Here is an 81,497-nt window from a genome sequence, read left to right as displayed (position 1 = left end):
AGTCCGAAAGGTAGAGCCGGTTTGCGAATAAGAGAATGGACTTGCGTGTGCTGCGGTACAGCCCACGACCGTGATGTAAACGCGGCCCGGAACATTCTCGCGGCGGGGCATCGCCGTCTAGCTGTAGGAATCCCCGCTCTTTAGGGCGGGGAGGATGTCAACTAGTGCCCGTGGCTTCTGCCGACATGTGACGGCTCACCCTCGGGCGCCGCCACCGCGCCGGTGACTTCCAGGCGATCAAGAATCGCGCAGTGGTCCGGGTCGTTGTCGTTGCAGCGCTGGCGCAGGTTACGCAACTGCTGTTGCAGCGCCTGCAGGCTGGCGACCCGCGCGTCGACGTGGGCGATGTGCTCGTCGATCAGGGCATTGACGCTCTCGCACTGATCCTGCGGGCTGTCGCGCAGGTTCAGCAGGCGCCGGATTTCATCCAGGGTCATGTCCAGGCTGCGGCAATTGCGGATGAAGCTCAGGCGCTCGACGTGGGCCTGGGTGTACAGCCGGTAATTGCCTTCGGTACGCGACGGCACAGGCAGCAGGCCTTCGCGTTCGTAATAGCGGACGGTTTCGACCTGGGTGTCGGTCAGTTTGGCCAGTTCACCGATTTTCATGAGCAGGATTCCGCGCAGGTGCTTGACCCTATAGTGGCTACAGGGTGTTCACTTGGCAATATCTTGATTTGGAGGATGGACCCATGGGGCAGATCACCCGGCTTACACCTGTGCATAAACATGACGATCACCAACCTGAGCAACCCGCCCACACCCATGGCTGCTGTGGCGGTGCTGCGGCACCGGCGCAGGTGACCCTGGTCGCGGCGGCGGATGGTGAGGCGCGGTTGAGCCAGTTCAGCATCGAGCAGATGGACTGCCCCACCGAACAGACCCTGATTCAGGATCGCCTGGGCAAAATGGAGGGGATTCACAAGCTGGAATTCAATCTGCTGCAGCGTCGTCTCGGGGTCTGGCATGTGTTGCCCGACACCGCCGCGATTCGTGACGCAATTGGCTCGCTGGGCATGCAGGCCCAGCCGCTCGAAGAGGGCCCAGAGGCTGCTACGGTAGCGAAAAAAAGCGCCTGGAAGCTGCTGACCGTGTCGGGCCTGACTGCACTGGGCGCAGAGCTTGTGCATTTCAGCGCAGGGCCGGAGTGGCTGGTGATCGTGCTGGCGCTGGTGTCGATCCTCAGTTGTGGCCTGGGCACCTATAAAAAGGGCTGGATTGCCCTGAAAAACCTCAATCTGAACATCAATGCGCTGATGAGCATCGCGGTTACCGGCGCGGTGCTGATCGGCCAGTGGCCGGAAGCAGCCATGGTGATGTTCCTGTTTACCGTGGCCGAACTGATCGAAGCGCGCTCGCTGGACCGGGCGCGCAACGCCATCAGCAGTCTGATGCAACTGACTCCGGAAACCGCCACCGTGCAGCAGGCCGATGGCAGTTGGCTGGAGCTTGAAGCCAAGGCTATCGGGCCTGGAGCGTTATTGCGGGTGCGGCCCGGCGAGCGCATCGCCCTGGACGGCGAAGTGGTCAGCGGGCAATCGAGCATTGATCAGGCGCCGATTACCGGCGAAAGCCTGCCGGTGGAAAAGACCGTGGGCGACAAACTGTTCGCTGGCACCATCAACCAGGCAGGTTCTTTGGAGTACCGGGTGACGGCTGCGGCCAGTCAGTCGACCCTGGCGCGGATCATCCATGCCGTGGAACAAGCGCAAGGCGCCCGTGCGCCGACCCAGCGTTTCGTTGACCAGTTCTCGCGGATCTACACCCCGGCCGTGTTCCTCACCGCGCTGGCGGTGGCTTTGATCGCACCGCTGTTGTTTGCCGGCGCGTGGTTCGACTGGGTCTATCGGGCGCTGGTCCTGCTGGTGGTGGCCTGCCCTTGCGCACTGGTGATTTCCACCCCGGTGAGTATTGTCAGCGGTCTGGCGGCGGCGGCGCGTAAAGGCATCCTGATCAAGGGCGGGGTGTATCTGGAGATGGGCCGGCAGATCGACTACCTGGCCCTGGACAAGACCGGCACCCTGACCCATGGCAAGCCGGTGCAGACCGACTGTGTGGTACTCGACAGCCGGGTCAGCAACGCACCAACCATTGCCGCCAGCCTGGCGGCACGCTCTGACCACCCGGTGTCGCTGGCCATCGCTCAGGCCGCCGATAGCAGTCTGGCGCTGGCGCCAGTCAGCAACTTCGAAGCGCTGGGCGGTCGTGGTGTGGCCGGGGACATCGACGGTCGTCGTTATCACCTGGGCAACCACCGCCTGGTGGAGGAGTTGGGGCTGGGCTCAACAGCGTTGCAAGCACGGCTCGATGCACTGGAGTCGCAGGGCAAGACGGTCGTGCTGCTGCTCGACGAAAACGGCCCGCTGGCGTTGTTCGCGGTGGCCGACACGGTCAAGGACAGTAGCCGCGAAGCCATCGCGCAACTGCATGAGCTGGGCATCAAGACCCTGATGCTCACCGGTGATAACCCGTACACCGCCCGTGCGATTGCCGATCAGGTTGGCATCGACCAGGCCCGCGGCAATCTGCTGCCGGCCGACAAACTGCAAGCCATTGAAGCGCTGTACGCCAACCAGCACCGGGTTGGCATGGTCGGCGACGGCATTAACGACGCCCCGGCCCTGGCGCGTGCCGAAATCGGTTTCGCCATGGCCGCCGCCGGCACTGACACCGCCATCGAAACCGCCGATGTCGCGCTGATGGACGACGACCTGCGCAAAATCCCGGCCTTCATCCGCCTGTCCCGCGACACCTCAGCCATCCTGCGCCAGAACATCGCCCTGGCACTGGTGACCAAACTGATCTTCCTGGCTATCACCTTCACCGGCATGGCCACCATGTGGATGGCCGTGTTCGCCGACATGGGGGTAAGCTTGCTGGTGGTATTCAATGGATTGCGCTTGCTCAAAAAATGAGCAGGCTCTAATGACACGCTATGCAATCGCAGACTTACAGCTACAACGTATCCGTAACTGCATACCCCGGTGGGAGCCAGCTTGCTGGCGAAGGCGGCGGCACATTCGCAGCAGATGCTGTGAATGTGCCGGTCTCGCTGGGCAAGGTCTTTGCGGCTGAAGCGGATTAAAGCCCGGCCGCTCCTACAGGGTTTTGCCTTTCCCGGCATCTGTGTTCGGCTGTACCCAGATGTAATAAGCCAGCACCAGCAACACCACCCATACCGCACCTACCATCAATGCCGCGCGGCTGTTCGGGAACCAGCCCAATACACCAAAGATGAACACCATGAACACAATCGCCGCCGCCGGACCCCAAGGCCAGAACGGCACCGGGAACTGCAGCTTGCTGACCTCATCGGCATTCATTGAACGACGCATGGCCACCTGAGTGAGCAGAATCATCAGCCATACCCAGACCGTGGCGAACGTAGCCAGCGACGCGATAAGCAGGAACACATCCTTGGGAATCAGGTAATTGAGCACCACACCCCCCAGCAAGGTGATCCCCATCACCAGCACCGTCATCCACGGCACGCCCTGTTTCGACAGCTTGGCAAAGCTCTCTGGCGCCTGACCTTCTTTGGCCATGCCGTACATCATCCGTCCGGCACCGAAAATATCGCTGTTGATCGCCGACACTGCAGCCGAAATCACCACGATATTCAACACCGTGGCTGCCGCAGGCATACCCAGATTATTGAAAATCTGCACGAACGGGCTGCCCTGGGTACCGATCTGCGGCCATGGGAACAGGCACATCACCACAAACAAGGTCAGTACATAGAACAGCAGGATCCGCAGCGGCACCGCGTTGATCGCCTGCGGCAGGCTGCGTTTCGGGTCCTTGGCTTCACCGGCGGTGATGCCGATGATCTCGATGCCGCCGAAGGCGAACATCACCACTGCCAGCGAGGCGATCAGCCCGGCCACGCCATTGGGCATGAAGCCGCCGTGTTCCCATAGGTTGCTGATCCCGGTGGACACCTCACCGCCGGTCGCACTACCGATACCGAACAGCATGATCCCCGCGCCGCCGACGATCATGCCGATGATGGCGCTGACCTTGAGCAATGACAGCCAGAACTCGGCCTCACCGAACACCTTGACGTTGCACAGGTTCAGCGCGCCGATGAAGAACACAATCGACAACACCCAGATCCAGCGCGGCACCTCCGGGAACCAGAAGCCCATGTAGATACCGAATGCGGTCACGTCGGCAAGGCAGACGATGATCATCTCGAAGGCATAAGTCCAACCCAGCACAAAGCCTGGCAACGGGCCCAGATAGCGGCTGGCGTAGTGGCTGAACGAGCCGGATACCGGGTCATGAACGGCCATTTCACCCAGTGCGCGCATGACCATGAACACCGCCGCACCACCGATCAGGTAGGCCAGCAGTACCGCCGGGCCGGCTTGCTGGATGGCGGCCGCCGAGCCATAGAACAGCCCTGTGCCGATGGCAGAGCCCAGAGCCATGAAGCGGATATGGCGGGCGGATAACCCACGTTTCAAACCATCTGTTGACGTCATTTCTGGTCCAATTCATTACTGGTGTGGCAAGTGACTGCACAGCTGTGCGCAAAAAACTGCCCCTGACAGGCAAGCCCGCCATTCTACGGCAAGAATGCCGTAAGCGTTTTGCGCGATTGCTCAGATCACTTTTACTGCCCGCCCAATGAACTGGATCGGCCCGGTCGGTTTGCCGGTCGATGAGCCGTTGGCGCTTTCCAGGGTCAGCTCGAACAACTGGTTGGGTTGCAGTGGCGGCAGTTTGTCGAGCGGTACATGCAGCGTCTGGCCAGGTTTGACCAGGCCCAGCGAGACCGGGCCTTGCCAGTCATCGCCCTTGGTCCAGAACTCCAGCGCCTTGTCGCTGGGGACTTCACTGACGCTCAGCGGAATCAACTGGATCTGGCGGCTGTCGCGGGTCTGCACCACCCAGCCCGGCGCCTTGTCTTGCGGTGCGACCAGCACCACCACATACGAGGGCTGGCTGAGCGGTGGCTGCATCAGCAGCAGGCTGCCCAGCACCAGCGAGGCCGCCAGCCCGGCACCGGCCAGGCCGCGCCACAGCCCCAGGCTGTCCCACCAGCGCCGGGCGCGCTCGGCACTGCGCAGCGGTTCGGCCAGCGACTGTTCGATGCGCGACCACAGTCCGGCAGATGGCTGTACCGGCTCGCACAGTTCGGTCAATGGCAGCAGCCGGGCTTCCCAGGCATCGACCGCGGCTTGCAAATCCGGCTCGACCGCCAGGCGCTGTTCGACCTCGGCCCGTTCGCTGGCAGACAGGGTGCCGAGCACATATTCGCCAGCCAGCTCATGAAGATCGCGATCAGCAGTTGAAGTCATCCCAGGCACTCCCGCAAGGCCGCCAGGCTGCGCTTGATCCAGGCCTTGACGGTGCCCAGCGGCGCGCCGACCTGCCGGGCGATCTGTTGGTGGGTGTAGCCGTCGACATAGGCGTGACAGATACAGTTGCGCCGCACCGGGTCGAGCTGTTCCAGACAATGCTGGAGGCGTCCCGGATTGACCTGCCAGTCGAACGCTTCAGCCTCCTGTGCCGCCAGGCCATGCACTTGATCTTCCTCCAGCGCCACTTCACGCGCGCTGTTGCGGATATGGTTAAGCGCCAGACGGCGGGTCAGGGTAAAGATCCAGCCACGGGCCGAACCACGCTGCGGATCGAACCGGTGGGCCTGAGCCCAGATTCTGATGAACGCGTCATGCACGATATCTTCTGCCTGCGCGCGGTCACGCACGATGCGCAGGACAACGCCCAGCAAGCGGGCGCTTTCCTGATGATAAAGGCGCTGCAAGGCCCCACGCTCGCCACGCGCGCAGGCCTGCAGGGCGGCTTGATAATCAAACTGCGATTCGTACGAGGTCAAAGTCGATCCACCATCTGAGGATTACTGCGACCTCGAACGAGGCTGCCAGTGCAGCAGCATATACCACACCGGCTGGCGGTTAGTTGGCAGCCCAGAAAACATAATCGGCCTGGTACTTGACCACTTCCTTGGCGCCCTTGTTGCTCTCGTTGCAGGCTTTGGCCGGGGCCACGCCGCCCTTGAGCGCCACGCGCTGGATATAGGTGGTGCCGGTCAGGGTGCCTTTGCCTTCAGCCGGGTTGGCCTTGACCAGTTGATAAGGCAGGTTACCCGCGCTCGATGGCGCGACCGCGACCTGGGTGCCGGTCAGTTTCGAGCCGTCTTTGGCTTCCCAGGTGGCGGGCGGGCCGTAGTAGCTGCCGACCGCCTTGCCGCTCTTGTCATTGAGTACCGCCTTGGGACCGACGAAGGTCCATTCCAGCTCGTTGGCGGCATTGGCTTTGGCCTTGCATTCGTAGGTAATTTCACCGACGCCGGTGGTGTGCAGGCTGACCTTGTTGCCGGCCGGCACCCGCACGCTTTCGGGCAGATCGGACTGGGCGAAGGCGCCCGGTGCCAGGCAAGTCAGCGCCAGAGTGGTTCCGGCCAGGCAGAGCAAGCGTTTTGCGTTCATGCAGAAATCTCCAGAAAGTTGAACCGCGCTCAGCAACTCAAGGGCTGCTATGAAGTACTACCCGCGGGGAGACGATCTGGATGCAGTGGCGAAAAAATATTTTTCGGCTGGCTAATGCTGTTGGGTTGGCAGTGATTCAAGCGCTGGCGGGCGCTGCTCATCCGGGATTTGACGATAAACGCTGCGGGCCATGAGTGCGCAACACCACCACACCACCAGCCCGGCCCAGAAGGTGTGTGACAGGTAGTGCCAGCCCTGCAGCACCCGGGTGGTGCCGAATACCAGGCCCAGCGCCAGGGTTGTGATCAGGACCTTGCGTGCGTGTTGCCACTGATACCGCCGGGCAATGAAGTACAACGCCATCAGGCTGAACGCCCCGCTGGCATGGCCACCCGGCCAGCAGCGACCGGGGCCGGCCTTATCGAACAGGCTGAAGTTGGCAAACCACAGGTAGTGCTGCTGCTTGCCGCCATACAGGGTGGTTTCCACCGGACAGTACACGCTGGTGTGGCTTTTGAGGTAATGGACGGCCGTTGCACTCAGAGCGAAAGCGAACAGGAAATACAGACTGTCGCGAGCATGACGGTGCGACCATTCCAGCACTGCGGCCAGGCGTGCTTTACGGGTCAGACGCAGCACGCGGTTATCGGGGCGGCGGTTTAGCAGCCACCAGGCACCCGCCAGCAGCAGCGCAACGATTGCCGCACTGGTGAACAAGCCTGGAATCGCCCGCGCCCATTGATGGGTAATGCGTTCGAACAGCAGGTTGTGTTCGAACACGAAGGTCTGTGTGGCCGGGTCGTAAAACAGATTACTGATGGCCTGGTCCAGGTCGGTAAGGTCGAAGGCCAGGAACGTCAATACGGCCAGTAGCACCGAGATGCTCAGCGAAGGGTGGCGGGCGGGCATGGCTCACTCCTGGAATACGGACAGCTTTTGCCACTGGTCAGCTTTCATCGAACCCAGCAGGTGTGGTTTGCCCTGACCATTGACTGACACCAGCAGCGCTTCGGTGTAATCGCTATCGCGCTCGCCTGGCTGCACGTGGAGTTTGCGCAGCAGGTGGTCGATACAGCCGCTGTGGGTCACCAGCACCATATTGCGATGGCGGGTTTTTTGGGTCATCAGGCTGCCAGCAAACCCGGCGTCGCAGTTCCCGACCCAGCTGGCGGTGGGAATTTCCCGGCCAAAGATGAACGAGGCGGTCTGGCGGGTGCGGGTCAATGGGCTGGCCAGCACCTGGGCATCGGCCAGGCCCAGCTTCTCAAGGCCAATGCCCACACCCTGAGCCACCTGGGTGCCGGCCAGGGTGATGCCGTCGGGCGGACCCAGGCAAGCGTTGCTGGACTGGTCGCAGCGCTCGGCATGGCGAATCAGCACGATTACATTGCCTTGCTGCCATTGGGCAAGGGCCCCGGAGTTGACCAGTTGATTATCTTTGCCAAGGTCGGTGACCCGATTGAGGCTCAGGTACCAGCCAGCGGCTGCAGTCATGATCAGCAGTATCGCAAAGGCAACGCTGCGGGCGAGTTTGCGCAACAGGCTGCGGGGCGCGAGCGATGGGGTCAGGGGGGTGTCGAGGGTCAGGGCCACGGGGTGCTCCGCACTGATGATTGTGAGCTGGCGCGGTTGCGCGTCAGCGAGGCTGGCCGCACTTTAAGAACCCGCAGGTACCGGGTCGGTGAAGTGCTTGTGAAAAAAACATCACGCGCCGTCGGCATGCTCTTTTTGCAGTATGTACACGCTGCGCATCGACAACAGCGGGGCGAAATCCAGGCGTTGCAGGATGTGAAAACCGGCTGCGCGAAACTCTTTTTCGATCCGGGCGCCGGGCATGGCAACGTAATCGTCGGCTTCTGCCTCGCGGTCAGGGAAAAAGCGTTGCTGCCAGGCCGACAGGTTGCCGTCGATGCAGACCGAGACAATCACGGTCTCGCGGGTGACGCGATGGAATTCCTGCAGCAGCTCCATTCGCAGCATCGAGTCGCGCACCTGCGCGAACAGATCCATGCAGAAGATGCAGTCAACACAGTTGTCCGGCAGGTCGATGTCCAGCACGGTGGTCTGCAAGGGCATGATGCGCTGTACCAACGCTGGCTCGTGGCTGCTACAGGCCGCGTGGATGGTGTCGGCACTCTGGTCGGCGGCGACGATGATGCGTGAGGTTTTTTCTGCCAGTACCTGCCAGAAACGCCCGGCATCACAGGGTAAATCGAGCACCAGTCCTGGATCGTCAGCCCAGTGCAGAGCCTTGCGCGCAAGTTGTTCTTCACGCCACCGCACCAGGCGTGTGGACAGGCTGGTATGCGCAACAGTCAGATGATGGCCGACCGCATGATGGTCAAGGCCTGGTTCAATGCTTGATGGCGTGCTCATGACACTCTCCAGTGGTTCATGAGCACTACATTAATGAGCCTGACGTAGCACGATGGTCAGGCGCAGGTGAAAAGCGTGTCAGCTTCGCTGCGGTGCGGCCCGCAACAGCAGCATGCCGAGCACGGCCGACAGCCCCGAGCCGATCAGCACGCCGACTTTTACTTCATCGACCAGATGCGGCGCACCGGGGAAGGCCAGGTTGCCGATGAACAGGCTCATGGTGAAACCGATGCCACACAGTACCGCCACACCATACACCTGCAGCCAGTTGCTACCCTGCGGCAAGACGGCCAGCCCGGCGCGGATCGCCAGCACGGCCGCGAGGAACACGCCGACCTGCTTGCCGACGAATAACCCCAGCGCCACCCCCAGCGGCACCGGGTCGACCAGGTTGTCGGCGCTGATCCCTGCCAGCGATACACCGGCATTAGCAAAGCCGAAGATCGGCACGATGGCGAACGCCACCCAGCCGTGCAGCTTCTCTTCGAGCAGCAATAGCGGCGACTGGCTTTCGTCCTTCTCGCTGCCCAGCGGGATGCACAGTGCCAGCGCCACACCCGCCAGCGTGGCATGCACGCCGGACTTGAGTACGAACACCCACAGCAATACGCCCAGCAGCAGGTAGGGCAGCAGGCGTTTGACCTGCAAGCGGTTCATGATCACCAGCACCGCCAGCGTGGCGAATGCGGCGAGCAGCATGGGGATGTTCAGGCCCGAGCTGTAGAACAGGGCGATGATGGTCACTGCGCCCAGGTCATCGAGGATCGCCAGGGCGGCCAGAAAAACTTTCAGCGAAGTCGGCACCCGTTTGCCCAGCAACGACAGCACGCCCAGCGCGAAGGCGATGTCGGTGGCTGCCGGGATCGCCCAGCCACTGAGGGTTTGCGGGTTGCTCCAGTTCACTGCCAGATAAAGCAGTGCCGGTACCAGCATGCCACCGGCAGCGGCAAAGCCGGGCAGGGCGCGTTGCTCCCAGGTTGACAGGCCGCCGGCCAGCACTTCGCGCTTGATCTCCAGGCCGACCATCAGGAAGAACACCGCCATCAAGCCGTCGTTGATCCACAGCTCCAGCGACAAGCCTAGCCAGACGGTATGCAAGGCTGCGAAGTAACGGTCGGCCAGCGGACTGTTGGCGACGATCAGCGCCGCCAGTGCAGCGAGCATCAGGACGATGCCGCCAGCGGCTTCGGAATGCAGAAAATTACGCAGCAGGGCGAGGGCGCGGGGTGATTCCTGGCGCGGAAAGTGAGTCATTGGATTTCCTGTAAATCGTTAAAGCGCGTTTATTGTGCGCCGATAGCAGACAGCTCGATCAGGCAGCAGCGGCTTGGGCCGGGCGCCTGCAGTTCGATTTCCAGCAAGCCGCCGGGGTTGTCGGCGCGCAGGCAGTCATGTTGGCCGAGAATTTCCCAGAGCCCGTCATTGATGCTGATTGCAACTTGTTGCGCGGCACTGAACAGCAATACCACGCTGGCTGAGCTGAACAGCCGTTGCGGCTGGATGACGTCCAGCCAGTGCAGGCGTGCGTTGTAGCGTTGCGGGTGGTAGATCAGGTTGAAGTCGCGAATCGGACCGTCCAGCAAGGTGCTGCTGACCTGGCTGTCACCGCTGAAGGCCAGCGGGTCGGAGACTTTCAGCGGGCGGCTGGGTTGGCCGTCGATGGTCAGGCTCATGCCAGCGCCTTGCAGCACGGTGATGATGCGTTGATAGCCAGCAAAAACAGAAAAATCGCCACTGTTTTGCACATCGGCCAGCGACAGGCGCCAGCCAAAGTCATCGAGTGCCTGCCCGGCGTCACGGGCGATTTCCATCGTCGTACCGCCGCCGTTCTTCCAGGGGGCACTGGGGTAATCCTTGGCGTGGAGCAGGATGGTATGGGGCATGGGTCGGACGTCCTTGAGGCATGCAGGGCGATGGCCATCATAGCAGTTGTCGATACAACCGGGCCGCGTCACTTGCGATCGGCAATCACCCCGATCAGCACCAGCACCACCAGCAGCACCGGCGCCAGGCTGTAGTTATTGAACTGGCTGAGTCCCTTGACCACCCAGGGGGTGGCGTAGATCAGCGCCGCACCGCTGCCGATGGTGCAGGCCAGGGCGATCAATGGCACACGAATGGCACTGCTCATGCTGCCGACCCGTTGCTCGACCCAGCCTTTGATATCTGCACCGAACAGCACCAGCAGGCAGCCCACCAGGGCCAGGGCGATTTCCGAAAGATTGCTGCGGCTCCAGCGCGAAACAGTGGCGAGCAGATCGAGTACGAGGTCCATGCAGGTTCCTTAGATCAGAAAGTATTGCAACAGGTCGTTGAGGAACAACTGGCCCTTGGGCGTGGCCGCCAGACGCTGCGGATCGGCCTGCAACAGGCCGCGTTGTTCGGCCTGCTCACGGCCGAGGGCCAGTGAATCGGGGCTTAGACCGGTTCTTTCACGAAATAATGCAGCGTCCACGCCATTTGTCAGGCGCAAGGCGTTCATCAGAAACTCGAAGGGCAGCTCATCGAGCGGCAACAGCTTGCTGCCGGCCTGGAATGGCTTGGCCGGGTTGAGGTAATCCTTGGGCAGGCGGGTCTTCCAGGTGCGTTCAATGCGCCCGTCCGGGTGGCTGAGCTTGCCGTGGGCGCCGGCACCGATGCCGATGAAGTCACCGAAGCTCCAGTAGTTGAGGTTGTGGCGCGCCTCTTTGCCGGCCTGGGCATAGGCCGAGACTTCGTACTGTGCATAGCCATGTTCAGCCAGCAATTGCTGGCCGGCTTCCTGTATATCCCAAAGGATATCGTCTTCGGGCAGCAACGGCGGCTGGTTCCAGAACACCGTATTGGGCTCCAGAGTCAGCTGATACCACGACAGGTGGGTGGGCTGCAGGGCGATGGCCTGACGCAGATCGGCCAGCGCTTCGTCCAGGCTCTGGTCCGGCAAGCCGTGCATCAGGTCGAGATTGAAGTTGTCGAAGCCAGCCTGGCGCGCCATGTCGGCGGCGCGAATCGCCTCATCACCGTTATGAATGCGCCCCAGCGCTTCGAGCTTGTCGGGCTGAAAGCTCTGAATGCCGATCGACAGGCGGTTGATGCCCAGCTTGCGGTAGGCACTGAATTTGGCTTGCTCGAAAGTCCCGGGGTTGGCCTCCAGGGTAATTTCGATATCGTCAGCGAAGCGGATACGTTGCTCGACCCCCACCAGCAGGCGGCCCAATGCTTCAGCGCTGAACAGGCTGGGGGTGCCGCCGCCAAAGAAGATCGAGCGCAGTTCGCGGCCATGCACGTTGGGCAATTCCAGGTCCAGGTCGGCCAGCAAGGCGTCGACGTACTCCTGCTCCGGCAGCACCGGGGTTGAAGCGTGGGAGTTGAAGTCGCAGTACGGGCATTTGCGCACGCACCACGGGATATGAATGTACAGCGACAGCGGCGGCAGTTCGGGCAAGGCGTCGCGCGGGGCTACCGAAGAGAAACCGCCGGCACCGGGGTGCAGCGGTTGTACGTCTGAATCAGTCATTACAGGCCCAGACGCTCGCGCAGCAACACCATGGCACGGGCCCGGTGGCTGAGCTGGTTCTTGTCGGCCGGCGCCAGGTCAGCGCTGGAGCAGTTGCGCTCCGGCACCCAGAACAGCGGGTCATAGCCGAACCCGTGTTCGCCGCTGGCGGCATGCAGGATGCGCCCGTGCCACAAGCCTTCGCAGAGAATCGGCAGCGGGTCGTCGGCGTGCCGTACCAGCGCCAGAACGCAGACAAACTGCGCGCCGCGTTGCTCATCGGGGACGTCTTTCAGAGCGTCGAGCAACTTGGCGTTGTTTGCCGCATCTCCCTGGCCGTCGGCATAGCGCGCCGAGTAGATGCCCGGTGCGCCACCGAGAAAGTCCACCGCCAGGCCGGAATCATCAGCCAAGGCTGGCAGGCCGGAAATCCGCGCCGCGTTGCGCGCCTTGAGGATCGCGTTCTCGACGAACGACAGGCCGGTTTCATCCGGCTCGACCGTGCTGAATTCGCCGATCGAGCGCAGTTGCACGCTGCCGCCAAGCATGGCTTGCAGCTCTTTGAGTTTGCCGCCGTTGTGGCTGGCCAGTACCAGTTGGGTGAAATTCATCATGGGTCCGGAAAGAGTTCCTGGTTGAAACTGAAGCGGTGGGTCACGCCGCCGGTTTCCACCTTGAGGTCGAAGATTCGGGTTTGCTGTTGCGGCACAGGATACTGCGCCACGTAGTAGATCGCGCCGGTTTCACGGATCACCCGGAAGTTGAGCGGCAGGCTGTCGCCGGTCAGTGACTTGAGGCTGCCGCTGACCTGGGCTGCCTGCGGCTGGCCCTGTTTGAGCACCGTCAGGTTGATCACGCCCTGCTGCTTGCTGCGGATCAGTTGCAGTTGCCGGGCGAGCTGCGGTTGCAGGAAGGTCGAGCTGAACGTCGAGTAGTGCACCGTCACATCGCCAAAACGTTGCTGGCGGTCAGCGTCGATACGCTCTGCCGCCAGGGCCGGCAGGGCCATGGCGGTGAACAACAGGCAGGTCAGATGTTTCAACAACCTGTTCATGGGCATGTCCTCGGGGTGCTCAGACCGCGAGCTGATGCTCGCTCAGGCCCGGGCTGCGGACCCGGTAGATTCCAACCTCACCCAACAGATTAGGCCACAGTTTGCTCGCCCACCCGTGGCGGTGCTGGTTATCCACCGCCATGCGATCGAGCACCCGTGCGTCACGCTCACGGCACAGCGCCTCGAAGTCCTTGAAGGTGCAGAAGTGGATGTTCGGCGTGTTGTACCAGGTGTAGGGCATGAAGTCCGACACCGGCATGCGGCCGTTGCGGGCCAGGTACCAACGACAGCGCCAGTGGCCGAAGTTGGGGAAGGTGATGATGCACTGGCGGCCCACGCGCAGCATTTCGTCGAGAATCTTGTCCGGGTAATGCACGGCCTGCAACGCCTGGGTCATGACCACCACGTCGAAACTGTTACTGGCGAAGTTGCCCAGCCCCTTGTCCAGATCCTGCTCGATGACATTGATGCCGTTGAGCATGCACTGGGCAATGTTGTCGGGGTCTTTTTCCAGGCCGTAGCCGGTGACTTGCTTGTGGTCGCGCAGCCAGGCCAGCAACTCGCCGTCGCCGCAGCCCAGGTCGAGCACGCGGCTGCCAGCGGGAATCCACTCCTGGATGATCTCCAGATCGGCTCTCATGAGGTCCTCACAGCGCAATACGATTCATGTAGTTGCCGAAAGCCTGCACATAGCGCGGGTTCGGGATCAGGAAGGCGTCGTGGCCCTGCGGCGCGTCGATTTCCAGGTAGCTGACGTCCTTGCGCGCCGCCATCAGCGCATCCACCAGTTCCCGCGAGCGGGCCGGCGAGAAGCGCCAGTCGGTGGTGAAGGACATCACGCAGAATTTCGCGGTGGCCGTGGCGAAAGTTTTTGCCAGGTCATCGTTGTGCTGCGCGGCCGGATCGAAATAGTCCAGCGCCTTGGTCATCAGCAGGTAAGTATTGGCGTCGAAGCGCCCGGAAAACTCCTCACCCTGATAACGCAGGTAGCTCTCGACCTGAAACTCCACGTTGTGGAAGTCGTAGTTGAGCTTTTCGTTTTTCAGGCCGCGGCCGAATTTCTCGCCCATCGAATCGTCGGACAGGTAGGTGATATGGCCGACCATCCGCGCCAGCATCAGGCCGCGCTTGGGAATCACGCCATGGCTCTGGAAAGCGCCTTTGTGGAATTCCGGGTCAGTGAGAATCGCCTGGCGCGCCACTTCGTTGAAGGCGATGTTCTGTGCTGACAGTTTGGGCGCCGAGGCAATTGCCAGGCAGTGGCGTACGCGCTCGGGGTAGCTGATGGTCCATTGCAGCGCCTGCATGCCACCCAGACTGCCACCGACTACCGCAGCCCATTGGCTGATGCCCAGGCGGTCTGCCAGACGTGCCTGGCTGTTGACCCAGTCCTCGACGGTGACCACCGGGAAGTTGGCGCCGAACGGGCTGCCGGTCTCCGGGTCAAGGCTGCTCGGCCCGGTGGAGCCGTTGCAGCCACCGAGGTTATTGAGGCTGACCACGAAGAAGCGGTTGGTATCGATCGGCTTGCCGGGGCCGATGCAGCTGTCCCACCAGCCCGGTTTGCGGTCTTCGCTGCTGTGGTAACCGGCGGCGTGGTGATGGCCCGACAGGGCGTGACAGATCAGCACCGCGTTGCTGCCCGCAGCGTTCAACTGACCGTAGGTTTCGTAAATCAGGTCATAGGCTGGCAGGGTACGACCGCAGGCCAGGGCCAGCGGTTCATCAAAGTGCGCCAGTTGCGGTGTGACCAGACCAACAGAATCGGGGGGAAAGACCGTGGGCATCGACCCTGCTCTCGCTGTAAAGAGGCGTAAGTCTAAAGACCCGAGGGGTTGGCAGCAACACAGAACCCTGTAGGAGCGTCCGGGCGGCGATCCGCTTTAGCCGCGAAAATCCATCAGGCGACGCAGTTGCATCGTTTGATCGGGGGCTTTCGCGGCTAAAGCCGCTCCTACGGGGGGGCGCGGTTACATCAGCATGCGCAGTACTTGCGGCATGCCGGTCATCGCCGCCAGGTTGTTGATCACCAGCATGTCCAGCAGCTTGATGACCATGAACGCCAGGATCGGCGAGATATCCAGGCCGCCCAGGTTTGGCAGCAGGCGACGAAACGGCGCCAGCACCGGCTCGCAGATCTGGTTGACCAGTTCGGCGCCAGGGTTGTGGCTGCCCGGCGCGACCCAGGACAGGATCACGCTGATGATCAGCGCATAGAAGAAAATGTTCAGGAACAATCCGGTGACACCGATGATTGCCCACACCAGCAGCGACAGGAACGGGCCGGTGGTGCCTGCGGCGAGCAGCAGGGTCAGGGCCATGAGCACCATCTGCACGATGATCGCCAGCACCAGCGACGACATGTCCAGGCCGAACAGGCTCGGGATGATCCGGCGCAGCGGGCGCAGCAGCGGCTGAGTGGCCTTGACCGCAAACTGGCTCAGCGGGTTATAGAAGTCGGCACGCACCAGTTGCAGCACGAAGCGCAACAGGATCACCAGCAGGTAAAGGCTGCCAAGGGTTTGCAGGATGAAAATTGCAGCGGTGTTCAATCCGATCATTGATCAGCTCCGGTAAGCGCCTGAAAAATTATTGGCCCAGTTGTTCGGCCAGTTCTGCCGAGCGTTTGGCTGCGGCATTGAGGGCCGTCTCGACCAGCGCTTCGAAGCCGCCAGCCTGGAAGGATTTGATTGCAGCTTCGGTGGTGCCGGCCGGCGACGTGACGCGGCGACGCAGTTCGGCGGCATCCACGTCGCTGCCGGTGCTCATCAGCGCAGCGCCCAGGGCGGTCTGCTGGGTGAGCTGGCGGGCGATGTCTTCGGGTAACCCCAGTTTGACGCCAGCGGCGGTCATGGCTTCGATCAGCAGGAAAAAATACGCAGGGCCACTGCCAGACACGGCAGTCACCGCATCGAGTTGCTGTTCTTGTTCAAGCCACAGGGCGACACCGACGGCCGACAGCAGTTGCTCGGCCTGCTGGCGCTGGACATCACTGACCTTGTCGGTGGCATACAGGCCGCTGACGCCCTGGCGCAGCAGGGCCGGGGTGTTGGGCATGCAGCGCACCACCGGTTGCTGTTCGCCCAGCCACTGGTTGAGGCTGGCGCAGGTGATGCCGGCGGCCACCGAAACGATGAGTTGCTCAGGCTTCAGGCTCGGCGCCAAATCCTGGCAGACCGCTTTCATCATTTGCGGCTTGACCGCCAGCAGCACCACATCGGCGCCCGTGACGGCGTCGGCGTTGTCGGCCACCACTGCAATGCCGTGCTCGGCAGCAATCCGGCCACGGGTCTCGGCCCCCGGATCGGCGGCGCGGATGTCGTCGGCTTCAACGCCCTGGGCACGCAGGCCGCCGATCAGGCTGGCGGCCATGTTGCCGGCGCCGATGAAGGCGATACGAGTCTTGCTCATGACAGGTTTCCTTGAGTTCAGAGGTTATGGCTGGCCGTGTGTCTGGCTGTAGTCGCGGGCGCCAAAGAGCGCGGTGCCGATACGCACCCAGGTGGCGCCTTCACTGATGGCGGCCTCCAGGTCATGGCTCATGCCCATGGAAAGGGTGTCCAGTGCTTGCGGCAGTTGTTCTTGCAGGATACGGACTCTGGCAAAGGCTGCATGCTGCGCTGCGACATCGTCGGTCGGTTCCGGAATCGCCATCAGGCCGCGCAACTTCAGTCGTGGCAGGCTGGCAATGGCCGCCGCCAGTTGCGGCAGCTCTTCAGGCGTGCAGCCAGACTTGCTGGCTTCACCGCTGACATTGACCTGGATACAGATATTTAACGGTGCCAGGTGTTCAGGCCGTTGCTCGCTCAGGCGTTGGGCTATTTTCAGGCGGTCCACAGAGTGTACCCAGTCAAAGTGCTCGGCAAGCGAGCGGGTCTTGTTCGACTGAATGGGGCCGATGAAATGCCAGTACAAGGGCAGGTCGGCCAATTGCTGCTGTTTGCCCAGTGCTTCTTGCAGGTAATTTTCGCCAAAGTGCCGCAGGCCGGCGGCGAAGGCTTCGCGCAAGGCCTCGGCGGGCTTGGTCTTGCTCACTGCCAGCAGGCCGATGCTGTCCGGGTCGCGCCGGGCTGCCTGGGCCGCGACGCGGATTCGTTGTTCGAGCGTTGATATATTCGCTGCTATCGTGGACATTGATTCGGGCCGGCAGAACTGAGGTCTGCGGCATTCTATGTGATTGAGGAGCTGTATGGATATTACCGAACTGCTGGCCTTCAGTGCCAAACAGGGCGCCTCCGATCTGCACCTTTCCGCAGGCTTGCCACCGATGATTCGTGTCGACGGTGACGTGCGGCGGATCAACCTGCCGGCGCTGGATGCCAAGCAGGTCAAGGCGCTGATTTACGACATCATGAACGACAAGCAGCGCCAGGATTATGAAGAACGCCTGGAAACCGACTTTTCTTTCGAAGTCCCCGGCGTGGCGCGCTTTCGGGTCAACGCTTTCAACCAGAACCGTGGCAGTGGCGCGGTGTTTCGCACCATTCCGTCGAAGATCCTCACCCTTGATGACCTCGGCATGGGCGAGAACTTTCGGCGCATCACTGACGTGCCACGCGGGCTGATTCTGGTCACCGGGCCTACCGGCTCAGGCAAGTCGACCACCCTGGCGGCAATGATCGATTACCTCAACAGCAACAAGCATCACCATATCCTGACCATCGAAGACCCGATCGAATTCGTCCACGAGTCCAAGAAGTGCCTGGTCAACCAGCGTGAAGTGCACCGCGACACGCTGGGCTTTTCCGAAGCCTTGCGCTCGGCGCTGCGTGAAGACCCGGACGTGATTCTGGTCGGCGAGATGCGCGACCTTGAAACCATCCGCCTGGCGCTGACGGCGGCTGAAACCGGCCACCTGGTGTTCGGCACCCTGCACACCACCTCGGCGGCCAAGACCATCGACCGGATTGTCGATGTGTTTCCGGCTGCGGAAAAGTCGATGATCCGCTCGATGCTCTCAGAGTCGCTGCACGCGGTGATTTCGCAGGCGTTGTTGAAGAAGGTGGGCGGTGGCCGGGTGGCGGCCCATGAAATCATGATGGGCACGCCGGCAATCCGTAACCTGATTCGTGAAGACAAGGTCGCGCAGATGTATTCCGCGATCCAGACCGGTGGCGCGCTGGGCATGCAGACCCTGGATATGTGCCTGGCCGAGCTGGTCAAGCGTGGCCTGATTACCCGCGACAACGCACGGGAGAAGGCCAAGGTGCCGGATAACTTCTAATCGGGCACCTGTACCTCTGCAGACGATCACCCGCCGCCCTGCCGCGCCGCAATTGCAGGACCTCGCAGGAGCCGCTTTAGCGGCGAATGGCGCGGGCGCTTCTAGTGACTCTGTCAGCCCTTGGCGATATTCAGCGGGGCTTTCTGCTTGGGCAGGACGCGCTTGGCGACCTTGTAGTTCTTGTCCCAGTAAGGCTTCTTCAGCGTGTCAACGGTTACCGCCTTGCCACGGCGTGGCGCGTGGACAAAGCGATCGTTGCCCAGATAAATGGCAACATGGTTGATGCGTCGGCTCTTGATGTTGAAGAACAGCAAGTCGCCCGGCTTGAGGTCTTTGCGGTCTACCGCCTGGCCATGACCCGAGGCCATGTCCTTGGAGCTGCGCGGCAGGTCGACATTGGTCACATCGGAGAAGGCGTATTTGACCAGCCCGCTGCAATCGAGACCCTTGCCCGGCGTCGTGCCACCCCAGCGATAAGGCGTGCCGACGGTTTCCAGCGCGCGCTTGATTACCGCATTGCCCTGTTTGTTGCTGCCTGCGACAGCGACGGTGTCTGCGGATTTTCTGGAATTTCTGGCCGGCAGCGGGTTCTGAACCGTCGCCTTGCGGTCGTGCACAGCGTTGATGGCTTGCGCACGCGCCTGGGCCTGCGAGGCATCATAAGGCTGGGAAGCATGGCTCTTGGCGGTAAAACCGCTGAAGCCGGCGGGTAAGCGTTGTTCACGATTGGTGGCGTGAACGGCCAGTGGCATAAGGAGACAAATGGTCAGCCATGTCTTGAAAAAAGGACGCATTTGGCAGGGCTCTTAAAGATCAGCGCGCAACTCTATAACAGCTTGAAGACAAAGCCGACCCCATTGGTCGAGCCAATACCCCCTGAACTCTTGCGGATTTATTCAAGGTCTCTCTTGTAGCCAGCAGCAATCCCTTGAGTTACAAGGGGTTGAAGGCATTCTGATGACGCAGGACCATACGTCGGAAGGCACATGAAAAGTCACAAACTTTACACCTATTTTTTTGTATCGATGCGAAGAGGTCGTTCATGAACAACTATCGGGCTAACACGCACAGCAAGGTACTGGGCTATCTGCTGTGGATTTTCGGCTTTCTGGGTGCGCACCGTTTTTACTACGGCAAGCCGGTGACCGGGACCATCTGGTTCTTCACCCTGGGGTTGTTGGGGATCGGCTGGCTGATCGACCTGTTCCTGATTCCGTCCATGGACCGCGAAGCCGACCTGCGTTTCACACCGGGGCCGACCGACTACAGCCTGGCGTGGATCCTGCTGACCTTCCTGGGCATCTTCGGCGTACACCGCCTGTATCAGGGCAAATGGATCACCGGGATCATCTACCTGTTTACTGGCGGGCTGTTTCTGGTGGGCGTGCTGTATGACTTCTGGACCATGAACAACCAGATTTCCATCAGGAATGCACAGTTGCAGCGTTGAAAATGCCTCGGTGCTACGTTATCGCGCAGCAAACACCGAATCCCGACCGGCCGGGCGGCGATCCGCTTTAGCCGCAATACCGTTCAGATAGCGCCGCATACCCGGAGGCTTGCCGGAGTGCCGGACCACAACGAAGACGGCGGCACGTTCGCAGCAGATGCTGTGAATGTGCCGGCCTCTTCGCGAGCAAGCTCGCTCCCACAGGGGGCATCTACGGGGTTACATCAAGCGCTGTAGGTAATCCGTCCGTCCACCAGGGTGTAACGCACTGCGCCCGGCAGGCAATGGTCGAAGAACGGGCAGTTTTCGCCTTTGGACAGCCAGGCCTGGCCAGCCAGGGTGCTGGCGGCCGGGTCGAACAGCACCAGGTCTGCGGCGCTCCCGGCCTGCAACTGACCGGCCGGCAGGCGCAGTGCCGAGGCCGGGCCGCTGCTGAGGCGAGCGATCAGGGTCGGCAGGTCAAGCAGGCCGTCCTCTACCAGGGTCATGGCCAGCGGCAAGAGCAGTTCGACGCTGCTGATGCCAGGTTCGGTCGCGCCGAACGGTGCCAGCTTGGCATCGCGCTCGTGGGGCTGGTGATGGCTGGAAATCGCCTGGATCACTCCCGACTTCACGGCGGCACGCAGGCCGTCACGGTCAGCGCGGGTGCGCAGTGGCGGTTGCACGTGGTACAGGCTGGAGAAGTCGATCAGCGCCTCGTCAGTCAGGATCAACTGATACAGCGCCACATCAGCCGTCACCGGCAGGCCGCGAGCCTGAGCGTCAGCGATCATTGCGGCGCCACGGGCGCTGGTCAACTGACTGAAGTGCGCGCGTACGCCGCTTTGCTCGACCAGCAGCAGGTCGCGGGCCAGGGCCACGGTTTCAGCAGTTTCCGGAATGCCCACCAGGCCAAGGAAGCTGGCAGTCGGGCCTTCGTGGGCCAGGCCGCCGGCGGCCAGGTCGTGATCCTGAGAATTGAAAATCACCGTCAGGTCGAAGGTTGCCGCGTATTCCAGCGCCCGGCACAGGGTGCGGGTATTGTCGAAGGTCTTCAGACCATTGGTAAAGGCCACGCAACCGGCGTCGCGCAGGGCGACCAGTTCGGCCAGTTGCTCGCCTTCCAGGCCCTTGCTCAGGGCGCCGATCGGGTACACCTTGCTGAAGCCGGCCTCGCGGGCACGGTCGAGAATCAGCTCGGCCACTGCCGAGGTGTCCAGGACCGGTTTGGTGCGTGGCGGGCAGCACAGGCTGGTCACGCCGCCAGCGGTGGCCGCACGGGTTTCGCTGGCGATGGTGCCTTTACGGCTGTAGCCGGGCTCGCGCAGCGAGACGTTGAGGTCGACCAGTCCGGGCGCGGCGACCAGGCCTTGGGCGTCGATGCGCTGGGCCGGCTCGAAACCTGCCGGTGCAGCGCCAATGGCTAACAGTTTGCCTGCTTCGATGTGCAGGTCGGTGACCTGATCCAGCCCGCTGACCGGGTCGATGACGCGAGCGCCGAGAATGCTGAGCTTCACAGGGCGTGCTCCTGCTCGAATTGACGTTGGGCGTTTTGCCCGCTCATGGCCATGGACAGGACCGCCATGCGCACCGCAATGCCATAGGTGACCTGGTTGAGAATCACCGAGTGCGCGCCGTCAGCCACGGCTGATTCGATCTCTACGCCGCGGTTGATCGGGCCGGGGTGCATGACGATGGCGTCAGGCTTGGCACCGGCCAGACGTGCGGTGGTCAGGCCGAACAGGCGGTAGAACTCACCCTCGCTGGGCAGCAGGCCGCCCTGCATGCGTTCACGTTGCAGGCGCAGCATGATCACCACGTCGACATCCTTCAGGCCGGCCGCCAGGTCGGTGTAAACCTTGACCCCGTACTGTTCGATGCCGACCGGCAGCAGGGTCTTGGGCGCGATCACGCGGATATCCGGGCAGCCCAGCGCCTTGAGCGCCAGCATGTTCGAGCGTGCCACTCGCGAGTGCAGGATGTCGCCGACGATGGCTACCGAAAGGTTTTCGAAGCCGCCTTTGTGGCGGCGGATGGTCAGCATGTCGAGCATGCCCTGGGTCGGGTGCGCGTGGCGCCCGTCGCCGCCGTTGATGATCGCCACCTCAGGGCAGACGTGTTCGGCAATGAAGTGCGCCGCGCCGGAGTCGGCATGGCGTACCACGAACATGTCGGCAGCCATCGCTTCAAGGTTGCGCAGGGTGTCGAACAGCGTCTCGCCCTTGCTGGTCGATGAGGTCGAGACGTTGAGGCTGATCACGTCGGCCGACAGGCGCTGGGCCGCCAGTTCGAAGGTGGTGCGGGTGCGGGTCGAGTTCTCGAAGAACACGTTGCAGACGGTCTTGCCGCGCAGCAGCGGCACCTTCTTGACCGCTCGGGCGCCCACTTCCAGAAAGGAGTCGGCAGTGTCGAGAATTTCCGTGAGCAGTTCGCGGGGCAGGCCATCCAGGGACAGGAAGTGGCGCAGCTGGCCCTGGTGATTGAGCTGCAGCGGGCGCTTGGCGTCGAGAGGCGTCATCGCAATGGACTCTTAAAGGGCTGAGGCAGGGGAGAGGTCTTGGAGTTCGAGCGCCAGCGGCTCAGGGCCGCTCAGCTTGACCCGTTCGTCAGGCGCCAGCGACAGCGTCGCACCGACCACATCGGGGCTGATCGGCAGCTCGCCGGCATCCAGGTCCAGCAGGCAGACCAGCGTAACGCTGGCCGGGCGGCCGTAATCGAACAGTTCATTAAGGGCGGCGCGCACCGTACGGCCACTCATGAGCACATCGTCGATCAGCACCAGATGCTGGCCTTCGATTTCGAACGGCAGTTCTGAAGGCTGGACTTGGGGGTGCAGGCCGTTCTGGCTGAAATCGTCGCGATAGAAAGACACATCCAGGGTGCCGAGCGGCGCCGGGTTATCGAGCGCCTTGAGCAGCGCCTGAGCCACCCAGATACCGCCGGTGCGGATGCCGATAAAGCGTGGTTCGGTGATTGCGCGCTTGTTCAGGTGGGTCGTCAGGTCGGTGGCCATCTGACGGATCAGTTCGGCGGGGTTGGGCAAACTCATGCTGGCTCCTTCAGGCGCTCGGCAGTGCCATCGGTGGCACCGCTCAAGCGCAAATTTGAAATCCTCGGGGCATCTGACTGAGGGTTATCGAAGTGTTGCAACGGCCTGGGGTCACCCATTGAGCAACTCGGGATTGTCGTCCAGCCAGCCTTGCAGCAGCAGGGCGGCAGCAATGGCATCCACCGGGTTGTCGCGATAACTGCCGCGCTGACCGCCGCGGGCCATACGCTCGCCCTTGGCCTCGAAGGTGGTCAGGCGTTCGTCATGGGTAAAGGCCGGTACATTGAAGCGACCGTTGAGCTGGCGGGAGAACTTTTCGGCGCGGGCGCTCATGTCGCTGGGGGTGCCGTCCATATTCAAGGGCAGGCCGACCACCACGGCATCGGGCTTCCATTCATTGAACAGGGCCTGGACCTTGTTCCAGTCCGGCACGCCATTCTGGGCCTTGAGGGTGCAGAGTTCACGCGCCTGGCCGGTCACTGCCTGGCCAACCGCCACACCAATCTGCCGGGTGCCGTAGTCAAAGCCCAGGATCAGGCGTATCGCAGCCATCAGGCGTGACCTGCCTGAGTGGAAAGCAGACTCAGATTGACCCCCAGACGCGCGGCAGCGGCATGCAGGCGCTGATCACTGTCGACCTCGAACAGGATGGCCGGGTCAAACGGGCAGGTCAGCCAGGCGTTGGCGGCCAGTTCCGCGTCCAGTTGGCCGGCGTCCCAGCCGGCGTAACCGAGGGCGATCAGGCTGTGCTCGGGGCCGCTGCCGTCCGCAATGGCAAACAGTACGTCCTGAGAGGTCGACAGCGACAGGCCTTCAAGTTCGACCGTGGCCTGGAAAACCGGACCGATGGGGTGCAGGACAAAGCCGCGGTCAGTCTGCACCGGGCCGCCGGAGTGAATCTGGATATGCTGGCAGCGTGCCGGGGCGAGCTGCTCCGGGCGCAATTGCTCAAGCACATCGGCCAGGGTCAGTGCCTGCGGGCGATTGATCACCAGGCCCATGGCGCCATTGGCGTTGTGCTCGACGATATAGGTCAAGGTCTGGGCGAAATTCGGATCGTCCATATGCGGCATGGCGATCAGGAATTGGTGCTTGAGGTAGCTCGGAGCGACGTTTTTCATAAGTTGTAGTTTGGCTCTGCCGGGGGAGCCTGACAACCGTGCGTGGGGCTTTGCCCAGCAAAATGTTGTCAGGCTATGGCTTTTGTGGTGCGGGTCTCAGAGCGCAGCTTAGTTGCTGGACAGACGGTCGCCCTTGGCAAATTTCCAGGTGCGGATGATCTCAAGCCGGTCGATGTCGGCAAGATCGCCGGTGAACGGCGCAAAAGGCGCCGCCAGACGCACGATACGCTGCGCGGCCTGATCCAGCAGTGGTTGCCCGGACGATTCTAGCACCAGCACTTCATACAGCGAACCATCGCGGTTGATTGACACCAGCAGGCGCAGGCTGCCGTAGATCTGCTGACGGCGCGCCTCGTCGGGGTAGTTCAGATTGCCGACCCGCTCGACCTTCTTGCGCCAGTCGTCCTTGTACCAGGCACCCTTGTCGCGCATGGTCGAGGCCGCGTTGAGGCGGTGAATCTTAGGCCGCTTGGCGTAACGCTGTTGTTCGGCAGACAGTTCGGCTTCCAGGCTGGCGATTTCATTGCTCAGTTGCGCGCTGTCGAAGGTCGGGGCGGCTTTGAGCTGCGGGTCTGGTTTGACTTCTTCGCGTTTGGCGACGGTTTTTTCCTGGACCTGGGCGCGGGTGGACACGGCCGCCTTGGGCGCGTCCTGTTTTTCCACCGGTTTGCTTGCCGGAGGCGGCGTTACCCGGTTGATCTCGGTGTCCTGAAACGGCGCCAGTTCGGTGGTCTTGAGCGTTTCGGCATGATCCAGCGTGCCGCTGCCTTCCTGGTTGTCCTGGGCCAGAAAGTCCGCGTTGGCGGGCTTTTTCTCACTCTTGAAGGTCGCCAGGGTGATCTCCAGGGTCTGGGAGATCTGCTCGGGCTTCACATAGGTAAAACCCACCCCGAGAATCAGCGCCAGGTGCACCAGTGCAGCGATCAGCAGGGTAAAGCCCAGGCGGTCACGGGCACGCACGCCAGTGGTGGCATGGTCGAGTACCAGCGGGTTGTAGGCCATTGCTGTCATTGAAGATTGGGCTGCCATGGGGTCCGGACGGGTTTCGCAAGACGCGCATCATAACAAGTCAGCAGCGCCAGGCGACAGGCTACAGACGGCAAGACAATGGTTTGCCGCCTGTGCCTGGCAGACTCAGCGCGCCTTGAGCTTGCTCTCGATGGCATCCATCAGCAGGCTGCCGATATTGGTGCCGAAGGCATTGTCGATTTCGCGGATGCAGGTCGGGCTGGTGACGTTGATTTCGGTCAGGTGCTCGCCGATCACGTCCAGGCCGACGAACAGCAGGCCTTTTTCCCTCAGGGTCGGGCCGACCTGGGCGGCGATCCAGCGGTCGCGTTCGGTCAGCGGCCGGGCTTCGCCGCGTCCGCCGGCAGCCAGGTTGCCACGGGTTTCACCGGCGGCCGGGATGCGCGCCAGGCAGTACGGCACCGGCTCGCCGTCAACCATCAGGATGCGTTTGTCGCCATCCTTGATTGCCGGCAGGTAACCCTGGGCCATGATCTGCTGGGTGCCGTTGGCGGTCAGGGTTTCGAGAATCACCGACAGGTTGGGGTCGCCTGCCCGGTGACGGAAGATCGAGGTGCCACCCATGCCGTCCAGCGGCTTGAGGATGGTGTCGCCCTGTTGCTCGGTGAAGGCGCGCAGGATGTCCGGGCGGCGGCTGACCAGGGTCGGCGGCGTGCACTGCGGGAACAGCGTGGCGAACAGTTTCTCGTTGCAGTCACGCAGGCTTTGCGGTTTGTTGACCACCAGCACGCCAGCGCGCTCGGCTTGTTCGAGCAGGTAGGTGGAGTAGACAAACTCCATGTCGAACGGCGGATCCTTGCGCATCAGGATCACGTCCAGGTCGTCCAGGCCGTTGTCCTGTTCGGCGCCGAATTCGAACCATTTTTCCGGGTTGGCGAATACCGTCAGTGGTTTCATCCGCGCGCGGGCCTGGCCCGAGTTCTGGTAGAGGTCCTGCTGCTCCATGTAGAACAGCGACCAGCCGCGTTCCTGGGCGGCAAGCAGCATGGCCAGCGAGCTGTCCTTCTTGTAGGAGATGCCCTCAATAGGGTCCATGACAATCCCCAAGCGAACGCTCATGGGCAAAATCCTCTGATCGGTGATGGCGCTGGGCCGGAACAGGCGTCAGGTTGGCGCTCGCCGTGCTCCGGGTCAAGGGGCAACTGGCTGGCGTTTATGGATTGCAGCGGGAGAGTGTGCTAAAAAGTCACGGCATCCGGCCAGGCTGTTATACGCCAGACTCCGGTGCCGTGCAGACCACGCAAACATTCGCCGCGGCGACGGAACAGCACACATGGAACAGCACGCCCCAGCCTTGAAGGTCATGGTCATCGATGACTCGCGGACCATTCGCCGCACCGCTGAAACCATCCTGAAAAACGCCGGTTGTGAGGTCATCACGGCCGTCGACGGGTTCGATGCCCTGGCCCGGATCGTCGATCATCACCCGCGAATCATCTTCGTCGATATCATGATGCCGCGTCTGGATGGCTATCAGACCTGCGCGCTGGTCAAGAACAACCGGGCGTTCAAGTCCACGCCGGTGATCATGCTGTCGTCGCGTGACGGGCTGTTCGACAAGGCCAAGGGCCGCATCGTCGGCTCAGATCAGTTTCTGACCAAGCCTTTCAGCCCGGAAGAACTGCTCAGCGCAATCAAGGCCCATGTGCCTGGCTTCGTTGCCGTTGAACAACATGTACCGTGAGGCCGGCAGGCACCATGCCGGCTACCACCATTTGGGGAATACCATGGCTCGAATATTGATCGTCGATGATTCGCCGACTGAAATGTACAAATTCACCAGCATCCTGGAAAAACACGGCCATCAAGTGTTCAAGGCCGAGAACGGCGCCGATGGCGTGGCCTTGGCGCGCCAGGAAAAACCCGACGCGGTGTTGATGGACATCGTCATGCCCGGCCTCAATGGCTTTCAGGCCACGCGCCAGTTGAGCAAGGACGACAGCACCCGGCATATTCCGGTGATCATGATCACCACCAAGGATCAGGAAACCGACAAGGTCTGGGGCACCCGCCAAGGGGCGCGCGATTACCTGACCAAGCCGGTGACCGAAGAAACCCTGATCAACACCCTTAACGCGGTACTGGCCGGCTAAGCCGCCGGAGCGCCTATGCCCGGGTCGCGTACCGCTTTCGAACTGTTGTTCGACATCGACCAGCGTTGTCGCTCTCTGGCGGCGGGCCTGCCGTCGCAGGAGACCCGTGGCCAGGACTGGAGCGGTATCGGTTTTCGCCTGGGCGAGCAGTTGTTTGTCGCGCCGATGGGCGAGATCAGCGAAATTCTCAACGAGCCCCGCGTGGCAGCGATGCCGGGGGTCAAGCCTTGGGTGCTGGGGCTTGCCAACCTGCGCGGGCGACTGTTGCCGGTGATGGACCTGAGTCGCTATTTCGGCCAGGGCCATGCGCCGTTGCGGCGTCAGCGCCGGGTGCTGGTGGTCGAACATCAGGAGGTGTTTGCCGGGTTGCTGGTCGATGAAGTGCTGGGTATGCAGCATTTTGAACCCGAAGACTTGCGCGCTGACGCGGCGCAGCCATTTGGGCCACGCATGGCGCCGTTCGTTCGTGGCCAGTTCCAGAGCACAGCGGTATGGCGAGTGTTCAGCACCCTGGCGCTGGCGCAGTCGGCGGATTTCATGGATGTTGCGATATAGACGTTCTCAACAGCCGGGCGGGAGCCTGATTAATGACTGATACAGGCAAGTCCGAAGAAGGGTTGCGCAGCCGTCGGCAGATCGTGGTGTTGTTCATCGTGCTGATCGTGCTGATCGTGGTGCTGTTCGCCAACTTCGCCTATCTCAACACCCAGTCGAACTATGACAAGCAGTACATCGGTCATGCCGGTGAGCTGCGTGTGCTGTCCCAGCGGATTGCCAAGAACGCCACCGAGTCGGCGGCCGGCAAGGCGCAGGCGTTCAAGCTGCTCACCGATGCGCGTAACGATTTCGACCAGCGCTGGAGCTTCCTGAAAAACGGCGACCCGGCCACCGGCCTGCCTGCGGCGCCATCCGGGGTGCATAAAGAGTTGCGTGCGGTGCAGAGCGACTGGGAAGCGCTGCGCAAAAGCACAGACGTGATCCTGGCCAACGAGCAGACCGTGCTGTCGCTGCATCAAGTGGCGGCGACCCTGGCCGAGACCATTCCGCAATTGCAGACCGAGTACGAAAAGGTCGTCGAGATTCTGCTGCAGAGCAAGGCGCCGTCCAGCCAGGTGGTGTTGGCCCAGCGCCAGGCGTTGCTTGCCGAGCGGATCCTCGGCTCGGTCAATACGGTGCTGGCCGGCGACGAAACCACGGTGCAGGCCGCCGATGCCTTTGGCCGTGATGCCAGCCAGTTTGGCCGGGTGCTCAATGGCATGCTCGAAGGCAATACCGGGATGAGCATCAGCCGCGTCCAGGACCCGGATGCGCGGGCGCGGCTGGCCGAAATTGCCGAGTTGTTCGAGTTCGTTTCCGGTTCGGTGGATGAAATCCTCGAAACCTCGCCGGAGCTGTTTCAGGTGCGCGAAGCCGCCGGCAAAATCTTCATCACCTCCCAGACCCTGCTCGATCAGGCTTCGGCGCTGACCACCAGCCTGGAGCGGCTGACCGGTCAGCGCACGATGAATTCGGTGGGCGGTTATCTACTTGGCCTGCTGGCGGTGATGTCGGTGTTGCTGATCGGCCTGGTCATGGTCCGCGAGACCAACCGCCAGTTGCACGAAACGGCGCAGAAGAGCGAGCGCAACCAGGCAGCGATCATGCGCCTGCTCGATGAAATCGAAGACCTTGCCGATGGTGACCTGACCGTCGCGGCATCGGTGACTGAAGACTTCACCGGGGCCATCGCTGACTCGATCAATTTCTCCATCGACCAGTTGCGTGAACTGGTGGCGACCATCAACTTCACCGCCCAGCAGGTCGCTGCCGCCGTGCAGGAAACCCAGACCACCGCCATGCAACTGGCCGGCGCCTCGCAGCATCAGGCCTTGCAGATCAGCGCGGCCTCGGCGGCGATCAACGACATGGCGCAGTCGATCGACCAGGTGTCGACCAACGCCTCCGAGTCTTCGACGGTCGCCGCCCGCTCGGTGGCTATCGCCAACAAGGGCAATGAGGTGGTACACAACACCATCCATGGCATGGACAACATTCGCGAGCAGATTCAGGACACCTCCAAGCGCATCAAGCGTCTGGGTGAGTCATCTCAGGAAATTGGCGATATTGTCAGTCTGATCGACGACATTTCTGACCAGACCAACGTACTGGCCCTCAACGCGGCGATCCAGGCGTCGATGGCCGGTGATGCCGGGCGCGGCTTTGCCGTGGTGGCCGACGAAGTACAACGGCTGGCCGAGCGCTCGTCATCCGCGACCAAACAGATCGAAAGTCTGGTGCGGGCGATCCAGAACGACACCAACGAAGCGGTCATCTCGATGGAGCAGACCACCAGTGAGGTGGTGCGCGGTGCGCGTCTGGCGCAGGACGCCGGGGTGGCCCTGGAAGAAATCGAAGGCGTATCGCGGGTGCTGGCCGAGCTGATCGAAAGTATCACCGACGCCGCCCAGCAACAGGCGGTTTCCGCCGGGCAGATCTCCCAGACCATGACCGTGATCCAGCAAATCACCTCGCAGACCACCTCCGGGACGGCAGCCACTGCCGAAAGCATCGGCAACCTGGCGAAGCTGGCCAGTGCCATGCGGCGTTCGGTGTCCGGGTTTACCTTGCCTGCCTCCAGAGATCACGGATGACGCGGTTGACCTTCATGCCCGACAGCCAGAGCCACGCGCGCCATGCCTGACCGCCACGACTATGTCGCCCTTGAGTGGGTCAAAGGCAGCATCGCCGAAACCCTCGCGCAGGCCCGTCAGGCGCTGGACGGCTATATCGCCAGCCCTGATAAAGGCGCTGCCCTGGATGAGTGCCTGAACGGCCTGCATCAGGTCTATGGCTGCCTGCAGATGATCGAGTTCTATGGCGCGGCGCTGCTCGCCGAAGAAATCGAAAAGCTGGCGCTGGCCCTGCGTGGGCAACGGCTGGCCAATCAGCCTGAAGCCTTGCAACTGCTCAGTCAGGCAATGAACCAGTTGCCGATCTATCTGGAGCGTATTCACACCGCGCGGCGCGATCTGCCGCTGGTGATCCTGCCGTTGCTCAACGACCTGCGCAGTGTTCGCGGCGAGAGCCTGCTGTCGGAAACCAGCCTGTTTGCGCCCTTGCTCGATGACACCGGCCCGCTCGACGCCCAGACCCTGGCCCAGCGCGATTTTCCTGGCCTGGCGCAACTGCTGCGCACCTGGCGGCAAAGCCTGCAGGATGCTCTGAGCGGGTTGATCCGCGAACAGGATGTGCCGTCGCAGTTGCAACACCTGACTGAAGTGTTCGCCCATCTCGAACGGCTGTGCGAAGGCGCCCCGCTCGAAGCGTTATGGCGCATCACCTCGGCGCTGGTCGACAGCATGGCGGCTGGCAGTTTTACCAACAGCCCTGCGCTGCGCAGCCTGTTCCGGGATGCCGACCATGAGCTTGAACGGCTGATCGAACAGGGCGTATCAGCGATCAACCAGCCCGCGCCGGACGAATTGCTCAAGAGCCTGCTGTTCTATATCGCCAAATCCGACAGCCAGTCAGCGAAAGTGCTGGCGCTCAGAGAACAGTACGCGCTGGACGATGCATTGCCTGCCAGCCACATCGTGTTCGAAGAGCGGGCGCGGATGACGGCGCCGGATCGCGACGCCATGCGCAGCGTAATCCTGGCGGTGTGCGAAGGCCTGGTGCGGGCCAAGGAACGGCTGGACGTGTTCGTGCGCGGTGACCGCCAGCGGGTCAGCGAACTCAACGCACTGTTGCCGTCGTTGCGGCAGATTGCCGATACCCTGGCGGTATTGGGCTTCGGCCAGCCGCGCAAGGTCATCATCGACCAGGCCAGCGTGGTGCAGGGCATGGCCCAGGGGCAGCGTGAGCCCAGCGACGCGACCCTGATGGATGTGGCCGGCGCGCTGCTTTACGTCGAGTCGACCCTGGCCGGCATGGTGGGCGGCAGCGCTGAAACCCGCCGTGAAGAGAGCCATCTGCCGACCACTGATCTGACCCGCATTCATCAACTGGTGATTCGCGAAGCTCTGGTGGTCTTGCAGCAGGCCAGAGACGTCTTGCTCGACGCGCTGGATGGCCAGTGGTCGCCAGCGCGCCTGCTGCCTCTGCATGAGTATCTCTGGCAGGTGCGCGGAGCCCTGGCGATGATCCCGCTGGCCACCGCCGCCGGCCTGCTGACGGCCTGCAGCGACTATGTTCGCGAGCAGTTGTCGGCTGCCGACAGCGCGCCGCCCGCCGCGCAGCTTGACGACCTGGCCGATGCGCTCAGTGCCATCGAGTATTACCTTGAGCGCATGGTCGAAGACCACCATGCTCCCGGTGACCGCTTGCTGGCGATGGCTGAGGCCAGCCTGGCACGGTTGGGTTACGTGGCTGCGCCGCTCGTGGAGGCGCTCGAAGAGCCGGTCCTGGCAGCGGGCGCAGCAAGCCCGGAGCTTGCCCGGGTGCTGGCGCGACCATTGGCGGCGGTCAACCCGCCCGGTCGCGACATGCCGGCCAGCCTGTTGCCACCGCCGCTCAACGAACAGGCGGTAGACGATGAACTGCGCGAGGTCTTCATCGAGGAAGCCGAAGAAGTCTTGGCCGCTCTGCAAGAGCAGTTGCCGCGCTGGCTGGTTGCCCTGGCCACGCCGGGGGTGGCCAGCAACCAGACGCTGGCCGACATTCGCCGGGCGTTCCACACCCTCAAGGGCAGTGGCCGCATGGTCCGTGCGCTGGTGATCAGTGAGCTGGCCTGGTCGGTGGAAAACCTGCTCAACCGCATCCTCGAAGACAGCGTGGTCGCTGACCAGCAGGTGCGTCAGTTGTTGGCCGGGGTGCAGGCGTTACTGCCTGAGCTGCTCCGCGATTTCGCCAGTAATGCCCAGCGTCAGCGCGAAGACGCCGACCGCCTTGCCGCTCAGGCCAAGGTACTGGCTGACGGCAAGCCGGATGATGAGCCCGACACCCAATTGCTGGAGATCTTCCGTCAGGAAGCCCAGGGGCATTTGCAGACCATCGACCGTTTTCTCGATAGCGCCTCACGCAATGACTCATCCGCGATTGGTGATGACCTTCACCGCGCCCTGCACACCCTCAAAGGCAGTGCCTACATGGCCGGTGTGCTGCCGATTGCCGAACTGGCCAAGGCACTGGACGAGTTGATACGCGAGTTCAAGGCCAACCTGATCGCCATTGAAACACCGGAATTGAAGCTGCTACGCGCCGCCGAGCCGCTGTTTTATAAAGGCATTGAGCAATTGGGCAGCCAGCCGCTGGCGCCCATTGAAGGGGCCGCTGAGGTGATCGAGGCGGCGCACTCGCTGCTGCAGCAACGCCTTGCTGCGGCCCTGCAAGACACCGATGAGGGCAGTGCCGAGCGCCTCAACCCCAAGGCGATCACCACCTTTCTGCATCAGGGCATGGATATTGTGCTCGACGCCGAGGGCCTGTTGCAGCGCTGGCGCGAGCATCCGGGCCAGCGTCAGGAACTGACCACCCTGCTTGACGAGTTGACCAGCCTGGGGCACAGCGCGCACCTGGCCGAATTGCCGCAGGTCGATGAACTGTGCGAGGCCTTGCTGGACCTGTACGGCGCGGTTGAAGAAAGCAGCCTGGCAGTCAGTGAGCGGTTTTTCCATGAGGCTGAACAGGCCCATGAAGCACTGATCGACATGCTCGACCAACTGGCTGCCGGTCAGGACGTGCAGCCGCGCGCCGATCGCATCGAGGCCTTGCATGCGCTGCTCGACGAAGCACTGGAGCCCGGCGCCGCCGGACTGGTCTCCAGCGCTGGCCAGCGGGTCATCGAGCTGGGCGCCGCCACCGACCAGCTTGCCGAAGAGGGCGGCCAGGACGATGAAATTGTCGCGATATTTCTGGAGGAAGCCGCCGATATCCTCGACAGCGCTGGCGAGGCATTGCAGCGCTGGCTGACGGCTCCGGACAATTCGGCGCCCCTGCCGTCGCTGCAACGTGATCTGCATACCCTCAAGGGCGGCGCGCGAATGGCCGCTATCAGCCCGGTGAGCAATCTGGGGCATGAGCTGGAGGCGTTGTACGCCGGGCTGATCGAGCGTCGTTACGGCTATTCACCGGAACTGGCCGAGTTGCTGCTGGCCAGCCATGACCATCTGGCCCTGATGCTGGAGCAACTGCGCCACCGCGAAGCCCTGGACGACCCGGCAGCGCTGATCGAGGCCATCGAGGCGCTGCGCCGCGCCAGTGGCCGCGACCCCGATGCCGGGCTGGCGCTTGCCACTGAGCCGGCCGCCGACGGCCCCGAGCGTGATCCTGAACTGCGCGCCGTGTTTCTCCAGGAAGGCCTGGATATTCTCGACAGCGCTGGCGCTGCCCTGGCGCGCTGGCAGGCTGACCCGCATAACCTGCTGGAAGTCGAGACGCTGCTGCGCGACCTGCACACCCTCAAGGGCGGTGCACGGATGGTCGAGATCAAGCCGATCAGCGATCTGGCCCATGAGATCGAATCGCTCTACGAAGCGGTGTCTGCCGGGCTCCGCCAGCCCGGCCCGGTGTTGCTGGAGCTGTTGCAGCGCGGCCATGACCTGTTGGCCGACATGCTCGATGCGGTGCGCGCCGAACAACCGCTGCCCGATGCCGTTCGACTGATCGATAACATTCGCCAGCTCGATGTGCTGGAGCCGGTCGTCGTGGCGCCGCCGGTGCCAGCCGCGGGCGCCGAGAGCGAAGTCGAGCGAGCCGGGCCGGAAATGGTCAAGGTGGCCGCAGAAGACCTGGAACAACTGGTCAACCTGGCCGGCGAGACGTCGATTTTTCGCGGCCGTATCGAACAACAGATTCTCGATACCAGGGCCACCCTGGTAGAGGTTGAAACCACTCTGGAGCGTATGCGCGACCAGCTGCGCCGCCTGGAAACCGAAACCCAGGGGAGTATTCTCAGCCGCGAGCAGAGCCACGCCGAATGGCGTGGCTACGAAGATTTCGACCCGCTGGAAATGGACCGCCATTCGCAGCTCCAGCAGTTGTCCCGGGCACTGACCGAGTCGGCCTCTGACTTGCTGGACCTCAAAGAGACCCTCGACCAGCGCAACCGCTATGCCGAGACGCTGCTGGCCAAGCAGGCGCGAGTCAACACCGAGTTGCAGGAGGGCCTGATGCGCACCCGCATGGTGCCGTTCGAGCGCCTGGTGCCGCGCTTGCGCCGGGTGGTGCGCCAAGTGGCGGGCGAACTGAACAAGCAGGTGCAATTCGACGTCGGCAATGCTGAGGGTGATATGGACCGCAGCGTGCTGGAGCGCATGGTCGCGCCGCTGGAGCACATGCTGCGCAATGCGGTGGACCATGGCCTGGAAAGCACCGAGCGACGCATCGCGGCGGGCAAACCGGAGCAGGGCCATATTCGTCTCGACCTGCGGCATGAGGGCGGCGATATCGTTATCGAGCTGAGCGACGATGGTCTGGGTGTCGACCTGGCTGCGGTACGGCGCAAGGCGATCAAGCGTGGGCTGATCCAGCCCGATGCGGTGCTGGCTGACCATGAAGTGCTGTCGTTCATTCTTGAGGCCGGGTTCTCGACTGCCGAAGTCATCACCCAGATTTCCGGGCGCGGCGTGGGCATGGACGTGGTGCATGCCGAGGTCAAGCAACTGGGCGGTTCGATGAGCATCGACTCGGTGCCGGGCCAGGGCACACACTTCCGGATTCGTCTGCCATTCTCGGTGTCGGTCAACCGGGCCTTGATGGTGCAGTGCGGTGATGAGCTGTACGCCTTGCCGCTCAATACCGTTGAGGGCCTGGTCAGGGTGATGCCCGGCGAGTTGCTTGAGCATTACCAGAGCCAGCCGCCGCGTTACCGTTATGGCGGGCATACCTACGACCTGCGCTATCTGGGCGAACTGCTGGGCATTGGCCGGCCGCGCCTGCACGAGCAAATGCAGCCGGTGCCGGTGCTGCTGGTGCATCAGCAGGATCAATGGGTGGCGGTGCAGGTCGATGCGCTGGCGGGTTCACGGGAAATCGTGGTCAAGAGCCTCGGCCCGCAGTTTTCCAGGGTCCAGGGCGTTACCGGGGCGACCATTCTGGGCGATGGCCGGGTGGTGTTGATCCTTGACCTGCTCGCCTGGTTGCGTGGCCAGCAGGGCCGAGCATCGATGCAGCAACCGGCCTGGCGCCTGCTGCCGGTTGGCGCCACCGGGCAACGGACCCTGCGCGTCATGGTGGTGGATGACTCGGTGACGGTGCGCAAAGTCACCAGCCGCCTGCTGGAGCGCCACGGCATGCAGGTGCTGACCGCCAAGGATGGGGTCGATGCCATGAGCCTGTTGGAACAACACACACCGGACATCCTGCTGCTGGACATCGAAATGCCGCGCATGGATGGTTTCGAAGTGGCCAGCCTGATCCGTCGGCATGAACGGCTGCGCGACTTGCCGATCATCATGATTACCTCGCGTTCTGGGCAAAAACACCGTGATCGGGCGATGGCCCTGGGCGTCAACGATTATCTGAGCAAGCCCTACCAGGAGTCGGTCCTGCTCGAAAGCATCGCCCGCTGGAGTTCGCCGCATGCCTGATGTCGCCTACGAGTCCAGCCGCCGCTCGACCCTGACCTGCCTGCTGTTGCCGCTCAGTGACCGCTACCTGCTGTTGCCCAACGTTGCGGTCGCGGAACTGATCGATTACCAGGATTGCCATGCCGACCCGAATGCCCCGGCCTGGTATTTGGGCAATATCCGCTGGCGCGAGCTTGATCTGCCGTTGCTGAGCTTCGAAGCCGCCTGCGGCGGACGCACCAAGGTCGGCGGCCGGGCCCGCATCGTGGTGCTCAATGCGCTGGGCGGTAACGCCGAACGCCGGTATCTGGCGCTGCTGATCCAGAACATCCCGCGCTCGTGCAAGGTCGACAATCAGTTGAGCTACGTCGATGTACCGCTGGCATCGCTGGAGCTGGCTGCGGTGCAGGTCGGCGACACGCTGGCCCGGGTGCCGGACCTGGTGGGGCTGGAGCAGTGGTTGGTGGACGCGGGCGTGGTCGATAACGATACACGGCCGTAGGAGCGGCTTTAGCCGCGAAGGACTTGCGGCCAAAGCAAAAGCTTCCCGGCTAAAGCCGGTCCTACAGGCTAATGCCGATCAGTTAAGGACAACGCGGTCATTGTGGGAGGAGCCGGCCGGCCCCTCCCACGGAGACTGAGCAAGGTTCGATAATCGCTTAACTGATCGACATTAGTCCTACCATTAACCTGAGCGTAACGATTCCACGCTGAGCTTGATTGATGCCGCGCCCGGCGGCTTCTAAGGTGACCCACGACAGCGATCATCGTGGAGTGACCATGACAACGATAATAAACCCCGACGCGCGCTGGTCGCGACGTCGCAGTGAAAAGCAGCGGCGTCTTGACCAGGTCAGGCCGTTGGCCGACGGTGTGGTCATTCCCACCGAGAATATTGTCGCCGCGTTGCAGGCGTTGCTGGTGCCTGGCGACCGGGTGGTGCTGGAGGGCAACAACCAGAAGCAGGCGGATTTTCTGTCTCGCTCGCTGGTCAAGGTTGACCCCGGCAAGATTCACGATCTGCACATGATCATGCCCAGCGTTGGCCGCGCCGAGCATCTGGACCTCTTCGAACGTGGCATCGCCCGCAAGCTGGACTTCTCCTTCGCCGGCACCCAGAGCCTGCGCATCAGCCAGTTGCTTGAAGACGGGCTGCTGGAAATCGGCGCCATCCATACGTACATCGAACTCTACGCCCGGCTGGTGGTGGATCTGATCCCCAACGTGGTGCTCTCGGCCGGCTTCAAGGCTGACCGTGCCGGCAATATCTACACCGGCCCCAGCACCGAAGACAGCCCGGCGCTGATCGAGCCGGCGGCGTTCAGTGACGGCATCGTCATCGTCCAGGTCAACGAGCTGGTGGATGATGTCAGCGACTTGCCACGGGTGGACATTCCGGCGTCCTGGGTCGATTTCGTGGTGGTGGCCGACAAGCCGTTTTACATCGAGCCGCTGTTCACCCGCGACCCGCGCCATATCAAGCCGGTCCATGTGCTGATGGCGATGATGGCCATCCGCGGCATCTACGAAAAGCACAACGTGCAGTCGCTCAACCACGGCATCGGTTTCAACACCGCCGCCATCGAGCTGATTCTGCCCACCTACGGCGAGTCGTTGGGTCTGAAGGGCAAGATCTGCCGCAACTGGACCCTCAATCCGCACCCGACCCTGATTCCAGCCATCGAGAGCGGCTGGGTCGAGAGCGTGCATTGCTTCGGCACCGAGCTGGGTATGGAGAATTACATCGCGGCGCGCCCGGACGTGTTCTTCACCGGTCGTGACGGCTCGTTGCGTTCCAACCGGCAGATCTGCCAACTGGCCGGGCAGTACGCCGTAGACCTGTTCATCGGCGCGACCCTGCAGGTCGATGGCGACGGCCATTCGTCGACCGTGACCCGTGGCCGGCTGGCCGGTTTCGGTGGCGCGCCAAACATGGGCCACGACCCGCGTGGCCGTCGCCACGGCACCCCGGCCTGGCTGGATATGCGCACCGAACCCGGCGATGGCCCGGCGGCCTATCTGGAGCGCGGCAAGAAGCTGGTGGTGCAGATGGTCGAGACCTTCCAGGAAGGCGGCAAACCGACCTTCGTCGACACCCTCGATGCTGTGGAAGTGGCGAAAAAGAGCGGCATGCCGTTGGCGCCGATCATGATCTACGGCGATGACGTCACCCACCTGCTGACCGAGGAAGGCATCGCTTACCTGTACAAGGCCCGCAGCCTCGAAGAGCGCCGGGCGATGATCGCTGCGGTGGCCGGGGTAACCGCCATCGGCCTGCGTCATGACCCCAAGGAAACTGCACGCCTGCGCCGTGAAGGGCTGATCGCATTGCCGGAAGACCTGGGCATTCGCCGCACCGACGCCAGCCGCGAACTGCTCGCCGCCAAGAGCATCGCTGAGCTGGTCGAGTGGTCCGGTGGCCTGTACAACCCGCCTGCCAAATTCAGGAGCTGGTGATGAGCGCACTGCACTTACAACAGCCCTCGATTGGTCTGGCCGAGCAGCTTGCCGACCTGGCCGTCGCAGCGCTGATCGACGAAGCCGAACTGTCACCTAAACCCGCGCTGGTCGACCGGCGCAGCAGTGGCGCGCACCACGACATGCACCTGGGGCTGATGCAGGCCTCGGCGCTGGCGCTGTGGCCGACCTTCGAGCAAATGGCCCAGGCGGCCATTGAACTGGGCGAAGTCGGCCAGCCATTGCGTGAAACCCTTGGCCAGCTGGGCCGTGAAGGCGAAACCGCGATGTTGCGCACCACCGGCGGGGTCAACACCCATCGCGGGGCAATCTGGGCGCTGGGCTTGCTGGTGGCCGCGGTGCCGCTGGCACCTGATGAGCTGTCACCGGCCGGAATCTGCCTGCGTGCGGCGCGGCTGGCGCTGATCGACGATCGGCGGGCCACCCCCCAGGCCAGCAATGGCCGCGAAGTTGCCCGGCGCTATGGCGTGCTCGGTGCGCGGGAGCAGGCCCAGCAAGGTTTCCCGGCAGTCACTCAATATGGTCTGCCACAACTGCAGCGCAGCCGCGCCCAAGGCAGCGGCGAGCAGAACGCCCGGCTCGACGCGCTGCTGGCGATCATGACCACGCTGGGTGACACCTGTGTGCTGCACCGCGCCGGCCTTGAAGGTCTGCAAACCATGCAGCACGGCGCACAGCGCGTACTGGACGCAGGCGGTGGTGCCAGCCTGGCCGGGCGTCGAGCGCTGCAGGTGCTGGACCGCGAGCTGGTTGGCTTGAACGCCTCGCCAGGCGGCGCCGCCGACCTGCTGGCCGCCTGTCTGTTTATCGATGGCCTGGAGCCTGCGCTCGGCCACGCATCGAGGAGTCTCTGAACATGGAAACCCTGTCTTTTGAATTTCCTGCCGGGCAACCGCCGCGCGGGCGGGCGCTGGTCGGCTGTGTCGGCTCTGGCGATCTTGAAGTGCTGATCGAGCCTGGCCAGCCGGGCAAGCTGACCATCCAGGTGGTGACTTCGGTCAATGGTGCCCAACAGCGCTGGCAGCACCTGTTCCAGCGCATGTTCGAGGGCCAGACCCCGGCGGCGCTGAACATTGATATTCATGACTTTGGTGCCACCCCCGGTGTGGTGCGCCTGCGTCTGGAGCAAGGCTTCGAGGAGATGGGTGTTGAGGAGGTCGGCCATGACTGATACCGCGCGCTTGCTCAACCAGCACAGCTTCATCGAACTCGGTGCCCGGCAACGTGCCAAGGCACTGCTCGACGAGGGCAGCTTTCGTGAATTGATCGATCCGTTCCAGCGGGTCATCTCGCCGTGGCTCGCCCAGCAGGGCGTGGTGCCGCAGGCCGATGACGGGGTGGTGGTTGGCAAAGGCACCCTTGATGGTCGCCCGGTGGTGATTGCCGCCATCGAAGGCGCGTTTCAGGGCGGCAGCATGGGCGAGGTTGGCGGCGCGAAGATGGCCGGCGTGCTGGAGCTGGCGGCTGAAGACAACCGCAAGGGCATTCCGACCGCCGCTATCGTGCTGCTGGAAACCGGTGGCGTGCGCTTGCAGGAAGCCAACCTCGGGCTGGCGGCGATTGCCGAGATTCATGCGGCGATTGTCGACCTGCGTCAGTACCAGCCGGTCATCGGCGTGATCGCTGGCAGCGTTGGCTGTTTCGGCGGCATGTCGATCGCTGCCGGGCTGTGCAGTTACCTGCTGGTGACCCGCGAAGCACGGCTGGGCCTCAATGGCCCGCAGGTCATCGAACAGGAAGCCGGCATTGAGGAATACGACTCGCGCGACCGGCCCTTCATCTGGAGCCTGACCGGCGGCGAGCAACGCTTTGCCAGCAATCAGGTCGATGGCTTTGCCGCTGACGATACCGGCGCGATTCGCCAGCAGGTCGCCGGCTGGTTGGCGCAAGGTGTGCCTGCGCAGCATCGCAGCGGCCAGTACGCCGATTACCTGCAACGCCTGGCCGCGCTCGACAGCGAGCCGCAGATCGACCCGCAGACCGTGCGTAACCTCTATAAAGGAGCCCGCTCATGAGCGCTTCGCAACGTGGTGTTAACTGGTTCGCGGCCCTGAGTGCCGGTGCCCGACCGGTCGAGGGTCTACCCGCTTCGGTGCTGGCGGCCGATGGTCATTTGGGTGAGCAACCGGCCCGCTTTGTGGCGGTGGTGGCGGATGCCGACAACCGCTTTGCGCGTGCCCGTCAGGGCGAGGTCGGATTGCTGGAAGGCTGGGGGTTGGCCAAGGCAATCGATCAGGTCATCGAACTGGACCGTGAGCATGACACCAAGCGTGCGCTGATTGCGATCATCGACGTGCCCAGCCAGGCCTATGGCCGCCGTGAAGAAGCGCTGGGCATCCATCAGGCACTGGCCGGCGCCGTAGACAGCTACGCCCGTGCCCGGCTGGCCGGCCATCCGGTGATCGGCTTGCTGGTCGGCAAGGCAATGTCCGGCGCATTTCTGGCCCACGGCTACCAGGCCAATCGGCTGATTGCCCTGCGTGACCCCGGCGTGATGGTGCATGCGATGGGCAAGGCCTCTGCGGCGCGGGTCACCCTGCGCAGTGTCGAGGAGCTGGAAAAACTCGCCGCCAGCATCCCGCCGATGGCCTACGACATCGACAACTACGCCAGCCTCGGCCTGCTCTGGGAAACCCTCAGCGTGGAGCAAATCGAGCAACCGCAAGAACAGGATCTGGCGGCGGTGCGGCAGGTGCTTAACGCTGCGATTGAGGACGTGCGGCGCAGCGGACATGACCTGAGCGGCCGTTTGGGTGCCCGGCATCGTGCCGCGTCGGCCAAGGTCCGTCAGTTGCTGCGCGAGCAATGGTAATGAAGCTGTTGGCGCACGATCTGCTGTGGGGCATGCCGCTGCCTGCCGAGGCACCCGACTGGGTGTTTGAGGCGCTGGGCGATAACCCCCCGGTGGTGGTGCGCCGTGCGACCGTGGCCGCCGGTCAGGTGGCGGTGGGCATTCGTGGCCGGCGTCGTGAACAGCGCTATGCGGCAAGCATGCCGCAGGCCGCGATTACCCGGCGGCTCAGCCCGGAGCAATTGATCGATGTACAAGGCACGCATGACTGGCCGGCGTTGCAGGCGCTGGCGCAGCTGCGGCCGCTGTTGCAGGCCGGCGGGCTGGTCTGGGGCGTGGCGGGCAGTGCCGGTCATGAACTGGCCAGCGGCATGGCTGCGCTGCATGCAGGCAGCGATCTGGACCTGATCATCCGCACACCGGTGCCGGTCAGTCGGCAATGGGCGGCAGACCTTGTCGCGGCACTGGACAACGCCGTGTGCCGGGTCGATGTGCAGTTGCAATTGCCGGCCGGTGGCCTGGCGTTGCGCGAATGGGCCGGCAGTGCAAGGCAGGTGTTGCTCAAGACCGATCAGGGCGCGCAGTTGCTCAGCGATCCCTGGCAACCCTTGCAGGCGTGTGCATGAGCAGCCTGTGGGTGTTTCCCGGTCAGGGTGCGCAGCAGCCCGGCATGCTCCATCGCCTGCCCGATGAGGGCGTGGTGCGCGAGACCTTGCAGCAGGCCAGTGGCGTACTCGGCGAGGACATCCTGGCTCTGGACAGCGAAGCGATGTTGCGCGGCACTCGTGCCGTGCAGTTGTGCCTGTTGATTGCCGGGGTGGCCGCAGCGCGTTTGCTGCAACAGCGGGGCGCCATGCCGACGTTCGTCGCCGGGCTGTCGATCGGTGCTTACCCGGCGGCGGTGATCGCCGGTGCGCTGGACTTTGATGACGCGCTGCGGCTGGTCGCGCTGCGTGGCGAGCTGATGAACAACGCTTACCCGCAGGGCTACGGCATGACCGTGATCCTGGGCCTTGCCCAGCATCAGGTCGAAGCATTGCTGAGCCAGGTCGACGGCCCTGTGTACCTGGCCAATATCAATGCCGAACGGCAGATGGTGGTCGCTGGCAGCGATGCAGCGATGCAACAGGTCGCGGCACTGGCCAAGGCTGCGGGGGCCAGTGGCACACGGCGTCTGGCGGTCAGCGTGCCGTCGCACTGCGCACTGCTCGACGCGCCGGCCCGCGAACTGGCCGAGGCGTTCAGCCGCGTCGACGTGCGCCCGCCGCAGGTTCGCTACCTGAGCGCTACCACTGCCCGGCCGGTGGTTCAGCCCGAGCGGCTGCGCGACGACCTGGCCTTCAACATGTGCCGGGTCATCGACTGGCACAGCACGGTCGAAACCGCCCACGAGCGTGGTGTGACGCTCCAGATTGAAATGCCTCCCGGCGCGGTACTGACCGGCCTGGGCCGTAAGGTTCTGCAACACGCAACGGTGGTCGCCTTCGATGGCGCACGCCTGGACAGTCTGATCGCACTTTCGCGTGAGGAGGAAAGTCGGCACCCATAAAACCCGAGAGCGGCTGCTATGAAGGACAAGAACAATAACTTCGGCAATGCAATTGAGGAATAACAACAATGATTATCTACGGCGTGGCGTTTCTGGCGTTCTGCACCCTGGTCGGTATTTTCATCGGCGAGGTCCTTGGCAAGCTGCTTGGCGTACCGGCCAATGTGGGAGGTGTCGGTATTGCCATGATCCTGTTGATCGGACTGGGCAGTTACCTGAGCAAGCGCGGCCTGTTCAATGCCAAATCCGAGCAGGGTGTTGAATTCTGGAGTGCAGTCTACATCCCCATCGTGGTCGCCATGGCGGCCCAGCAAAATGTCTATGGCGCACTCAAGGGCGGCCCCATGGCGATTCTGGCAGGCACCCTGGCCGTGGTGGTGGCCTTTGCACTGGTGCCGGTGCTGACCCGCATGGGCGGCGGCGCAACCGAGCCTGAAGCCGTGCCATCCAGCAAGACTGCGGGGTAATCGCCATGTACGAGTCAATGATGAAGGTGGTGGGCGGTTACGGGCTGGTCGGCGGTTTCGCCATTGTCGGGATCACGATGTGGTTCTCTTACTGGTTTTCTGCCCGTTTTACCAAGGGCCGCTTGCATGGTTCGGCGATAGCGATCCTGCTGGGTCTGGTGCTGGCTTATATCGGCGGGGCGATGACCGGTGGGCAAAAAGGCGTAGTGGATCTGCCGTTGCTGTCAGGCATTGGTTTGTTGGGCGGGGCGATGCTGCGCGATTTCGCCATCGTCGCGACCGCTTTTGGTGTCAATGTCAACGAACTCAAACGAGCAGGCTTTGCCGGCGTGCTGTCGCTGTTCGTAGGCATCGGCACCTCGTTCATCGCCGGGGTCGGGGTAGCCATGGCGTTTGGGTACAGTGATGTGGTCAGCCTGACGACCATCGGAGCGGGTGCGGTGACCTATATCGTGGGGCCGGTAACCGGCGCGGCCATCGGGGCCAGCTCGGAGGTCATGGCACTGTCAATTGCGGCCGGTCTGATCAAAGCCATTCTGGTGATGGTGGCGACGCCTTTCATCGCACCGTTTATTGGTTTGAACAATCCTCGCAGCGCGGTCATCTTCGGCGGCTTGATGGGGACATCCAGCGGGGTGGCCGGAGGTCTCGCTGCCACCGACCCCAAGCTGGTGCCTTATGGATGCCTGACAGCGGCTTTTTACACAGCATTGGGTTGCCTGTTGGGCCCATCGCTGTTGTTTTTCTCGTTACGCGGGCTGTTGGGCTGAGTGCTATCGGTCTGGACGCCCTGCATACATCCGGCACTCTGCAACCAGGGCCAGCAGGTTCGGGTCGCGTTCGCGGGATTTCAGGAACACCACGCCGATGTCCTGCTGCATGCGGTAACGCGCCTGCAGCGGGATCAGCTTCACCCGGTTTTCATACACGGCGGCGATCCGCCCTGGCAGCAGGGCGTAACCTACGCCGGAGCTGACCATGCTCAGCAGGGTGAAGATATCGTTGACCTGCATTGCCACCTTGGGCTCGAAACCGGCCTGCTGGAACACCCGCACGCCGTCGCGGTGGGTGGCAAAACCCTGGGTCAGGGTGATGAAGGTTTCTTCGCGCAGGTCGCTCAGGTCCACCTCTTCATAGTGCGCAAAAGCCGAGTCGATGGGCACGGCGAGAAAGATATCGTCAGAAAACAGCGCCAGATGATCGCAGTCCGGGTCGTTGATATTGTTATCCAGCGACACCAGCATCGCATCGACTTCCATGTTCTTGAGCTTGTACAACAGGTCCATGTTCGAGCCCAGCACCAGGTCGATGTTCAGCTCGCTGCGGCGCAACTTAAGGCCCATGATCAGTTGCGGCACCGTACGCACGGTCAGCGAGTACAGCGCCCCCAAGCGAAAACGTGCGGCCGAGAAGCCGGCGGCCTGGCGGGTCAGTTCCACCGCACTGACCACGTCCTGAATCAGCTTCTGGGCGTGTTCTTCCAGCACGTAGGCGCTTTCCAGGGGTGTCAGGTTGCGGCCTTCGTGCTTGAACAGCGGGCAGCGCAGGGCACTTTCCAGTGAGTGAATGGCGCGGTGCACACTGACATTGCTGGTCTGCAGCTCGGCGGCGGCGCGGCTGAGGTTGCCGGTGCGCATGAACGCCAGAAAGGTTTCCAGTTTCTTGAGGGTCAGTTCGTCATCGATCTGCATGGCGGGCGCTCGGGGTGGGCGTGGTGACGATTGTGCCCGAGGCGCTGTGCAAAATCCGTAAGTCGATGGTCTGAGCTTTGGCTCTTGCAGCCAGAATTCTCATCACCGGATAAAGGTCGGAGTGCCGATGTACTACGGAGAAAAATTCAACGCCTGGTCTCATCTGGTCGGTGCCGTGCTGGCCTGCGTGGGTGCCATCTGGCTGCTGGTACTGGCCAGCCTGCAGCACGATGTATGGAAAATCGTCAGCGTCGCGGTTTACGGCGTATGCCTGGTCGGGTTGTACAGCGCCTCGACCGTGTACCACAGCGTGCGCGGGCGGGCGAAGCAGATCATGCGCAAGGTCGATCACTTCTCGATCTACCTGATGATCGCTGGCAGCTACACGCCATTCTGCCTGGTGAGCCTGCGCGGCCCGTGGGGCTGGAGCCTGTTTGGCGTGGTCTGGGGGCTGGCGCTGATCGGTATCCTGCAGGAAATCAAACCGCGCTCCGAAGCGCGGATTCTCTCGGTGGTGATCTACGCGCTGATGGGCTGGATCGTGCTGGTGGCGGCCAAACCATTACTGGCGGCGCTGGGCAGTGCCGGGTTCTTCTGGCTGGCCGGCGGCGGCGTGCTGTACACCGTCGGCATTCTGTTCTTCGCCTTTGACCACATTCGCCACTGGCACGGTATCTGGCACCTGTTCGTGATTGGCGGCAGCCTGATGCACTTTGTGGCGATCTGGTTTTATGTGCTTTAGGGCGGATGTCGACCCGTCTTGCTGGTGAAGACGGAGGTACATCCACAGCAGATGTAGAGCTTATCCCGGCCTCTTCACGACCAAGGTCGTTCCCACCCGGATTCTGATCTGAAATGAGGTGGGAACGAGCTTGCTCGTGAAGGCGGCGGTGCATTCATAACAGATGTAGGGCCCGGTCAGGCAAAACACATCCAGCGGTGAAAAGGCCAAGCCTGCCTTCAGGGCTTCCACACTTGCACATCACTGGCATCGACCTTGGCGGGCAACAAGCCGGCCTCGAAGAAGGTATCAGCGATGCGCTGCTGCTCATCGAGCTTGTCGGCTTCTACCGGCAGGATTTGATAGGTGCGGCGCTGGTTGGCGGCCTCCACGGTGGCTACGTCCAGGTTGCCCCACAGCGGGCCAAGCAGTTTTGCGGCCTCACCGGGGTGCGCCTTGACCCATTGACCGGTCTTTTGCAATTCGTTGAACACGGTCTTGAGCACCGGCTGATGTTTGCTGGCATAGGCCTGGGTGGTCAGGTAATAGCGCTGGTACTGGGCCAGGCCCTTGCCATCGGCCAGGGTGCGAGTCGGCAACTGGCGCTGCACGCCGCTGAGGAAGGGTTCCCAGGTGACCCAGGCGTCGACCTTGCGGTTCTCGAACGCTGCACGCCCGTCAGCGGGCGTCAGGTAAGCCGGTTCGATATCACTGAATTTCAGGCCAGCGCTTTGCAGCGCGGCGATCAGCAGGTAATGGCTGCCAGCCGCCTTGGTCACCGCCACCTTGCGGCCTTTGAGGTCGGCCAGGCTGCTGAGCTTCGAATCCTTGTGCACCACGATGGCCTGGGCCGAAGGCGAGGGCGCCTCACGGGCAAAGTAGGTCAGGCGGGCACCGGCGGCCTGGGCGAACACCGGTACGGTGTCGGCCACGTCAGCGCTCAGGTCGATATTGCCGACGTTCAGCGATTCGAGCAGGGGCAGGCCGCTGGGGAACTCATGCCACGACACGCTGATGCCCTGTTTGTTCAGTTCCCGCTCCAGGGTGCCTTGGGTTTTGAGCACCGCAATCAGCGTGGATGACTTCTGAAAACCGATGCGCAATTTTTCTTCGGCGTGTGCGGTGCTGGTGCAGGCCAGTGCGGTGGCAACTGTCACAATTGCTGCTAAGTGTCGGGCAAGTGCCCGTTTTACAAGGGGTTTTAGTTGCATGGCGAAAAGCTTCCGGAAAAAGTTTCGTGGCGGGAGGTACGATTTCCGGTTGTCCGGTGACGGCAAACTAAAGGATCTGACGAACGGTAATAAAATATTTTTTAGTCATTAGCTTATTTGCTGGATACACTCCGTGTCGGTCTGTTTGACATGGGAAGTCACATATAGCAAAAAGGTATAACAGGTTGCCAAATTGTTCCTTTTTGTTTCGATGTGATTTCACTACCGTGCAGCGACCGAAACACGCGGTCTAGTCAATTAGTCGTGAGGCACCCGTAAGAGATTGACCTGAAGGTCAACATCGGCGTGAATCCCGCGACCGTGGTTGCAGCATCTGTTGCTGGCCATGGAATACAAAAATTAGATTCACGAGGAGCGAAGTAATGAAGAAGTCCACCCTGGCCCTGGCCGTCACCCTGGGCGTTCTGGCCCAACAGGCCGGCGCTGCCGGTTTCATCGAAGACAGCAAGGCGTCCGTGAGTTCCCGGACCCTGTACTTCAAGAACGACTGGCGTGAAAGCACTGCCCACGACCATCAGGAAACTGCAACCGGTCTGAAGTTTGACTACAGCTCGGGCTTCACTCAGGGCACCGTAGGTTTCGGTCTCGACGCTCAGGCGTTGGTCGGTGTTCACCTGGACGGCGGTCGTGGCTACCGCTCGGCAGCAACCAACGGCGCTATCACGCCTAGCGACCGCGACGGTTCGGCTGTCAGCGAGTGGACTCGTGCCGGCGCTAACGTCAAGGCTCGCTTCTCCAAGACCGAGCTGAAACTCGGTAACGCCCTGGCTCCAAACCTGCCAATCCTGGTTACCAACGACGGTCGTCTGCTGCCACAAGCCTTTGAAGGCGGCATCCTGACCTCCAAGGACCTGGACGGCGTGACCTTCACTGCCGGTCAACTGACCAAGAGCATTGGCCGTGCCTCGTCGAACTGGACTGACCTGTCGGTCGGTGGCGCTACCAAAGGTAGCGACGAGTTCCGTTTCGCCGGTGCTGACTGGAAAGTCACCAAAGACCTGACCCTGCAGTACTACTTCGCCAACCTGGAAGACTTCTACAAGCAGCACTTCCTGGGTCTGGTACACGTTTACCCGATCTCCGAAGGCCAGTCGTTCAAAACCGACCTGCGTTACTTCGACAGCAGCTCTGACGGCAACAACAGCAGCCGTACCGCTGGTTACACCTTCAACAACAACGGCGGTTACGCCAAGAATGCAGGCGAGGTCGACAACAAGACCTGGTCGGCGATGTTCACCTACTCGCTGGGTGGCCACGCATTCATGGTCGGCCACCAGCAGGTGGGCGATGACGGTGGCTTCGTCTCGCTGAACCAAGGCTCGATCACTGACGGCCGTGGTCGCGCCGAAGGCAACGGTGGCGGCAGCTTCTACCTGTTCACCGACTCGATGGCTAACGGTTTCATCCGTGCTGGCGAGAACACCACTTTCGGTCAGTACTCCTATGACTTCGCCAAGGCTGGTATCCCGGGCCTGAAGGCTTCGATTGCCTACCTGCATGGCGATGACATCAAAGGTACTGGTGCCAATGCCGGTCGTGAGTTCTCCGAGTGGGAACGCGACATGCGTGTTGACTACGTGATCCAGAGCGGTCCGTTGAAAGGCTTCGGCACTACCGTACGTCACGCTTCGTTCCGTAGCGAAACCGGCCTGAACACCACTGACACTGATCAGACTCGTGTGATCTTCAACTACACCTACAACTTCATGTAAGTGTGTTGAACGCCGTTTAAAAGAACCCCGCCTTGTGCGGGGTTCTTTTTGCCTGCTTTTTAATATTTCTTTTTGATCTATTTAAATCAATATCTATTCTTTTTAATTTTCAACAGAACAGTGCACAGTGGACTCATAACCCAATAGCACCCAACGCCCACCTGCTTAACAAGGAGCTACACCATGACACTGCGACTTGGCGATATCGCCCCTGACTTCGAACAGGACTCCAGTGAAGGCCGTATTCGTTTCCATGAATGGCTGGGCAATAGCTGGGGCATTCTGTTCTCTCACCCGGCGGACTTCACCCCGGTGTGCACCACCGAGCTGGGCCTTACCGCCAAGCTTAAAGACGAATTCACCAAGCGCGGGGTCAAGGCCATTGCCCTGTCGGTGGACCCGGTGGACTCCCACGTGAAGTGGATCGATGACATCAACACCACCCAGAATACCCTGGTCAATTTCCCGATCCTGGCGGACGCCGATCGCAAGGTCTCGGACCTGTACGACCTGATTCACCCCAATGCCAGTGACACCCTGACCGTACGTTCGCTGTTCATTATCGACCCGAACAAAAAGGTGCGTCTGATCATCACCTACCCGGCCAGTACCGGGCGTAACTTCAATGAAATCCTGCGGGTGGTCGACTCTCTGCAACTGACCGACAACCACAAGGTGGCCACCCCGGCCAACTGGGTGGACGGTGATGACGTGGTCATCGTGCCGTCGCTCAAGGACGAGGAAGAAATCAAGCAACGTTTCCCCAAAGGCTACAAGGCCGTCACGCCCTACCTGCGTCTGACGCCACAACCGAATCGCTGATGGTTGCCTTTCGCGGCGATCCGTTTCGGCCGCGAAACAGAATTCATATCCTCTCGTAGGAGCGGCTTCAGCCGCGAAACAGAATCCATATCCTCCCTGAGTGGGGTTTTTTCGGGCCGACATTGTCGGCCCTTTTTTATGGGTGAAAGAAAACATTCTGCATATTCAATTAAGAAATAACCAAATGAAAAAATGAGATTTATAGATATAAAAAACAACTGGTAATGTCACCCCACCTAACCCGCACAACAACGGAGAGCGCCATGCGCACCACCTTCTTGCGTCAAAGCCTGGCCGCTCTTGTTGCTGCCGCCCTGAGCCTCGGTGTTCTCACCCAGGCGCAAGCCGAAGACTTGCGTATCGGTTATCAGAAGTACGGCACTCTGGTGCTGCTCAAGGCCAAGGGCTCGTTGGAGAAGCGGCTGGCCGAGCAGGGCGTCAAAGTGCAGTGGACCGAATTTCCTGGTGGCCCGCAGTTGCTCGAAGGCCTCAACGTGGGTTCCATCGACTTCGGCGTGACCGGTGAGACGCCACCGGTATTCGCCCAGGCGGCCGGTGCCGACCTGCTGTACGTGGCCTACGAGCCGCCGGCGCCGACCAGCGAAGCGATCCTGGTGCCCAAAGGCTCACCGATTACCTCGGTCAAGGAGCTCAAGGGCAAAAAGGTCGCCCTCAACAAAGGCTCCAACGTGCATTACCTGCTGGTTCGGGCGCTTGAAGAAGCTGGCCTGAAATACAGCGACATCCAGACCGTGTTCTTGCCGCCCGCCGATGCCCGCGCCGCCTTTGAGCGTGGCAGCGTCGATGCCTGGGTAATCTGGGAGCCTTACCAGGCCGCTGCCGAACAGCAGTTGCAGGCACGCACCCTGAAGGACGGCACCGGCATCGTCGATAACCACCAGTTCTACCTGGCGACCAAGCCTTACGCGCAGAAGAACCCGAAGATCATCCAGGCGCTGGTCGAGGAAGTGCGGGCGGTCGGTGAGTGGTCCCAAGCCAACCCTGAAGAGGTGACCAAACAGGTCGCACCGCTGCTCGGCCTGCCGGCTGATATCACCCTGACTTCCGTGAAGCGCCAAGGCTACGGCGCGCATTTCATCACCCCGCAGGTGGTCGAGGCGCAACAGAAAATCGCTGACAGCTTCCACCAGCTCAAGCTGATCCCCAAACCATTGAGCATCAAAGATGTGATCTGGACACCTCCTGCCGCTGTTGCCAAAGCACAGTGATTTTCAGGCCTTTCGAGGAGACAACTCCATGAGCCTCAGTGCTTCACAACGAGTCTTGCACAGGCTGGCACCCTGGGCGCTGCCGGTGCTTTTGCTGGCCGTCTGGCAGCTCTCGGTCAGCGCCGGCTGGCTGTCTACCCGCATCCTGCCGGCGCCCAGCGCCGTGATCGAGGCGGGCGTCAGCCTGGTGTCCAGCGGCGAGATCTGGACCCACCTGGCAATCAGCGGCTGGCGTGCCGGGGTGGGCTTCGCCATCGGCGGCGGCATCGGCTTGGCGCTGGGTTTTATCACCGGTCTGACCCGTTGGGGCGAGCGCCTGCTCGACAGCTCGGTGCAGATGATCCGTAACGTGCCGCACCTGGCGCTGATTCCGCTGGTGATCCTGTGGTTCGGCATCGACGAGACCGCCAAGGTGTTTCTGGTGGCCTTGGGCACCCTGTTTCCGATTTACCTCAACACCTATCACGGGATCCGCAACATCGACCCGGCGCTGGTCGAGATGTCGCGCAGTTACGGGTTGTCAGGCTTTGGTCTGTTCCGCCACGTGATCCTGCCGGGCGCCATGCCGTCGATCCTGGTTGGGGTGCGCTTCGCGCTGGGGTTCATGTGGCTGACCCTGATCGTGGCTGAAACCATTTCTGCCAGTTCCGGTATCGGTTACCTGGCCATGAATGCCCGCGAATTCCTGCAAACCGATGTCGTGGTGCTGGCGATTGTGCTGTACGCCGTGCTTGGCAAGCTCGCCGATGTGGCTGCACGCGGCCTGGAGCGCGTGTGCCTGCGTTGGCACCCGGCTTATCAAGTGACTAAAGGCGGTGCGGCATGACCAGTCTGAAACAGCAACAACCGGCGCATCTGTTGCGCGGCATCCCGCTGGCCTCGCACAAGCTCAAGAAGGCCTTTGGCAACCGCGAAGTGCTCAAAGACATCGACCTGCACATTCCGGCCGGGCAGTTCGTCGCCGTGGTCGGGCGCAGCGGTTGCGGCAAAAGCACCTTGCTGCGCCTGCTGGCCGGGCTGGACAAACCGACTGAAGGCGAGCTGCTGGCCGGCTCTGCGCCGCTGAGCCAGGCCCGCGATGACACCCGTCTGATGTTCCAGGAAGCGCGTTTGCTGCCGTGGAAGAAGATCATCGACAACGTTGGCCTCGGGTTGACTGGCGACTGGCGCCCGCAAGCGCTGGAGGCGCTGGAAGCGGTCGGCCTGGCCGAGCGTGCCAACGAGTGGCCGGCGGCGTTGTCCGGTGGCCAGAAGCAGCGTGTGGCGCTGGCACGTGCATTGATTCACAAGCCACGCCTGTTATTGCTCGATGAGCCGCTGGGCGCGCTGGATGCCCTGACCCGCATCGAGATGCAGCAGTTGATCGAAAACCTGTGGCGCAAGCACGGCTTTACCGTACTGCTGGTCACCCACGATGTCAGCGAAGCCGTTGCGGTGGCTGACCGGGTGATCCTGATTGAAGAGGGCCGCATCGGCCTGGACCTGATCGTCGACCTGCCACGGCCGCGTGCCCGTGGCTCGCACCGCCTGGCGGCACTGGAAGCCGAAGTGCTCAACCGGGTGCTGGCAATTCCCGGCACACCACCGGACCCGGAACCCGTTTCACCCCTGCCTACGCAACTGCGTTGGGCCAATTAATCAGTATCAATACCTGACGAGAGGAAGATCTCATGACTATCAAGGCCATCAACGTTCGTAACCAGTTCAAAGGCACCATCAAGGAAATCGTCCAGGGCGACGTGCTGTCGGAAATCGACGTGCAGACCGCTTCGGGCATCGTGACCTCGGTCATCACCACCCGCTCGGTCAAGGAACTGGAACTGGCAGTGGGCAGCGAAGTGATCGCATTCGTGAAATCGACTGAGGTGTCGATCGCCAAGCTGTAATTGACGATCCGGCGCCACGTCGATGCTGCGTGTCATTGCGAACAGGGAGGTTCGCAATGACGGCTTTTTCCGGCTGGTTAGAGCAAGACGGCGGTTACACTCTCTACACCATGCCTTTGAGCATATAGCCGCGCAAGGTTTCGACATGTGGGCTGATGCTTTTGAGCAACTCCAGGCCCTCCATCCACAAGTCCAGTTCCCAGCCGCGGATATTCGCCCCGATGGTGAAGAACTCATAGAGTGCATCCTCCATCAGGCCCCGGGCTCTGTCTGTTGCCAGGCTGCTGGTGGTGGATCTGCTGCCCTGAATTCTAAGCAACTCTATCCCGGTCGTTTCATGCGTGCGCACTTCTGTCGAGCAGCCACTCACGGCCCGGTCCAGGGCGCTGCCGACGATGTTTGTATCATCTTGCCCACTGATCACTGTACAGCCAGGGGCTGCGGTCACCAGCAGGCCGGCACACATATAACAGGGCTTTAATGTGCTGTAGATTCTGCTGCCGTGAGGAATTGCGGTGCCATTGAGGCGCTGGTAGTTGAGCACGGCCATCACTTCGCCGTGCAATGACGCCCCCACAGCATTATGGTTACGGCCCCAGCCGATGATCTTGCCGGTGTTGTCTACGATGACGCACGCAATGTTGTGCCCTCCGTTCTCGGAAAAGGGCGTCTGCCGGGTAGCGCCGCTGGCATCACTGGTGGTAATCGAACCCTCTGACCAACTCAGCCGGGCGATGCTGTAAGCGAGTGTCATCAGGATTGCATCGCTCAATGGCGTTACCCGGTAGCCCGGTACGGCAATCAGATTCGGGAGTTTCAATACGGGCGGGTTGTAGGCGCGAACCAGCCTGCCACGTACCTCGCTCAGTTCCGTGGACGCCTGCGGTGGTGTAACGGGGCGTTTATCAAGCCGGTTGCGGGCACACCACAGTTTCGCCTCGAAAATGCGTTTGGCGCGATCCGCGCTCAGCCATTTGCCCAGAATCGGGGTGGCAATGGCGGTTGCGGTCCAGGCAAAGTTGTTCACGCTGCCCTTATGCAGTTGCGCTGCACTGGCCCAGACCAGACCGCCGCTGCAGGAGCTCATCTGGAACATGCCCTGGTCCATCTCTGTCAGCTCATAGCTGAGGCAGACCATGGCGGAGCGCTTCGGATTGCCGTTGCGCATCAGGTTCACCAGGGCTGACTGCCCTTGATGAGGGGCCGTTGCGGTGTTGATTGCCGCCGCTGTCACCCCGCTGGGTTCGATGCATATTGCAACGTCTTGTCCCACAAGATCAGCCAATGCCCACGCAAACAGAATGCCTTCTTCCGGTCTTGTCATGCTCATTCGAAGTCCCTTTGCGTACACATGTGGTTACTGGCTGGAACGCCTGTATATCACTTGGTCGCTGCAAGCGGAAGTTGCACTGCACAGGCACCAGCACCGGAGTTTCATCGCTGCGCACGCTTCAGAGTTCAGAGGGTCGTTTGGCAAGGCAAGGCGGCAGATACAAGCCCAGATAGGCATCGAACACCCGCAGGGCTTCTTGCGCCAGGCGCGGGGTGATCTGCTCATGCAGTTGCATTGAGCGGGCATAGACCCGGTCGCTCAGTTCCATGGCCAGCGCAAATACATCGACATCATCGGGCAGCACCGGCAGATGAAAGTGCCGGGCGAATACCGCCTGCAGCAACTGGCCCAGCTCGATATCGTGCCGGTGGTCGGCCTGATTGACCTCGGCCAGGCCATGCTGGGCAAGGATCAACTGGCGGGCCGCTGCATCGTTGTTGTAGATGGTGAGCATGCGCACTTCCAGCACCCGCGACAGGTCGCGCCAGTCGCGTAGTGAGTCGTGCGCCACTGGCTCCAGCAAGGTGGCCCGAAAAGCCGCATGCACGTCGGCGGTCAGGGCTTCGAGCAGGGCAGGTACGCTTGCGAAGAAGTGGTACACCGATGACGGCGGGATCTGTGCGCGCTCGGCCACGCTGTAGATCGACAGGCTGTCCACGCCCTCGCTGACCAGCAATTCCCGCGCGGCAGTGAGGATCGAGCCGATCCGCGCCTGGCTGGCAGCACGGGGTTTGCGGGGTGTGGCGGGGCGGGTCATGGTCAGCTAACTCTGGGGCGGGCAAGGCGCCATTGTACAGGGCGCCCGCGAGTAACGCTCCCGCCGAGACCGGGCTGTTACGGGATCGGCGGGAGCACCTGCCTAGTGCGCTTCGATCGCCAGCAGCGACTGGTTGACCAGCGACTGAGCCATTTCTGCCAGATGCATCACCGAGAAGGCCAGGTCACGTTGCTGGCCGCTCAACTGCTCGCCGGCTTCATAGGCGGTGGCGACAGCGCAGCGCAGGATCTGGTCGACACGTAGCAGGGTGTCTTCGAGGTGCATGGGGGGATCGGGTGTGATTTTTTTATGGTCTAAAACCTCTTAAAGTTTTGGAGCCATCGCTTGTCGCTCTCACACGGCAAAGGGTGGCAGCTATGTACAGGGTGAGAGGACCGGTAGAGGCACCCGGTCAGACCGAAGTCTGCCTGCACACAGCCGCCATAACGCATTCGATACAAGGATAAACCGAAGGCGAATTGACAGGCTTGCGCCGACCTCTTAAAGCAACCGGGCTCTCACACCCACCACTGCATTACAGCGGCGAAGCGCAGACTAGAGGCCCGATCAGGCAGGCGCAAGCGGTCGGGATTCTCTCGGAAACTTCACTCAAGAGATACAGAAAGGTCTGTAAGAAGGGTCACAATTCTTGTCGTCCATCGCCTGTTTTGGCGTGGTTCGGGGCCGTTGAATCCAGCCTGTCATTTCCGCTAGCGGAATCTGGTGGCAGTCGGAACGATAATCGGTTTTCAATTTCTTCTCGGGGTCAGACCAATGGCTGAGCAGCGAGCGCTACTTCCCGTCCCTCCGAATTGTGGGGCAGCAATTGGATCTGGACAGCGTCAATCCGTGCACCTGGGCTTCAATGGCGATCTCTGCGAGCCAATCACTGGCCATTATCTGTTGGGCAATGGCTATCGGGCGTACAACCCAGTATTGATGCGCTTTAACAGTCCGGACAGTTTGAGTCCGTTCGGTGAGGGTGGAATTAATACGTATGCGTACTGCCAAGGGGATCCGATCAGTTTTCGCGATCCCACCGGCCATATCATTTCCGCAGGCTATCGCTCCGCGATAAAGGTGTGGGTCGACCCTTTCGAGCAGGCGATCAGGCGCCGATTGCCCGTCGCCAGGGTTGCGCCGAGTCCGCGCAGCGCCAACGCGGTAGCCGTAATGCCTTCGACTGCCAGCGCAACAGCGGCGTCAGGTTCTCTGGCGCAAGCGGAACATACGAGCGACCCCTATCGAGCCTTTCTAGACCAGAGTACTTTTGAGTACCGCACGCTCAATGGAGTGGCAGCGCACAGGCGAGAATATCCGGTTGGTTCAGGGCAGACCTTCAATGTCTATGATCCTGACCTGTTTGAGTCGTTCTCCTCTGTGCAATTACAGGGCCATTTACGGAGCAATCACGCAGCCATCAATGCGTTCCGGGCCAGCGCTCAAAGAAATATTCAGGTAGAGAGCTATATGCTCATGCATATGGAGGGGCTTTACCGCAACCCTCAGATACGGCGTTTGCCTGAGCACGTTCTCACAAATGGCCTGACGGACATCCAGCAGCAGATAGCAAACTTAAGACAACGTTGAAGGCGTCATAAGCGGATGAGTGCTGTCGCGGATAAGTGCACCTCAATTCGCCATGCAAATACCTGTTGTACTCCAAGTCCGAAATCGAATGCACGAACTCTTACAGTCTGCTCTCTTTGTAAGCCGCGAATGGATTGAGGTACTTCAGATCAATGTAACGCGCCATGACCTGGCTGTCGTCCAGCGTTACCCAAGCGGATACCTGGATCTTGCGACCAGGCACCTGTCATTTCTGCTATCTGCCCAAGCTTGTTGCCCGTAAGCACACTCTTTCCATAACCCCTGATCAGCGAGATGGGAACATGGCCGAACAACGGCTGATGCTTTGCCGTTACCACTACGATCCGTTGGACCGGCTTAGCGGCTGGTGCCTGCCGGTGAGAGCAATGCGCAATTGTTTTATTGCAAGAATCGCCTGATGACCCAGATTTAGGGCGCGTTGCGCCACTCCCTCCTGCACACCGAAGAAAACCTGCTGGCGCAGCAATCGGGCAACGACACGGGTCTGGACACCAACTTGCTCGCCACCGACCGGCAGCGCTCGGTGTTGCAGGCCCTCAAGCGTGCCGGGCACCAGAGGTTGGTCTATACCGCCTATGGCTATCACACGCCCGACAGCGGCCTGGCCAGCCTGTTGGGTTTCAATGGCGAACGGCGCGACCCGCTGACCGGGCACTACCTGCTAGGCAATGGTTATCGGGCGTTCAACCCGCTGTTGATGCGTTTCAATAGCCCGGACAGCTTGAGTCCGTTTGGCAAAGGTGGGTTTAATGCCTATGCGTATTGTCAGGGGGATCCGGTGAATTACAGGGATCCGCACGGGAGTGTAAGACGCAGTGTTCTGAGCCAGCCATTACGTTCAAATCCGCTGCTCAATAGAATTCTGGATACCCCGGGGAGGAATGTTGTTCGTCCCAATTTAACCGCTGCTCAGGCTACGGCGGCGCGAACTGGGCGATCCCCAAGCGCTATGGGGTTGGCTGTTTCGGCACCCCAAACTTCAAGAGCCTCTATCTCTGGGGTAGCAGGCTCCTCGGTGGGGCACAATGAGACAGTTTTGGTTCGCAGCGTAGATATCCAGGTATCGGAGATCAGTAGGAACCAAATGCTGAGGAAGATGCCCCATGTAAAAAGCGGACGAGTGACGCCTAGCGAGTATTTTAAGAAGCCCGCAGGCAAGTTCATTCCTCCAGTGGGGCCCGAGAAATTCAGAGAGAGTGAAGCTGGAGAGCGCCTGCTTGAGCTTGCGATTGCAGGTCGGGATACCATGCCCGAGCAGGGCCTTTCTCTCCAACAGATAAACGCCGCGGTTGCTGCGGTACGGAGTTGAGTTAGTTAATGACACCCGTAAGGCAGTTGCTCTGAGATCAGGTAGGTGCGTTTGGAGAACACCGTCGCAGGTGTTCTCCACTTGGAACTCAAACCGTATGCAAATACCAGTTGTACTCCAAATCCGAAATCGAGTGCTCGAACTCTTCCAGCTCGCTCTCTTTACAAGCCACGAAGATATCGATGTATTTCGGATCGATGTATTTGGCCATGACTTCGCTGTCGTCCAGCGTGCGCAGGGCGTCGCGCAGGTTGTTGGGCAGGCTCTGTTCGAATTGCTCGTAGGAGTTGCCTTCGACCGGTGCGCCCGGCTCGATCTTGTTGGTCAGGCCGTGGTGCACGCCTGCCAGTACCGAGGCCATCAGCAGATACGGGTTGGCATCGGCGCCCGCCACGCGGTGCTCGATGCGCACGGCATCGGCGGTGCCGGTTGGTACGCGCACCGCCACGGTGCGGTTGTCCAGGCCCCAGGTTGGTGAGTTAGGTACGTAGAACTGCGCGCCGAAGCGGCGGTAGGAGTTGACGTTCGGGCACAGGAACGCCATCTGCGCCGGCAGGGTCTCGAGCACACCGCCGACCGCATGACGCAATGCGGCGTTCTGCTCGGGATCCTCACTGGTGAAAATGTTCTTGCCGTCGCGATCAAGGATCGAGATGTGCACATGCAGGCCGTTGCCGGCCTGGCCCGGATAGGGCTTGGCCATGAAGGTGGTGTCCATCTCATGGTCGTAGGCGATGTTCTTGATCAGGCGCTTGAGCAGTACCGCGTAGTCGCAGGCCTTGAGTGGGTCGGCCACGTGGTGCAGGTTGACCTCGAACTGCGCAGGGGCGCTTTCCTTGACGATGGCGTCAGCCGGAATGCCTTGCTCCTTGGCGCCTTCAAGGATGTCCTGCAGGCAATCGACGTACTCGTCGAGGTCGTCGATCAGGTACACCTGAGTGGAATGCGGGCGTTTGCCGGAAATCGGTGAGCGCGGTGGCTGTGGGCGGCCGTTCACGTTTTCCTGGTCGATCAGGTAGAACTCCAGCTCAAACGCGGCGCAGATGGTCAGGCCCATCTCGTCGAACCGGCTGACGACCTGGCGCAGTACCTCGCGCGGGTCGGCAAAGAAGGGTTCGCCTTCGAGTTCGTGCATGGTCATCAGCAATTGCGCGGTGGGGCGCTTTTGCCACGGTTCATTGCACAGCGTATTGGGGATCGGGTAGCAGATGCGATCGGCATCGCCGATATCCAGGCCAAGGCCGGTGCTTTCTACTGTGGAGCCATTGATGTCCAGGGCAAACAACGAGGCCGGGAGGTTGATGCCTTTTTCGTAAACCTTGTGCAGGCTGGTGCGTTCGATTCGCTTGCCACGCACTACACCATTCATATCTGCAATCAGAAGGTCAACGTACAGAACCTCAGGGTGTTCCTTAAGGAACGCGTTCGCTTCGTTGAGCTGAACGGCACGCGGGGGTACCGACATGATGCAACACCTTTGTTGTTAAAAATATCAATCATCGAGTCTTGCCGGATTCAGTCAATCCGAAAGCCATGATGAAGTCAATAGAGCTTTCCTTTGCCCCGAAATGGCGCCATCGTGCCGATTATGCTGCTTGTCAGGGCATTCGCAACACGCTACAGCCGGGCAATACCCGAAGCCATGAATTGGCGTGTTCAACGTATTTCTAATTATTGTGAAAAAAAATGAACGGCGCTAAGCTCCATCGCAACCCATAACAGCAAAAATACCGGGGGCGTCGATGTCTGCATTGCCATTCATGGACAACAACGCACACTGTGCAATGGCCTCGCCAGGCAGTGGTGTCGCCCATCACCGATGCACAGCGTCTACTGAACCCTATCACTATAGTGGCGCGGCTGACAGCGTGCCGCTTACCCCTTCGCGCTTGCGTATGACCGCGCATTTGACTCGGCATCCGCCTCCAGGTTGCGTTAGCCTTGCGCTGCGTTCATCAAACATGCATTTGCGAGGTGCATCCTGCACCGCACGGCGCCTGGGCACTGCACTGTGACGCCGAACAAGTCGCATCCAGGCCTGACTCCGGTCAGGACACGTCAAACCTGAGGTATTTATGAGTACCAATCTCGACCAGCTCACCGATTGGTTGAAAGAACACAAGATCACTGAAGTCGAATGCATGATGTCGGACCTGACCGGCATCACTCGGGGCAAGATCTCCCCCACCAACAAATTCATCGCTGAAAAAGGCATGCGCCTGCCGGAAAGCGTTCTGTTACAGACTGTGACCGGTGACTATGTAGAAGACGAGATCTACTACGAACTGCTCGACCCGGCCGACATCGACATGATCTGCCGCCCCGATGCCAATGCCGTGTATCTGGTGCCATGGGCTATCGAGCCGACGGCCCAGGTGATCCACGACACCTACGACAAACAGGGCAACCCCATCGAGCTGTCGCCGCGCAACGTGCTCAAGAAAGTCCTCAAGCTGTATGCCGACCAGGGCTGGCAGCCGATTGTCGCGCCGGAGATGGAGTTCTACCTGACCAAGCGCAGCGATGACCCCGACTACCCGTTGCAGCCGCCGGTAGGCCGCTCCGGGCGTCCCGAAACGGGCCGGCAGTCGTTCTCCATCGAGGCCGCCAACGAGTTCGATCCGCTGTTCGAAGACGTTTACGACTGGTGCGAACTGCAGAACCTCGACCTCGACACGCTGATTCATGAAGATGGCACGGCGCAGATGGAAATCAACTTCCGTCACGGTGATGCGCTGTCGCTGGCTGACCAGATCGTGGTGTTCAAACGCACCATGCGCGAGGCCGCGCTCAAGCACAACGTGGCTGCGACCTTCATGGCCAAGCCCATGACCGGCGAGCCGGGCAGCGCCATGCACCTGCACCAGAGTGTGATCGACATTCAGACCGGCAAGAGCATCTTTTCCAACGAAGACGGCACCATGAGCACGCTGTTTCTGCAGCATGTCGGTGGCTTGCAGAAATACATCCCCGAGCTGTTGCCGCTGTTCGCGCCCAACGTCAACTCGTTCCGCCGCTTCCTGCCTGACACCTCGGCGCCGGTCAATGTCGAGTGGGGCGAAGAAAACCGCACCGTCGGCCTGCGCGTACCGGATGCCGGCCCGCAGAACCGCCGCGTCGAAAACCGCCTGCCGGGCGCCGATGCCAACCCGTATCTGGCGATTGCCGCGAGTCTGCTGTGCGGTTTCATCGGCATGGTCGAAGGCATCAACCCCAGCGCGCCGGTGGTGGGGCGTGGCTACGAGCGCCGCAACCTGCGCCTGCCACTGACCATCGAAGACGCGCTGGAGCGCCTGGAAAACAGCAAGACCATCGAGAAGTACCTGGGCAAGAAATTCATCGTTGGCTACGTCGCGGTCAAGCGTGCCGAGCATGAAAACTTCAAGCGCGTGATCAGTTCCTGGGAGCGTGAGTTCCTGCTGTTTGCCGTCTGACCGCTGATAGCCCCGTAGGAGGGGCTATCCACCCTGCAATCTGGCAATGGAGTGATGCAATGACCGTCAAGAATCCACAAACCCTCGAATGGCAAAGCCTCAGCCACCAGCATCATCTGGCGCCTTTCAGTGACTACAAACAACTGAAGGAAAAAGGGCCGCGCATCATTACCCGCGCCGAAGGGGTGTACCTGTGGGACAGCGAAGGGCAGCAGATTCTCGACGGCATGGCCGGCTTGTGGTGCGTTGCGGTGGGCTACGGTCGTGAAGAGCTGGTCGCGGCCGCCAGTCGCCAGATGCGTGAGCTGCCGTATTACAACCTGTTCTTCCAGACCGCTCACCCGCCTGCTCTGGAGCTGGCGCAGGCGATCGGCCAGATTGCCCCGCAGGGCATGAACCATGTGTTCTTCACCGGCTCCGGCTCCGAAGGCAACGACACGATGTTGCGCATGGTGCGTCATTACTGGGCAATCAAAGGCCAGCCGAACAAGAAAACCATCATCAGCCGGGTCAATGGTTATCACGGCTCCACCGTCGCCGGTGCCAGTTTGGGTGGCATGACTTACATGCACGAGCAGGGCGATTTGCCGATTCCCGGGATTGTCCATATTCCCCAGCCGTACTGGTTCGGCGAGGGTGGCGACATGAGCCCGGATGAGTTCGGTGTCTGGGCTGCCGATCAACTGGAGAAAAAGATCCTCGAACTCGGCGTGGACACGGTCGGCGCCTTTATCGCCGAGCCGATTCAGGGCGCTGGCGGGGTCATCGTGCCGCCTGACAGCTACTGGCCGCGCATCAAGGAAATTCTGGCCCGCTACGACATCCTGTTCGTGGCAGACGAGGTGATCTGCGGCTTCGGGCGTACCGGCGAGTGGTTCGGCAGTGACTACTATGGTCTTGAACCGGACATGATGACCATCGCCAAGGGGCTGACCTCCGGTTACGTGCCCATGGGCGGCCTGGTGGTGCGTGACGAAGTCGTCGCGGTGCTCAACGAGGGGGGCGATTTCAACCACGGCTTCACCTATTCCGGGCATCCGGTGGCCGCCGCCGTGGGCCTGGAAAACATACGTATCCTGCGCGAGGAACGCGTCGTCGAACGGGTCAAGGCAGAAACGGCACCTTACTTGCAGAAACGTCTGCGTGAGCTGAGCGACCACCCGTTGGTGGGCGAGGTGCGCGGCGTGGGTCTGTTGGGGGCAATCGAGCTGGTGCGCGACAAGGTCAGCCGGGAACGTTACACCGGGCAATCGGCGGGCATGATCTGCCGAACCTTCTGTTTTGAAAATGGCCTGATCATGCGAGCGGTCGGCGACACCATGATCATTGCGCCGCCACTGGTCATCAGCCTGGCGCAGATCGACGAACTGGTGAGCAAGGCGCGCCAGTGCCTGGATCTGACCTGGCAGGCGCTGCAAGGTTAATGCTGTTCTACAAGGCCATCCGCTAATCTGCCAGACTAACGGCGCTGCCAGTCAGCCGTTCTGTTTAATAACGACAACTTGGAGCTGTATCCATGAAAACATTCGGCAAGACCCTTCTCGCCTTGTCCATGGCGGGCCTGATGACCGCGACCGTGCACGCTGACGATAAAGTGCTGCACGTTTATAACTGGTCCGATTACATTGCCCCGGACACCGTGGCCAAGTTCGAGAAAGAGTCGGGTATCAAAGTTGTCTACGATGTGTTCGACAGCAATGAAACCCTGGAGGCCAAACTGCTGGCAGGCAAGTCTGGCTACGATGTGGTCGTGCCAAGCAACAACTTCCTGGCCAAGCAGATCAAAGCCGGGGTCTATCAGGAACTGGACCGCTCCAAACTGCCGAACTGGAAAAACCTCGACCCGGCGCTGCTCAAGGCGGTGGGCGATGCCAGTGACCCGGGCAACAAGTTCGCCTTCCCGTACATGTGGGGCACCATCGGCATCGGCTATAACCCCGAGAAGGTCAAGGCGGCACTGGGCGTCGACAAGATCGACTCCTGGGACGTACTGCTCAAGCCCGAGAACATCGCCAAGCTCAAGAGCTGCGGGGTGAGTTTCCTCGACTCGCCTACCGAAATGATCCCGGTGGCCCTGCATTACCTGGGTTACCCGACCAACAGCGAAGACAAGAAACAGCTGGCCGAAGCCGAAGCGCTGTGGCTGAAGATCCGTCCTTCTGTGGCTTACTTCCATTCGTCCAAGTACATCTCTGACCTGGCCAATGGCAACATCTGTGTGGCTGTCGGTTACTCCGGTGACCTGGAGCAGGCCAAGTCGCGCGCCCATGAAGCCGGTGACAAGGTCAAGCTGTCCTACGCCATTCCCAAAGAAGGTGCCGGTAGCTTCTATGACATGGTCGCCATCCCTAAAGATGCCGAAAATGTCGACGCGGCCTACAAATTCCTGAATTTCCTGCTGCAGCCGGAAGTCATGGCCGAGATCACCAACGAAGTACGCTTCCCGAACGGCAACAAAGCCGCGACGGCGCTGGTCGACAAGGAAATCTCCGGTGATCCGAGCATCTACCCGACCCCGGAAGTGACTGCCAAGCTGTATGCAATTGCTGATTTGCCAGCCGCGACCCAGCGGATCCTGACCCGCAGCTGGACCAAAATCAAATCGGGGAAATAAATCTGTAACAATTAGTGGGGATGCTGCGTGGCCGTCTGCTGGCGCAGCATCTGCACTGCATGGACGTGGCTTCGGCCGCGAACCATCGATTGATCGCAGGTGATGCACCTGCTGACCAGATTCTTTGCCGGGGCGCACAGGTTGCAGGGTGCGTACCGTTTTTTCTGGAGAGATCCGCCCCCTTCAAGGGGACCTCTAAAAACGCATGCGCCCAGCCAGCAGATTGCTTTAGAGGTATCCAAAGGGCAGGCCCACTGTAAAAAGGACTGATGCTTTGTCTATTTCCATTCTGTTCAAGGCCGTACTGGCCGGAGCCGGGCTGACCCTGGCGCTGAGTGCCCATGCCGATTCTTCCGTTCGCGTCTACAACTGGTCGGATTACGTCGGTGAAACCACTCTGGCGGATTTCGAAAAGGCCACTGGCATCAAGCCGGTTTACGACGTGTTCGACTCCAACGAAACCCTTGAAGGCAAGTTGCTTGCAGGGCGCACCGGCTACGACGTCGTGGTGCCCAGCAACCATTTTCTGGGGAAACAGATCAAGGCCGGTGCCTTCCAGAAACTCGACAAGGCGTTGCTGCCCAATTACCAGAACCTCGACCCGGCACTGCTCAAGCGCCTGGAGAAAAACGATCCGGGTAATCAGTACGCCGTGCCTTACCTGTGGGGCACCAATGGCATCGGTTACAACGTCGAGAAGGTCAAAGAGGTGCTGGGTGTCGACAAAATCGACTCCTGGGCTGTGCTCTTTGAACCGGAGAACATCAAGAAGCTATCAAGCTGTGGTGTCGCCTTCCTTGATTCGGCCGACGAGATGATCCCGGCGGTGCTTAACTATCTGGGGCTGGACCCCAACAGCACCAAGGATGCCGATTACAAGAAGGCCGAGGCCAAGCTGCTGGAAGTGCGTCCTTACGTGACCTATTTCCACTCTTCCAAGTACATCTCCGACCTGGCCAACGGCAATGTCTGCGTGGCGGCCGGTTTCTCCGGCGACGTATTCCAGGCCCGCGACCGTGCCGAAGAGGCCGGCAAGGGCGTCAAGATTGCCTATAGCATCCCCAAAGAGGGTGCCAACCTGTGGTTCGACATGCTGGCCATACCGGCGGACTCGAAAAACCTCAAAGAGGCCAGTGCATTCATCAACTACATGCTCGACCCGCAAGTCATTGCCAAGGTCAGTGACCAGGTCGGTTACGCCAACCCCAATACCAAGGCTGGCGAGTTCATGGATCAGGACATCCGCAACAACCCGGCGGTCTATCCGCCGCAAACCGTGCTGGACCGTTTGTTCGTAAATAGCGAGCTGCCCCCCAAGGTGCAGCGTCTGATGACCCGCAGCTGGACCAAGGTCAAGTCGGGCAAATAAAGAACCTGCCTCTGGCTCACAGCGCCAGAGGCATTATTTCCGGGAGTTTTTACCCATGGCAGTTGCCTCCGGCGCCCTAAACAATCCCCTTGAGACCGGTAAGCAGCCCAAAGAAGTATTGCTCAGGGTCGACAGGGTCACCAAAAAGTTCGACGAGACCGTGGCGGTGGACGATGTGTCCCTGCAGATCAACAAGGGCGAAATCTTTGCCCTGTTGGGCGGTTCCGGTTCGGGTAAATCCACCCTGTTACGCATGCTGGCCGGTTTCGAGCGCCCTACCGACGGGCGTATCTACCTTGATGGCGTCGACATCACCGACCTGCCGCCCTACGAGCGGCCGATCAACATGATGTTCCAGTCCTATGCGCTGTTCCCGCATATGACGGTGGCCGACAACATCGCCTTCGGCCTCAAGCAGGACAAACTGCCCAAGAACGAGATCGACCAGCGCGTCACCGAGATGCTCAAGCTGGTGCACATGACCCAGTACGCCAAGCGCAAGCCGCACCAACTGTCCGGCGGCCAGCGTCAGCGCGTGGCGCTGGCCCGCTCGCTGGCCAAGAAGCCCAAGCTGCTGTTGCTCGACGAGCCGATGGGCGCCCTGGATAAAAAACTGCGGTCGCAGATGCAGCTTGAGCTGGTGGAAATCATCGAACGAGTGGGCGTGACCTGTGTGATGGTGACCCATGACCAGGAAGAAGCCATGACCATGGCTGCGCGCATCGCGATCATGCACCAAGGCTGGATTGCCCAGATCGGCAGCCCGATCGACGTCTATGAAACCCCTGTCAGCCGTCTGGTGTGTGAGTTCATCGGCAGCGTCAACCTGTTCGAAGGCGAAGCCGTCGAGGACATGGAAGGCTACGCGCTGGTACGTACCCCTGATCTTGAGCGGCCTATCTATATCGGCCACGGGGTCAGCACCTCTGTGGAGGACAAGAGCCTCACCTATGCACTGCGTCCGGAAAAAGTGCTGATCGCCACCCAGCAGCCGACCACTGAGTACAACTGGTCGAGCGGCAAGGTTCACGATATCGCCTACCTGGGCGGGCATTCGGTGTTCCATATCGAGCTGCCCGGCGGCAAGCGTGTGCAGGCCTTCGTGGCCAATGCCGAGCGCCAGAACGACCGGCCGACCTGGGGTGATCAGGTCTATATCTGGTGGGAAGACGACAGCGGCGTGGTACTGCGCTCATGAAAGCACGCAAGGTCAAGCGCCTGCTGCGGCGCATCATCCCCGACGGGCGGCAACTGGTCATTGGCGCACCCTTTCTGTGGCTGTTCCTGTTTTTCGCCCTGCCGTTTCTGATCGTCCTGAAGATCAGTTTCGCCGAAGCCGACGTAGCGATCCCGCCGTATACCGAGATCTTCACCTACGCCGAAGAAAAGCTGCAGATCGTGCTCAGTTTCACCAGCTACACGATGCTGGCGGGCGATGATTTGTACCTGGCGGCTTATCTGGGTTCGCTGAAGACGGCGTTCTTCAGCACCTTGCTGTGCCTGCTGATTGGCTACCCCATGGCCTACGCCATCGCCAATGCCCGCAAGGACATCCAGACGGTGCTGTTGCTGTTGATCATGATGCCGACCTGGACTGCGATTCTGATCCGGGTCTACGCCTGGATGGGCATCCTCGGTAACAACGGCCTGCTCAACGGCTTCTTGATGTGGCTGGGCCTGATCGACGAGCCGTTGCAGATCCTCAATACCAACCTGGCGGTGTATATCGGCATCGTTTACTCCTACCTGCCGTTCATGATCCTGCCGCTCTACGCCAACCTGGTGAAGCACGATCACAGCCTGCTGGAGGCCGCCTCGGACCTTGGTTCGAGCACCTTCAACAGCTTTTGGAAAATCACCGTGCCGCTGTCGAAGAACGGCATCATTGCCGGCTGCATGCTGGTGTTCATCCCGGTGGTCGGTGAGTTTGTGATTCCTGAGCTGCTCGGTGGCCCGGAAACCCTGATGATCGGCAAGGTGCTGTGGCAGGAGTTCTTCAACAACCGTGACTGGCCGGTGGCTTCGGCGTTGGCGGTGATCATGCTGCTGGTGCTGATCGTGCCGATCATTCTGTTCAACCGCAGTCAGGCCAAGGAACTGGAGGGCAAGGCATGAGAGGCTTCAAGTTCTCCAATCTGATGCTGGTGGTGGGGTTGCTGTTCATTTACCTGCCGATGCTGATCCTGGTGATCTACTCGTTCAACGAGTCGCGGCTGGTGACGGTGTGGGGCGGCTGGTCGGTCAAGTGGTACGTGGGGTTGCTGGACAATACCCAGTTGATGGGCTCGGTGATGCGCTCGCTGGAAGTGGCCTTCTACACCGCCATCGCGGCGGTGGCGCTGGGCACCATGGCCGCCTTTGTGCTGACCCGTATCTCGCGGTTTCGCGGCCGCACGGCGTTCGGTGGTCTGGTCACCGCGCCGCTGGTCATGCCTGAGGTGATTACCGGTCTGTCGCTGTTGCTGCTGTTCGTGGCCATGGCGCAACTGATCGGCTGGCCTGCCGAACGTGGCCTGCTGACCATCTGGATCGCCCATACCACGTTCTGTACCGCCTATGTGGCGGTGGTGGTGTCGGCGCGTCTGCGGGAACTGGACCTGTCCATCGAGGAGGCTGCGATGGACCTTGGCGCGCGGCCGTGGAAGGTGTTCTTTCTGATCACCATCCCGATGATCGCCCCATCGCTGGCGGCCGGCGGCATGATGTCCTTCGCCCTGTCGCTGGACGACCTGGTGCTGGCCAGCTTCGTTTCCGGGCCTGGCTCGACCACCCTGCCGATGGAGGTTTTCTCTGCCGTGCGTCTGGGCGTGAAGCCGGAAATCAACGCCGTGGCCAGTCTGATTCTGTTGGCCGTGTCGCTGGCGACGTTCATGGTCTGGTACTTCACTCGTCAGGCCGAAGAGCGTCGCCGCAAGGCGATTCAACAGGCCATCGACGAGAGTCTGGATGCCTCGGTCAGCGAGCGGCGTCTGGCCTAGCTACGCACCGTCGACGCTGCCAACACCCGCCTGCAATGCCTCGGTCAGTAATCTGGCCGGGGCTGACAGCGGTGTGTTGTGGCGGCTGACCAGCCAGAACGGTTCGCTGCGTGAACGCAGGGTCAGCGCCAAGGGCACCACGCCCATGCCGCTGGCACTTTCAGCCACGGCCTTGGGCATCATCGCGACCAGTTGCCGGTCCTGTTGCAGCAGCATCAGGGTGGTGAAGGTGGACGCGGTTTCGATCGCAAACCGCGGAAACTCCAGCCCGGCCTCACTGAACTCCCGTTCCAGCACCAGCCGCATCGGCATGTTTGCCGGATAGACCACCCAGTTGTAATGCTGCAGCTCGTCGAGTGTCAGGCTGGCGGCAGCGGCCAGCGGGTGCAGTGGGTTGGCAACCAGTTGCAACGCCTCCGGGGCCAGCGGCAGGCAGTCATAGGCTTGCGGGCGCTGACTGACGCTGGTTCGGCAGAGCGCCAGATCCAGGCGCCCCTGGTCAATCAGGCCCAGCAGCCGGGCGCTGGTGTCCTCGACCACTTCCACCGCCAGTTCCGGCTGCGCTTCACGCAGGCGCGCCAGGCTGCTGACCAGCAACGGTACTGCGCCCATCACCGCGCCCACGGCAATCCGCCCCCCCTGGCCCTGCAGAATGCCGATCAGTTCTTCACGCAGGTGGGCCATGTCGCTGTGGATCAGCCGGGCATAGCGGATCACACAGCGTCCCAAATCGTTGGCTTCCAGACCCTGGCTGGTGCGGGTGAACAGCCGGGTGCCGAATGCCGACTCGATTTCGTTCAGCGCCGAGGTCGCACCGGGCTGGGTAATGGCCACGTACTCGGCAGCCTTGTGCAGCGAGCCGTGATCGTCCAGAGCGATCAGCAGACGCAGCTGCTTCAGGCGCAGCCGTGAGATCAGTGAGGTGAGCGGGGCGATCATGGGGATAAGTAAAGGTTATCGCTTAATCAGAGGCTCTCATTAGGCAGCCTGCTGGCAGATTCGTAAAGTGCGGCTTATCCACAGCAGAACAAGAAGGCCCATGCCATGCGACTGATCCAGTATGAAACCTCTGCCGGCCAACGCCATGTCGGCATCGTCGAGGGCGACCAGGTACACACCGTGCTGGCGACCCTCAGCACCCGGGAACTGGCGCTGGCGGCCATCAGCGCCGGTCATGGTCTGGAGGACGAAGTGCTCAAGCGCGGCAGCCAGCCCGGCCCGTTGTATCGGGATCTGCAGGAAGCCGGCCAGATACTGCCGCCGCTGGATCACGAAGACCCGGCCCATTGCCTGGTCAGTGGCACTGGCCTGACCCATCTGGGCAGCGCGGATACCCGTGACAAGATGCACCAGAAAAAAGACCAGGACGAAGCGACGCTCACCGATACCGCGCGCATGTTCCGTTGGGGCGTAGAGGGCGGCAAGCCAGGTGCCGGCAAGGTCGGCGCGCAGCCGGAGTGGTTCTACAAAGGTGATGGTTCGATCGTGCTGCGCCCCGGTGCAAGCTTTCCACTGCCGACCTTCGCCGAAGACGTCGGTGAAGAGCCCGAGTTGGTTGGCCTGTACGTGATCGGCCCGGACAGCAAGCCTTATCGCCTTGGCTATGCGCTGGGCAACGAGCTGTCCGACCACGTACTGGAGCGTCGTAGCTACCTGTACCTGGCACACTCCAAGCTGCGCTTCTGCGCCTATGGTCCTGAGCTGCGCATCGGTGCCTTGCCAGCGCATCTGGCCGGTATCAGCCGCATTCACCGCGACGGCCAGGTGTTATGGGAAAAGGAATTTCTCAGTGGCGAAGAAAACATGTGCCACAGCCTGGAGAACCTTGAATACCACCACTTCAAATACCGCCAGTTCCTGCGTCCGGGCGATGTGCATGTGCATTTCTTCGGCACCGCAACCCTGTCGTTTGCCGACGCGGTGAGCGCGCGTCCCGGAGACACCTTCGAGATCGAAATCGCCGAGTTCGGCGCACCGCTGCGCACCGGTGTGGTTGTTGATGACGAGCCACTGGCTCCCGGCGCCGTCCAGGCGCTCTGAACACAAAGGAATCACGTATGACCAGCATCACGGGTTGCAACTACATCGGCGGTCAGCGCAGCGCGGAAGGCCAGACCACCTTGCAAAGCTTTGACGCCAGCACCGGGCAGGCCCTGCCTTATGCCTTTCATCAGGCCACCGAGGCCGAGGTCGATGCTGCGGCGCGGGCGGCGCAGGACGCCTATCCGGCGTTTCGCAGTTTGCCGGCGGCACGGCGGGCAGAGTTTCTTGAGGCCATCGCCGATGAGCTCGATGCCCTGGGTGAGCATTTCGTCGCGCTGGTGTGTCAGGAGACGGCATTGCCAGCGGCACGCATCCAGGCAGAGCGGGGCCGAACCAGCGGGCAGATGCGGCTGTTTGCCAAGGTGTTGCGCCGGGGTGACTTTTACGGCGCGCGTATTGATCGTGCCTTGCCTGAACGCCAGCCTCTGCCGCGGCCGGACCTGCGCCAGTGGCGGATCGGTCTGGGACCGGTGGCGGTGTTTGGGGCCAGCAATTTTCCGCTGGCCTTCTCCACGGCCGGTGGCGATACCGCAGCGGCATTGGCCGCTGGCTGCCCGGTGGTATTCAAGGCCCACAGCGGGCACATGGGCACCGCCGAACAGGTGGCTGATGCGATCTTGCGTGCTGCGCGCCGCACTGACATGCCGACCGGTGTGTTCAATATGATCTTCGGCGGTGGCGTGGGGGCCTGGCTGGTGCAGCATCCGGCCATCCAGGCGGTCGGCTTTACCGGCTCGCTGGCCGGTGGCCGGGCCTTGTGCGACATCGCCGCCGCGCGCCCCCAGCCGATTCCGGTCTTCGCAGAGATGTCGAGTATCAATCCGGTGCTGCTGTTGCCTGAAGCCCTGCAGGTGCGGGGTGAGCGCATCGCCTCGGAGTTGAGCGCAGCGGTGGTCTTGGGCGCCGGGCAGTTCTGTACCAATCCCGGACTGGTGATCGGCATACGTTCGGCGGCCTTCGATGCCTGGCTGCAGCACTTCACCCGATTGATGGGTGATCAGCCGGCACAGACCCTGCTCAATACCGCAACCCTCAAGAGCTACTGTCACGGTCTTGAGCGGCTGCATGCGCATCCAGGTGTCAGCCATCTGGCCGGTGCCGCGCAGCAGGGCCAGCAGGCCCACGCCCAGGTGTTCAAGGCCGACGTCGCGCTGTTGATCAATGGCGATGAACTGTTGCAGGAAGAGGTGTTTGGCCCGACCACGGTGGTGGTCGAAGTCGCCGACCAGGCCGAACTGCTGCGTGCCTTGCACGGCTTGCGCGGCCAACTGACCGCGACCCTGATCGCCGAGCCGGCTGATCTGCGCAACCACACCGAACTCACCGGCCTGCTGGAGCACAAAGCCGGGCGGCTGCTGGTTAATGGTTATCCGACCGGGGTCGAGGTGTGTGACGCCATGGTGCATGGCGGTCCATATCCGGCCACCTCCGACGCGCGTGGCAGCTCGGTGGGCAGCCTGGCCATCGATCGCTTCCTGCGTCCGGTGTGCTACCAGAACTACCCTGACGAATGGCTGCCCGATGCGCTCAAAAATGCCAACCCGCTGGGTATTGAGCGGCTGGTAGATGGGCTGCACAGCCGCGAGGTGCTGTAGCGGTAGGAGGGGCTTTAGCCCCGAAGGCTTCGCCGCTAAAGCGGCTCCTGCAGTGCCCGGAATATCTTGCCCGGATTCATCAGGCCCTGCGGGTCCAGGGCCTGTTTGATGGCGCGCATGCTGTCGATGGCCACCTCACCATGTTCCTGGAGGAGAAAGTCGATCTTGTGCAACCCCACACCATGTTCACCGGTGCAGGTGCCTCCGGCCTGCAACGCGCGGTGGACGATGGCGTGGTTGAGGCGTTCGGCCTCGATCAGTTCGGCCGGGTTATCCGGCGCCAGCAACATGCAGACGTGGAAATTGCCATCCCCTACATGGCCGAAGATCGGCGCCGGCAGGTAAGACTGGTTCAGGTCCTGTTCGGTGGCGACCACGCATTCAGCCAGTTTCGACAACGGTACACAGACATCCGTAGACAGCGCTCGGCAGCCCGGCTTGAGTTGCAGGAAGGCGAACAATGCATCGTGGCGGGCGCTCCATAGCCGGTTGCGGTCCTCCTGACGGGTCGCCCACTCGAAGTTCTGCCCGCCATTGCCCTGGGCCAGCCCCTGCACGGTTTCAGCCTGTTCAGCCACGCTGACCTGATTGCCGTGGAACTCCAGAAACAGCGTCGGCGCTGCGCGCAGGTCGAGTTTCGCGTAGCGGTTAAGCGCCTCGATGGCCAGGCGATCGACCAGTTCGGCACGGGCCACCGGCACGCCCATCTGGATGGTTTCGATCACGGTCTGCACCGCCCCGGCGACACTGTCGAAGCTGCATACCGCGGCGCTGATCGCCTCGGGTTGTGGGTGCAGTTTGAGGGTGATTTCGCTGATCACCCCCAGGGTGCCTTCGCTGCCGATCAGCAGCCGGGTGAGGTCGTAGCCGGCCGATGACTTCTTGGCCTGTGAGCCGGTGTGCATGACCCGACCGTCAGCCAGTACGGCCTTCAGGCCCAGTACGTTCTCGCGCATGGTGCCGTAGCGCACGGCGTTGGTGCCTGAGGCGCGGGTGGCGCACATACCGCCGATGCTGGCGTCGGCTCCCGGGTCGATAGGAAAGAACAGCCCGCTGGCGCGTAGATACTCGTTGAGGGTCTTGCGGGTAATCCCCGGTTGCACCGTGATGCTCATGTCTTCGGGGTTGAACGCCAGCACCTGGTTCATGGCCGACACATCCAGGCTCAGGCCGCCCTGCACGGCCAGCAGATGGCCTTCCAGGGATGAGCCGCTGCCATAAGGGATCACCGGCACCCGGTGGGCGTGGCACAGGCCGAGAATGGCGCTGATTTCTTCAACCGTATGGGCAAACGCCACGGCATCGGGGGGGATCGGGTCGTACAGGGATTCGTCGCGGCCGTGGTGTTCGCGAACGGCCGTGGCGGTGCTGAAACGCTCGCCGAGCAAACCGCTCAGCGCATCAATGAACGAGGCAGGCAAAGGCATGGCAGGCTCCGTGGGCATGGTGTCCGGTCGCCTGCCCGAGCATGACCCAGCTGCCTGACGCTATAGCGGCGTCAGGACGTTCATCACGGTATCGAGGGCGGCACGGGTGTCGTCGAGCTGGACCAGCGAGGCATAGCGGGCAGCCAGGGCATCGCGGTTCTTGATGGCGGTGAGGATGGCCTGGTGGCGGGGCAGGCTGAGTTCCTGAATGTTGGGACGCATGTTGGTCAGGTTGATCGACTCGCGCAGTGGTAACGACAGCATGTTGCACATGTAGGCCAGCAGGTCGTTGTGGGTGGCGTCGGCAATCGCCCGGTGAAAGTCCAGGTCTGGCTGGAGCATTTCTTCGCGGGTCTGTGCCGCCGCCATACGCTGGTAGGCGTCCTCGATCACGGCGATATCGGCATCGGTCGCCGTGGTGGCCGCCATGGCGGCAATCTCCGGTTCGAGAATCCGTCGTACCCCGGCCAGCGTGTTGAAGAACTCGCTGTGCGGGGTCGAGCGCATCAGCCAGAACAGTACGTCCGGGTCGAGCAGGTGCCACTCTGCACGCGGTCGTACCACGGTGCCGACACGCGGCTTGGAGAACACCAGGCCTTTGGCGGTCAGTACCCGGGTGGCCTCGCGCAGCACTGGCCGACTGACCTTGTATTCCTCGCACAGAGTAGCTTCCGGGGGCAGTTTTTCTTCGGGCTTGAAGCGGCCGGAAACGATATGCACACCCAGTTCCTGAACGATCTGCGCGTGCATGCTTTTGCGTGGTTTGGGGGTCTGGTAATCCATAAAGACGCAAGGACTCTGGCGAAATGCGCTGCATCATAACATCCCTCCAGAGCCCTTTCGGCTTCGTGCGGTCAGTGTGAGTGCCGCGGCACTTGCGAGCCACGGCAGCCGACCAGAAAGTCGAAGTCGCAACCCTGATCAGCCTGCATGACGTGATCGACATACAGCCGCGCATAGCCACTGGAGAAGATGTTCGCCGAGGTGTCGGGCTGCAGGTCGGCCAGGCGTCCTTGCAGTTGCTCGTCGCTGATGTCCAGATGCAGCCGGCCGCTGTGGCAGTCCAGCTCGATGAAATCACCATTGCGCACGGCCGCCAGCGGGCCACCGGCCGCCGCTTCCGGGGCGACGTGCAGAACCACAGTGCCGTAGGCGGTGCCGCTCATCCTGGCGTCGGAAATGCGCACCATGTCGGTCACGCCCTTGGCCAGGACCTTGGGCGGCAGGCCCATGTTGCCGACCTCGGCCATGCCCGGATAACCCCGTGGGCCGGCGTTTTTCAGCACCAGTACGCAGGTTTCGTCGACATCCAGGTCCGGGTCGGCGATGCGTGCCTTGTAGTCATCGAAGTTTTCGAACACCACAGCACGACCGCGATGTTGCATCAACGCCGGGGTGGCCGCTGACGGCTTGAGCACCGCACCGCGTGGCGCCAGATTGCCGCGCAGGATACACAGCCCGCCATCGGCCACCAGCGGGTTGTCGATGGGCCGAATCACTTCGTCGTTGTACTGCGGCGAAGCCTGGCAGTTGTTCCAGATGCTCTTGCCGTTGGCGGTCAGGGCGTGCGGGTTGGGTAGCAGGCCGTTTTCACCCAGACGGCGGATCACCGCCGGCAGGCCGCCGGCATAGTAGAACTCTTCCATCAGGAAGCGCCCGGAAGGCTGCAGGTCGACCAGCGTCGGTGTACCACGACCGACCCGTGTCCAGTCGTCCAGCTCCAGCTCAACACCAATGCGTCCGGCGATGGCCTTGAGGTGAATCACCGCGTTGGTCGAACCGCCGATGGCGGCGTTGATGCGGATGGCGTTTTCAAAGGCCTCGCGGGTGAGGATTTTCGACAGACGCAGGTCTTCGTGAACCATGTCGACGATGCGCATGCCCGACAGGTGCGCCAGCACGTAGCGGCGCGAGTCCACGGCCGGAATCGCCGCGTTGTGCGGCAGCGAAGTGCCGAGGGCTTCGGCCATGCAGGCCATGGTCGAGGCGGTGCCCATGGTGTTGCAGGTACCGGCCGAGCGCGACATGCCCGCTTCGGCCGAGAGGAACTCGTCGAGGCTGATCTGGCCGCCCTTGTAAGCCTCGTGCATCTGCCAGACCACTGTGCCCGAGCCGATGTCCTTGCCCTTGTGCTTGCCATTGAGCATCGGCCCGCCAGTGACGACGATGGCCGGCACATCGCAGCTGGCGGCTCCCATCAGGAGGGCCGGGGTGGTCTTGTCGCAGCCGGTGAGCAGCACCACCGCATCGACCGGGTTACCGCGGATGGCTTCTTCGACATCCATGCTGGCCAGGTTGCGGGTCAGCATGGCCGTGGGGCGCAGGTTGGACTCACCGCTGGAAAACACCGGGAACTCCACTGGAAACCCACCGGCCTCCAGCACGCCTTTTTTCACGTGCTCGGCGATCTTGCGAAAGTGTGCGTTGCAGGGGGTCAGCTCTGACCAGGTGTTGCAGATACCGATGATCGGCTTGCCCTGGAACTCGTGGTCCGGAATGCCCTGATTCTTCATCCAGCTGCGGTACATGAAGCCGTTCTTGTCGGCAGTGCCGAACCATTGGGCGGAGCGCAGGGAGGGCTTTTTGTCGGTCATGATCGGCGAACTCTTATTGTATGACTATTTGGGTTTCGTGCTGAAAACATACACCATAAAAATCGCATTTCAAGTGGTTGTCAGCTAAATAGTATTACTATATTGTTCGATTCATGGGGTTGATACGTCCTTGTCGATCGCTGGGCGGTTAATTAGTCAGATCAATCGCAGCCAACCTATCCATAACAAAAACAAGTGGAGAACAGCTATGAATCCGGAATCTCGGATCATTCGCAGGCTTACGCTCAGGTTGATTCCCTTCCTGATCCTGTTGTACCTGGTCGCCTTCATCGATCGCTCGGCGGTCGGCTTCGCCAAATTGCACATGAACGCCGATCTGGGCCTGAGCGACATGGCCTACGGGTTTGGCGCAGGTCTGTTTTTCATCGGTTATTTCATCTTTGAAGTGCCCAGCAACCTGCTGCTGGAGCGATTCGGAGCGCGGCGCTGGTTTGCCCGTATCCTGATCACTTGGGGGGCGATCACTGTGGGTATGGCGTTCGTCCAGGGGCCTTACAGTTTCTACCTGATGCGCTTTTTGCTGGGCGCGGCAGAAGCCGGGTTCTTTCCGGGCGTGCTGTACTACATCACCCGCTGGTTCCCGGTACGCAACCGCGGCAAGGTGCTGGGCTTTTTCATCCTGTCGCAGCCCATCGCGCTGATGGTCACCGGACCGTTGTCGGGCTGGATCCTGGGCATGAACGGTATTCAGGGTCTTGCTGGCTGGCAGTGGCTGTTCATTATCATCGGTCTGCCGGCGATTGCCCTGGCCTGGCCGACCCTGAAAATCCTCCCGGATACTCCCAAGGATGCCCGCTGGCTGGCTGAAGCCGATCGGCAGTGGTTGCAGGGTGAGCTGGAAAAAGACCGCATCGAGTACGGCCAGACCGAACACACCAACCCGCTACGTGCCCTGACCGACCGCCGGGTGCTGATCCTGGCCCTGCTGTACCTGCCCAGCACCCTGAGCACCTATGGCCTGGGCCTGTGGCTGCCAACCCTGGTGCATCAGTTCGGTGGCAGCGACCTGACCACCGGTTTCATCTCGGCGATTCCGTACATCTTCGGGGTCATCGGCCTGTTGCTGGTGCCGCGCAGTTCCGATCGGCTCAATGACCGCTACGGGCACCTCACCGTGCTGTACATCCTCGGTGCCACGGGCCTGTTCCTGAGTGCCTGGCTGAGCATGCCGGGCTGGCAACTGGCTGCCCTGTGCCTGACCGCATTCAGCCTGTTTTCGGTCACCGCCATCTTCTGGGTTCTGCCGGGACGCTTCCTGTCCGGTGCCACCGCTGCGGCGGGCATCGCCCTGATCAACTCGTTCGGCAACCTGGGCGGCTACATCGGCCCATTCGGCATCGGTGCGCTCAAGGAGTACACCGGCACGCTGTCATCGGGGCTGTACTTCCTGGCAGCGGTGATGCTGACCGGTGTAGTCCTGACCTGGCTGGTTTACGCCCAGCTTGAAAAGAAAGCCGAGAAGCCTGCCGACGCGCTTGGCCAGACCACCTGACTTTCCCTCTTTACCTCTGCGGCGGGCCGCCATGCCCGCTGCCCTGGAGCAACCAAACCAATGACCAGAAAGCTTAAAGTCGCGATCGTCGGCTCGGGCAATATCGGCACCGACCTGATGATCAAGGTGCTGCGTAATGCCCGTTACCTGGAAATGGGCGCGATGGTCGGCATCGATCCGGCCTCCGATGGCCTGGCCCGTGCCGCACGTCTGGGGGTGGCGGTGACCCACGAAGGGGTCGAAGGCCTGACCCGTCTGCCGTTGTTCGACGAGATCGATTTTGTCTTCGATGCCACCTCGGCCGCGGCCCATGTGCGCAATGACGCCTTGTTGCGTGCGGTGAAACCCGGTATCCGCCTGATTGACCTGACCCCGGCGGCAATCGGCCCTTACTGCGTGCCGGTGGCCAACCTGGAACAGAACCTGGAGCAGTTGAACGTCAATATGGTGACCTGCGGTGGCCAGGCGACCATCCCCATGGTGGCGGCGGTGTCACGGGTTGCCAGGGTCCATTACGCCGAGATCGTCGCCTCTATTGCCAGTAAGTCAGCTGGCCCCGGAACTCGCGCCAACATTGATGAGTTCACCGAGACCACCTCGCGAGCCATTGAGGTCATCGGCGGGGCCGGCAAAGGCAAAGCGATCATCGTCATGAACCCGGCCGAGCCGCCGCCGATGATGCGCGACACGGTGTTCGTGTTGTCCGAGCGTGTCGATCAGGCGCTGATTGAAGCCTCGGTAACCGAGATGGTCGCTGCCGTGCAGGCGTATGTGCCCGGTTACCGCCTCAAGCAGCAGGTGCAGTTCGAGGTCATCCCGGTCGATGCGCCGTTGAACATTCCGGGGCTGGGCCGGTTTTCCGGGATCAAGACCTCGATCTTTCTGGAAGTCGAGGGCGCCGCCCATTACCTGCCGGCCTATGCGGGCAACCTCGACATCATGACGTCTGCCGCACTGGCGACCGCCGAGCGCATGGCGCAATCGATGCTGAACGCCGGAGGATCCTTGCAATGACTTTCAACCCCGAGAAAAAGCTGTATATCTCCGATGTGACGCTGCGTGATGGCAGCCATGCGGTGCGTCACCAGTACTCGATCCAGAACGTTCAGGACATCGCCCGGGCGCTGGACAAGGCCAGGGTCGACAGCATTGAAGTGGCCCATGGCGACGGCCTGCAGGGATCGAGCTTCAACTACGGCTTTGCCGCGCATTCCGATCTGGAGTGGATCGAAGCGGTGGCCGATGTGATCAGCCATGCGCGCATCACCACCTTGCTGCTGCCAGGCATCGGCACGGTGCACGACCTCAAGGCCGCTTATGATGCCGGTGCCCGCTCGGTGCGTATCGCGACCCATTGCACCGAGGCCGATGTCTCGAAGCAGCACATCGAGTTCGCCCGCTCGCTGGGCATGGACACTGTGGGCTTTTTGATGATGAGCCACATGATTGCGCCCGAGCGGCTGGCCGAGCAGGCGCGGCTGATGGAAAGCTACGGTGCGACGTGCGTGTACATGGCCGATTCTGGTGGTGCGATGAGCATGCAGGATGTGCGTGAGCGGTTGCGCGCGTTCAAGGCGGTGCTCAAGCCTGAAACCCAGACCGGCATGCATGCCCACCACAACCTCTCGCTGGGCGTGGCCAACTCCATCGTGGCGGTGGAAGAGGGCTGTGACCGCATTGATGCCAGCCTGGCCGGCATGGGCGCCGGGGCCGGCAATGCACCGCTGGAAGTGTTCATTGCCGCCGCCGACCGGCTCGGCTGGAACCATGGCACCGACCTCTACACCCTGATGGACGCTGCCGACGATATTGTCCGGCCGCTGCAGGACCGGCCCGTGCGGGTCGACCGCGAATCTCTGGCGTTGGGCTATGCAGGGGTGTACTCCAGCTTCCTGCGCCACAGTGAGGCCGCTGCCGCCCGCTATGGCCTCAAAACTGTGGATATTCTGGTCGAGTTGGGCAAACGCGGCATGGTCGGCGGTCAGGAAGACATGATCGTCGATGTGGCACTGGATCTGTTGAATCGCTAGATATCGGTTGGCAACAGCCGCGAAGGTTTCGCGGCTGGGCTACGAAGCAAGCGCTATCAGACATGTAGGACACGTCCAATTTTGCTGTAGGCCCGTAAATCCCCGTCGAGCGCTTGCTAGGCTGCGATCCCACGATCAGGGACCGCGCGATGAGCGAGCCAAAAACCACCCCGCAATACACCAAAGCGCCCGACACCGGCCTGCGGGTCATGCCGCGGCCGACCCCGCCGCAGAGTGCTGAAAGCCTCCCGCCGCCACCGGTCTACAGCTTCGAAAACCCGCCACCCAGAAAGCTTCTGCGGCCTGAACCTGCTGTCGGCGCCGAACCCGGCTTTTACATCGTGCCACGCAGCATGTCGCCGGCGGAGCTGTACCGTGAGCTGTTCAGCGCCATGCCCAACGCCGCGTTGCGCTCGTTCAGCCAGCTCAATCCCGGCCTGGATCAAACCCTCAAGGCCGGCACCCTGATCGTCCTCAGCGACCCGAACAACCGCACCTGCACCTTTGCCGAATCACAACTGTTGGCTGCCGCCGAAGAGGTCAAGGCTGCCCTGGCACCACTGACGCCTGATGAGGCTGACTTCATGATGCGCCATGCCGCAGAGATCGCCACATTTACAGGCGAGACATCGACCTGGCTGGGGGTGAGTGCGGCGGTGATGGAGGCGCATTTGAAGAAACTGGGCGACACGTTGGTGAAGATTGAGAAATTGCATCAGGACAGTTTTGGTAAATACGGCCACTTGAGGGCGCCGGAGTTTTTGGCTCAGCGAAAAGAATTGCTTAAAGAGCTCGATAGTCATCTGTTCGGCTCTAGAAATCTCAAGGGGCTTGCGACCTTCGATGGCCATCCCAAGTTGAAAAACGCGCTGGGGATTTCAAGTCGTAGCCTCGTTCATCATTGGCGCAAGGCCGGAGGAGCGGGGGCTATTCCTGGTTATTCCGAGCATGTTAAGGCGATTGCCAAAGCTACCGGATGGATGAAGACAGGCGGCTATATCGGCATTGGGATTGGCGGCGTTTCGGGTGTGATGGCGATCAAGGAGGTATGCGCTAATGGCGATGACCAACAGTGCAGAAAAGCAATGATTACCGAGGGTGGAAAGTTCCTGGGGGCAAGCTATGGAGGCTATAAGTTTGGAGGACTGGCGGCTGGCTATGCCGCATCCATTTGTGTGTTCGTGGGGGTACCTACGGCTGGAGTCGGAGCTGTGGTTTGTGCCGGTACCGTTGTTGGACTGGCTGCCCTAGCAGGAACGGTAGGGGGGGCAGCGCTTGGGGAGTGGGCTGGTGAAGTCATATATGAGCACGTCGTAGATTGATCAACGGCGGATCTAGCTCTGCTTCAGAGTTTTCTCAGCTCTTTCGAAAATTAGTATTCAGGGACGCCTCTGGACGTTCAGGTTGTGCTTGATAGGTGGTAATTCTGTTGATCTTGAATCTTGGGGTTGCGATTTTTTTCTGTGTGTTTATAAGTATTACTGTTGAGTTATATGTCAGGTGGCGCTGTCTATCCGGTATGTTGAAAGCACTGGGAAGAAGCTCGCTTTTTTCTTCGGTACGTGAAAGGAATCTTGAGCATCAAGGTCGGCTTTTTAAAACAATGCTGTTAACGGACATTGGTACTGCGCTGATTTTTTCCCGCAGCAATGTGCGTACTGGCGTGCTTGATCCTGCCGATGTCGCTGAATTTCCTCGTCGCTTGAGGCTCATGGCAGTGACTTTTGTTCTTTCGTCTTACGCCAGTGTGTTATCGATTCTCGTTTGTGTAGTTCTTATGGGGCTGGATGACTTTGCCGAGCCTTATGCCTATATACCCTGGCAGGAGCTTGCGTTGTTTTATTCTTATAGTATTGCAGCTTTAATGCTCGCAGTGAGTGTCTGTCTAAGTGTCTATGCGATTCAGTGCCATTTGCCGGCTATGCTTGCTGCGATCAAGAAAGATCATCCTTATAGAGCCAAACTGGAGCAAGACCTGCGTTGGCACGGAACCTCGTGGCGCTCGATTCTGTTTGTGCTGATTTGCAGGACGGTGGCTGCCAATGGTCGCAAACTGAGAAATTTTGATGGCGATGTTTTTGATTTAAACACTTTGCCTACCCGCCTCAAGTGGGTGGCACGAGCCAACATAATCTGTGCGTGGACCGGCATTGCGTCTGCACTGATCGCTCTGGCGTTATACATTTTGTGGTGACCACCATCCCGGCTACTTTGGCACCAACCGCAATTCCCCCTGCCGATGTGCCTGCACATCCGCCTCACTGAACCACTGCGGCACGTACTCGCCACGAATGTAGCTTTCAGCCTGGTCGGCATAGTGGCGGTCAAACGGTACGCCGCTCTGGCCCACCGGGTTGATGCCCAGGCTGTTGGCCGGGTCGGCGAAGTCGATCAGGCGGCGGGTCGAGGGGCCGTAGTTGACCGGCCATGGCGCGGGGCCGGTGCGTGATGACAGGTTATTGGGGACCTCGTGGCTGCCGGGGGCCGGGAAGGGGCCGACGTTAAGCAGCCAGTCCAGA

The 81,497-nt window shown here is 61.5% G+C and carries 79 protein-coding genes and 2 pseudogenes (1 of these 81 cut by a window edge); 42 read left to right on the top strand and 39 right to left on the bottom strand.

Translation table 11 applies throughout. The features are described 5' to 3' along the window. The first annotated feature begins 21 nt into the window (after nucleotides 1–21). Nucleotides 22–144: a zinc ribbon domain-containing protein gene (locus tag NRB16_RS18115; RefSeq protein ID WP_306456403.1), complete on the top strand. Its 123-nt coding sequence runs from the start codon at nucleotides 22–24 to the stop codon at nucleotides 142–144. Between the two features lie 17 nt (nucleotides 145–161). Here the strand turns inward: NRB16_RS18115 and cadR are convergent, their stop codons facing one another. Further along, entirely contained in the window at nucleotides 162–608 is a 447-nt protein-coding gene (cadR, locus tag NRB16_RS18110) for a Cd(II)/Pb(II)-responsive transcriptional regulator (RefSeq protein WP_045485879.1), read from the bottom strand. 83 nt (nucleotides 609–691) lie between these two features. Between cadR and NRB16_RS18105 the strand changes: the two genes are divergently transcribed. Beyond that, nucleotides 692–2,914: a heavy metal translocating P-type ATPase gene (locus NRB16_RS18105; protein ID WP_257106608.1), complete on the top strand. Its 2,223-nt coding sequence runs from the start codon at nucleotides 692–694 to the stop codon at nucleotides 2,912–2,914. Nucleotides 2,915–3,097: 183 nt separating this feature from the next. Here the strand turns inward: NRB16_RS18105 and NRB16_RS18100 are convergent, their stop codons facing one another. From NRB16_RS18100 to NRB16_RS18015, 18 genes are all read right to left on the bottom strand, one after another. After that, on the bottom strand, nucleotides 3,098–4,486 hold the full coding sequence (locus NRB16_RS18100; protein WP_045485885.1) for an amino acid permease: 1,389 nt from the start codon (nucleotides 4,484–4,486) through the stop codon (nucleotides 3,098–3,100). A gap of 120 nt (nucleotides 4,487–4,606) precedes the next feature. Continuing rightward, on the bottom strand, nucleotides 4,607–5,305 hold the full coding sequence (locus NRB16_RS18095) for an anti-sigma factor domain-containing protein (RefSeq protein WP_253111894.1): 699 nt from the start codon (nucleotides 5,303–5,305) through the stop codon (nucleotides 4,607–4,609). Continuing rightward, nucleotides 5,302–5,844 (bottom strand): sigma-70 family RNA polymerase sigma factor, encoded by a 543-nt coding sequence (locus NRB16_RS18090; RefSeq protein WP_253140730.1) that lies wholly within the window; start codon nucleotides 5,842–5,844, stop codon nucleotides 5,302–5,304. The genes NRB16_RS18095 and NRB16_RS18090 overlap by 4 nt, the downstream gene beginning before the upstream one ends. A 79-nt stretch (nucleotides 5,845–5,923) precedes the next feature. Continuing rightward, entirely contained in the window at nucleotides 5,924–6,457 is a 534-nt protein-coding gene (locus NRB16_RS18085; RefSeq protein ID WP_045485894.1) for a DUF3455 domain-containing protein, read from the bottom strand. A gap of 111 nt (nucleotides 6,458–6,568) precedes the next feature. After that, nucleotides 6,569–7,366, bottom strand: coding sequence for a phosphatase PAP2 family protein (locus NRB16_RS18080; RefSeq protein WP_257106607.1), 798 nt, complete (start codon nucleotides 7,364–7,366; stop codon nucleotides 6,569–6,571). Nucleotides 7,367–7,369: 3 nt separating this feature from the next. Continuing rightward, nucleotides 7,370–8,050 carry a histidine phosphatase family protein gene (locus NRB16_RS18075; protein ID WP_257106606.1) on the bottom strand — a complete coding sequence of 227 codons (681 nt, stop codon included), beginning with the start codon at nucleotides 8,048–8,050 and terminating at the stop codon, nucleotides 7,370–7,372. Between the two features lie 111 nt (nucleotides 8,051–8,161). Further along, nucleotides 8,162–8,833, bottom strand: a complete 672-nt coding sequence (locus tag NRB16_RS18070; protein WP_257106605.1) for a class I SAM-dependent methyltransferase — start codon at nucleotides 8,831–8,833, stop codon at nucleotides 8,162–8,164. A 78-nt stretch (nucleotides 8,834–8,911) separates the two neighbouring features. After that, nucleotides 8,912–10,087 (bottom strand): Na+/H+ antiporter NhaA, encoded by a 1,176-nt coding sequence (gene nhaA / locus NRB16_RS18065; RefSeq protein ID WP_257106604.1) that lies wholly within the window; start codon nucleotides 10,085–10,087, stop codon nucleotides 8,912–8,914. Nucleotides 10,088–10,116: 29 nt separating this feature from the next. Next, nucleotides 10,117–10,716 (bottom strand): HutD family protein, encoded by a 600-nt coding sequence (locus tag NRB16_RS18060; RefSeq protein WP_257106603.1) that lies wholly within the window; start codon nucleotides 10,714–10,716, stop codon nucleotides 10,117–10,119. Between the two features lie 68 nt (nucleotides 10,717–10,784). Continuing rightward, nucleotides 10,785–11,108 (bottom strand): DUF3392 domain-containing protein, encoded by a 324-nt coding sequence (locus tag NRB16_RS18055; protein WP_045485905.1) that lies wholly within the window; start codon nucleotides 11,106–11,108, stop codon nucleotides 10,785–10,787. 9 nt (nucleotides 11,109–11,117) lie between these two features. Continuing rightward, nucleotides 11,118–12,329, bottom strand: a complete 1,212-nt coding sequence (hemW, locus tag NRB16_RS18050; protein ID WP_257106602.1) for a radical SAM family heme chaperone HemW — start codon at nucleotides 12,327–12,329, stop codon at nucleotides 11,118–11,120. Beyond that, nucleotides 12,329–12,922 carry an RdgB/HAM1 family non-canonical purine NTP pyrophosphatase gene (gene rdgB, locus NRB16_RS18045; RefSeq protein WP_045485911.1) on the bottom strand — a complete coding sequence of 198 codons (594 nt, stop codon included), beginning with the start codon at nucleotides 12,920–12,922 and terminating at the stop codon, nucleotides 12,329–12,331. The genes hemW and rdgB overlap by 1 nt, the downstream gene beginning before the upstream one ends. Continuing rightward, nucleotides 12,919–13,362 (bottom strand): DUF4426 domain-containing protein, encoded by a 444-nt coding sequence (locus tag NRB16_RS18040; RefSeq protein ID WP_257106601.1) that lies wholly within the window; start codon nucleotides 13,360–13,362, stop codon nucleotides 12,919–12,921. The genes rdgB and NRB16_RS18040 overlap by 4 nt, the downstream gene beginning before the upstream one ends. Before the next feature lie 19 nt (nucleotides 13,363–13,381). Then, a complete protein-coding gene (metW, locus tag NRB16_RS18035) occupies nucleotides 13,382–14,002 on the bottom strand; it encodes a methionine biosynthesis protein MetW (RefSeq protein ID WP_045485917.1) in 621 nt (206 codons plus the stop codon). A 7-nt stretch (nucleotides 14,003–14,009) separates the two neighbouring features. Then, nucleotides 14,010–15,149, bottom strand: coding sequence for a homoserine O-acetyltransferase (locus tag NRB16_RS18030; RefSeq protein ID WP_257106600.1), 1,140 nt, complete (start codon nucleotides 15,147–15,149; stop codon nucleotides 14,010–14,012). A 183-nt stretch (nucleotides 15,150–15,332) separates the two neighbouring features. Continuing rightward, nucleotides 15,333–15,923 (bottom strand): YggT family protein, encoded by a 591-nt coding sequence (locus tag NRB16_RS18025; RefSeq protein ID WP_253111910.1) that lies wholly within the window; start codon nucleotides 15,921–15,923, stop codon nucleotides 15,333–15,335. Nucleotides 15,924–15,951: 28 nt separating this feature from the next. Next, a complete protein-coding gene (gene proC / locus NRB16_RS18020) occupies nucleotides 15,952–16,773 on the bottom strand; it encodes a pyrroline-5-carboxylate reductase (protein WP_045485926.1) in 822 nt (273 codons plus the stop codon). A gap of 24 nt (nucleotides 16,774–16,797) precedes the next feature. Continuing rightward, complete coding sequence (locus NRB16_RS18015) at nucleotides 16,798–17,496, bottom strand: YggS family pyridoxal phosphate-dependent enzyme (protein ID WP_257106599.1); 699 nt, start codon at nucleotides 17,494–17,496, stop codon at nucleotides 16,798–16,800. Between the two features lie 55 nt (nucleotides 17,497–17,551). Here NRB16_RS18015 and NRB16_RS18010 point away from each other — a divergent pair, with 55 nt between their 5' ends. After that, nucleotides 17,552–18,586, top strand: a complete 1,035-nt coding sequence (locus NRB16_RS18010) for a type IV pilus twitching motility protein PilT (protein ID WP_045485932.1) — start codon at nucleotides 17,552–17,554, stop codon at nucleotides 18,584–18,586. Nucleotides 18,587–18,699: 113 nt separating this feature from the next. On the opposite strand, the gene NRB16_RS18005 is transcribed toward NRB16_RS18010, so the two are convergent. Continuing rightward, a complete protein-coding gene (locus tag NRB16_RS18005) occupies nucleotides 18,700–19,380 on the bottom strand; it encodes a C40 family peptidase (protein ID WP_253111912.1) in 681 nt (226 codons plus the stop codon). A 248-nt stretch (nucleotides 19,381–19,628) separates the two neighbouring features. On the opposite strand from NRB16_RS18005, the gene NRB16_RS18000 reads away from it, so the two are divergent. Next, nucleotides 19,629–20,036 carry a TM2 domain-containing protein gene (locus tag NRB16_RS18000; protein ID WP_045485937.1) on the top strand — a complete coding sequence of 136 codons (408 nt, stop codon included), beginning with the start codon at nucleotides 19,629–19,631 and terminating at the stop codon, nucleotides 20,034–20,036. 224 nt (nucleotides 20,037–20,260) lie between these two features. On the opposite strand, the gene NRB16_RS17995 is transcribed toward NRB16_RS18000, so the two are convergent. The 7 genes from NRB16_RS17995 to gshB form a co-directional block, all read right to left on the bottom strand. Next, a complete protein-coding gene (locus tag NRB16_RS17995) occupies nucleotides 20,261–21,532 on the bottom strand; it encodes a dihydroorotase (protein WP_257106598.1) in 1,272 nt (423 codons plus the stop codon). Continuing rightward, nucleotides 21,529–22,533, bottom strand: coding sequence for an aspartate carbamoyltransferase catalytic subunit (locus NRB16_RS17990; protein ID WP_045485942.1), 1,005 nt, complete (start codon nucleotides 22,531–22,533; stop codon nucleotides 21,529–21,531). Before NRB16_RS17990 ends, NRB16_RS17995 begins: the two co-directional genes overlap by 4 nt. Nucleotides 22,534–22,545: 12 nt before the next feature. Further along, nucleotides 22,546–23,064, bottom strand: coding sequence for a bifunctional pyr operon transcriptional regulator/uracil phosphoribosyltransferase PyrR (gene pyrR / locus NRB16_RS17985; RefSeq protein WP_045485945.1), 519 nt, complete (start codon nucleotides 23,062–23,064; stop codon nucleotides 22,546–22,548). 111 nt (nucleotides 23,065–23,175) lie between these two features. Beyond that, nucleotides 23,176–23,616: a Holliday junction resolvase RuvX gene (gene ruvX, locus NRB16_RS17980; protein ID WP_045485948.1), complete on the bottom strand. Its 441-nt coding sequence runs from the start codon at nucleotides 23,614–23,616 to the stop codon at nucleotides 23,176–23,178. Beyond that, nucleotides 23,616–24,185, bottom strand: a complete 570-nt coding sequence (locus tag NRB16_RS17975) for a YqgE/AlgH family protein (protein WP_257106597.1) — start codon at nucleotides 24,183–24,185, stop codon at nucleotides 23,616–23,618. The genes ruvX and NRB16_RS17975 overlap by 1 nt, the downstream gene beginning before the upstream one ends. Before the next feature lie 108 nt (nucleotides 24,186–24,293). After that, the gene (locus tag NRB16_RS17970; RefSeq protein ID WP_257106610.1) at nucleotides 24,294–25,196 is read right to left on the bottom strand and encodes an energy transducer TonB; all 903 of its coding nucleotides are present in this window, start codon (nucleotides 25,194–25,196) and stop codon (nucleotides 24,294–24,296) included. 123 nt (nucleotides 25,197–25,319) lie between these two features. After that, nucleotides 25,320–26,273, bottom strand: a complete 954-nt coding sequence (gene gshB, locus NRB16_RS17965) for a glutathione synthase (protein ID WP_253111923.1) — start codon at nucleotides 26,271–26,273, stop codon at nucleotides 25,320–25,322. A 214-nt stretch (nucleotides 26,274–26,487) separates the two neighbouring features. Here gshB and pilG point away from each other — a divergent pair, with 214 nt between their 5' ends. From pilG to madM, 15 genes are all read left to right on the top strand, one after another. Further along, nucleotides 26,488–26,898: a twitching motility response regulator PilG gene (gene pilG / locus NRB16_RS17960; protein WP_045485956.1), complete on the top strand. Its 411-nt coding sequence runs from the start codon at nucleotides 26,488–26,490 to the stop codon at nucleotides 26,896–26,898. A 43-nt stretch (nucleotides 26,899–26,941) separates the two neighbouring features. Then, the gene (gene pilH, locus NRB16_RS17955; RefSeq protein ID WP_045494110.1) at nucleotides 26,942–27,307 is read left to right on the top strand and encodes a twitching motility response regulator PilH; all 366 of its coding nucleotides are present in this window, start codon (nucleotides 26,942–26,944) and stop codon (nucleotides 27,305–27,307) included. Nucleotides 27,308–27,322: 15 nt separating this feature from the next. Continuing rightward, nucleotides 27,323–27,862 (top strand): chemotaxis protein CheW, encoded by a 540-nt coding sequence (locus NRB16_RS17950; protein ID WP_045485959.1) that lies wholly within the window; start codon nucleotides 27,323–27,325, stop codon nucleotides 27,860–27,862. A gap of 32 nt (nucleotides 27,863–27,894) precedes the next feature. Then, nucleotides 27,895–29,937, top strand: coding sequence for a methyl-accepting chemotaxis protein (locus NRB16_RS17945; protein WP_045485963.1), 2,043 nt, complete (start codon nucleotides 27,895–27,897; stop codon nucleotides 29,935–29,937). A 42-nt stretch (nucleotides 29,938–29,979) separates the two neighbouring features. After that, nucleotides 29,980–35,814 carry an Hpt domain-containing protein gene (locus NRB16_RS17940; RefSeq protein WP_257106596.1) on the top strand — a complete coding sequence of 1,945 codons (5,835 nt, stop codon included), beginning with the start codon at nucleotides 29,980–29,982 and terminating at the stop codon, nucleotides 35,812–35,814. After that, complete coding sequence (locus NRB16_RS17935; RefSeq protein WP_045485969.1) at nucleotides 35,807–36,295, top strand: chemotaxis protein CheW; 489 nt, start codon at nucleotides 35,807–35,809, stop codon at nucleotides 36,293–36,295. The genes NRB16_RS17940 and NRB16_RS17935 overlap by 8 nt, the downstream gene beginning before the upstream one ends. A gap of 278 nt (nucleotides 36,296–36,573) precedes the next feature. Continuing rightward, entirely contained in the window at nucleotides 36,574–38,250 is a 1,677-nt protein-coding gene (gene mdcA / locus NRB16_RS17930) for a malonate decarboxylase subunit alpha (RefSeq protein ID WP_045485972.1), read from the top strand. After that, nucleotides 38,250–39,125 carry a triphosphoribosyl-dephospho-CoA synthase gene (locus NRB16_RS17925; protein ID WP_257106595.1) on the top strand — a complete coding sequence of 292 codons (876 nt, stop codon included), beginning with the start codon at nucleotides 38,250–38,252 and terminating at the stop codon, nucleotides 39,123–39,125. Before mdcA ends, NRB16_RS17925 begins: the two co-directional genes overlap by 1 nt. A 2-nt stretch (nucleotides 39,126–39,127) precedes the next feature. Continuing rightward, nucleotides 39,128–39,442, top strand: coding sequence for a malonate decarboxylase subunit delta (locus NRB16_RS17920; protein WP_045485977.1), 315 nt, complete (start codon nucleotides 39,128–39,130; stop codon nucleotides 39,440–39,442). Then, nucleotides 39,435–40,286, top strand: coding sequence for a biotin-independent malonate decarboxylase subunit beta (locus tag NRB16_RS17915; RefSeq protein ID WP_253140742.1), 852 nt, complete (start codon nucleotides 39,435–39,437; stop codon nucleotides 40,284–40,286). The genes NRB16_RS17920 and NRB16_RS17915 overlap by 8 nt, the downstream gene beginning before the upstream one ends. After that, complete coding sequence (mdcE, locus tag NRB16_RS17910) at nucleotides 40,283–41,083, top strand: biotin-independent malonate decarboxylase subunit gamma (RefSeq protein ID WP_253140743.1); 801 nt, start codon at nucleotides 40,283–40,285, stop codon at nucleotides 41,081–41,083. Before NRB16_RS17915 ends, mdcE begins: the two co-directional genes overlap by 4 nt. Then, complete coding sequence (locus NRB16_RS17905; RefSeq protein ID WP_253140744.1) at nucleotides 41,077–41,688, top strand: malonate decarboxylase holo-ACP synthase; 612 nt, start codon at nucleotides 41,077–41,079, stop codon at nucleotides 41,686–41,688. Before mdcE ends, NRB16_RS17905 begins: the two co-directional genes overlap by 7 nt. Next, the gene (mdcH, locus tag NRB16_RS17900) at nucleotides 41,685–42,611 is read left to right on the top strand and encodes a malonate decarboxylase subunit epsilon (RefSeq protein ID WP_257106594.1); all 927 of its coding nucleotides are present in this window, start codon (nucleotides 41,685–41,687) and stop codon (nucleotides 42,609–42,611) included. The genes NRB16_RS17905 and mdcH overlap by 4 nt, the downstream gene beginning before the upstream one ends. A 68-nt stretch (nucleotides 42,612–42,679) precedes the next feature. Then, the gene (madL, locus tag NRB16_RS17895) at nucleotides 42,680–43,078 is read left to right on the top strand and encodes a malonate transporter subunit MadL (RefSeq protein WP_257106593.1); all 399 of its coding nucleotides are present in this window, start codon (nucleotides 42,680–42,682) and stop codon (nucleotides 43,076–43,078) included. A gap of 5 nt (nucleotides 43,079–43,083) precedes the next feature. Next, nucleotides 43,084–43,848, top strand: a complete 765-nt coding sequence (gene madM, locus NRB16_RS17890; protein ID WP_257106592.1) for a malonate transporter subunit MadM — start codon at nucleotides 43,084–43,086, stop codon at nucleotides 43,846–43,848. Nucleotides 43,849–43,851: 3 nt separating this feature from the next. On the opposite strand, the gene NRB16_RS17885 is transcribed toward madM, so the two are convergent. Further along, a complete protein-coding gene (locus NRB16_RS17885; RefSeq protein WP_257106591.1) occupies nucleotides 43,852–44,769 on the bottom strand; it encodes a LysR substrate-binding domain-containing protein in 918 nt (305 codons plus the stop codon). A gap of 127 nt (nucleotides 44,770–44,896) precedes the next feature. Here NRB16_RS17885 and NRB16_RS17880 point away from each other — a divergent pair, with 127 nt between their 5' ends. Continuing rightward, on the top strand, nucleotides 44,897–45,511 hold the full coding sequence (locus tag NRB16_RS17880) for a hemolysin III family protein (protein ID WP_045486007.1): 615 nt from the start codon (nucleotides 44,897–44,899) through the stop codon (nucleotides 45,509–45,511). Between the two features lie 218 nt (nucleotides 45,512–45,729). On the opposite strand, the gene NRB16_RS17875 is transcribed toward NRB16_RS17880, so the two are convergent. After that, complete coding sequence (locus NRB16_RS17875) at nucleotides 45,730–46,701, bottom strand: aliphatic sulfonate ABC transporter substrate-binding protein (protein ID WP_045486010.1); 972 nt, start codon at nucleotides 46,699–46,701, stop codon at nucleotides 45,730–45,732. Between the two features lie 383 nt (nucleotides 46,702–47,084). Between NRB16_RS17875 and NRB16_RS17870 the strand changes: the two genes are divergently transcribed. From NRB16_RS17870 to NRB16_RS17845, 6 genes are all read left to right on the top strand, one after another. Further along, entirely contained in the window at nucleotides 47,085–48,434 is a 1,350-nt protein-coding gene (locus tag NRB16_RS17870) for an OprD family porin (protein WP_045486014.1), read from the top strand. Nucleotides 48,435–48,617: 183 nt separating this feature from the next. Next, nucleotides 48,618–49,256: a peroxiredoxin gene (locus NRB16_RS17865; protein WP_045486017.1), complete on the top strand. Its 639-nt coding sequence runs from the start codon at nucleotides 48,618–48,620 to the stop codon at nucleotides 49,254–49,256. 263 nt (nucleotides 49,257–49,519) lie between these two features. After that, nucleotides 49,520–50,485 carry a sulfonate ABC transporter substrate-binding protein gene (locus NRB16_RS17860; protein WP_257106590.1) on the top strand — a complete coding sequence of 322 codons (966 nt, stop codon included), beginning with the start codon at nucleotides 49,520–49,522 and terminating at the stop codon, nucleotides 50,483–50,485. Between the two features lie 28 nt (nucleotides 50,486–50,513). Then, the gene (gene ssuC, locus NRB16_RS17855) at nucleotides 50,514–51,311 is read left to right on the top strand and encodes an aliphatic sulfonate ABC transporter permease SsuC (protein ID WP_045486023.1); all 798 of its coding nucleotides are present in this window, start codon (nucleotides 50,514–50,516) and stop codon (nucleotides 51,309–51,311) included. After that, entirely contained in the window at nucleotides 51,308–52,123 is an 816-nt protein-coding gene (gene ssuB / locus NRB16_RS17850; protein WP_045486026.1) for an aliphatic sulfonates ABC transporter ATP-binding protein, read from the top strand. The genes ssuC and ssuB overlap by 4 nt, the downstream gene beginning before the upstream one ends. A 32-nt stretch (nucleotides 52,124–52,155) precedes the next feature. Next, a complete protein-coding gene (locus NRB16_RS17845; RefSeq protein WP_025262382.1) occupies nucleotides 52,156–52,371 on the top strand; it encodes a molybdopterin-binding protein in 216 nt (71 codons plus the stop codon). 103 nt (nucleotides 52,372–52,474) lie between these two features. Here NRB16_RS17845 and NRB16_RS17840 read toward each other — a convergent pair whose 3' ends face one another. From NRB16_RS17840 to NRB16_RS17830, 3 genes are all read right to left on the bottom strand, one after another. Beyond that, nucleotides 52,475–53,539 (bottom strand): Bd3614 family nucleic acid deaminase, encoded by a 1,065-nt coding sequence (locus tag NRB16_RS17840; RefSeq protein WP_257106589.1) that lies wholly within the window; start codon nucleotides 53,537–53,539, stop codon nucleotides 52,475–52,477. Between the two features lie 283 nt (nucleotides 53,540–53,822). After that, complete coding sequence (locus tag NRB16_RS17835; RefSeq protein WP_257106588.1) at nucleotides 53,823–54,461, bottom strand: TetR/AcrR family transcriptional regulator; 639 nt, start codon at nucleotides 54,459–54,461, stop codon at nucleotides 53,823–53,825. A 102-nt stretch (nucleotides 54,462–54,563) separates the two neighbouring features. After that, a complete protein-coding gene (locus NRB16_RS17830) occupies nucleotides 54,564–54,746 on the bottom strand; it encodes a DUF6124 family protein (protein ID WP_257106587.1) in 183 nt (60 codons plus the stop codon). Nucleotides 54,747–55,283: 537 nt separating this feature from the next. Here NRB16_RS17830 and NRB16_RS17825 point away from each other — a divergent pair. Continuing rightward, nucleotides 55,284–55,508, top strand: a pseudogene (locus NRB16_RS17825) (RHS repeat-associated core domain-containing protein); the annotation flags it as partial. Between the two features lie 643 nt (nucleotides 55,509–56,151). On the opposite strand, the pseudogene NRB16_RS29725 reads toward NRB16_RS17825, so the two are convergent. Further along, nucleotides 56,152–56,235 (bottom strand): annotated as a pseudogene (locus NRB16_RS29725) (hypothetical protein); the annotation flags it as partial. 255 nt (nucleotides 56,236–56,490) lie between these two features. On the opposite strand from NRB16_RS29725, the gene NRB16_RS17820 reads away from it, so the two are divergent. Beyond that, nucleotides 56,491–57,381 (top strand): RHS repeat-associated core domain-containing protein, encoded by an 891-nt coding sequence (locus tag NRB16_RS17820; protein WP_257106586.1) that lies wholly within the window; start codon nucleotides 56,491–56,493, stop codon nucleotides 57,379–57,381. Nucleotides 57,382–57,469: 88 nt separating this feature from the next. Here NRB16_RS17820 and NRB16_RS17815 read toward each other — a convergent pair whose 3' ends face one another. Beyond that, nucleotides 57,470–58,846 carry a glutamine synthetase family protein gene (locus tag NRB16_RS17815; RefSeq protein ID WP_045486036.1) on the bottom strand — a complete coding sequence of 459 codons (1,377 nt, stop codon included), beginning with the start codon at nucleotides 58,844–58,846 and terminating at the stop codon, nucleotides 57,470–57,472. A 610-nt stretch (nucleotides 58,847–59,456) separates the two neighbouring features. Here NRB16_RS17815 and NRB16_RS17810 point away from each other — a divergent pair. The 7 genes from NRB16_RS17810 to NRB16_RS17780 all read left to right on the top strand — a co-directional run bounded on the left by NRB16_RS17810 (nucleotide 59,457) and on the right by NRB16_RS17780 (nucleotide 67,776). Continuing rightward, a complete protein-coding gene (locus NRB16_RS17810) occupies nucleotides 59,457–60,815 on the top strand; it encodes a glutamine synthetase family protein (RefSeq protein WP_045486039.1) in 1,359 nt (452 codons plus the stop codon). A 59-nt stretch (nucleotides 60,816–60,874) separates the two neighbouring features. After that, the gene (locus NRB16_RS17805; RefSeq protein ID WP_257106585.1) at nucleotides 60,875–62,239 is read left to right on the top strand and encodes an aspartate aminotransferase family protein; all 1,365 of its coding nucleotides are present in this window, start codon (nucleotides 60,875–60,877) and stop codon (nucleotides 62,237–62,239) included. A gap of 92 nt (nucleotides 62,240–62,331) precedes the next feature. Beyond that, nucleotides 62,332–63,429 (top strand): polyamine ABC transporter substrate-binding protein, encoded by a 1,098-nt coding sequence (locus NRB16_RS17800; RefSeq protein ID WP_045486046.1) that lies wholly within the window; start codon nucleotides 62,332–62,334, stop codon nucleotides 63,427–63,429. A gap of 274 nt (nucleotides 63,430–63,703) precedes the next feature. Further along, on the top strand, nucleotides 63,704–64,798 hold the full coding sequence (locus NRB16_RS17795; RefSeq protein WP_045486049.1) for a polyamine ABC transporter substrate-binding protein: 1,095 nt from the start codon (nucleotides 63,704–63,706) through the stop codon (nucleotides 64,796–64,798). A gap of 55 nt (nucleotides 64,799–64,853) precedes the next feature. Beyond that, on the top strand, nucleotides 64,854–65,996 hold the full coding sequence (gene potA, locus NRB16_RS17790; protein ID WP_045486052.1) for a polyamine ABC transporter ATP-binding protein: 1,143 nt from the start codon (nucleotides 64,854–64,856) through the stop codon (nucleotides 65,994–65,996). A gap of 35 nt (nucleotides 65,997–66,031) precedes the next feature. Next, nucleotides 66,032–66,913, top strand: a complete 882-nt coding sequence (locus NRB16_RS17785) for an ABC transporter permease subunit (protein WP_173426712.1) — start codon at nucleotides 66,032–66,034, stop codon at nucleotides 66,911–66,913. Beyond that, nucleotides 66,910–67,776: an ABC transporter permease subunit gene (locus tag NRB16_RS17780; protein ID WP_045486058.1), complete on the top strand. Its 867-nt coding sequence runs from the start codon at nucleotides 66,910–66,912 to the stop codon at nucleotides 67,774–67,776. Before NRB16_RS17785 ends, NRB16_RS17780 begins: the two co-directional genes overlap by 4 nt. Here NRB16_RS17780 and NRB16_RS17775 read toward each other — a convergent pair whose 3' ends face one another. Further along, nucleotides 67,777–68,715, bottom strand: a complete 939-nt coding sequence (locus NRB16_RS17775) for a LysR family transcriptional regulator (protein WP_253140756.1) — start codon at nucleotides 68,713–68,715, stop codon at nucleotides 67,777–67,779. Between the two features lie 105 nt (nucleotides 68,716–68,820). On the opposite strand from NRB16_RS17775, the gene araD1 reads away from it, so the two are divergent. Then, nucleotides 68,821–69,816, top strand: coding sequence for an AraD1 family protein (gene araD1 / locus NRB16_RS17770; RefSeq protein ID WP_253140757.1), 996 nt, complete (start codon nucleotides 68,821–68,823; stop codon nucleotides 69,814–69,816). Between the two features lie 17 nt (nucleotides 69,817–69,833). Continuing rightward, complete coding sequence (locus NRB16_RS17765) at nucleotides 69,834–71,414, top strand: aldehyde dehydrogenase (NADP(+)) (RefSeq protein WP_257106584.1); 1,581 nt, start codon at nucleotides 69,834–69,836, stop codon at nucleotides 71,412–71,414. A 35-nt stretch (nucleotides 71,415–71,449) separates the two neighbouring features. On the opposite strand, the gene NRB16_RS17760 is transcribed toward NRB16_RS17765, so the two are convergent. The 3 genes from NRB16_RS17760 to NRB16_RS17750 form a co-directional block, all read right to left on the bottom strand. Beyond that, the gene (locus NRB16_RS17760) at nucleotides 71,450–72,841 is read right to left on the bottom strand and encodes an FAD-binding oxidoreductase (RefSeq protein WP_257106583.1); all 1,392 of its coding nucleotides are present in this window, start codon (nucleotides 72,839–72,841) and stop codon (nucleotides 71,450–71,452) included. 60 nt (nucleotides 72,842–72,901) lie between these two features. Further along, entirely contained in the window at nucleotides 72,902–73,624 is a 723-nt protein-coding gene (locus NRB16_RS17755; RefSeq protein WP_253140760.1) for a FadR/GntR family transcriptional regulator, read from the bottom strand. Nucleotides 73,625–73,695: 71 nt separating this feature from the next. Further along, nucleotides 73,696–75,435 (bottom strand): IlvD/Edd family dehydratase, encoded by a 1,740-nt coding sequence (locus tag NRB16_RS17750; protein ID WP_045486076.1) that lies wholly within the window; start codon nucleotides 75,433–75,435, stop codon nucleotides 73,696–73,698. A 208-nt stretch (nucleotides 75,436–75,643) separates the two neighbouring features. Between NRB16_RS17750 and NRB16_RS17745 the strand changes: the two genes are divergently transcribed. The 5 genes from NRB16_RS17745 to NRB16_RS17725 all read left to right on the top strand — a co-directional run bounded on the left by NRB16_RS17745 (nucleotide 75,644) and on the right by NRB16_RS17725 (nucleotide 81,172). After that, complete coding sequence (locus NRB16_RS17745) at nucleotides 75,644–76,948, top strand: MFS transporter (protein WP_045486079.1); 1,305 nt, start codon at nucleotides 75,644–75,646, stop codon at nucleotides 76,946–76,948. 60 nt (nucleotides 76,949–77,008) lie between these two features. Then, nucleotides 77,009–77,962, top strand: coding sequence for an acetaldehyde dehydrogenase (acetylating) (locus tag NRB16_RS17740; RefSeq protein ID WP_045486082.1), 954 nt, complete (start codon nucleotides 77,009–77,011; stop codon nucleotides 77,960–77,962). Next, nucleotides 77,959–78,978 carry a 4-hydroxy-2-oxovalerate aldolase gene (gene dmpG, locus NRB16_RS17735; RefSeq protein ID WP_045486085.1) on the top strand — a complete coding sequence of 340 codons (1,020 nt, stop codon included), beginning with the start codon at nucleotides 77,959–77,961 and terminating at the stop codon, nucleotides 78,976–78,978. The genes NRB16_RS17740 and dmpG overlap by 4 nt, the downstream gene beginning before the upstream one ends. Before the next feature lie 149 nt (nucleotides 78,979–79,127). Then, a complete protein-coding gene (locus NRB16_RS17730; protein ID WP_257106582.1) occupies nucleotides 79,128–80,300 on the top strand; it encodes a hypothetical protein in 1,173 nt (390 codons plus the stop codon). 197 nt (nucleotides 80,301–80,497) lie between these two features. Then, nucleotides 80,498–81,172: a hypothetical protein gene (locus NRB16_RS17725; RefSeq protein ID WP_257106581.1), complete on the top strand. Its 675-nt coding sequence runs from the start codon at nucleotides 80,498–80,500 to the stop codon at nucleotides 81,170–81,172. Between the two features lie 12 nt (nucleotides 81,173–81,184). On the opposite strand, the gene NRB16_RS17720 is transcribed toward NRB16_RS17725, so the two are convergent. Further along, nucleotides 81,185–81,497: the 3' portion of a penicillin acylase family protein gene (locus NRB16_RS17720; protein ID WP_257106580.1), read on the bottom strand. 2,072 nt of this gene lie beyond the right edge of the window; the window shows 313 of its 2,385 coding nt (coding positions 2,073–2,385); its start codon lies off the right edge, out of view — the gene reads right to left on this strand; it ends in the stop codon at nucleotides 81,185–81,187.

This window comes from Pseudomonas sp. LJDD11, from assembly GCF_024584215.1.
In the GTDB taxonomy this organism is placed as follows: domain Bacteria; phylum Pseudomonadota; class Gammaproteobacteria; order Pseudomonadales; family Pseudomonadaceae; genus Aquipseudomonas.
This window is presented reverse-complemented; position numbering and strand designations above follow the sequence as displayed.

Excerpts from the sequence above, each read along its gene's own strand:
- cadR (WP_045485879.1), bottom strand. The coding sequence starts at position 608 with ATGAAAATCGGTGAACTGGCCAAACTGACCGACACCCAGGTCGAAACC.
- NRB16_RS18105 (WP_257106608.1), top strand. The coding sequence starts at position 692 with ATGGGGCAGATCACCCGGCTTACACCTGTGCATAAACATGACGATCAC.
- NRB16_RS18100 (WP_045485885.1), bottom strand. The coding sequence starts at position 4,486 with ATGACGTCAACAGATGGTTTGAAACGTGGGTTATCCGCCCGCCATATC.
- NRB16_RS18095 (WP_253111894.1), bottom strand. The coding sequence starts at position 5,305 with ATGACTTCAACTGCTGATCGCGATCTTCATGAGCTGGCTGGCGAATAT.
- NRB16_RS18085 (WP_045485894.1), bottom strand. The coding sequence starts at position 6,457 with ATGAACGCAAAACGCTTGCTCTGCCTGGCCGGAACCACTCTGGCGCTG.
- NRB16_RS18080 (WP_257106607.1), bottom strand. The coding sequence starts at position 7,366 with ATGCCCGCCCGCCACCCTTCGCTGAGCATCTCGGTGCTACTGGCCGTA.
- NRB16_RS18070 (WP_257106605.1), bottom strand. The coding sequence starts at position 8,833 with ATGAGCACGCCATCAAGCATTGAACCAGGCCTTGACCATCATGCGGTC.
- nhaA (WP_257106604.1), bottom strand. The coding sequence starts at position 10,087 with ATGACTCACTTTCCGCGCCAGGAATCACCCCGCGCCCTCGCCCTGCTG.
- NRB16_RS18060 (WP_257106603.1), bottom strand. The coding sequence starts at position 10,716 with ATGCCCCATACCATCCTGCTCCACGCCAAGGATTACCCCAGTGCCCCC.
- NRB16_RS18055 (WP_045485905.1), bottom strand. The coding sequence starts at position 11,108 with ATGGACCTCGTACTCGATCTGCTCGCCACTGTTTCGCGCTGGAGCCGC.
- hemW (WP_257106602.1), bottom strand. The coding sequence starts at position 12,329 with ATGACTGATTCAGACGTACAACCGCTGCACCCCGGTGCCGGCGGTTTC.
- rdgB (WP_045485911.1), bottom strand. The coding sequence starts at position 12,922 with ATGATGAATTTCACCCAACTGGTACTGGCCAGCCACAACGGCGGCAAA.
- NRB16_RS18040 (WP_257106601.1), bottom strand. The coding sequence starts at position 13,362 with ATGAACAGGTTGTTGAAACATCTGACCTGCCTGTTGTTCACCGCCATG.
- metW (WP_045485917.1), bottom strand. The coding sequence starts at position 14,002 with ATGAGAGCCGATCTGGAGATCATCCAGGAGTGGATTCCCGCTGGCAGC.
- NRB16_RS18030 (WP_257106600.1), bottom strand. The coding sequence starts at position 15,149 with ATGCCCACGGTCTTTCCCCCCGATTCTGTTGGTCTGGTCACACCGCAA.
- NRB16_RS18025 (WP_253111910.1), bottom strand. The coding sequence starts at position 15,923 with ATGATCGGATTGAACACCGCTGCAATTTTCATCCTGCAAACCCTTGGC.
- proC (WP_045485926.1), bottom strand. The coding sequence starts at position 16,773 with ATGAGCAAGACTCGTATCGCCTTCATCGGCGCCGGCAACATGGCCGCC.
- NRB16_RS18015 (WP_257106599.1), bottom strand. The coding sequence starts at position 17,496 with ATGTCCACGATAGCAGCGAATATATCAACGCTCGAACAACGAATCCGC.
- NRB16_RS18010 (WP_045485932.1), top strand. The coding sequence starts at position 17,552 with ATGGATATTACCGAACTGCTGGCCTTCAGTGCCAAACAGGGCGCCTCC.
- NRB16_RS18005 (WP_253111912.1), bottom strand. The coding sequence starts at position 19,380 with ATGCGTCCTTTTTTCAAGACATGGCTGACCATTTGTCTCCTTATGCCA.
- NRB16_RS18000 (WP_045485937.1), top strand. The coding sequence starts at position 19,629 with ATGAACAACTATCGGGCTAACACGCACAGCAAGGTACTGGGCTATCTG.
- NRB16_RS17990 (WP_045485942.1), bottom strand. The coding sequence starts at position 22,533 with ATGACGCCTCTCGACGCCAAGCGCCCGCTGCAGCTCAATCACCAGGGC.
- pyrR (WP_045485945.1), bottom strand. The coding sequence starts at position 23,064 with ATGAGTTTGCCCAACCCCGCCGAACTGATCCGTCAGATGGCCACCGAC.
- ruvX (WP_045485948.1), bottom strand. The coding sequence starts at position 23,616 with ATGGCTGCGATACGCCTGATCCTGGGCTTTGACTACGGCACCCGGCAG.
- NRB16_RS17975 (WP_257106597.1), bottom strand. The coding sequence starts at position 24,185 with ATGAAAAACGTCGCTCCGAGCTACCTCAAGCACCAATTCCTGATCGCC.
- NRB16_RS17970 (WP_257106610.1), bottom strand. The coding sequence starts at position 25,196 with ATGACAGCAATGGCCTACAACCCGCTGGTACTCGACCATGCCACCACT.
- gshB (WP_253111923.1), bottom strand. The coding sequence starts at position 26,273 with ATGAGCGTTCGCTTGGGGATTGTCATGGACCCTATTGAGGGCATCTCC.
- pilG (WP_045485956.1), top strand. The coding sequence starts at position 26,488 with ATGGAACAGCACGCCCCAGCCTTGAAGGTCATGGTCATCGATGACTCG.
- pilH (WP_045494110.1), top strand. The coding sequence starts at position 26,942 with ATGGCTCGAATATTGATCGTCGATGATTCGCCGACTGAAATGTACAAA.
- NRB16_RS17950 (WP_045485959.1), top strand. The coding sequence starts at position 27,323 with ATGCCCGGGTCGCGTACCGCTTTCGAACTGTTGTTCGACATCGACCAG.
- NRB16_RS17945 (WP_045485963.1), top strand. The coding sequence starts at position 27,895 with ATGACTGATACAGGCAAGTCCGAAGAAGGGTTGCGCAGCCGTCGGCAG.
- NRB16_RS17940 (WP_257106596.1), top strand. The coding sequence starts at position 29,980 with ATGCCTGACCGCCACGACTATGTCGCCCTTGAGTGGGTCAAAGGCAGC.
- NRB16_RS17935 (WP_045485969.1), top strand. The coding sequence starts at position 35,807 with ATGCCTGATGTCGCCTACGAGTCCAGCCGCCGCTCGACCCTGACCTGC.
- mdcA (WP_045485972.1), top strand. The coding sequence starts at position 36,574 with ATGACAACGATAATAAACCCCGACGCGCGCTGGTCGCGACGTCGCAGT.
- NRB16_RS17925 (WP_257106595.1), top strand. The coding sequence starts at position 38,250 with ATGAGCGCACTGCACTTACAACAGCCCTCGATTGGTCTGGCCGAGCAG.
- NRB16_RS17920 (WP_045485977.1), top strand. The coding sequence starts at position 39,128 with ATGGAAACCCTGTCTTTTGAATTTCCTGCCGGGCAACCGCCGCGCGGG.
- NRB16_RS17915 (WP_253140742.1), top strand. The coding sequence starts at position 39,435 with ATGACTGATACCGCGCGCTTGCTCAACCAGCACAGCTTCATCGAACTC.
- mdcE (WP_253140743.1), top strand. The coding sequence starts at position 40,283 with ATGAGCGCTTCGCAACGTGGTGTTAACTGGTTCGCGGCCCTGAGTGCC.
- NRB16_RS17905 (WP_253140744.1), top strand. The coding sequence starts at position 41,077 with ATGGTAATGAAGCTGTTGGCGCACGATCTGCTGTGGGGCATGCCGCTG.
- mdcH (WP_257106594.1), top strand. The coding sequence starts at position 41,685 with ATGAGCAGCCTGTGGGTGTTTCCCGGTCAGGGTGCGCAGCAGCCCGGC.
- madL (WP_257106593.1), top strand. The coding sequence starts at position 42,680 with ATGATTATCTACGGCGTGGCGTTTCTGGCGTTCTGCACCCTGGTCGGT.
- madM (WP_257106592.1), top strand. The coding sequence starts at position 43,084 with ATGTACGAGTCAATGATGAAGGTGGTGGGCGGTTACGGGCTGGTCGGC.
- NRB16_RS17885 (WP_257106591.1), bottom strand. The coding sequence starts at position 44,769 with ATGCAGATCGATGACGAACTGACCCTCAAGAAACTGGAAACCTTTCTG.
- NRB16_RS17880 (WP_045486007.1), top strand. The coding sequence starts at position 44,897 with ATGTACTACGGAGAAAAATTCAACGCCTGGTCTCATCTGGTCGGTGCC.
- NRB16_RS17875 (WP_045486010.1), bottom strand. The coding sequence starts at position 46,701 with ATGCAACTAAAACCCCTTGTAAAACGGGCACTTGCCCGACACTTAGCA.
- NRB16_RS17870 (WP_045486014.1), top strand. The coding sequence starts at position 47,085 with ATGAAGAAGTCCACCCTGGCCCTGGCCGTCACCCTGGGCGTTCTGGCC.
- NRB16_RS17865 (WP_045486017.1), top strand. The coding sequence starts at position 48,618 with ATGACACTGCGACTTGGCGATATCGCCCCTGACTTCGAACAGGACTCC.
- NRB16_RS17860 (WP_257106590.1), top strand. The coding sequence starts at position 49,520 with ATGCGCACCACCTTCTTGCGTCAAAGCCTGGCCGCTCTTGTTGCTGCC.
- ssuC (WP_045486023.1), top strand. The coding sequence starts at position 50,514 with ATGAGCCTCAGTGCTTCACAACGAGTCTTGCACAGGCTGGCACCCTGG.
- ssuB (WP_045486026.1), top strand. The coding sequence starts at position 51,308 with ATGACCAGTCTGAAACAGCAACAACCGGCGCATCTGTTGCGCGGCATC.
- NRB16_RS17845 (WP_025262382.1), top strand. The coding sequence starts at position 52,156 with ATGACTATCAAGGCCATCAACGTTCGTAACCAGTTCAAAGGCACCATC.
- NRB16_RS17840 (WP_257106589.1), bottom strand. The coding sequence starts at position 53,539 with ATGCGCAACGGCAATCCGAAGCGCTCCGCCATGGTCTGCCTCAGCTAT.
- NRB16_RS17835 (WP_257106588.1), bottom strand. The coding sequence starts at position 54,461 with ATGACCCGCCCCGCCACACCCCGCAAACCCCGTGCTGCCAGCCAGGCG.
- NRB16_RS17830 (WP_257106587.1), bottom strand. The coding sequence starts at position 54,746 with ATGCACCTCGAAGACACCCTGCTACGTGTCGACCAGATCCTGCGCTGC.
- NRB16_RS17815 (WP_045486036.1), bottom strand. The coding sequence starts at position 58,846 with ATGTCGGTACCCCCGCGTGCCGTTCAGCTCAACGAAGCGAACGCGTTC.
- NRB16_RS17810 (WP_045486039.1), top strand. The coding sequence starts at position 59,457 with ATGAGTACCAATCTCGACCAGCTCACCGATTGGTTGAAAGAACACAAG.
- NRB16_RS17805 (WP_257106585.1), top strand. The coding sequence starts at position 60,875 with ATGACCGTCAAGAATCCACAAACCCTCGAATGGCAAAGCCTCAGCCAC.
- NRB16_RS17800 (WP_045486046.1), top strand. The coding sequence starts at position 62,332 with ATGAAAACATTCGGCAAGACCCTTCTCGCCTTGTCCATGGCGGGCCTG.
- potA (WP_045486052.1), top strand. The coding sequence starts at position 64,854 with ATGGCAGTTGCCTCCGGCGCCCTAAACAATCCCCTTGAGACCGGTAAG.
- NRB16_RS17780 (WP_045486058.1), top strand. The coding sequence starts at position 66,910 with ATGAGAGGCTTCAAGTTCTCCAATCTGATGCTGGTGGTGGGGTTGCTG.
- NRB16_RS17775 (WP_253140756.1), bottom strand. The coding sequence starts at position 68,715 with ATGATCGCCCCGCTCACCTCACTGATCTCACGGCTGCGCCTGAAGCAG.
- araD1 (WP_253140757.1), top strand. The coding sequence starts at position 68,821 with ATGCGACTGATCCAGTATGAAACCTCTGCCGGCCAACGCCATGTCGGC.
- NRB16_RS17765 (WP_257106584.1), top strand. The coding sequence starts at position 69,834 with ATGACCAGCATCACGGGTTGCAACTACATCGGCGGTCAGCGCAGCGCG.
- NRB16_RS17760 (WP_257106583.1), bottom strand. The coding sequence starts at position 72,841 with ATGCCTTTGCCTGCCTCGTTCATTGATGCGCTGAGCGGTTTGCTCGGC.
- NRB16_RS17755 (WP_253140760.1), bottom strand. The coding sequence starts at position 73,624 with ATGGATTACCAGACCCCCAAACCACGCAAAAGCATGCACGCGCAGATC.
- NRB16_RS17750 (WP_045486076.1), bottom strand. The coding sequence starts at position 75,435 with ATGACCGACAAAAAGCCCTCCCTGCGCTCCGCCCAATGGTTCGGCACT.
- NRB16_RS17745 (WP_045486079.1), top strand. The coding sequence starts at position 75,644 with ATGAATCCGGAATCTCGGATCATTCGCAGGCTTACGCTCAGGTTGATT.
- NRB16_RS17740 (WP_045486082.1), top strand. The coding sequence starts at position 77,009 with ATGACCAGAAAGCTTAAAGTCGCGATCGTCGGCTCGGGCAATATCGGC.
- dmpG (WP_045486085.1), top strand. The coding sequence starts at position 77,959 with ATGACTTTCAACCCCGAGAAAAAGCTGTATATCTCCGATGTGACGCTG.
- NRB16_RS17730 (WP_257106582.1), top strand. The coding sequence starts at position 79,128 with ATGAGCGAGCCAAAAACCACCCCGCAATACACCAAAGCGCCCGACACC.
- NRB16_RS17725 (WP_257106581.1), top strand. The coding sequence starts at position 80,498 with ATGTTGAAAGCACTGGGAAGAAGCTCGCTTTTTTCTTCGGTACGTGAA.